The sequence below is a fragment of the Anaerobiospirillum thomasii genome (genome assembly GCF_900445255.1).
In the GTDB taxonomy this organism is placed as follows: Bacteria; Pseudomonadota; Gammaproteobacteria; order Enterobacterales; family Succinivibrionaceae; genus Anaerobiospirillum_A; species Anaerobiospirillum_A thomasii.
The window spans coordinates 308015-423357 of the sequence record NZ_UAPU01000005.1; the positions used below are offsets into that span (position 1 = coordinate 308015).

The window sequence follows — 115343 nt, forward strand, 5'->3', positions numbered from 1 at the left end:
CTGTAGAGGCAGATATTGTCAGGAACATTGATAAGGCAAGGCTTATAGAGATGTTCAAAGATATAAGTCTTGAAGACGTTAGGAACATAGCTATAGACGAGATAAGCGTTAAAAAGCACCATAAGTATATATCAGTCATCATAGATGCCGATACCAGGCGCCTTTTGTATGCTCCTACGGCAGAAAGAAAGATGATTTAAGGCCATTCTTTGATAGATTAAAAGAGCTTGGACTGCTTGACCAGATTGAAGGTGCAGTAATGGATGGCAACTGCGGATATCAGAATCTAGTCAAAGAGCTCTGCCCTAATGCAAAGATAGTGCTTGATTTATTCCACTGCCTGCAACAGTTTAACAGTGAAGTGGCAGATGCCATAAGGCTTGATAAAATAAAAGATTTACGCAAGGAGCTTGGCGCCATGGACGCCGGCGAGTATCAACAAAAGAAAAGTGAATACAAGAAGCGTATAAAAGATCTTAGACAGAGCAAGTGGCTGACTTACATGGGCTCAGATAAACTCAACACTCTTGAAGAGTCGCAAAAAGATCTTGTAGAAACCCTCAAACAGAATAAGACCTTGTTTACAATATCAATTTTTGGAGACCATATCAGAGATCTATGGCATAGCGGAGGTACACCTGAGCAGGTTGAAACAGAAATTAAAAACCTGTATTCACAAGCTGAAGCAACAGAAATTCCTTTACTGATAAGGTTCTGCAAGAAGCTAAAAGATTGGAGCTGTTATATTATTCATGCGGCTACAACTGGCTTAAACACCAGTATTTTAGAGGGATGCAATGCTAAATTCAAAACCATTAAAAGGGTAGCCTACGGCTTTAGAGATATAGGGTACTATATATTGAAAATGCATCAGGCTCTGTCTCGAGATAGAAAATCAACACTCAAAGCTGCCGTAGTTTCAGAGCCTGTTGAAAATAATGTTAACCCCCAAATTTAGGGATGAGTCCAATCTGGGGTTTATTTATATGTTTACAAAAGATTTTTTAATAAAGTATTCTTAAGGGTTAAAAGCAATACTGTGGTGCTGCTGCAAAGCACAGCCATTGTTAAAAGTACCATAGCACCCCTCCATGCCTTATTGTGTGTATTTTTATGTCTGAGAGCTTTAAAAAGCTTTAAAGAGTTTTAAAGCTTTTTAGTAATTTGAGCGTATTTAATGGCTATATGAAAAGTTGTGTCAGATCTCAAAGATACAATGCTTTATAATAGTGTGCCTGTAAAAAGGCTTAGATTTGTCTATTTTTTTAGTTTTTAAAGGTTTTATATGCCCAAGACAATTGAACTTCTAGCTCCGGCCCGCAATCTTGAGACTGCCATGGCAGCCATCAGCGCTGGAGCCGATGCCATCTTTATAGGCGGCAGTGATTTTGGTGCAAGATCTGGTGCTGGTAACTCAAATGATGATCTTAAAACCCTGTGCGACTATGCTCATATGTTTAATGTTAAGGTGCATGTAACTTTAAATACTCTTTTATATGACAATGAGCTTGAGCGCATGCAAAGTGTTATCTATGATGTGGCCAGAGCCGGAGTTGATGTCATTATTTTCCAGGATCTCTCCATACTGACCATGGATATACCAGAGGGTATAGAACTGCATGCAAGCACACAGTGTGATGTCTCAACCAAAGAGCGTTTTTTATTTTATAAGGATCTTAATGTCTCACAGGTAGTGCTGCCGCGTGAGATAACCTTAAATGAGCTCAAAGAGCTCAAGAGCATAGCAGGTGATGTCAAACTTGAGGTCTTTGTGGCAGGAGCTTTGTGTGTGACACAATCTGGCATCTGTTTTATCTCCGAGCTAATGACTGACCGTTCAGCAAACCGAGGATCGTGTGCCCAGATCTGCCGCCTGCCTATGGCCATGTATGATAAACATGATAAGAGCATAGCCAGCGGCCATCTAATCTCCATGAAGGATAATTTTTTACTTGAGGATTTAGAGGATTTAATTGAAGCTGGAGCCTCATCCTTTAAAATCGAGGGCCGCCTAAAAGATAAAGAGTATGTAATTAACATGGTCTCTTTATTTTCCAAAAAGCTCAACTCAATTATACAAAAGTCAGGCGGCAGATTTAAAAGATCATCAAACAATCATGTAAGCTACAGCTTTACAGCCAATCCTTTTAAAACCTTTAACCGCGGTTTTACCTCATCCATGCTGCGCTCTGACAATGCCTTTATGGTCAATATCAAAACCCCAAAGTCTTTAGGCGAGAGAATTGGTATTGTGCAAAAGACTGTATTTGATGGCAAAAACACACAGGTTTTTATCAAAAGCGAGGTTAAAAATCTGACCATTGCCAATAATGATGGTTTTTCCTATGTCACTGATGATGGTGTCAATGCAGGCTTTATGTGTAACAGAGCCGATAAGACTGATAAAAAGAATATTTATAAAATCTATGTTCATGGCAGAAAATCTGTGCCGGCTGGCATTGAGCTCTATCGCAATGAAGATACTGCCTTTAAAAAGCTTATAAACAGAGCTGATGCCTGTATACGTCATATTCCTCTTATCATGTCTGTGTATATAAAAGACAATGAGCTTTTTATAAGCTATACAGATGAGTGCGGCTCTTATGGCTCTGTAAGTGCCTTGAATACAGCCACTGACAGTGAAAATTATCTTGATTTTAACAAAGTTTTAGATAAGTGCTATAAGATAAAGAGCAAGGATCACAGTATTGTCAAAGTGCTAAATACAGCTGTAAATACTGATGATATTAAAGCTTTATTTAAAGATATAAAAGGGCAGGCAAGAGATGATAATAAGCTTTGTGGCTCTGACAGTGCAAAAAAGAGCCCTGAGCTCTTAAAGCTTTATATGCCAATCTCAAAGTTTAATGAGCTGCGCTATGCTGCCTTTGATAATTATCTAAATAGTAAAGGTCGGGTGCGCAGTGACTATAAATATAAAAATGTAGATACATATCCTGTCTATCCTGAAAGATATGTGGATAAAAGACTTATATTAAATAAAGTCTGTGCCGATTTTTATACAAAATGTCAGGTGGATTTAGATAAAGCTGCACCTAAAATGATTACACGCTCGGTTATGACCTGTAAAAACTGTCTTGTTAAAAATCACAGCCTGTGTAAAAAAGAAGGTGGCTCTACAACAGGCTTTTATCTTAAAATAGGCGATAAACGTTTTGATATTGTATGTGACTGCGTTGCATGCAAGATGCATCTTTTTGCCCATGAAGAAACACTAATTTAAATGACTGACAAGCAGCAAGAGACCTTAAATAAGGATATAAAAAGCAGCAGCGCCATTGATGCTGTCTTTGACAAAGGCGGTATCTTTGAAAAAAGCATTAAAGACTATGTGCCGCGTCAGGGACAGATGCAGATGGCTCATGCTGTAGGCCGATGCTTTAACAGGGGCAATGTGCTTATAGCCGAGGCAGGAACCGGTACAGGCAAAACCTTTGCCTATCTGGTGCCAGCCCTTAAGGCCTATAAAAATGTGGTTATCTCTACAGCATCAAAGGCTCTGCAGGATCAGATCATATTAAATGATATACCAAGACTTGTAAAAATTCTAAAGCTTGATATCAGGTACATGGTGCTAAAGGGCTTTTCCAATTATCTGTGTTTAAGAAATTTTTATGAGTCAAAACAGCTTGGCGTTTTTTCACCAAAGCAGCTTGCAAGCCTTGAGAGTCTGATTGAAAGTGAAAAGGTATTGATTGCACAGGAGAGTGATAAATGCACCTTCTGTGAGATCAACTCACGCTATCCTAAAAAAATCACCGATCTTATAACCTGTCAGAGTCATAACTGCCTGCAGGGCAGATGTATCTACAAAGATCAGTGTTTTGCCTTTGCCGCAAGACAAAGAGCTTCACAAAGTCAGATAGTGGTTATCAATCATGCTCTGTTTTTCTCAACACTGCATCTGCAAAACACCAATCCTATGGCCTCACTGCTGCCAGATTACAATGCTCTTATCTTTGATGAGGCCCATACACTGCCAGATATTGGCCGTAACTTCTTTGCCCGTTCCATATCAGGTCTTGAGCTTAAGGAAATACAAAAAGACTTTTTTGAGGCCATAAAGGATGTAAAGGATTTTCCAAAAGGTGGCTTTGAGGATCTGTTCTTGCTAATTGATGAGGCCTCAACTCATCTGTATGAGTATTTAGAGAGTAAACTGCATCCAACTGATGGCAAAGGCGAGAAAATCAATATACTGTATTTAAAGTATACAGATTATCATGAGGATGGGGATAATTTTACTGTAGATACCACTTTCAGGCAGAAGGTAGGCGATCTTTACTTAAAGCTCGATAAGCTTGTAACTTTAATGGAGAACAATAAAGAGAGTGCCGTTGAGGAGATTGAGGGTGTAGTAGGCCGTGTTGTTGAGGCCCGTGATGTCATTGTTGACTGTATGACTGTTGATAAGGACAAGATGGGTAATGTCAATAAGCAAAATCAGGTCTCATGGATTGAGCTTGGGCATAAGAATTATGCTCTTAGCATTTCACCTTTGGATATTGGCCTTGATTTTGGCAGATTTTTACTCTCAAAGATTGAAAGAAAGGTAGGTGTGGTCATGACCTCGGCTACCATATCAGTCAAAGAGTCATTTGATAAATTTATCTATGATATAGGCGGCAATCTTTTAGATGATCATATTCAGACCATGATTGTTCCATCAGTCTTTGATTATGCTAAAAACTCCATTCTCTTTGTGTCAAAGGACTTTGCTCCTATATCCGATGCCTTTAGAATAAGACGTATTATAGATAAACTTGAAAAGGCCATGGACAGCGTTACAGGAGGTATTTTCTTTTTAACCACCTCCTACAGAGCGCTAAATGAGGCCAGCGTCATTTTAGCCGATCGCTTTCGTGATAAAAGACAGGTTCTGGTACAAAACTCCATGTCAAACTCCAAACTTATGGATGAGTTTAAAAAAGATGGCAGGGCCATACTTATTGGCACCTCATCCTTCTGGGAGGGTGTGGATGTACCTGGCAGAGCTCTGTCTATGGTAATTATAGATAAAATTCCCTTTGGTCAGCCTACAGATCCTCTGCTGCAGGCCCGCTGCGAGAATTTAAAGAAAAATGGTAAAAATCCATTTATAACCTTAAGTATTCCAGAGGCTGTCATTGCCCTGCGTCAGGGGGTAGGTCGCCTGATTCGCAAGGAAAATGACACTGGAGTTATGATAATATGTGACCCGCGTCTGGAGCAAAGCTCCTATGGGCAGATTTTTTTGCAGTCACTGCCTGATATGAGACGGGCATCATCAGTTGATGATATAGTGGCATTTTTTAAAGAGGCTCAGGCATGAAAACCATTTTAGGAGTGGACAGTGCTACAGAGAACTGCTCTGCTGCACTTTTACATGATGGCAGATATTATATAAGACAGAAGGTGGCTCCACAGCAGCACACTAAGCTTATACTGCCCATGATAGATGAGATTTTGCATGAGGCAGGTATTAAAAAGACAGATGTGCAGGCTATTGCCTATGGTCACGGTCCAGGCTCCTTTACCGGTGTAAGAATTGCAGCCTCAGCTGTTCAGGGTCTGTCTTTAGGGCTTAATCTTAAAGTACAGGGCATATCCAATCTCAAGGCTATGGCCTATAAAGCCTATAAGATGACAGGCAATAAAGATGCTTTGTATGTAGCCTCAATTGATGCTCGTATGTCAGAGCTCTATCTTGGTTTATACAGGGCAGATGAGAGTGGGGCTCTTTACTTGCTTGCCGATGAGAGTGTCCTGCCTAAGGATAAAGCAGCTGAGCTTATTAAAGAGAAAGCAGGGGATTTACCTATAATCTGCTCTGGCACTGGCTGTCAGGTGCTTAAAAATGAGGAATATCTTGAAATAGACAAAATTATTGTGGATTTTCCCGATGCCTGTTCTATAATAGAGTTAGCATCAATGAATATAGATGGATTTACAGATGCCATAGAGGCACAGCCTGTCTATATACGCAATGAAGTGACATGGAAGAAAATATCACAAAGATAGGTGAGTTATGCCGCTTAATGTAAATTCAATAGGCTCAGGTAATTACGTACAGGTAATTCAAAGCGCTAAAAACCGTCAGCGCATTGATGAGCAACAGCAGCAGATTCAAAAGGAAAATGATGTTGTCATTGCCTCCTTTGTCCAAGAGAGGCTTATTGCCGCTCAGCTGCCGTCAGATATTTCAGCAGCATCTGCCAGACAGGAGATGTATGTAGCCTATGACACAGCTAAAAAACAGCACAATGATTTTAAGTCACAGCAGAATGAAAAGCAGCAGATTGATCTAAAAACCCAGGCTCAGCTTGGCGCCTATGAAACAGTGTCCAATCAGGAAAGCCGTGACAATCTGCAAAAAATGCTGGGCATCAGTATTTACGTCTAACTAGATAGTAAAAGCTAATATGTAATAATCCTCAGCCTGGCTGGGGATTATTTTTAACCTAAATCCTGTAAAAATCCAATAATAGCCATATAAAGTCCCCTCAGGATCCTGCACAGAAGATCCAGATAAATTCTTTGTGCTCTGCTACATTAGCTTTGTTTATGAGGCAAAAGCTGGCTGTAACACTTTTGTATCATAGTATAACAGTCAGCCTGTGCTTTAGAGCTGTATTTAGATAGCTTTATTTAAAACAGCATTTTTGCGTCTTTGTCTTAGCACAAAAACAATGGTAAAGAGTAAAAATGATGAGTTGACCACAGGTGGCAGGAAGGTACGGCCTGTAACCCAGATCTCATCGGCAAGATCCTGACTTATATTGAAGGTATAGCCAAGGCCAAAGGCTAAAAAGAGATTTAAAGAGCCTGAGAAATACCAGAGCATGGCCCACATAAAGGCAAGCTTATCTAAGGTAGGGGCATCTATAAAACGGTTTTTGTACATAAAAAGATTTAAGATATTCTTTTTAAAGACAAAGGTTGAAACTAAAAGTAGTGTGGCAAGAGAGTAGTTTATAAAAGTAGGCTTGAGCTTTATGATATTTTCATTCTCAAGCAATATAGTAGGCAGGCAGAAAGCCAGGGCAGCAAGCAACACCAGGGCATTTAAGCGAGTAAAGCGCCCGCACAGGGCAATAATAGAGCTTGTAATAATAACACTGACCAAAAGAGCAGTGGTGGCCTCAATAATAGTGCCATAGACTCTAAAGGCTATAAAAAAGACTAAAGCTGGTGCAATCTGCAAAGCCTTGATAAAAAACTTCATGGTATTTATGTGTACTAAAGATAAAGAATTGTGTAAAGATAGCATAAAAGACAATCTTTACATGCTTTATTGAGGATTTTTTATTACAAAAAAGTAAGCTCTTTATAAGAATTTTAATAAGCTCACAAAAATAATCCTGTCTTCAGGAGAGAAAGACAGGATCTGACACATAATTATTAGTATCTGTTACTGACCACCGCCTAAGAGGGCAAGAGCAATCTGTGGTCTCTGATTGGCCTGAGTTAAAATACTCTGTGAGGCCTGCTGCAGGATCTGATTTGCAGTTAAAGCTGCAGTTTCCTCAGCAAAGTCTGTATCACGGATACGTGAGCGGGCATCAGATTCATTTTCCTGAATGTTGGCCTGATTTCTGATGGTTGATTCCATACGGTTCTGCACAGCACCAAGCTCGGCACGCTTAGAGTCAATAACCTGAATCATGGAGTCAATATTGCCTATGGTCAGCTGGGCCTGTGACTGATTGGTTACAGAGAAACGAATGGTGTTGTTTTCAGTTACAAAACCTGTAGTTCCTGTTACACCATTAGGAATAACATTTGCCTGTGAAGCAATCGTGGAGAGCATAAAGCCCTTGGACATGCCGGTTACAGCAATAGTGTCATTGGCATTGGCACCCACCTGGAAAGTAACCATTCCGTCTGATCCAATCATAGTAGCTGCTGTATTACCATTATTACCTGTATAGTAGCCGTTCAGGACAGTTTTACCGGCAAAGCTGGTCTTACAGGCAATACGGGTAATTTCTGTACCAAGCTGAGTAAGTTCCTGCTGAATAGAGATACGATCAGTTGGTGAATAGGTACCGTTTGCAGCCTGAATAGCAAGTGTTCTGACGCGCTGCAGCATGGCAGTCATTTCGTCCATGGCGCCTTCAATAGTCTGGGCAAAGGCAATGCCGTCATTACAGTTTCTGTTACCCTGACCTAGACCATTGATCTGTGCTGTTAATCTATCTGAAATCTGCAGACCTGCAGCATCATCTTTTGCTGAGTTGATGCGAAGACCTGAGGCTAATCTCTGATAGCTTACATTAAGGGCATTGGTAGCATTGGCAAGTTTGCGCTGACCGTTAATGGATGAAACGTTAGTATTTACATAAAGGGCCATGTTATCTCTCCTTGATTTATAAATATTTTTTTAAAGACTTAGATGTCTTTAATTATGTGTACACTGATATAAGAAAAATATGTGCCAGTTTTTATAAATTATTGAAATATATTATTAATTTATGTTTTATGCTTGATTTTAAAGGCAATGTGGCAAAGTTGAAGCTGCATATGGCATGCAATTTTTGCCACTTTTTTACGGACATATAGGCAAAAATGTAAAAATAAGGTTAAAATCAGTTATTAATCAAAATGATTTTGATATCAGGAGCTGTATATGGATCAGAAAATTGAGCTTTTATGTAGAAAGCTTGGTATTGATGAGAATACTTTAAATGTCATGCTGGAGACTGGCAAGATCACCAAAGAAGAGGTAGAGCTTATTGCAGCTAAGGCCTATCAGGATGATCTTATGAACAATACTCTGCTTGCAAATTTTCAGGCCAATCTTGAGGCATTTAAAAAGTACAACACTGCCATATACGAAAAGTTTAAGGATTACAGACCTAAACGCTCATTTGATTTTTTCAGCTGTGATGATGGCTCTGTCAATCTGCAGTATGTTGATGATCAGGAATTTTTATACAAAAGCACTACTCCTAAGGCCTACTGTCAGGAGCAGGTGGATAATTTAAGCAAGACTTTATACTTTGAGTTTTTACGCTATACAAAGCAGGTTGATGACTGCGGTCAGATCCATTATCGCTATGTCAATGAAGTTGTAGATCTGATTGAATCGATTGACAAGGATCTTCTCGGGGCCAGGGCTGATGATATTGAGGCCATACCACATGTAGTGCTTTTAGGTGTGGGTCTTGGCTATATTGTAGAGATGCTCTACAGTCGTTTTGATATTGGTAATATGATTATTATCGAGCCTGATCCTGATATTTTCTATGCCTCTTTATACAGCTTTAACTGGGCTGCTCTTATTGAGTTTATACAGGAGAATAACAACCGTCTAACCTTTATGATAGATAAAACCTCAGAGGAGTATTTTTACGCTCTGTCCAATTACTATCATTCAAACGGCTGTTTCCTCTCAGCCTTTAAGTGCGTCATCAGCAGCTACAAGAGCAAGGCTATTGATGATTTTGCAGTTAAGGTCTATCCAAAGTTTTATATGTTCAGTCAGCTGCATGGCTTTATTGACGATATTCTCTTTGGTCTGTCAAATGGTGTGCACTGTATTAACGCAGGTTCAAACCTCGTGCGCAATGATGTGCTTTTAACCAAGGAGCAGCAGAGCTATCCTGTCTTTATAGTAGGCAATGGTCCATCTCTTGATGATGATATGGCTTTTCTACGTAAAAATCAGGACAGGGCTGTCATTATTGCCTGTGGCACTGCTATTGATTCACTCTATCATGCCGGTGTTAAACCTGATTTTTATGTGGCAACAGAAAGAACAGCCCATGTGGCTGAGTCTTTGGCCATGTTCGATGGTACAGACTTTTTAGATGATGTAGTGCTGCTTACAGCCAACATGGTGCATCCATATACTTTAAAATACTTTAAAAAGAATATGGTTTTTGCCAAGGCCAATGAATTTTTACTGCCGGCACTGCATGCCAACTGCGGCGATATGACACGCTTTGCCAAATGGAAGAGCATACAGCATATAAATCCTTTAGTTTCAAACGCAGGAGCTGCTGTAGCTTTGCATTTAGGCTTTAAAGAGCTGTATTTATTTGGTATTGACAATGGCAAGGCTGTATCTAAAAAGCTTAGCCACTCACAAAGCTCAGAGCTTTACAACGGCAGATATCAGGTGCCTGAGTATGGTACTGAGTACAACAATATTTCTATTGGCAACTTTGGCAATGAGATTGAGACCAATCTTCTGTATGCCACCTCCTGTGAGTTTTTATCTTTGCTTATGGAGGCTGTAAAGGATGAGGCCACATGCTATAACTGCTCTGATGGTCTTGTCATACGCCAGACTATAAGCAAGCACAGCTCTGATATAGATTTATCCGACCGACCACTGCCTGATAAAAAAGAGCTGGTGCGCTACATGCTTGAGGATATGACCTTTAAGGCCCATTTAAGCGATGAGGAGATTAAAAAAGCCTTTAACACAGAGCGCTTTGACTATCTTGTCAACATGCTTATCTCTTCGTTGAAAAAGGATTTTGTAAACCGCAAGGAGTTTACCTTTACGCTGCAGGAGCTCTCTGGCATACTGCGCAAGCTCGTCTACGGTCCTGATGTACTGTATGCCTCAACTGTTGATTCATCCACACAGTTTTTCTTTGAGCAGGCCTCAATGCTCTGCTATAGAATCAAGGATGAAAAGAAAGCCATGTACTATGCCAACAAGGTTATAAAGCTGTATCTGAATTTACTTGAGGATAGTAAATATCTGTTTAAATTCATGCCAAATTACATTCAGTCAGAGCATTTAAAGCTTATTCACAATCGTATAGGTCTTGATCATAAAGGTAGCAAGGCCCCTTACTATGACACACCATATACTCTAAAGAAGGTAGGTGAGATGGGCGGCACCAAGGTTAAATTTGTCAAAAGGTATGAATAGGGACTTTGTGGAGATAAATCTTGTCTCTTAATCACAACTCTATAGGGGCAGAGTGTGGCTCTGCCCTGACTCAGGAGGCTGTTTTCAGGCGCTTTGATAATAATCTTAAGGCCTTTAAAGAACATGCCTCCTATCTTTATCCCTTACTTGAAAACTATAAGGTTAAAAGGCAGTTTGAGCTCGTGCAGGCTGAGGATCTTAGTTTAAATCTGCGTTTTTTAGATGACGGCTCTTTATTTTATACAGCAAATACACCTTATAAAACCTGCAGCGAGCAGCTTGACTATCTTACACAAAGTCTTGTGTATGATGATCTTGAGTACTCTCATATTGATGATAATTTTGGACAGATTCATCATCGCTATGCCAATGAGGCTATTGCCTATCTAAAAGAGCATGCTCAGAGCTTAAGGGTACAAGATCTCTATGCCATGCCACACTGCGTACTCTTTGGCTGTGCTCTGGGCTACATGCCTTTAATGCTGCTTGAGAGATTTGATATACGCTCTTTAGTCATAGTTGAGAACAATATAGATATTTTTTATGCCTCATTATTTACAATAGACTATGCCTCTATCTTTTTGCACATGCAAAAGAACAATGCTCAGCTGCACTTTATTATAAATGCAGATGTGCACAAGGCCTTTCGTGAGCTTTATACCTTTTACAATGACTATGGCTTTTTTCTCTCAGCCTTTAAATGTGTTATAGCCACAGGCATAAATAATGATATAAAGCTTTTAATTGACAGTCTGTATAACAGCAGCTCCAATCTTTTATCATCTGCAGGCTTTTTTGATGATCTGCTCTTTGGCTACAGTCACGGCATTGCGTGCATAAATAAACAAAGCTCACTTATACGTAATGATGTCTGTCTAAAAGGTGATATAGCCAGTCTTAAGATTTTTGTCATAGGCAATGGCCCCTCACTTGAAAAGGATATTGCCTTTATACGAGCTAATCAGGATAAGGCTCTTATTGTAGCCTGCGGCACTGCCCTTGAAAGTCTCTACAGTCTTGGGGTTAAGGCAGATTTTTATGTGGTAACTGAAAGACCTGACTATACAGCTGCCATGCTCGATATCTTCAAAGGCACCAACTATTTAGACGATATAGTGCTTTTGAGTGCCAATATGCTCCATCCTGACAATCTTGATTACTTTGAGCACAAGCTTATTTTTGTTAAAGAGGATGAAGGACTTGGCACAGTGTTAAAGGCAGATGAGGGGTTGCACAGGATTTTTGATAACTGGGCTGGGGTTAATTATATAAATCCATTAGTTGGCAATGCTGCACTTGCGTGTATCTTAAAACTTGGCTTTAAACAGATCTATCTATTTGGCCTTGATAACGGCTCACGCACGCAGACACAAAATCATGCATCATCGTCAAAGATCTACAATGGCAGCTATAAGATAAATAAATTAAAAAGATATGATGCGCCGCTTATGGCAGAGGGTAACTTTGGTGGTCAGATCTTCTCAAATAGCCTGTATGTAACATCAAAAGAAAATATGCAAAGATCACTGTCACTGCATGCTGAGGCTTTGTGTATTAACTGCTCTGATGGTATTTTAATTGATGGGGCTTTGGGTAGACACAGCAGTGATCTTGATTTTACTGATGAGCAGGTCATTGATAAAAAGACTGTTATTGAGCAGATACTATCTGATATGAGCTTTAAAGCCCATATTGATGAGAGTGATCTAAACAGAGTCTTTGATAAAAATAAATTCAATCAGCTGTGCGACACTATAATTACTCTTTTAGACTCTAAAGCTGCATCACGTAATGAGCTTTTTTATGTAATCTCAAGAATTTCAGAGTTTTTAGGACGTATGAGTCTTGGTAGTGATGCTTTATATGCCATAGTTTTAAATGTAAGCTCACAGTTTTTCTTTTATATGGCCACTAAGGCCTTATATAAGATAAAAAATGAGCAGGAGGCATTAGAGCACAGCGGCAAAGTCATAGGTATATACAAAAACTTTTTGCAGGATTGCAAATATCTTTTCTCCTTTATGCCTAACTATATTGAAAATAAGCATCTAAAGCTTACAGGCAATAAGATTGGCCTTGATCATGATGGATCAGCTGCCCCAAGAAACTTTAGAGCCTTTAAACTCTTTAACGGTCCCGTAGAGCCTCTAGATAAGGCATTTGTCAAACGCTATGAATAAAAAAGCTTTATATAACAAGGATAAAGTAGGGAGAAGAGACTAAATTAAAGCAGGGTAAAGATGCACTTAAATACTTCATCCTACAATAGATATTAAACAAAAAAACGTTGTAAAACAAAAACTTATTATCATATAAAGCATTATTTTTTAAAATATTAACAAAATATTGAAAAAAGCTAAAGTTGCTACCTGTAGCTGACGATAATAAGTATATAAACAGAATTCATTTTAGGAGGCCCACTATGGCTCTTTTTGTAAATACCAACGTTTCATCAATTAATGGCCAGCGCAATCTGACTAATGCTACCAACAATTTAAACACCACCTATCAGAGATTATCATCTGGTATGCGCATCAATTCAGCTAAAGATGATGCAGCAGGCCTACAGATTTCAGACAGATTAACCTCACAGATCAATGGTTTAAATCAGGGTAACCGTAATACCAACGATGGCATAGCTCTTGCTCAGACTGCCGAGGGAGCCATGGATGAGATGACCACCATGCTGCAGCGTATTCGTACTTTAGCTGTTCAGGCATCAAACGGTACTAACAATGCAAAGGATCGTGATGCTCTGCAACAGGAAGTAACTCAGCTGTCTCAGGAAATTACCCGTATCGCTGAACAAACCAAGTTTGGCGGCGAGCAGATTCTGGCAGCAGGTAAAACAGGAGGCCTTGTAAACACAACAGGTAAAGTTTCTATTCAGGTTGGAGCTTATCAGGGCGATAAGCTAGAGATGACATTCTACAGTAATGGTTTTACATTAAGTGCAATTGCTTCAACTGGTGGCGCTGGTCAGATTCAACAAAATGTAAATGCTGATGGCTTAATTCTAGACGGTAGTGCAAGATTTTCAGTAAGTGGACAGACTATTGCTTCAGATGCTATTGCCGGTGTTGACAAGCTGATAGCTGCTGTAGACAAGCAGCGCGCACACCTAGGTGCTATGCAGAACCGTATGGAATCATCAATTCGCAATCAGTCAAATGTTTCCATGAACGTATCTGATGCCCGTGCCCGTATCCGTGATACAGACTTTGCCGAAGAGTCAGCTAAACTGTCACAGCAGACCATCATTCAGCAGGCAGCCTCATCCATGCTGACACAGGCCAACTCAAGACCACAGCTGGCTTTATCTCTGCTTGGCTAATATCAATAAATTTTATATGTTAAGGGAGGCATAGGCCTCCTTTTCTTTTATAAAGTTTTAATCCAAAGAAAATATATTTAAAGTTGGCACATATTTTTCATATTTGAGTTTTGATTGTTAAAAATTGCCGTTTCGGCAAAAATTAAAAGCAAAAATAACTCAGGAGAAAAATATGGCTCTTTACGTTAATACTAACGTTTCATCCATTAATGGCCAGCGTAAACTTACAAATGCAACCAATGCTCTTAACGTTTCATATCAGAGATTAGCATCAGGTCTTAGAATTAACTCAGCAAAAGACGATGCTGCTGGCTTGCAGATCTCTGACCGTTTAACCTCACAAATCAATGGTTTAGGTCAGGGAAACAGAAATTGTAATGACGGCATAGCCTTTGCCCAAACTATTGAAGGCGCCATGGATGAGATGACCAATATGCTGCAGCGCGTCAGAACTCTCTCCATTCAGGCAGCTAACGGTACCTATTCAACTGAGGATAGAAAATCCATTCAGCAGGAGCTGACCCAGCTCTCAGTAGAAATCACCCGTATTGCCTGTAAGACCACATATGCCGGCAAGACTGTATTAAATGGCTATGTACAAGGTAATGCAGCGCAGAATGCCAATACAATCATTGGATCAGATGGTAATGTAACCTTCCAGGTTGGTGCCAATGCCAATGACACCATTGCTGTAACAGGTATGTCCAAAGGCTTTGTTTTATCTTTTATTGCATCAATGGCAGGTACTATTCAGGCCAATCCTCCTTCAAATACAACAGGATTTGTTGTATCAAATGGTATTTTTAGATTCTCAGTAACCAATCAGTCACAGGCGCAGTTAACTCTAGGCAATATTGACTCAATGATTCAGGTTATCGACTCCAAGCGTGCCGAGCTTGGTGCTGTACAGAACCGTATGGAATCTACCATCAGAAATCAGGCCAATATTCAGGAAAATGAATCTGATGCCCGCTCACGTATCCGTGATACAGACTTTGCTGAGGAAACAGCAGCACTTACTGCCAATCAGATATTGCAGCAGGCTTCACAGTCAATTTTATCCCAGGCCAATCAGAGACCACAGATTGCTCTGTCTCTGCTTGGAGGTTAAAAATTATTTAAAGCTTTCTCTCCTGAGCAATATGCTCATTGGCCAGAGATTTTTCTCTGGCCCTTTTTAGACACGTCTAAAATCATGAGAGCTTAGAAGCACTCTTAAAGACCGCCTGCATCTATTATCCATTCTCCAATGTAAAGACTGGCTTAGGTATTTATCTCTTTTTTATCTTAAAAAAAACTATATTCTATCTTTATCCACGCTGAGAATCTGCCTTAATCCTGTAAAGTTTTTACAACATCAATTGCAAGATTTTGCCTTGCCTTATCGCAATAAAAATGGAGATAAAAGTGAAAAAAGACTATAGATCTTATCTGTGCAAGCTAAGCTTATGTTTTTATTGACTTTTTAATATGATTTTATAATTTACTAAAAATGTGATTCAGATCACTGTACAAAAAAGTCATATTAGCTCTTTTAATACATTAACATAAATATTGAATGTAAAAGGGACTGAATAAAATTTAAAATACCATCAATTTTATTAAATGTGCTAACCATGTATAAAAAAAGATGTGATCTTGATTTATAAAATTGAAGGACATTTGATAGCAATTTGCATGTGACAACATGTATCAAGTCAAATAATTACACTGAATACACACAAACAAATTTTATAAATCACAAACATGAGGTGTAATTATGTTCCCATCAAACTTCAAAGTTAAGGACTACTACAAGCTATACATCGACGGCAAGTGGGTCGATGCATCAGATGGTGCTGTGGTAAAAACCTACTGTCCAGCCAACGGCGAGCAGATCTCAAGCTTTGCCGATGCCACAGAGCAGGATGTGGACAAGGCAGTTGCTGCAGCCCGTGCCGCCTTTAAGACCTGGTCCAAGACCACTCCTAAGCAAAGAGCAGAGATTTTAAACAAGATAGCCGATATCATTGACGCCAATAAAGAAGAGCTGGCAATGATTGAAACTGTAGATAACGGTAAACCAATTCGTGAGACCATGGCCGTTGATGTTCCTCTCGCTGCCACCCACTTTAGATACTTTGCAGGCGTAATTTTAGCCGAGGCCGGCGAGGCCAACGTGCTTGATGGCAACTTCCTGTCCATCATCCTGCGTGAGCCTTTAGGTGTAGTAGGTCAGATTGTGCCATGGAACTTCCCATTCCTCATGGCAGCCTGGAAATTAGCTCCGGTACTTGCTGCAGGTGACTGTACTGTATTTAAGCCTTCATCAACCACCTCACTGTCAGTTCTGCGTTTAGCCGAGCTTACACAGGAAGTAATTCCTGCCGGTGTCTTTAACGTTGTGACAGGACGTGGCTCCAAGTCAGGCAACTTCATGTTAGAGCATAATGGCTTTGACAAGCTGGCCTTTACAGGATCAACCGAGGTAGGTCGTGATATTGCTGTAGCTGCTGCTAAGAGACTTATCCCATCAACCTTAGAGCTTGGCGGTAAGAGTGCCAACATCATCTTTGATGACAGCCGTATGGAGCAGGCTTTAGATGGTGCCATGCTTGGAATTCTGTTCAATCAGGGACAGGTATGCTGCGCAGGCTCACGTATCTTCGTGCAGGATACCATCTATGATAAGTTTGTAGGTGAGCTTGTAGAGAGATTCAACAAGGTAAGAGTAGGTCTGCCTTGGGATATGAATACTCAGATGGGTGCTCAGATTGATGAGAAGCAGTTAAATGACATCTTAAAATATGTAGAAATCGGTAAAGCCGAGGGCGTCAAGGTACTGTGCGGCGGTGTAAGAGAGACCACAGGAGATCTGGCCAAGGGTGCATTCTTAAGACCAACACTGCTGGGCGAGGCACAAAACTGCATGCGCGTCTGCCAGGAGGAGATCTTCGGCCCTGTAGCATCAGTCATTCGCTTTAGCACCGAAGAGGAAGTTATTGCCATGGCCAATGACTCAATCTACGGCTTAGGTGGTGCTGTCTTCTCAACTGATATCAACCGTGCTCTGCGTGTAGCAAGAAGCATTGAGACCGGCCGTATGTGGGTCAACACCTACAATCAGATCCCTGAGGGCTCACCATTTGGCGGCTACAAGCAGTCAGGTATTGGCCGTGAGACACACAAGATGATTCTTGAGCACTACACACAGTGCAAGAATATTCTGATTAATCTGTCAGAGCAGCCAACAGGTTTCTACCCAAAAGCCTAATACCCCTTAAATAAAGTAACAAGTCATAACTAAAGAAAGCTCCAGATGGGGCTTTCTTTTTTAGCTCTAGACTTTAAATTACATGTAAAATCTTAAAAGTCAGATGTTATCTATTTAGATCATTTACTCTGTCTTGAGAGTGTAGAGAGCTAAACTGCAGGCAGTATCTGTCTAAATCTCTAAGTTAAGAATGAGCTCTTTGATGGTTCCTTTCTTTTAAATAAAGTATAGCTATATGTGGTTGTAAGAGTGATCTTAGCATTGTCAATATTCTTATCTTTTTGTTAGCAAAGTATTTTTTTATTGTGTCAGGGAAAAGGGGCTATTAACAAAAGCTTAAAAAGAGCAAAATTTTTGAAAATTAGCTGCTATGAGCTGTGTTTGGCATAGGGTGGCAAAGAGATGATAGTAAGAGTCACAAACAGGGAGCAGGGTAGAGATATAAAAAAAGGACCTTGAGGTCCTGATTTTAAAAAGTGGTGCCCAGAGCCGGGGTCGAACCGGCACGAACGTATAAGGTTCGAGGGATTTTAAGTCCCTTGTGTCTACCTATTTCACCACCTGGGCATACTTTAAATGGAGGCGCGTTCCAGAGTCGAACTGGACTAGACGAATTTGCAATCCGCTGCATAACCGCTTTGCTAACGCGCCATAACAAATTTTTACTTATTGGAGCGGGAAACGAGGTTCGAACTCGCGACCCTAACCATGGCAAGGTTATGCTCTACCAACTGAGCTATTCCCGCATCGCTTAAGTGGTGCCCATTATATATGATTGAATTTTCAAGTCAATAGTTTAAACACACTTTTTTTTATAAAAGCCAAACAAAATATTAATACAACCTTACAAAATCCCTTATATATCGCATTTATGAATTTAAATATTTTTTATAAATTTCCTGTAAATTTTAATATTTAAAACAGTGCAGGACCATTAAGGGCATCTTATAAGTTGATAAAAGAGAGCATAGGCTGTATCAGATTTATGCACTATTAAACTTTTTATTCTAAAATAGAGCGCATGGTGGAGAGTAAATATGCAAAATAGAAAATATCTTAGTGTATCGCAGTTTATTGATATTACAGACAATGCTCTAAAGCGCTTTGGCAGTGCCGTGATCCTAGGCGAGATCTCAGAGATTGCACATTACTCACATCTGTACTTTAAGATAAAAGATGAGATCTCAGCCCTTGAGTGCATTATGTTTGCCTCAAATCTTTCATCTTTAAACTTCAGACCACAGATTGGTCAGAAGGTTCTGGTCACTGGTGTATCCTCAGTCTACAAAAAAAACGGCTCTTTTAAATTTATAGTAAGAAATATGATTATGGCTGGCGAGGGCCTTATCATGGAAAGGCTGCGTCTTTTAAAAGAGCAGTTAAATTCTCAAGGTGTCTTTGCTGCAAGCAAAAGAGCTCTGCCAGAGATCATTGATACAGTAGGTATTATCACCTCAAAAGAGGGACGTGTGCTGCATGATATGGTGCGCACCATAAGGCAAAGAAGCTCTGTTATAAATATAGAGCTCTATGATGCCATGGTGCAGGGTGATGAGGCGCCCAAAACTCTTATTGAGGCACTGCACAGGGCCAATACAGAGGGGAAGTGCGATGTTCTTATTATAGGCCGCGGCGGTGGCTCCTTTGAGGATTTACTGCCATTTTCTGATGAGAGCCTGGTGCGTGAGATAGCAAAATCTAAAATTGTCACCATCAGTGCTGTAGGTCATGAGCCAGATGTCTCTTTAAGTGACTTTGCAGCAGACTTTAGAGCAGCCACACCTACAGCTGCAGCTGTTATGGTCAGTGCCATGACAGATGACATGCTGCTTACACGCCTTGATAAAATCACAGATGGCATGACACAGGGGCTGTTACGTCAGATTGACTATCTTATGATGAAAAATGACAGCATAAGCTCAAGGCTTAAAGCTTCAAATCCACTGCAACATTTAAATCTTGTTGAATCAAGGCTCAATGCTATAGTGCAGAATCTTTCAGCTTTAATGTATCACAGCCTTGATAACACCATGCAGCGCCTTAATGATGATATAAAGGATTTAAATTTAGCTCTTGATAACAGATTAAATCAGACACAGCAAAGGCTTGATAAGGTTTTATACAATCTTGAGAGCTTTAACCCTCTATCTAAAATCTCTGTGTTTGACAGTGTACTTGATGGTATAAGCTCAAGGCTTAACAGTGCCTGTGACTTTTATCTGCACAATACAGATAAAAGGCTGGTCTATATCATAGACAAAATGCAGATGCTAAATCCTCTGCAGACTCTAAAGCGCGGCTATGCTATTGCCTATAACGACAAAGGGCAGATGTTAAAGGCTAAAGAGACAAAGACAGGGGATAAAATCAGGATAAGACTTGATGATGGTGTCATTAAAGCTACAGTTAATGATACTAATGACAAGCCTGCAGATGCCACTATTGTGGATTAAGCTGCACATAAGGCTTTAGGCACGCGTTTACGTGCCTAAAATCAGAGCTTTAACAGATCATCTTTTAAATGCAGCGACAGATAGACAGTATTATCTGCCTCATCTACATCAAAAAATGGCTCATCAAATCTGTCATAGCATATATCATTGATAAACTCTAAAGGCACCATATAGGACATATATTTATGCTCTGCAGCCTTGTCCTTGACCAAGGACAGTGAGATACACTCATTGTCATCACACAAAATATCAGATAAAAAGGCTTTAGCCTGCTTATCAAGCAAGGAGGCAGTGCCCTCGTTCTCAGATCTATCCTCTGTTTTATCCTTATCTTCTGTATTATGTAAAGAGCCTTGATCTACATCCTGTGACTGTACACTTTGTGTGTCAGTATCCAGTGCCGCGCTCTTGTGGGCAGCAGATGCATTTACATCTTGTGTCTCTGTCAGAGCAGATGCACCTGTTACAGTGTTTATAGGGCTGCTGTCAGTATTAGCCTCATCCTGAGAGTTTAAGAGGTTTTGAGAGTTAGTATCAGTGCCTTCTTTAATCCTGCCTATAACATCTACAAGCTCGACACTTTCTTTTTGCTTTGATCTGATTAAATCAAAGTTTAAATTAAAGATCTGACCCTTGGCTGAGCGTGAGTTTTGCAGATCTGTATTTTTATATTTAATATTAAAAAGACGCAGTATGGAACTTACCTTTTGCATAGTTCCAGGCATAAAGTTATTGGTAAAGATTATATGTGAGGAAATCTTTAAAAGACTTTCTTCTAAAAAGTTGTGCGGCAGGCGTCTGGTTCCATGCTGCAGATATGACTCAAGCTCGTCATAACTATTGTCGCTAAAAATTTTTAGATTCAAAGTGTCTATTAAAAAATCATGCAGCATATACTGGCTTAGATACACCCTAAACAAAGTCTTCTGCTGCACATCATCAGGGGCTTTTACATGATGATCTGCAAAAAATCTAAAGATCTTTTTACCATAATTGTACAGATACATTTTTATAGTATTGTTGCACTGCGTGTGCATAATATAGTTTTGCAGCAGGGTATCAATATTGTTATTGGTTATATAGCCTTTGAACATATACAGCACCTGCTCTAAAAAGAGCATATGCTCAAAACAGACACCTAATGAGCATTTTCTTATCGCATCAGACTCAAAGGTCTCTTTGCTGAAGGCAGCCTTTAAATCAAAGCACAAAGAGCCTGCATCCTTTAGATCAAGATTGCTGTCGCCATATGAGAGCAGAGGAAAGACATAAAAATCAAGATTTAGAAAAAACAGCAGGTTTAGATGAAAATTATTTGTAAGATCGCGTTTTAAAAGCGGTTCTATAAGCTCTTTTTGCGCATCTGTCTGCTCCAGGCTCTTGGCCAAGTGCGCTAGTCTGTCATCAAGCCCCTCAAGCTCAAAGTATGAGTTTTTGAACAAAGACAGATTAATAGCATAAAAAAGATGTTTGTGATGATAGTTTAAAACTACATCATGACACATGCTTAAAATCTGTGTGTCAGTGTATATATCCATATACTGGCTAAATATAAAAGTTATATGGCTGAAATGTCTATCATTATGCACCATATTTAAAGAGTAATTTACAGCACTTTTTACAAGATTGTCTGTAAAGCTGTTGTGTACTGTAGTTCTGTAGGCTCTGTCAATTGCAGATGTAAACTGAGCAGATTCTACATACGAGCAGATCTTCTTTACTTCATATCCTAAAAGATGTTTAAATAAAACTGCATTGTCTTTTAAAAAGAGATTTATATGCTGTATAAAGTTTTGAGTAAGGATAAGAACATTGTCTGATAATAAAGTAGTATTGATTCTGTTATCGTTATGTAAAAGTCTTCTGTAGGTATAAGCAAAAAATTTTAAGGTATAAAAGTGCAGCAGGACTGTAGTATCAAGATTTTGCAGAGCATTGTCTATCTTATTAAGCTTTGTATCATAAAAAGCCTCTGACAGACGTATATTACAAAAGGCCTCGATAAGATCGCAGCTAAAAAGAGCAGGGGCCTTAAGATCTATAATATAGCGTATAAGATCAAAGGCACTTATATCTTTTTGCCTCTTGTATAAAAACACCACATAAAAGGTTAAGATCAGATCATAATTATCGTTAAAATGCTTTTTAATGCGTCTGTAGCTAAGATCATCTAAAGAATCAGTACAGTCTTTTTCAAAAAGAAACTTTAAAATAAGTAGATTGAACAGACGGGTGCCGCCATAAAGTCTGTGCCTGGCACCAAATTCAGATAAGTGATCGCCAAAGGAGTACAGATAGGATTTAAGCTCAGCGCACTCAGGTACAAAGGCTACATTTTTATTTATAAGATACTCATTTTTATTGGAAGTTAGATAATAGACAGTCAAAGGGTCATCTTTGTGCACATATTTAATCTCAAGGCTCCTATCATCAATAACACCTTTATAAAAGCTATCACCAAGCGGTTTTATGGCATGGTTGAAATTGTTCTGTATAAAAAGGCTTAAAGATACAGGCATGCTCTTTTTGATATTCTCAAATATACGCTCAAAGATATGTTTTTTATCCTGCAGATCAAAATCAAGCGTGTTCATGAGTTTGTTGTCATGCAAAAGCTTGCACATATACAATCCATTCTGCACGCCCCTTAAAGGAAACTGACTCTTTTTTACAGTCACAGGCTGTGAGTACATGCTGCTAAGCTCATGCTTTTTAACACTGCTGCTATGCTTTAGATATAAAGCCTTAAGCTTTTTGCCAATCTCACAGCTCTCATCAATCTCAAGCTTGCAGCTGTGCAACAGAGCCAGGCGCAGCAGTATATTGACAACTAAGGCAGTATGCTCCTCATTTAAAGCCTTTAGTACAAAGGGTGATTTAAAATCTGTTGCATAGATTTTGCTGTTGGAGACAAAGGTATAGCAGGCCTTAAGATAATTTACGCCCTCAAATGGCAACTGCATTGAGTTTATGATCTGACTTAAACCTTCACGCTGTGACAGATCGAGCTCATTAAATGGCGCTACAAGAGATAAAGCCTCAAAGACATGCAGCATAATATTGTAATTGGCAAGCTTGATATTGGCTCGTGCAAGCTGTGTCTGCTGCACCTTGTTCACAGCTCGCGTGGCGCTTTTTAATACCTGTATGACAGATATATCCGGATCATTATGCAAATCAGGTTTTTTAGTTAAAATGATGCTGTCATTAAAGTTAAGCCTCTTTGGAATATAGCCTGGCACCACCTTTATATCAAAGCGCAGAAGATAGGAGCACAAGTCATAAAAACAGCGCTGCGAGTCTGCGTTAAACTCATCTTGTGTAGTATCTAAACATAGGTTTTCATACAGCTCGCCTATAAGATAGTTTTTAATGCGCAGATTGAAAGTATCTCCCCTAACTTTTAAGGCTGCATTTTTTAATTTTGATGGCAGTTCTGAAAAGTGTGCAAGAGCATAGTGTGCTGTATAGCGGGGACTTGATATAACATCTGCAGCTGACATAAGCGCCTCATTTTTGAATAAAAAATTATTATCGCACTTTTTGGCTAAACATATTGTATAAAATGTCATAAAATCACGGTATTTTATTGTTTGACGATATATTAAAAAGATCGCATAATATTTTTTTAGATACAGCAAAGATTTAGATTAATAGGACTGAGAATTGAAAAAATTAGCCCTTGCTGCCCTGTGTGCAGTTTTTGTTACCTCTCAGGCTTGTGCCAATGTGTTTATAACAGTTAAAAATGAAAGCACAGAGGACTGCTCTGTAGCCTTTCATGCCCGCATAGATAAAACCAAATGGCTTACAGTAGGCTGGTACGTTTTTGCCTCTGGTGAAGAGGCTCCTGTCATTTTAGACAAGGTCAACGATATTCATGATGTTTTTGTCTATCATGACTGCCCGCGCTCTATAAAGCCAGAGGATGAGACCAAAAAGGCCTGGGTTCTTGAAAACCGCAAATTCATAGATGAGGTCTCACGCGAAAAGGAAAGCGGCTACGTTGAGAAAATTTTTGTCCGTCTTGCTGGCGATAAATTTATTATCTCAGGACCATCCTCATAATCTACAATCCATGGCATAAAACTTGCTTCTATATACTTAATTACAACAGTAATGGCAAAAATTGCCGTATATAGAGGACAATATTATGTCTGGTTTATTATCCACACTGCATATGGCAGGGCAGGGTCCTGTTAAGAGCAGAGGTGCCACACAGGCACAGGATCTGCTCTATCAGAATACTCTGACGCCTGCTGTACGGTCAGTAGATATCAATGACGGTACTTCCTTTAGTGCCGCTATGGCTGCGCTTATGCGCAATGGCAGCGATGGCTTTGGATCATCAGACTTCAGTCTCGATGGGACACATGCTGCTCAGGATGCTCACAGTGCAGATGCTGCAGATAAACACAGCGATTTTTCAGTGTTTGAATCAACAAATCCTGCCATCAGAGAGTTTGGCATTTTAATGCAGCCTCCTTCAAAGGATTTTGAAATTCTAAAGAGCTCACCACTGAATGTTGAAGGATTCAAGTCACTTGGCAGGCTAAGTGATCAGCTGGCTCTTGCAGGTAAATTTGCCAATGCAATTTACGCAGCCTGATATTTAAGGCTGCCCTGCAGCCTTAAAATCAGTATCCTGTGAAAATCTGCCTTAAAATATTGGTGCCTTACATGGTACTGATATCATCTTTGCATGTGAGCATAGTGCTTTAGCATGATACTTATTTACAGTGTCTATAAAGCATATGCTCTTCTTTTATCCTTATCTTTGATCTTATTTCTGATATCTATCTTTTATAGATGACGTTTTCATATAAGCTTGAATATCTTGCCTTATGCCGTCTGATAGATCTTTATCCTAGAGTAAATATAGCATCAATCTATAACACAAAGACTATACAGTATGACATTAGAACAGTAGCGGCAATCTGAACTTAAGGCAGGCTTATTAAGTAGTCTTGAGTGCTATGGACTGCAGGGTCTTATCTACGGTGTAGCTTTGATGGGTTAAATTGCAGGTATAGCTGCACCTAGAGAATTTATGAGCATTGCTTAGATTTGTATCAAATTAGGGTAGAGATTTTAAGGGTAGAAAATGTCAAGATTACCATCTTAGATCTGTAATTGTAAACCTTTAAAAAAATAGAAAAGCCAGGACTTTTAAAAAAATCCATACCCATGAACTTAAGCCTTGATTGTAACATCAATTTTGTGCGGTATTAAAAAGTCTTTCGTCATATGGTGTGTATTGTAAATTTTATCGACCAGGAGGCTTACGTCCTTTTTAAGATCTATATCCCTTTGTGATGGTTTAGTTCGCATCATAGAATCTAAAAGACCTTCAAACTTGCTGATCTCATTGTATATTGTAGACTTAGCGCCTTTGACCATGGCTTTTAACAATGGTCCTATATCTCTGATAGAGGAAGCCATCTTTAACAGAGATATTTCCCGTTTTTTACGTTGGTAATCTCTTTTCTTTTTCTGAAGCTGTTTTGCTATAAGCTTTTTGATGAGGTATGAGCCAATACTTGCATAAATAAAGAGCAGGATAATTTCTTTGATGGACGAATTGATAGAGCAGAGGCTGTTGCTACTTTTAAGTGCTTTAAACATGATCTCGCAGGACCAGCGCGTCCTGTAAGTATCAGCTATAACTGATGCTGCTACACGGCTTGCATCTATGTTGGTGATGAAATAATTAAATTTATCATCAACAGGATTATAGATACGAATCATCCTTAAAACGGTATCATCGTTAACCTGCACAGCCATATCAACCAGAGGATATTTGCTGCCATTTAAGTGCTGACATGGTTTGCATCCTTCAAATTCATGTAACGTGGCTCCGTTGCCATCCATTGCATGAATAATCTTATAGGCGCAATTCTCCTTGCCTCTGAATATAAAATAATGCCCCTTGGATATAAGTAGCAAATATAAAGCTTCAGATACATATCCCCTGTCGCACAGATATAACACCTGCTCATAGATATCTGGTGACAGGTGCTCTCTTTCATTGGCTACAGCCTCCGTAATATCAATATGTGTAGGCATATTGTTTACAATAGAAAACCCCGTATGCAGTTTAATAGCGGCAGATTTTTTATCAGGGTTGGTCTTGTCAGGATTACGTGTTTTAGCCTTGCAGCTAAAGTTGTCATAGGCTGAGTATCTAAGGGAGATTTCAGAGCCGTCCACCATGATAATATCATTAACACCGACACTCTGCCTGTAAGCCTCAAGCAGTTTCAGACCAGTTTCATTAGTATCGTCTTTAACAAGCATAGAGAGGTTTTCTATAGTATTCTTCATAACTTCAAGCAGTCCCTCTGAACGCAGACGGTTGTGAAGAGCCTTTGAAGATATATCAATGCCAAACATGTCAGAATAGCACTTATGAAATCCATTTAAAGTAAAAGTTATATTGTTAGAGTTTTGGTTAGTAGAGGCATATGTTAAAAGAGCTGAGAGAAGTTCAGCTATTGTAACTTTTCTTTGCCTTTTGAGTGTGCCATTTTTTCTGGCAAAATTATTAATAAGCTCTTTTCTGAAGACGGTTAAAATATTTAAGAGTTCAGCTCTTTGAATATAGAGATTAATTTGAGATAATAAAGACATAGCAAGTTTTCCTTTGTTTGGTTTGGTTTGGTATATTATACCATGGAAACTTGCTATACCCCATAAAAATCCTTTATAAAACAATCTGTTAGATCGTTTTTAATACTTCTAACAACTTCTTTTTGTATCAGAATTGTATGTTTCCAAAAAAATCAAACAAAAAACCCGCATCGAGGTCTTTTGCACTAATTTTTAGCACGATAGAATGCGGGTTTGCGGAATGATTTTAAGCCAAAAACTTCTGGATTTTAATAAATGCTTAAAAATCAAGACTTTACTAAGATCCTAGGTATGAAAAAAATCTGCGGGCAGTGATGTGCTTGAAGTATGGTGTAGCAGATCATATGGGAGATGAATTTTAGCTCCGAAAGTTTTATGAAATATACTTATATAGACACCTTTAATATGAAGAAAAAATCTAGAACTATTAAATAATAACTATAGTTATCATAATGTTACATAAAGTAGTTACATCCAAAAATAGCAAAAATGTCAATTTTTGTGAGTTGGTGCACATATAAAAAATATATGCATATTTTTTATAACAAAGCAGTCAAAATGATAAAACTGGAAGGTTGAAGCACATAAAAATAATATGATACAAAAGATAATTGAAATTAAACATACATTGGTTTTGTGTGTTTTTTCACTACAGATGTTAAATTGCAAAAAGATATCAGCGTCAGCTTTAAAGCCTACAGCTGATGTCAAACAAACTTGCGAGATTATTATGATAATAAAAAGTGCTTATACAAAATCTTCATTTTCAAAGACTGCAATAGCGGCAGGACTTGAAAGACTGTTGAATCTACATACATATAAAAAATATACTCATATGGGGGGGGGTAATTTCAAGCATACTATTGGTAGGAGTGTTATTTAACCCATTATCTCTACAGGCTTCTGAAAGCGCTCATTTAAAATGTGATGTTCAGCTTAACGGTGATTGCAAAATTAAAACACATGATTTTACAGATCCTAAAAATCAGTCAGATCCCTATACAAGTATTTATAGCCAAGCTACCGATATCAATAGTAATGGTAATATAAATGGAACTCATATACAGTAAGATACCCATGACCCCATAATTTATCAAAAATCAGATCAGGTTGCGCAATATCCCTTGAGAGGTGGGTATCAGGTAGATGCGGGCAGTATCATGCCTACCCGCGGTGATAGATTAGTTCTTGAATATGTCAAACTCGGTATAGTCAAAATCTTCAAGCAGCTTGACCATATCCCAGGATTTGATCTGACCTTTAGGTAGTTCGCCGTTATCCACGTAGTACTGCGTCATGGCCTTGTTAATGCAATGGGCATACATGCTGTTATTAAGCCTTCTCAGATATGACTCAGTATCAATACCATTGAGCTCAAGTGTCTTATAAACAGTCACTATCTTGCACAAATCCTGCATATTATGCGCACTGACCTTCTGTTTCACAGAGGAGCGTATCATGGTCATGCGACGTATCATATTCTCCACATGATTAGAGTCAGGTGGCACCTCCACATTCTCTATGAATGTTGTAAAACTGTCCTTGTGGTTTAAGTAATAAATCAGAGGTTTGGCATACAGGCTTGATTTGGATTTGGCTCTGTATTTTCCAGTTCTCGTCAGCTCCACGTAGCGATCTTTTATAGATTCTACAGCTGCATCTATGCTTTCAAACAAGTCTTTCATTTGCTCTCTGTTTTCCAGCTTGTAATTTATATATGTGTTGCGATCTATAGAGCCATCATTCTGATAGGCACTTTCAAGCTCATAGATTTTAGCTATGGCATAGAATATCTTGAGCAGAGCGGCAGGTGCCTTGATATGCTCAGGATTAAAGTCCCTAAGCAGCTTTTGTGTAAGCTCCTGCTCTGTAAGCTTTTCCAAGTCCTGTGCATAAATCCTTGGGTTACAGGCTTTTATAATCTCGCGTCTGAAATGTGTAATACAGGTCTGCCATTTTCTGCGCTCCAGTCTTTGGCAGATACTGGCATATACAGGGTAGGCATCAGAGATCAGATACTCAAACTTAAAATCATCTGTAATAACATTGCCAATACTCTCTGTAGATCTGCTGTTGACGTAGGTGAAGTACACAAGTTTGACATCAGATGCAGGAGCAGAGGCTAAGGTCATAATATAATTTCTTGAATTGATCTCAAGCTGGCCTTTATCTCTACACTCCTTCATTTTGGCGCTCATATTGCCCTTACCCTGACTGTGTAGACAGTCAAATACGGTTTCATCGGCAAGTAGCACCTTCAATGTCTTAGCCTTGTTATATATCATCTCGTACAGAGGATTTAAATATATAGCCACATAGTCACTGACATTGTATGGCAGTGTGTCATGGCCAAGCTCAAAGCCTTTGGTCAGCCATGAATTAAATCTGTCTACAGGTATACCGTTATATTCAAACTGGCATATTGAGCGTATAAGTGACATGCCTATGCTTCTGTTAGGTATAACAGGGAAATCGTCCTTATCCTTGTCAAAAGCCATTTCGCAGGTGCCGCATTTTTTACAGACATAAATATCATTACCCTGAGATACGGCATCAATAGCATCTCTTAAATCACTGCTCTTACGTATAAAGGTCGATACCTCTGTTTTTAGATTTATTACATCATCGCTGTCGCATTTACTGCACTTATCTATCTTATTCTGTGAGTTTCTTTCTTTGGCATTGTTCAGATTGCCGGTCTTCTGACGACCTCTGGTCTTCTTGCCGTTACCTTGAGTTGAACCGCCTCCTTTATTGGAGTGTTTAGGCTTAATCTCAAGTGTTTTAAGAATATTCTCAAGCTCAGTAGCCCTCTCTGTCATACCATTCTTTACACAGTACTCATATACAGAGCGTGCTAATGTTTTAATCCTCTCAAAATGGCGGGACTGATTTTTATAAGAGCCATTGAGATTAGCCATCTGCTCTTTAATATTATTTATTTCGCTGACGATATTGTCGTTATCTTGTGAATTGTTGCCATCCTGAGATTGTACATTGTTCTTTTCTTCATTATTTGTGGCAGCACTAGATATGCTGCCCACGTCTGAGCCTTTAGGTGCAAAACAGCTATTGGAAAATGCAGATTTATAATTTTTAACGCAGGACAGACACTCTTCAAATATATTTTGAATGGTAGTTATAACATCCCTGGAAAATGCATCTTGAGGATAAATGTTGAATATTGCGAAGAAGATCTGACGATCTTGTGTTAGAAGATCCGTGGAGTGGTAATTTTTAATATGACCTTCTGGGGTATTTTTAGCTCACAAAAAGACAAAATCTCATCCCTTTTGGCTTACTTTTTTATTATTTCATCATCATTTTTAATTTGTCAATACCTTATTTTTGTAGAAATTCCCGTTACTTTGAACCCATGAGGCTTAAATCTAGCTAGTGTAGCAAAACAAATTTCAATAACAACATATTGATACATAAGGAAATATTGTCCATAAAGATCTGGCTGTGCTACGCTAGAAGATCTTGAAATATTTTTTTAGAAGATCTTTAAAAGCACCATAACTTGTATTGTTTTTGAGAGATATCTAACATATTGGCGTCATATGTCACATAATATGTAAATTAAAGGAACACGCTCCTTTTGTCTAAAAAGAACATGCTCCTTTAATTAAAAGAACATGCTCCTTTAATTAAAAGAACATGTTCTTTTAACTTGTACCTTTAAATGTTCCTTTAATTGTAATTTTTTGATTATAATCAAGTGGATACTCAACAAAAAAGGCCAGCTTTTAAGCCAGCCCTTGTCTACTTTACCCAGTTTTATTTACCAAGCCTGGCTATAGCCTCCAGTATAGCCTGCTGCTTGTCATCGCTTTGCTGCTCCAGCCGCTTGGTTAAATGTGCGTTGGTCTTGGTTTGCTCCGCTAAAAGAGACTCAAGCTCTTTTATCCTTTCATCCTTTTTAGCAATTTGAGCATCTTGCTCTTTTAGCTTCTCCTGAGCTAGATGCAGCTCCTTTTGTGCCTCTGACATAAGCTCACCTATTTCCTTATGCTTTGCATCATACTCATTTTGCAGTCGGGTTCTGTCGGCATTGATCTTATCTCTAAAAGACTCAAACAGGTTTAATGCCACCCTTTGCATGTCCTGCTGGAAGCTTTCTGGCATAGTTTCATTAAAACTGGCCTCCATAATGGTTTTATTGTACTGACGCATAAATGCTGATATGGTTTTATTAGCGCCTCCGACAAGCTCTTTAATAGCACGTATAGTCAGTTTTTTACCTTGCTTATTAAGGGTAGATACAGCCTCATCAAATTTCTCTTTGGTCAGATCGTCACGAAAAGCTTTTTTATCTGATTTAGATGTTGTCATAATAATTATTCTCCAGGTTTTAAAAGAGCATGCTCTTTTGATTTAATCTTCATCAACAGAAGTACGGCGGGAAGTGCCTGGTACAATAAGTGTGTAATTATTGTTAGAGCATCGCTCAACAATAGATTCTGACAGTGAATCACCATCAATACCTCCTTTTAAAATATCAATCCAGGCATCTGGGGATTTTTGAGAGAGAATCACTGTGCTCTTTTTGCCATATCGCTTGTCCAGAATGTCAAATAAAATGCTTTTCTCGTCAGCATCATATGGGGTGAGGCAGAAGTCGTCCAGGATAAGCATGCTTTTACCTGTTATAACTTTTAACTTGGTGGCGTAGCTTGCAGAGCCTAAATTCATGTGCAGGTTGGCTATAATGTCTTTGGTTGAGTAGTATAAAGTTGAGTTGCCAAGACAGCAGTTGCGTCTCCCTAAAGCTGAAGCAATAAAGGTTTTACCAGATCCAGCTTTACCGTATATGGTCAGGTTGTAGCACTTTTCTACAAACTCAAGAGAGCTTAAGCTATCTATCTTATTGATAAATGTAGGGTCACTGCGTTCTAGATCTTTTAATATCATGCAAAGCTCTGCCTTTACCGGCAGTCTAGAAGCTTTAATTAAAGACTCCTGACGTCTTTTATTTCTTGTATTCTGCTCAGCTGTGAGCATATTGGTCAAAATGGTATCAATGCTGGTGGCCTCCAGCTCCTGAGGGTTGTTTACATATGCATTAAACTGCTCTAAAGCTCCCCTCATATCCAGCTCACGTAATAAAGATTGAATATTTGTAAGTGACATAATTAACTCCTAGCTAAGTTGATTTTTTATATAAGCAAAGCGCTCATCGTATACAGCATGGCCATTTAAAAATTCTTTAGGCCTAGATTGGTTCTCAGAACCCTGCGTAGATGAGGTTTGTGATGTGATTTCTTTTTGAGGCAATGGCCAGAGCATGAGATCGCAATGTCCTAAGATGACAGCTTCACCAAGGGCCATATAGGTCTTGTCATTGTAGACGTCATCATAATTGTATATGGCAGGCTTTTCATATCTCTCCCATATCTTTATAAGCTCAGAACATATGATACTGTCAAAGCCTTTGTACATATGCTCTTTGACGCAGCGATCAAAGATGCTGTAGTGAGCTTTATTGGCTTTAACAATGGTCAGGAATTTGTGTATATATCTTATTTTGTCAGCATATCCATATTTGCAGTGCGTGAGCTGGAAATCACACCAGCTTTTAACATGCTCCCCAATAGCTTCTGCCCACTCCAACAGTAAATCTTCTTGATTTTTTATGCTAAAGATGTCATATATAAGGTGTTGTTTTTCAATAACACCATGGATGGCTGACAGGCCTTTTACGCCATCCATTCTTTTATAACTTACAATAACAGTATCAAGGCTTAAAAAACTAACTGTCTGATTAGTGGTATGCACTGTGACTTTCTGTCCAATCCATTTAGATGGTATTGCGTATGTATGATCTTCAAAAGTAAAGCGGGCAGTCTCAGACACTGTTATAATGAAGCTTTCAAAGAACCTGTAATCCCATGAGGCAGGCTGTTGCAATAAACCTTTTTCAATATCAAAAAGCTCCTTTCTTGAGCTCTTCATGCCCCTTACCTTGCATTCATTCATCCTGGCAATATGAGGCGCGATAAAAGAGTTTATCTCATCTAATGAACTGAAAGGATTGCCGTCTTTTACGTGGTTGTTGGCAATAGACAGAGCATAACGGGTAACATACTTTACGGCAGCCTCGACAGCGCCCTTGTCTTTAGGCCGTCCGCTGCGACAGGTAAAGACCCCTATATTAAAAAACTCTTTAAAATTAATCATCTCATCTGTAAGCTGACCCTGATAACGAGCAGCCTTCTTAACAGCTGCTTTGAAATTATCAATGCGTATGACATGGGGACAGCCACCAAAATATCTAAAGCTGTCAGCTATGGCATCACACACCACAGGTTGAGACTGATTGGCAATAGCTTTGACAAAGATATAGCGCGATCCGGTAAGTACAGCCACGATAAATGTGGCATAGTGGGTGGCGCCGTTAACCACATAGGGCAATCTAACTCCTGTAAAGTCATACTCAGCCTCACCAGCCATTTCATGCTCTTTCATATAGACAGGCTTCTTAATCTGTTTTTCATGCTCCCGCCATATATGGCATACACGAGATAAAGACAAGAAGCTACTCTCTCCACTCTCAACGAGCTCTTTATTTTTTGGATCATTGAAGTAATAAAGTTCAATCACTGACTTCCTGGTTAAAGCCAGTTTCTTTTGTGACGGTGTCTTTGCCTCAAGATGCGACTTGATATATTTGTCTTGTAGGTAATCTATATCAGGCATAATTTTATTGTTGCTTTGTACAGGCCTTGTCTTTTTATAGTAGAGTTTATGAAGCTCTTTACTGGTCATACCTCCAATAGACTCTCGGGTTAACTTGAGCTCAGCAACTTTACGACGCAGACGCTGTGCCGTGCCATGAGAAAACCCCTCATGCTCCAGCTGTGCTGCCGTCATAGTCAGGGCTTTAATTAAAGCCCGCTTTAAGGTATCTGGATCCATTTGTCCTCCACTACCAATTTTCTTTTTATGTTTTGCAATGTAATTTATCCTTGGCATAAAGCCTCCTTTAAAAATTGGAGACTCTAAGATACCAAAGATGCCAATGTAAGAACGAAGGAGAGGAAATGTTAGTTTTTGTTACTATGATTTGAAACAAAACTTCAAATCGAGGGGAGCTAAAAATTGACCGCAGGTTTAGGTGCAAATAGAGCACTGAAATACAAGTTCATGTTCCGACTCTTCGGATCTTCTTGCACAATATTCAACATAAATTGTAAATTTCTTGTCTATCTCATGCAAAATAGCATGAGCATCCTGAGTAAAATTAGATGCAATAAAACACAATGTCTTATTAGTGCTCTTTAAATCTTCATTCTCCTGCTGTGTCTTTTCTAGCTTCTTTACAGTACGGTTGAGCCTGTTTTCTGTAGTGGTGAGTTTTTTCTCAGTAGTAGTGAGCTGCTTCTCAGTAGTAGTGAGTTGCTTCTCAGTAGTAGTGAGTTGCTTCTCAGTAGTAGTGAGCTTCTTCTCTGTAGTAGTGAGCTTCTTCTCAGCACTATTGAGCTTGCTTTGTACGATAGAAATATCTTTATTGGCTCTATCTAGTTGAGCTGTAGTATTCTGTAATAGTTTTATAAGCTCAGCCTGACTTAAATTTTCGTACCCACTGCTCATAAACAACACCTACTTTTATCCTTTAAATTAGGTATATTTTACCATAGACAAAAGTACCAACAAAGCCCATGCACAAGCCGTTACAGACCTCTTAAAACCCCTCTAAAATGCCCTATGTCGAGCCTTGTTTTTTTGAGAGAGTTTTTTCATCTGAGGGGTGTTATTGATCTGTACAGATCTCTACAGATCTGTGAGAGGTGTTTTTTAGGGCTTATGACAGGCATGCTTTTTGGGCCCTTAAATGTGGCTTTAAGGACCTTTATTTTGTTGTAGATTTGTGATGTCTATCAACTAATTTTTGTAGATATGAGTGCGCTTAACATCAATACAGGCTCTATTTAGATACTGCATTAAAAGCTCTGGAGTTAATTGTCTTGTGGCCTTACCTGTAGCTGAGCTTAAAAGTTGCTGATACCTGCCTTTATTCAGTCTTCTGGTGATAAGTATGGAGCCGTGTTCATCGTGGCCTATAACTTTGGCCACCTCACGTGAGCGTGATATAAAGACAATCCAGTGGCCACCTTTGTTCACATCAATATTTAAATATTCGTGGGCAATAGCAGACAGAGAGCCATAACCTGAGCGCATATCAAAAGGAGCTATAACCAGTGTAATATTGCCTTTGGTGAAATCAATATTCATAGCAGCTGCCTCCCTTATTTAGCTGTGGCACTGTTGTGCAGAGACAGTATGGTATCTGCTATTAGCTTTGGCGCATTGTCAGAGTTGACCTCAAAGGTTACCTGACCATAGCTTATGTTAACCACGGCAGCCTCGCCTTTTAAATTTTTATTTGCAATAGGTTTGGCTTTGACAGCAGCAAGATCAGCTTTGGTCAGCTCTACTACAGATATGGCTGGGGTAGAGTGTTGTAATGAAAAAATTTTTTGTCTTGATCTGCTTATGTAATTAACGAAAGTCTTAAGTTTGATACAGCCAAGCTTGTCAATATTCTGATGATAGTAAGTAGCGACAGTGACGCCCAGAGATAAAATCTCCTCATTCATTCTGTCATATTCATCCTGTGTAAAAAAACCTTTTCTCATTGGACCACTCCTTGCTCTGTTGGGTGTGGGTCCATTATTACAATTTAAAAGTTGTAGGTCTAAATGGTCATGGGTATCTTACCATATACAGATTGGGCATCCCAACCAGGCAACAGGAAAGGAATACTTAATTAATCTTGAAAAAGATAATAAGTTTAATTTGACAGCTCAAGGAGCTGTTAATTTTACCTATTTAGATATGCAAAACACAACTACAGATATTAATCATGGTTTTTATAGGAAGGAAAATGTAATATATGGAGATGGACTACAAATTAAGGTTAATAATCAAAAAAACAAAGATGTTAATTTAACTGGATTTAGGTTTGCAGATAACAATGGAATGAGTAATGGAAAACGAAGTGTTGAATTTAAAGGGAATAATGGCTTAGTGTTTAGAACTGAAGTTTCTGATCCAACAGTAAACTCTACTAATTATTCAATTCACGCAACGAATTCAGAAATAATATTAAAATCCAGTGCTCACTTTTATAGCTCTGAAATTAAAGGAACTAATAACTCACAACTTAAAGATAAATATGGTATTTATCTGGAAAATAGTAGAATTTGGTTTACACCTGAATCTAATAAAAATTCTTTACATATATCAAATCTTGTAAACAATAATTCAGAAATAATCGTAAATAATTTTTTAATACCAGCAGGAAATATAAATAAACAACAAAATACAATTGATTTTAAGTACTCAAAAGAAGCCAATAGTAATGCACAAGGTTTACCAAATTCAAAATATTATTTTGGCACCATTCATAATACAGATCCAAATAAAAAACTCAAATTCAATTATATGGAATACTCCGAGCTGGGAGCTATGCAACATGGATCTTGGGATGAAGGTTTTAAATCTGAACTACCTCTAGACTGTGAAGAGATGAGAGTTATTTATAATTTTTTAACACAAAATCCATCTCCAAGTCCTGATGATCCAGATAATAAACATCGATTTCATGTTGGTAACTATAGAGCTATTACTAACTTAAAACTTGAAAATGGAAAACAACTTTTTGATTATATAGATATCGTAAACTCTGTTGCTGATGGCGCCAATTCTGTAAAAAATTACAGCTATTTTTTAACCAGTGATAAACTTTATGTATTACACAAAAAATTTACACAATCATCAACGATAGAAAAAGAAGGAGAACCAAATCAGCAGACCGACGTAACTGTTGGGCATCTTGATGTGTCGACTGATATTGAGGTTAGTGAAGATGGTAAGGACGGTGCAAATGGCACAAATGGCAATTCAATTCATCATAGTTCTCTTGTCTCAACAAAAAACACCAGTGCTTCACTAGACAGTATTAAGACTACAAGTTTTATTGGTGGAAATGGAACAGCAGGCACAGACGGTACAGATGCTCATTTATTTGGACATGGTGGTGATGGTGGTAGAGGCGGTTCTGGTGGATCTATAGACATTGCACTGGTTGCCTCTAGCAAGATAGCCACAATTTCTGGAACAACAAGTATTACAGCCCAAGGTGGAGACGGTGCAAAAGGTGCTAATGGTGGGAAAAAGAAAACTCATGATAAACATTTAGATAAGTACAATAAAACTCGTCTTGATGGCTATAAGGGCGTAGGTGGCTCAGGTGGCTCTGTAGATCTTGTAGGTTATAGAGCCGTCGGAGAGGGGCCAGGCGGTGCAGGTATTGGTGTCAGGGATGCTATTATCACTCTTGATAATGTAGATATGACATTAATTGGTAAAGCCGGTAAGGGAGCTGAGAGTGGCAAGTTTGGCCGTGACACTGTAGCAGGAACAAATGACAAGCTGCCTAGCAAGGGAGCTGACGGTAAGGTCAGAGTAAGCGGCGTTGATGTTCTTTCAGGTGCCACATTGCATGTTAAAGACTCAGCCAAAATCCACACTGAGGCTCATGTTCATAACAAGAAGGATGGCAAGGCCTATTCATTGTATATGAAGGGAGATGGCTCTCCATTTAATGAAAAGCACAATGCCTCAGTACTTGAGGTAGGAGGCAACCTTGATTTATCCTCATCTATCAACGTCAATGGCAAGGTGGAAAAGGGTAACGGCATCCATCTTGAGAATACTGTAATTGCCTTTAAGGATGATAACGGTGGCAAGGGTCAGTTTGGCAGCAACAAGACCAAGTACTACACCATTACCACTGATCGCGTAGAGTTAAGTGGTGACAATGCCATTGTATTCTACACAGACATTCAAAGCGGCAAGGGTGACAAGGTAGTTGTAACTGACGGTTTTGATATTCTCAAAAAGGGTAAATTAAAGATACGTATTCACTCTGATGCCTCAATTAAAGATCCAACTGAGTTTACCGGCACATTAAATGTAAGCGGCAAACATACTTTAATTGACCTGCCTGATAATATAGGCAAGCTGCCAGATGATGTGTTAGGTCGTATTGATTCAGCCTGGAAGGAGGATAATGGAGCAGTTAAGCTTTCTATCAAGGCAGACATCAGTCAGGACAACAATTTTGATATTGTGGTCAACAATATTGCCTCAAGCAACACCAATCAGGCCTCAAATCCTGTAGAGACAGCCATGATAAATACCTTCTTGATAAACCGTATGGCATTTTTAACCAACTCTGAGTTATCAGAGAGATTTAGAATGCTTAAAAAGGATAACAGCAGGAACTATGGTCTGTGGGTACAGAACTTCTATAAGGATGTAGACTTTGATGTCAATGACAAGATTGGTTTGACAGCCCATGCCAAGCTCAATTCATCCTATATAGGCTTTGATACCCTCAAGAGCTTTGGCGAGTATGATGCCATGTATGGCGCCTATGCAGGTTACAGCAAGATGAAGTCAACTCTTAACCTGTTTGAGGCCTCATCAGATATTAAAAATACCAATGTTGGTATCTATGGAGCCCTGGCCTTTAATACCGGCACTTATTTTGAAGGCTCAGTGCACTATAATCACTTTGACTCAACTGCAAAATCACGTATTGAAGGCGGTTATCAGGGTGAGGATTCTGGCACCTTAAAGATAAACTCCATTGGTACCACACTGGCTGCAGGTCATAGATTTAATCTGGCCTATGACACCGTGATAGATGCTGCCTTAAAGTTTGACTATAAACTCTTTATGGGAGAGAACTTCACTACCAAGAAGGGCCTTGAGATTATAGGCGATACCTACAGCACCTATGGTCTTGCCACCAGTGTGCTTGTCGGTAAGTACTTAAATGACAGACACTCTTTAGTCTATGTCAAGGGCGAGGCAGGTTATCACTACTCAGATATCTCATCAAAGACCTCTGTAAAGGACAGAGCAAAACTCTTTAGCTTTGACAATCCTGACTATGACTTTACCTACGGCTCTATGGCCTTAGGTGTCAACCACAGATTCTTTAACTGTGTAGATGCCACCCTTGAGGCTCACAATTACTTCCTTGAGGGCTCAAAGAGTGACAACTTTGGTATCAAGGCTGAGCTGCGTTATGTCTTCTAAGCTTATAACATCTGCATAAGCACAATACTGCAAAGGAGGCAGGTACAGATATCTGCCTCTTTTTTATCATCCATCATATCCTCATAGTGCTGTTGTAAAAACACTGCCTTTATGACAATGTACATACAGATCTGTCTATCTTAGAGCCATATGTATCCTGCTCTTAGATCCTGCCCATCATTTTTATAATCCTGACTTGTGCGCTTAAAGCAAAGAGGGGTGTAATCTAATCTTAGGTATTTAAAAAAGCATCATTTGTCTGATCTTATCATGCAAAATAGGCTATTATATTTAAAGTGTAAAATAATTGAGGTTTTAATATGCAAGCTTATAATTTCTGTACTCCAACTGCTGTTTATTTTGGCAAGGGCAAGATCAATGTGCTGCCTGAGGTTATTAAAAAACATGGCACCAGGGTGTTACTGGTCTATGGCGGCGGCAGTATTAAAAAGCAGGGTATTTATCAGAAAATTCATGAGCTTTTAGCTGACTGCCAGATCTATGAGCTGCAGGGCGTGGAGCCAAATCCTCGTATTACATCAGTACGTGATGGCGCTCAGATGTGTAAGGATCATAACATCGAGGTCATTCTGGCAGCAGGTGGCGGCTCAGTGCTTGACTGCGCCAAGGCTATTGCAGCAGGCGCCAAATACGATGGCGATCCTTGGGATCTGGTACTTGATAATTCACTGGTTAAAGATGCTCTGCCGCTGTGTACCATTTTAACCTTGTCAGCAACAGGATCAGAGTTTGACTGGGGTGCTGTAATCTCCAATCTTGAGACTAATGAAAAGCTTGCTCTTATCAGCGATCATTTATTCCCAGCAGCCTCAATTCTCGATCCTAGCTATACATACTCTGTCTCTGCCTATCAGACAGCTGCAGGTGGCTGTGATATTATGTCACATATTTTTGAGCAGTACTTTGTTCTAGGCTCAAGCATAGTCAATGACGGCCTGTGTGAGTCAATTGTACGCTCCGTTATGCTCAATACCAAAAAGGCTCTTGAAAAGCCTGATGATGAACAGGCCAGATCAGAGCTGATGTGGGCCAGCTCTCTTGCCTGCAATGGCATATGCTCACTTGGTAATACCCCAAGTCCATGGGTATGTCATGCCATAGAGCATGAGCTCTCAGGCTATTATGATATTACCCACGGCATAGGACTTGCCATATTAACTCCACGCTTTATGCGCTATAGCTTAAATGACAGTACAGTAAAGAGATTTGCCAACTTTGCTGTGCGCGTTATGGATGTTACACCAAATGATGATCTCTACAGCGTTGCCAATGAAGGTATAGACAGACTCTTTGCCTTCTATGAGGAGATTGGCGTGCCAATGCATTTAAAGGATGTGGGTATTGATGATAAGCATTTTGAGGCCATGGCTGAACATGCCATAAAATTTGCACCTCTTGATATGGCTATAAGACCACTTGATAAAGATGATGTTGTGGCAATTTTAAAAGACTGCCTGTAATTTTACTTCTTTAATTTTTTTTAAGAGCAGGGCACTGTATGGTGCCCTTTAAATTATTATGAGCAAAGATATTTATCAGGTGCCATGCCTTGAGGCTGATACGTGCCACCGCAACGAAATTATAATTAAAAAAAGCCGTTTTATTACCTCAATTGGCCATACTAAAAGCACAGATGAGGCCAAAGCCTTTATTGAAAAAATAAGCTGCGAATTTTCTGATGCCAGACATAACTGTTTTGCCTTTAATGCAACAGCGCCAGGCTCTACAGCCTACTGCGGCTGCTCTGATGACGGTGAGCCTAAGGGCACAGCAGGACAGCCTATGCTTACAGTGGTGCTGCACTGTGGGGTAGGTGAGCTTACTGCAGTTGTTACAAGATATTTTGGTGGCATACTGCTTGGCACAGGAGGTCTGGTCAAGGCCTATCAGGACAGTGTCAAAGAGGCATTGGCCACGCTGCCTACACAAGAGCGCATGATACCAGATGAGCTTACTCTTATCTTTGATATGCGCTATATAGATAAATTCCTGCACATGAGTAAAAACTACAGGCTTAGCATTCTAAATACAGTGTATACAGACAAGGTTTTATTTGATGTGATACTGCCAAAAAGTCAGAGTGAAGATCTTATTAAAAATATAAAGGAATTAACACGCGGCGACTTCGTGGTTAGTAAAAAGTCATAGATAACAAAAAATTGACTGTTATAAAAGCACAAAGTATGTCCTGAGAGTTTATACTGCTTTACAGTTGTAAATAAAAGTGCGTTTTAAGCTTTTCTTTTTTTAGTGACTCTCAGGACTTTTCACAGCAAAAAAAATTTGAGTTAAAAAAGTGACGGACAGCAAAAAAGACCTGCAACTAACAGGTCTTTTATGTCATAAAAAATTTAAAGCTAATTGCCACTAAGACCCTTTAGAATAGTAAAAAGCGGATCATTACTGTGATAACGACGTCGCAGCTGATCCATAATTTTATATTCCAACAGTTCAGACACTGGCTTTTTGTTGGTTTCTACAAGTCTTATATAGTTTCCAGAAACATTAAGCTCATGCGCAAGCTCATCACCAGTAAACCCCAGAGCGAGACGTATACGCTTAAAGGTCTGTCCTTCCATTGTCAAAACTCCAAATTATCAGCTTGAATTTTATCTTTGTTTTTTATTATGCCGTAATGACATATAGTGTATAGTTTTATTTAAATAAGTCTATAGTTTGTTTCACGTTTTTTGATTTTTTTCCCTACATAGCTAAAATACTGAAATTAAGAGAAATTTGTCTGTCAACATGGCGTTTCATTATTCAAATATGAGTTTTTTTTAATCAAAAAAGGGTGAGTTTATGATCTTTATCACCTTTATTTTTAATGATAAAAAATCGCAACTATTATCAAAAGTTGCGATCAACATTCAACTGTTTAAACTAAAGTAAACAATAGTTTTACTTGGCATCGCGGCTTAATATTTCCATAGCCATTTTAAGGGCATGTTTGAAATCTACTGTAAAGGCAGCTTCATCACGCTCTAAAATTCCAGCCTTGGCAAGTAAGGTACGTGGTTGCCTGCGCATAGCAGAGAAAATGATAAAGGTATTGTTTTCCTTACAGATTTTAATAATATCCTCAATTGAGGCCTCACCTGAGGCATCAAGATATGGCATAAAGCGCATACGCAATATTAAAACGCGCGGCATTTTCTCTAAAGACTGCAGTTTGTCGCAAAGCTCAGAGGCCACACCAAAGAATAAAGGACCGTTGATCTGCATTACCTGCAGGCCCTCAGGAATGACTATATCCTGCATATAATCACCATCCTGACTGTCATACTCTGATAGTGCGGTATTCTGCTTAATCTCAAGTGATTTTGACATATGGCGCATAAAGAGCAGTGAGGCAAAGGTTACGCCCACGCCAATGGCTACAGTAAGATCTACAAGCACGGTTAACAGGAAGGTTAAAATTAAAATAGTTCTGTCAGATGGAGAGATTTTGGCTATCTGAATAAAGTGTTTTAAATCACTCATACCCCATGAAACCATGAATAAAATGGCGGCTAGGGCCGGCATTGGCACATAGGAGAGTACATCCATAATGGTGTACATAAAGATAAGTAAAAACAGGGCATGGAAGATACCAGAGACAGGGGTCTTGCCGCCTGATTTGATATTGGTGGCAGTACGGGCAATAGCACCTGTAGCTGGCAGACCACCGAATATACCTGAGGCCATATTGGCCACGCCCTGACCGATTAATTCCTGATTTAATGAGTGTTTGTGACCTATCATGCTGTCAGCCACCACAGCAGAGAGCAGAGCCTCGATACCGGCCAAAAAGGCTATGGTAAAGGCTGATGGAATAAGATCTCTTATCTCCTCAAGAGTAATCTTAGGCCAGATAGGCTCAGGCAGGCCCTCTGGCAGATGCTCAAAGCGACTGCCGATAGTATCAACTGGCAGTTTAAACACATAGACCATAAGAGATAAAGTCACAATAACTACAAGATAAGATGGAATTTTATTGGATATTTTCTTGCAGATAATAATAAGGGCCAGGCCAAAAAGACCTACACCTAAGGCATAAGGTGAGATCTGATGAATATGCTCAAAATAGGCTGTCCATTTGCCAATAAAATCAGCTGGAGCATCTTTGATATTAAGGCCTAAAAAATCCATAACCTGCGATGAGGCAATAATGACGGCAATACCTGTGGTAAAGCCTGTAATTACAGGATATGGAATGTATTTTATAAGTTTGCCAAGCTTGGCATAACCTGCCACAATTAAAATGAGGCCTGCCATAATAGATGAGACAATAAGACCGTCAAAACCGTATCTTGCTATAACATCAAAGATAACGACAACAAAGGCGCCTGTAGGGCCGCCAATCTGTACACGCGATCCGCCTAAAAACGAGATAAAAAAGCCGGCTACAACTGCTGTAACCAGACCTTTGTCAGGCGAGGCACCACTTGCCACCGCCATAGCCATGGCCAGTGGCAAAGCCACAATTGCAACAGTAAGACCTGCTATAAAATCACTTTTAAACAGACTTAAATTATAGCCTTCACGCATACAGGTAAAGAAGGCCGGTACGAATGGATTTGATGATTTTGGTGTTGACATAATGCTAAAAAAGAAAAAGGCCTGCATCTTTTGCAGGCTTTAACTGATAAAAAGGGTCAACTAAAATTATATTGTTTCTGCAATTTTTTTTCAATAATTTTAACTATATTTAACATTTGCATAAATTTTTAGTAAATACTATCTTGCAAATAAAAAAGATCTTAAAATACAAGTGTTAAGCAAAATATGTGCTTTAAATATAAAAAGTTTTAAAAACACGACAAAATATTGAATTTGAGTATAAATTATTAATCCATGCAAAAGAAAGAGGCGCTCTCCCACAGTTCGGCTCTGGGAGCAAATATGCTCTGGGGACTTATGTCTCCAATCTCCAAACTGGTGCTTATGGGCTCTGTCATAGGACCTATGGTTTTAACCTCGGTGCGTATGATAGGCGCCATGCTGCTCTTCTGGCTTTTATCATTGTTTATAAAAAGCAGCAGGGTTGAGAGAAAAGATCATATAAAGCTCTTAGGTGCGGCCTTATTAGGTCTTGTTATCAATCAGACCTGTTTCATTACAGGTGTAAATTATACCTCACCTGCCAATGCCTCAATTCTGGCCACCTCCATGCCGCTGTGGGCCATGCTCCTATCTGCCTTTGTCCTAAAGGATCCTTTAACCATGCGCAAAATTACAGGCCTGATTTTAGGCAGCGCAGGCTCCATTATGCTTATTCTAAGCTCATCATATAAAGGCTCTGACACCTCAGGCATTATTGGCGATATACTTGTGGTAACAGCACAGATAAGCTATGCCTCCTATGTAGTCTTCTACACCCACTTTATACACAAATATCCTCTTTTGACCATAATGAAGTGGATGTTCACCTATGCAAGCCTCATCATTCTGCCACTTAGCTTCTTTGATATTATAAAGACAGACTTTGCAGCTCTCTCCACCCTTAATATCATGGGCATAGCCTATATTGTGGTTATGAGTACTTTTTTAAGTCAGCTTTTAATTCTAATTGCCCAGAAGAATCTCTCACCTACCATTACAGGCATGTATAACTACATACAGCCAGTTATTGCCTCAGTTGCTGCCATTGCCTTAGGCCTTGATGTCTTTAATACCATAAAGCTTATATCTGTCATCATGGTCTTTACCGGAGTCTTTATTGTAACTTCAAGTAAAAACACAGTTGTCATACACAGGCTAAAAGAGAACGATAAGGATGAGATCTCTGATGAGAATAAGACAGAGGCTGCAGGCAAATAGGGATCTGCGCTTAAGAATTTTGCTGTGATGATTAGTATAGGTAAGATTGCACAGGGGCAAAATCCAATGAAGGCATAAAGCCAATAGCAAATAATACAGTAGATAAAGACTTATAGAATTATAAATAATGCTCTGTAAAGCTATAAGTTAACAGAGCATTAAATCCTATCTTTAAGGGACAGTACTTTAAATAAAAGACAGCACTCCTAGCTTTTGAGCGTAGCGCTGCAGCCTGGTCCTTTGATTGTAGATCTGCCGCCTGAGAGCTTTGTAACCTCAATCTGCTCTTTAATTCTCTCCTTTAGTTTTGACACATGAGAGATCACACCAATTAATCTTCCGCGCTGCTGTAGTGAAGTTAAGGCATTTAGAGCCAGATCCAGTGTCTCATCATCTAAAGTGCCAAAGCCTTCATCTAAAAATAAAGACTCAACAGACACGTTTAAACTTGCAAGCGAGGAGAGGGCTAAAGATAAAGCCAGACTTAAAAGAAAACTCTCACCGCCTGAGAGATTATCTACAGGGCGGCACAGGGAGAACTGATAGAGATCTATGACATAGATGGACATAGAGCTCTTTTCATCCTGCTTTAATGTCAGTACATATCTGTCAGTTAAATCTAAAAGCTCTTTATTGGCAAGATTAATTAGATACTCAAGAGTAATACTCTGCACAAAACGGCGGTATTTTTTGCCATCTGCCGTACCTATAAGACGATTGAGTCTTGCAACCTTTTTATAATGCTCATACTCCTTGTTATACTCTGCTATAAGTGCCTGATGCTCTAGACTTAATTTATCATGGTTTAAAAGAGTGTTGTGAAGCTGACCCAGGCTCTGATTAAGATTTTGATCAACTCTATGCAATCTCTCAAGCTTTGCCTTTAATCTATCAGGATCAAAAATAGCCTCATAGCGCTCATCATAATGTAAAAGCTCATCTTTAATTACTTTTAAATGAGCTTTGGCCTGATTTAAGCTCTCATCAAGTGTAGAGCATTTGCTCTCATACTCACTTAAGATCTTTTTATCTAAAAGCGTATTTTTATACTCATCAAGGCTATGCAGATTAAAAGGGGCTATAGACTCTAAAAAGCTCTTTTTACTCTGCTCATAGATTTTAAGATAAGATACAGATGCCTCATGGCAGCCTTTAACCTTGGCTATAAGATTGCTATAGTCACTAAAGCTGGCATCGGCCTTAGCCTTTAAAGCTTTATAGGCCGTATCAGCCTCATTTAGCCTTTGCTGTAACTGTCCACTATAGACATTAACATCATTATCAGCAAAAAGATCAAAGCGCTTAGCCTTGATGCTCTTATGCTCATTCTCTATTTTTAAAAGATCGGCCTTGCTCTTTGCTATGGACCCATCAAGAGCATCTTTTTGACGATTTAGCTCATCAATACTTATCTGATACCCATTAAGATTGACCTTCTCTTTTGCAATAAGATCAAGCTTTTGCTTATACATATCACTTTTGTGCTTTAAATCTTGTAACTTATCAGCACAGGATAAGAGCAAAGACTCATACTTGCTATAAAGCCTGTCAAAAACAGCTCTCACCTTAAAATCAGATAAGGCAGATTCATCACCTGCTAAAATCTTATCCTTTATAGCCATAAAGTCAGAATCATTATCTAAAAGCTCAAAGGCTTTTTGTATATCAAGGGCATCATCTATTTTAAATACGGCCTCAGATTCTATAATCTCCTGCAGCATAGCATCATTAAAAACAGGTGCTATAAGTTTTAGATCATTTAAAGAGCTCAAACTCTGACTTACCTTGTTATCAAAGGATAAAAGATCTGTATAACAATCAGCAATTTTCTGCCTTAAAGTTACAAGTTTTGTATCAAGAAAGGCAGTGCCTTGCCCCATAGACTTGATCTTATCCTCCTGCTTCTGACGCTGCAGGCGCAAAGATTCAAGCTTTTTATCATTCTCCTGCATGGAGCTTAAAATTTTGCTGTTATCCTGTATAAAGGCAGTTAAAGAGATCTCAATTACATCTGCCTTATCAGATGAGATTGGACTGCTTTTATAGTCAATGCTGTAAAGATCCTTAATCTGTAATTTATCTAGGGCACTAACAAGGTTGCCATGCTTTACATCAAGCTCTTTATCATAAGTATCACTTTTTGCAGCATGATCATCTATCTCACGCTCTGTGCTTTGCAGCAAAGCTGTAAGCTTGATCCTCTCTTCTTTATAGCTGCTCTCATTATCTCTATACTCTTTAAGCGAACTCTCAAGATTATCAAGTCTTATCAAATCATCATTGCTTATAACCGAGGTATAGCTGGCATAAGGATGCTCTTTTGAGCCACACAAAGGGCAGGGCGTGCCAGGCTCTAGCTGCCCGCGCATCTTATCTAAAGATATAATCTTTTTATCAAGCTCAATAAGACGCTTTTGAGTGTTATAGGCCTCCTCTGTGCTCTTAATTAAAGACAGAAGTTCTTTAAGTTTGCTGTCAAGATCTTTTATATCACCATCAGTTTGAGTCTTTTTACTTTGCAGTACACCAAGGTTTTTATCACAGGTCTCTTTAGCATCAATAAGGCTCTTATACTCCTTTAGCATATAAGAGATAGAGACTGCATCTAGATTTTGCTTATTTAAATTATCAAAGCTTGTGCCAAAGGAGTTTTTAATGGCATTGCACTCCTCAATCCTAGTATCAGTATCTACAAGATCATGCTGCAAAGTCTCAAGCGAGCTGTTGACTGTATACTTTTGACACAGACTGTCTATTAAATCTTTTTTATATGTATAAAAGGCTTTACACAAAGGGCTAAAGTCAGATAACAGACTCTTTTTTAAATTATCAGTCTCAAGTACAGCACGTGTCAGAGTGTCACTATTGATATCATGCTCTTTATGTTCAGTTATATAAAGCTCTGCCTTGTCTATAGCATCTGTGGCTTTATCTTTTAGCTTTTGCTTTTGACCAAGCTGTGTCTGTATCCTCTCATTATCACTTAGCAGAGTCTTTAGACTCTCTTTGGTTTTATCCATGCTATCTGACAGGGATTTTAAGCTGCTGTCATAAGTGCTGATCTCTGGCAGCATCTTATTAAAATCCTTTATAGACGTATTGATACTATCAAGGCTATCCTGTGTCTTTTTAAGATTTTGTGTATGCTCTGTATAGGACAGATAGACACTCTGCGCTACACATGAGTTAAGTGCTGCCTTGTATAAATTATCCTTATAACTGTTAAAGGCTGAGTTTAGCGCAACATAGCTGTCATAAAAGGCAAGGGCCGTTTTATGACTGGCAAGGGCTGTGTACAAAGAGCTGCTGCTATCTTTATTATTTTGTGCCTCATCCACATCTGATATAGCTTTTGCATGCTTGTGCTTTAAATCAAGATAGGATTGCGACCTTTTTAAAAAAATCTCATTTAGTTTTATATTATCTAAATTATAAAGTCTCTGCCTGTCACACTCTTTAATCTCATTATTTAGATTATCTATCTCCTCTTTTGATAAAAGATGCAGGGCATCTATGTCTCTTTGCTTTAGAGCCAAAGCCTGCTCTAAATCGCGGCATTTACCAAAGATAAAGGCTGAGATCTGAGAGTAGAGCTGCGTACCTGTAATCTTTTCTAAAAGCTCGGCTCTTTCATTTTCACTGGCCTTTAAAAAGCTGGCAAAATTACCCTGACAGAGCATGACAGCTCTTGTAAAGTTATTAAAATCAAGACCTGTTATCTTAGATACAGCTGCAACTGTCTGACGGCCCTTGGCAATTAAAGTGCCTTTTTTCATGGTGCTGTCAAGCTCTGATAAATCATGTCTTTTATTTTGCAGCTGCCCATCTAACTTTTTGTGCGAACGATGCTGGGCAAAATAGGCCTCATAGACTTTACCAGAGGCTTCAAAGATTACAGAGGCATGACACTGCCCCTCCTGACGGGACATAATGCCATTCTCACCGCCAACTTCATCTAATCTGGCTGTTTTTGAATACAAAGCCAGGGTTATGGCATCAAGGATAGTGGATTTGCCGGCGCCTGTTGGACCTGAGATTACAAAAATACCATTGTCGCTAAAGGCCTTGCAGGTAAAATCAATACTAAAAGAGCCAACGAGGGAGTTTAAATTTGAAAAGCTGACCTTTAAAATCTTCATACTATCTCCTCACTCATAGCTCTTCTTAGCTGTGTATAGGTAGCAATAAGCTCCTCTTTATCCTTTTCATCATTTATACCCTGCATGGCAAGCAGTCTTTTAAAGACACTAAGCTCGTCTAATGAGTCTAAAAGCTCACCTTTTTTATCTGCTATCATGCGCACTTCATTATCACGCATATCCTTGATGCGCAGAATCTCAATAAGGCTTTTATCAATAATAGCCTCAAGACTCTTTTTAATACTCAAAGCCTCATCGCTGCCAGATAAAATGATTTCACATAAAATACTCTCACCGCCTTTGCTTAGATCTAAAAGACTCTGTTCAATCTCATTTAAATTGCCTTTAATCTGCTCAAGCTTTTTAGGCGGCTTAATATCAATAAAGGAGACACTAATGGTATTATCATCAATAGTGCACAGATTAAAGTGTTTATCCTCATGCTCACTAAAGCCCATGGCAAGTGGCGAGCCACTGTAATAGGCAAGTTCATGACCTGATACCATCTGCGGCACATGCAGATGCCCTAAAGCCACATAGGCAAGGTTCTGGTCAAAGACAGAGGCCTCAATATGGCCAAGATTGCCAACAAAAAGATCGCGTACGCCATCATCAGACAGGGTAATGCCGCCGCTGCAAAAAAGATGGGCCATGGCCACTACAGGCACTTTGATGCCACTTTTAGCCTCAAGCTCATGAGCTTTAGCAAATGCTTTATCAGTTACAGCTTTAATATGAGCTTTGACACTGTCTCTGTAGCTTTTTTCTCTGTCATCACTGTCATAGGAGACAATGGTGTCGTTAAGATCACGCTCGCGCAGATAGGGTATGGCACAGACTATAAGGTTTACACTGCCATCCTCATCCTTAATACAGATTATTTCCTTATCTATATTATTAATATCTGCACTGCTTATAACGCTTACCTTGAAATTCTCAAGTAAAATGCGCGGGGCATCTAAAAAAGATGGCGAGTCATGATTACCTGCAATTATGACTGTATGTTTAAGCGAGCTTAAAGATAATTTGTAGATAAAGTTATAGTAAAGATTCTGCGCATCATTTGGAGGCATGGTGGTATCAAAGATATCTCCTGCAATCAAGAGCACATCTACATGTTCTTTCTCTACAGTATCTAAAAGAGTATCAAGTATATAGGCAAATTCATCGCCTCGGTTTTTACCATACAGGCTTTTGCCAAGGTGTAAGTCTGAAGTGTGCAGTATTTTCATGTTTTAAGTTCTTATTATGTAAAAGATACTTAAGGGTAGCATAGAAGATGGGGTATTACTAGAATGAGCCTTACAAAGTAAAAGCAGGAGTGATATTTAAAACACATATTCATATTTGTGATAAATAACTTTAAATAAAAGTTTAATATTTTATAAACACTTGAAAAATAAAGGTAAAATTAACACCAAGACCTCATATATGGTACTTTGCTTATGCTATAATCAAAAAAAGTCTCTTACATTAAATATTATATAAACTTGCCTATAGGCAATAAATAACAACTCAATATAGAATGGAAAATAACATTAAAGATGATTATTTAAAATGCATTTGCGGTTTTGCCAATGCTCATGGCGGCACATTTTATATTGGAAAAAATGATAATGGCGAAGTAACAGGAATTAAAAACGCAAGGATGCTCCTTGAAGATATTCCTGCCATGGTAAGAGACGAGCTTGGTATAAGTGTTAATGTAAATCTATTTACACATGAGAATAAGGATTATCTTGAAATTGTAACCTTGCCTTGCTCTTTTCCTGTAAGTTATAAAGGTGAGTATCATTACAGAAGTGGCAGTACCAGGCATGTTTTAAAAGGAGTTGCTCTTACACAATTTATTTTACAAAAAACAGGCATAACCTGGGATAGTACAGCTATTGAAAATCTATGTATAGATGACTTCTTAAGAGAGAGCTTTGATATTTTTAGACAACAGGCTCTTTTGAGTAACAGAATGGATCAAAAAGATTTGAACATATCAAATGCTCAGCTTTTAGACAGCTTGGGTCTTATCAAGGAGGGAAAAATCTTAAAGGCTGGCATGATGCTATTTTATCAAAAGCCTGAAAGATATGTTCCAGGCTCTTATATCAAGATAGGGTATTTTAAAAGCGACTCTGAAATATCCTATATGGACGAGATTCACGGCCCACTTATTATACAGGCTGCAAGAACTATAGATCTGATCTTTACCAAATACTTAAAAGCAAATATTTCCTATGATGGGGTTACAAGGATAGAGACTTATCCTTTTCCAAAAGCAGCAATCAGAGAAGCTGTCTATAACGCCATAGTTCACAAAAACTATGCAACTCAGATTCCTATTCAAATAAGTGTATATAAAGATAAATTATATATTTCCAATGACTGTATTCTGCCATCAGGCTGGACAATTGAGACTTTAATGGTAAAACACCGTTCAAAACCGTTTAATCCAAATATAGCCAATGTTTTTTTTAGGGCAGGATTTATTGAAACATGGGGAAGAGGTATTGAAAAAATTTGTAAGGCCTGCAGAGAGTTTAAAACAGAGCTACCAGAGTTTACACTTTATCCTGAAGAGATAATGATCAAATTTAATGCTCTTAAAAATTCTAAGCTGTCTTGCGATTTGAATGATGTCATTAATACCGACATTAATACCGACATGAACACCGACATGAATACCGACATGAATACCGACACCAATGCCTCATCCTATTTAAAAGAGGATCATCTTTTAGAGTATTTAAAAACACATGCAGACGCCACGCAAAACGATATGGCTTTACATTTTAATGTAACCAAAAGGACTATAGAGAGAAATATAAATACTCTTAAAAAAGAGAATATAATTGTAAGAGTAGGTAATAACCGTAAAGGTGTATGGAAGATAGTTAAATAGACTTAATACTATTTATATCTTTATAAGGTCAGAGAAAAGGTCCAGCCAGAGGCTGGGCACTTTTAGAAGAGTCCATGAGGAGATAGGGATAACCTAGATTAAGGACAGATAGAGATTTAAAATGTCCTCACGGGATGGTTTAACAGGGTTGAATGGCATGCAAGGATCTTCAAAAGCCTTGTCAGTCCAGATCTGTGCATCCTCTTTAGTAAAGTTATACTCTTTAAAGTTCTCAGGAATACCAACCTGCCTGGAGAGCTTCTTGATATTCTCAACTAAGGCCATAGCTGCCTTGGTGCCACGCTCATGTGGTCCTACAAAGAACATCTCTCGGGCAATAAAGGCATATTTGGCGCGGGCCTCTTCACTGTGGAGAGCATTGTACTCTACAACATATGGCAGTATAACAGCATTGCACAGACCGTGGGCTAGGTTATGGGTACCGCCAATCTGATGGGCCATAGCATGTACAATACCTAAACCTGCGGTGTTAAAGGCAATACCTGCCATAAACTGAGCATAGGCCATAAATTCACGACATTCAATTTCATGCTCTGGCTGACAGGCCTCAGGCAGGTGCTTGAAGATAAGATCGATAGCGCCCATGGCATTGCAGTCTGTTGCAGGGTTTGATCCAGTGGCAACAAAGGCCTCAACAGCGTGGGTGAGAGCATCCATACCGGTGCAGGCAGTGATAAACGGTGGCAGATTCTTCATAATGTGCGGATCAACCACGGTAATATCAGCCATGATAAGCTCATCAATTACGATAAACTTGGTTTTGGTTGAGGTGTCGGTAATAACAGCAAAACTTGTAACCTCAGAGGCTGTACCTGCTGTTGTGGTGATACATACAAAAGGACTTAAAGGCCCCTGTATAACCTTACCGCCAACCTTGTAATCTATAATACGGCCTTCATTTACTGTAAGCACGTTGATACCCTTGGCACAGTCCATAGCAGAGCCGCCGCCAAAGGCAATGATAAATGAGCAGTTTTCATGTCTGTAAACCTCAAGACCTTCATGTACCTGATCCATAGTTGGATTTGGCTGTACTTTAGCGTAGACCACATGCTCAATGCCATGCTTGTCAAGATGCTCTTTTAGATGATCAACAAGACCAATCTTAACAAGACCCTCATCAGTTACAATTAAGGCCTTGCCATAGGCTCTTTGCTTGACAATATCCAAAGCATCATCCAGGGCATTTTCACCAATGTAGTTTCTCTTGGTCAGGGTGTAACATACGCTCATAGTGGTTTCCTTATGTTTGATAATTAATAATTCTTTTTTAAAGCTGACAGGGCTGTAAAGGCTAATAATAATTGTTGCCGCTGTCAGATTTAAGATAGCTCTATTTTCTATATTGGCTAAATTAAAAAAGTGATCAGTATCAAATTAGAGTTTTTACAAAGTGATGAGAATTTTCACCTGATAATAGCAAAATCTGAAAAACTTTTTTCATTACTAACAACTGGTTATTTTAAAAAATGTCAAATATCAAAAACTTGAAAAGTATGAACTTAATTTTTATATGCATTGTCTGTAAAAATATTTCATACAAAGTGCAAATCTTTTGCACCTGATAGCACGCTTTGGATCACATTAATTTTTTCAAACTTTTATCTATTTTTTCTATCTTTTGTTAAAACCCAGGTATTTTTAATAAAGATACATACATTCTTAAATTATTTATATGTAAACAATGGTATTTATGTTTAACTGGCAGGTACATTTGGCAAAATCAGGTAAAGACGCAGATTTTTAAGAGTCTTTGAAAAATGTGAACTGTTTGACATTTTTTTATTTAACAGATATCTTTTATAGGTGTTTGACTAAAAAGTGAGGATAGCATGGGCTCAAAGGTAGGAACAAAGGTCATTCTGGCTTTTTCTCTGGTTGCCTTTATCAATGCATTTGTCGATCTGGGACATAAAATCAATATTCAAAATACCCTGTACAAGGTCTATGACGGCAGCACTCTTACCTATATGACAGCTATAGTCAATGCTCTTATTCTGCTGCCATTTATTATGCTCATGACGCCAGCTGGCTTTTTAAGTGACAGATTTAATAAAAACAAAATAATGCGCACAAGCGCCGCCTTTAGTGTCCTTATAACTATAGCTATCTGTATTTGCTACTATTATGGACAGTTTATGTTAGCCTTTGCAGCAACCTTTATCATGGCACTGCAGTCAGCTTTATACTCTCCTGCCAAATACGGCTATATAAAAGATCTTATGGGCAAGGATGGCCTTACCTTTGGCAACAGCCTGATGCAGGGTATAGCCATTGTAGCCATACTCTCAGGTATGACTGTTTTCTCCTATATCTTTGAGCATCTCTATGCAGATGCCAATCTTGTATCCCCTGACAGCGCTGAGATTTTAAAGAGCATTATGCCATCAGGTCTTATTTTAGTGGGCATGGCCATATGTGAGTATCTGTGTACACTGATGCTGCCTGATGTAACACAGGATAGGCAGAGCCTAAATTTTGATTTTAAGCGTTATATCAAAGGCTCGCTTTTAAAGGAGAATATGGCTCTTTTAAAATCCAATGACAAAATTATTATGTCAGTTATAGCCGTAAGTATCTTCTTTGCTGTCTCACAGATGCTTCTGGCCGCATTTCCAACCTATATAAAACAGACCTTTAATGAGCTCAACACCTTTTATGTACAGCTCGTGCTTGGCGCCTCAGGCCTTGGTATTATCGCAGGCTCCTATATAACTTTAAAGCTCTCACCGCATTATATTGAAACAGGGCTTATTCCACTAGGAGCTATAGGCATTACCATATGCTCTACGCTGCTTATGGCCTTTGACTCACTTGTAAGCTACAGTATTTTATTCTTTGTCTTTGGCCTTACCTTCTCACTGGTCATTATTCCTCTAAACTCACTTATGCAGTTTTATGCCCCTGATGAGGCGCTGGGCAAGGTACTCTCTGGCAATAACTTTATACAAAACCTTGCCATGCTGCTCTTTCTTATAATTGCAGCTACAGTATCGCTTTATGAAATAGATGTAAGTTATCTTTTTTATCTTTCCATGATAACTTTGACACTAGGCTGTATCTATATTCTAAAGAAGTTGCCATTTTCTTTAGCCCGCGGCTTTGTGGCCATAATTTTCAGGCAGCGCTACAGACTTAATATTGAAGGATTTAATCATATACCATCAGATGGCGGTGTACTGCTGCTTGGCAATCATGTCTCCTTTATAGACTGGGCTATATTGCAGCTGGCTCTGCCGCGCAAAGTCTTTTTTGTCATAGACAGAGTCTTTTATGAAAAATGGTATCTAAACTTTATTTTAAAGCTCTTTGGTGTTATTCCTGTCTCCTCAGGCGGCTCTAAAAAGGCCCTTAAGGCCATTGCCGATAAGATAAAAGAGGGACATATGGTCTGTCTTTTCCCTGAAGGCTGCCTCTCCCGTCATGGCCAATTAAATGCCTTTAAAAAAGGCTTTGAGATGGCACTCAAAGATCTTGATGTAAAAGATGGCGTGATTATTCCTTTTTATATCAGAGGGCTGTGGGGCTCTGCCTTTTCACGATCACATCAGGCCTTTATTGAAAGACAGCTGCGTCTTAACAAACGCTCTGTATCCATTGCCTTTGGCAGGGCTATGGATATACACAGCTCTGCCTCAGCTGTAAAGGCTCAGGTCTTTGAGCTTTCCCTTAAGGCCTTTAAAAATCAGTGTGAGAAACTCTCTGTCATTGGCTCGGCCTTTATTGATACAGCTAAAAAATATAAACACAAAACAGCTATAGTCGATAGTAAAAGCGGCTCTATAAGCTATATTAAAATGCTTACTGTGTGCCTTTTAATACTTAAAAACTATAAACAGGAGCTAAAAGATCAAAGACGTATAGGCATACTGCTGCCAGCCTCCTTAGCCTCATCTGTTTTAAATATGACCATGCTTATCATGTCCAAGGTTGTGGTCAATTTAAACTTTACAGCATCAAATGATGTTTTAGCCTCATGTGTAAAAAGATCTCAGATAAAGACCATATTCACCTCGCGTCAGTTTTTACAAAAGCTTGAGAAAAGGGGCATTGTCTTTGATTTTGGCCCTGAGGTTAAGCAGGTTTTTGCTGAAGATCTGTTCTCATCCCTTAAAGGACAAAAGAGCGCATATCTTTTTACATCTTTAATGACAAGAGTGCTGCCGGCCTTTTTACTAAAGCTTTTATATATTAAAAACAGACAGAACAGCAAAACTGCTGCCATACTGTTCTCAAGTGGCTCAGAGGGAGAGCCTAAGGGCGTTATGCTCAGTCACATGAATATTATGAGCAATATAAAACAGATCTCAGATGTGCTGCAGCCTCGTGACAGTGAGACCATACTCTCATCACTGCCGCCGTTTCATGCCTTTGGTCTTACAGTAACCACGCTTTTGCCTTTAGTTGAAGGTATTAAATCTGTAACCCATGCAGATCCAACTGATGCTCAGGGCATTGCCAGGGCCGTGGTGCAAAATGAGGTAAGCATAATGTGCGGCACCTCGACCTTTTTGGGCATCTATGCCAGATCGCCAAAGATTGCGCCAGTCATGTTTGAATCACTGCGTGTGGTCGTGGCAGGGGCTGAAAAGCTCAAAAGTGATGTCAAACAGGCCTTTGAGCTTAAATTTAAAAAAGATATTCTTGAGGGCTATGGTGCTACTGAGACCACACCTGTAGTCTCTGTTAACCTGCCAGATGGCCTTGACAGAGAGTTTTTAGAGGTACACAAAGGATCAAAGGAAGGGTCTGTAGGTATGCCTCTGCCTGGCAGTACTGTAAGAGTTGTAGATCCAGATACCTTGCAGGAGCTTGAATGTGGTGAGGATGGCCTTATCTTAATTGGCGGTCATCAGGTTATGAAGGGCTATTTAAATGATAAAGAAAGAACAGATAGTGTCATTGCCAGTATTGATGGCATCAGATGGTATAAAAGTGGTGATAAAGGCCATTTAGATGCTGATGGCTTTTTACATATTGTTGACAGATACTCACGCTTTGCCAAGATTGGCGGTGAGATGATAAGCCTCAGTGCCCTTGAAAATGAGATTGGCTCGATAATAAGTGCAGAGGGCTATGACAGCTCCTGCCGCTTTGTGGCTATTAATATAGATGACAGCAAAAAGGGTGAGAAGATAGTGCTTTTAATAAGTCATGTAGAGGATCTAAAGCCGCTGCAGAGTCTTTTAAATGAGAAGATTAAAAATGCTCTGTCACGACCATCTAAAATTATAAAAGTTAATGAGGTGCCACTGCTTGGATCAGGCAAAGTAGATTTTGCCAAGGCAAGGGCCATGGCTATTTGTGATGGTCTTACTAATTAAAAGATCAATCTAAAATCCTTTTACTTTAGAGGCAGGATAAGATGTACTCCAAGGATTTAATTCCTGGGTTTATATCTTATCCTGCCTTCATTTCCATCCAGCCTTCATATACAGATAGACAAAGTTAGTGGACAGCTATAGCTGCAAAATTAGAGCAGGTGGGTGCAACTTACTCGTAGCAATAAGCACGACAATATAAGAGCAGTCAGTGCTGACAAAGATGGGCTGATAGCAGTGACATTTTATGCAGCATATAGCATTCAGCAGCCAAATTCCTGTAAAGGGCACATCTGTAGCTTACAGATGGATATTCTATTTAATGCTGATCGTCAATTTCTACCAACAGAGATCGGGTAACTTTCTTTAATCAATGCCTTTTTAAATTTTTATCAATACCCCCAAAAATTTTTCAATATACCCCTTCTTTAAATTTTTTTAATGGTCCACTGTGAAATGTCATTTTTAATCCTATTTACATGTTAGAGCTCTAAAAGAAAAGATATAACTCTATTTTTTCAGCACAACCTGCTGCCCCTGCCTATTGAATGATTAGCGTAGCTAACCCGAAGGGCTTGTCATTCAATAGGCAGGGGCAGCAGGATCGCAAATTAAACTCATATAGACAGCATGGAACATGCTGTCGTCGCGGCTTTAGATACTTAAACACAGCAAAAAGATTTGCAATGCCCGCAATATCTATAAGATCCGGAAGCATTCCACAATATCCAGTTAAAAAAATCCTTAGGAAAATTCTTGATGATTAGAAGTTTGAAGTAGTATATTTCGCAATCAATCGTGCTTACAGACACTGTAGGATTTAATATTTTATTTTTACTCAAAGGAACTGTGGTTATCGTCGGTTGGAAGTCATGATAACCACAGTCTGACATATTGTCATGCATAGTCTATCACATAATCTATTTGATTATATATGTGATCAGGACGGACGTGTCCTTGTCACACTACAAGCCCCATATAAAAAGGAGCTTGAGGCAAAGTACTCACAAAAGTATCCTGGATGTCTTATTTATTATGAAAAGAAAATAAGGCACACAAAGCTTTGGCGAAACCAAACATTGCTGTTGAAGCTTGAAAATATCATTGTGGTAGACCACTTAGGCAGGAGACATAAAAGTATTATCCTGCCAGATTTTATTCTGCCATATACCAGATATACGGTACCATTTTTTACAATAATGCTTGCCAACCTGTTTGATAAGAAGATTCAGGACAATCTCATTAAGAGTGACAATCTGGCCATGTACTTTATTGAGTTTATCGAACAGTTAAAGATGCATCCTGAGGCTTTAAATGTAAGAAATTTAGACGATAAACATAAAAATACTATTTACATGCAAATGCGGTACTACCTCAACGGCCGTATTAAGCAAGTCAGGCAGCACATCTATGAATTAAAAGCTAATTTTATATCTCTTGGCAAAAACAATCTGCAATATGCAGAGCATTATCCTGCATTTGTGATAATGGGTATATCTATCAGGTTTATAAGTGACAGATTATTACGAAATCTGTACCAATACATATCAGCAACACTCATAAAAGCGTCTTTCAACCTGTTTTTCCCTACTTTTGTAAATCACTATAAATCCATAAATAAAATACAGGCTCTGCAAGAAGTAATGCAGATGTTTTAAATTTATTTTTATGGGGGTGCTATGCAAAACTCAAATCAAAGAAGCATCTCGCCCGAAAAACTGGATGCAATTGTTACATCTATATTTTCTGGGCGTAGTAGAGCTTTTATCTCTCAAAGTATTGGATGCTCAGTTAATACTGTTAAAAAAATTAGAAATATGCTCAAAGACAATGGAATTACCAGTATGGATGACTATGAAAAATATGGGCGAGAAAATTTTTTCCGTTTGTATACAAGTAGTTTCTACGGAACAGGAGCCACAAGATCGAACCTATTTTTAACTCCTGATTTTACACAGATAGCGGGTAAAATCTCCTCTCATAGTGATATTGCCATTGAGTTTTTAAAATATGAAAAGCACTGTGCAGAAACTGGACATACTGCTATGAGTAAGTCCAATTTTTATAAACGGGTTAAGAGCGAGGTAGAGCTTTTAAGAGCAAATGAAGAGCATGACAAAGAAAAACAGCAGCTTGCCTATCTGACACAGGATTATATTTATGGGGTTTATACAATGTGTGACCACTCAGGTCTGCGAACTCCTGTACTAACACCAGATGGGACAGTTAACTGCTGGTATTTTGTAGTATGCTGGCCCTGCAGTAATTACGTCTATGCCCAGCTTGTAACATCGCAGACAGTAATGGAGACCTGTACTGCACTTGCCAATGCTTTTACGCGCTGGGGTGTTCTGCCTATAAAGCTTAAGCATGATAACGCTAAGATCTATGTTACTACCAGACATAAAGGAGATGTTGTTTTCAATGACAGCTTTATAGGATTTTTAAATGAATTACATATACTGCCCGAGGCTGCAAAACCATACTACGGACAGGGTAAATCGCAGGCTGAGGCCAATGTAAACCTGATTCAAACCAGAGTCCACAGTCTTATATGTGAAGAGCTTGCTATAAGCAAGACACTTAAAGAGCATAACCGCGTACTTATGGAGTACGTGGATAAGTATATAAATCAGGCTCCATATAGGGGCAGCTCTATAGTAACACGTGAATTTCTATTTAAAAACAAGGAAAAACCTGCGGCAAGAGAGCTTACATCAAAGATTCCAGAGGTGGCTGTATGGAGGTATATGGTCAGAGTGCCACGCTCATATAAGATCAAGGAAAATGGGCACTGGTACTCTGTACCATATAAATATATCCACGAATTTGTAGATATAAAAATTACATCATCTAACGTTATATTCTACCTAAATGGCAGAATAATTGCCAGCCATGCCAGATGCGACGGTGATGGCTCAAGCGTCAGTGAGGAGCATATGACGCCTCAGCATAAGGAAATTAAAGCCAATGAACGCCTCTATAGCAGCAATGAGGATATCCTCAAAGAGGCGTCTGAGCTTAATGAATTTCTACATGTATTATGCCGCAGACGTCTGCAGGAGCAGGACAAAGTATCAGGCATGCAGCAGACAAATGCCAGAAGTAACTGCATAGCTATGATTAAAATGTTTAAGTCTAAATATCACTCTCAAGAGCTATTGTCCCAGGCATGCAAAAGTATGTGCGAACTTCCAGAAAGCATGCACACTACGGCCACATTACAAAACATATATCAACAATTAAACAGAGAAAACATGCGCAGTGAATTATATACACAACACGAGACAAAACCAGAGCAGGCTGGTGTTTCAGACAATGAGCACAATGCCGATATTTATGCCCTGCGCGATAACAGAGACTAACCTGATATGGAGATTTGAAGAATGAATAATGTTTTAACAGCTGAGCAGAAAATACTTATCTCTACAATGTATGATGCTGAACTTGATGTCATGGTGGACACTATTATAAATCAGTTTAATTTCCCTAATATATATGAAGTTATGTCATTTGAAGACAGAATGCAGGAAATTATAGGTCAGTATAAAAGCCATATTGAAAATAAAAGGTATAAGAGCATGATTAGGAACTCAAAAATCAGCCGAGTCTTTTATTTAAACCAGATCTGCCCTGACAGCTCTCGGGGTCTATCCAAGGCCATGTATGACACACTGCTTTCTATGACCTGGCTTAAAGAGGGTAAATCCTGCCTCTTATCAGGTCCTACAGGATCAGGTAAATCGACACTGGCAACAGCTTTAGCTGTCGAGGCTATGAAGATGGGTTATCCTGCTTTATTTATAAAAGCAAATGAGTTAGAGGCATTGCTCAATATAAAACAAAATGTCGAGCTTATAAACTATGTTAAGCGTCTGAAAAGATTTAAGGTCCTGGTTATAGATGATTTTGGCATACAGGTTATGAAAAATGGTATAGCCAACAAGTTTCTGGAGATTATAGATGCCAGATATGGTATTGGCTCTACAATCATAACAACACAGGTGAAGGCTGACAGTATCGCTTTAAGTATAGAAAAAGGCGCGGCCAGAGATGCTATTGTCGATAGACTCTTTAGAGAGGGTAAGGACTTAAAAATTGAACTTAAAGGAGACTCATTTAGACAAAGTGATAAGGAGTTAAAAGGAGAGAGCACAGACAGCGTAAAGTTATGACGCCCAGCACTTATAAAACATTAAACAACAGGACCCACAAGGTCCTGTTTTGCGTGGTTAAGGGGGATCTGTATTAGTAGAATATAAGGATCAAAGGGGTGTAGAAAGTTTGGATCAAAGGCATGAGAATATGACGATCAGTATTAATAGAATTTTAGGTAAAATTAGAGTGGCCTGCAGCGGATCTGTGTTTGATAATATCCGGATCAAGATCTAATAGAATTTCCATACAGAGATAAACAACTGTGAATGTATGGTCTGAATTAAAAATTGCGATATTAAATACAGGGTGCTGATTATTTTTGATAGCAGGGCTATTAATTTATTTTTAGGGCTATTTATTTTTTGTGCAAGTATTAGAATAAAAGCTTAGATGTAAAATTAAAAGAGATTAATAACTGCTATGAAAAGAATAACAATCACATGTGTAGATCCTAGCGATGAGACATATACAGGCACAATTGTTAAAGATGAAAAGATCTACAATTATTTCAACCTTGAGGCCGAGGCTGATAAAAGCATTGCTCGTAATGGTCTTGGTGGAAATATGTATAAATTTGCCCTGCGCGCAAGTCTTAATGACTTAAGAGCAAATTATGAGATATATGCTTATGAGCTGTTTGTGGCTCTGATAGGTATACTGACCTACAACACACTGCCTGCTGTTGCCTTTATGCTTATAACCCTTGTAGCACAATATGCCGTATTTATTAAAGGCGTACGCAGAGTCATAACTATATTAATGTTTATTCCTGTTTTAGTTTTTAGCAGTAAGGTAAGAAAAACAGGGTATGAGATCATAGATATGGTCTGTGCAGAGACATTTTTTACAATTACTGCAATTTTGCTTGATAAAGGGAGCAACGTTAACTCAGCTGGACAAGGCAGATATATTGTAAAATATGACGATTTTAAGAGTTATATGCAAAAGAGGCTTGATACTCAGTACAGAGATTTACAAAGCAATATAGTGAACTTAAAAGTTCTGCGCTATGCATTAGCCAATGATATTTATGATAATACATGGGATATAGAATATGATTTTAAAAAGTTCTAGTTTAAATTACATAAAGATCAATTAAATGTTCAAATAGAGCTGCTCAATGACAGATAAAACAGATTTTTAATGGAAAAAAGCTCTGTCATAAAAACTCAAAGATAAAGGAAAGTGCAGCTTTTCTATAAAGTTGGCGCTAATTGTATAGCAAATTACTTTCACATAACAGGTTATAACACCGTAGAGCAAATTGACTAAGACACACAAGAAAAGATAATAAATAAAAAGCTACTAGATAATTTATAGAAGATAAAATTATAAAATTTTCCTCTCGAATCTTTTAACAGAAGATAGCCATATTCTAAGTTCAATATTTGTCACAGTTAAGAGCTATTGGTAGTGACAAACTCAAAAAATTAGAAACAATATTTTATTGAGCAATGGTATTATATAAGTCTGTATAAATAAAAGGAAAAATTATGAGCAGTTAGTGATGTATAACTTGAGCATTTGGGATGACATTATTATAACAGTTAAGAGCAACAGACTAAGGTCAAAGATTAAACATTCTTTTGAGCAGTAAGATGCGTCAAACTTGAGCACATGGTTATAATTAAAAAAACAGAGAGCGCATACAGATCATTATAAAGATTAAAAATAAACAGCAGAGTAAAAGTGCAATAATTTAAGATAGATGAGGGAGAGTAAAGTTTTACCTGGTAGGGGTATTTTACAAAAGACTTGGTAAAAGAATTGTTATTATGAAAGTATTTAGTGTGTGAGTTTTTTATAAGTTAGTTTGATACACAGAATAAGATATATTAACTTCTGCAAGTGGCGCTGATAGATAGTAATCTATAATATAATTATCTAAAAAGTTAAGATATATCATAAAAGAAAAAGATCTCTAAATATACTGATTGCTTAGAGTCCATCTAGTGATATACTTCAATAAGATTATCTACGGAGTTTAAATTATGTACAGGAAGCATAATGGTATTTTACTTAAAAGATAAAAATGGCAGTATAGACTTTAGTGTAGGGCAGAGTATGAGATGAAGGAAGATGATGAAAAAGTAGAATTTAGAAAATGTATGAAGAATAATTTTTAGGCGATCGGCTAGGATGTAGAGGCATGGTTTTAAATAAAAATATGATGTTATAAAGAATGTTTAAATATTAAAATCTTTAGATTTAAACAGTTTTTATTGATTTGCGGATTAAAGAAAATAAATTCCAGCTTGGATAAAAGTTAAGGTTGTCAATAGAATAAATATAAGATAGCATACCCATGAACTTAAGCCTTGATTGTAACATCAATTTTGTGCGGTATTAAAAAGTCTTTCGTCATATGGTGTGTATTGTAAATTTTATCGACCAGGAGGCTTACGTCCTTTTTAAGATCTATATCCCTTTGTGATGGTTTAGTTCGCATCATAGAATCTAAAAGACCTTCAAACTTGCTGATCTCATTGTATATTGTAGACTTAGCGCCTTTGACCATGGCTTTTAACAATGGTCCTATATCTCTGATAGAGGAAGCCATCTTTAACAGAGATATTTCCCGTTTTTTACGTTGGTAATCTCTTTTCTTTTTCTGAAGCTGTTTTGCTATAAGCTTTTTGATGAGGTATGAGCCAATACTTGCATAAATAAAGAGCAGGATAATTTCTTTGATGGACGAATTGATAGAGCAGAGGCTGTTGCTACTTTTAAGTGCTTTAAACATGATCTCGCAGGACCAGCGCGTCCTGTAAGTATCAGCTATAACTGATGCTGCTACACGGCTTGCATCTATGTTGGTGATGAAATAATTAAATTTATCATCAACAGGATTATAGATACGAATCATCCTTAAAACGGTATCATCGTTAACCTGCACAGCCATATCAACCAGAGGATATTTGCTGCCATTTAAGTGCTGACATGGTTTGCATCCTTCAAATTCATGTAACGTGGCTCCGTTGCCATCCATTGCATGAATAATCTTATAGGCGCAATTCTCCTTGCCTCTGAATATAAAATAATGCCCCTTGGATATAAGTAGCAAATATAAAGCTTCAGATACATATCCCCTGTCGCACAGATATAACACCTGCTCATAGATATCTGGTGACAGGTGCTCTCTTTCATTGGCTACAGCCTCCGTAATATCAATATGTGTAGGCATATTGTTTACAATAGAAAACCCCGTATGCAGTTTAATAGCGGCAGATTTTTTATCAGGGTTGGTCTTGTCAGGATTACGTGTTTTAGCCTTGCAGTTAAAGTTGTCATAGGCTGAGTATCTAAGGGAGATTTCAGAGCCATCCACCATGATAATATCATTAACACCGACACTCTGCCTGTAAGCCTCAAGCAGTTTCAGACCAGTTTCATTAGTATCGTCTTTAACAAGCATAGAGAGGTTTTCTATAGTATTCTTCATAACTTCAAGCAGTCCCTCTGAACGCAGACGGTTGTGAAGAGCCTTTGAAGATATATCAATGCCAAACATGTCAGAATAGCACTTATGAAATCCATTTAAAGTAAAGGTTATATTGTTAGAGTTTTGGTTAGTAGAGGCATATGTTAAAAGAGCTGAGAGAAGTTCAGCTATTGTAACTTTTCTTTGCCTTTTGAGTGTGCCATTTTTTCTGGCAAAATTATTAATAAGCTCTTTGCTGAAGACGGTTAAAATATTTAAGAGTTCAGCTCTTTGAATATAGAGATTAATTTGAGATAATAAAGACATAGCAAGTTTTCCTTTGTTTGGTTTGGTTTGGTATATTATACCATGGAAACTTGCTATACCCCATAAAAATCCTTTATAAAACAATCTGTTAGATCGTTTTTAATACTTCTAACAACCTCTTTTTGTATCAGAATTGTATGTTTCCAAAAAAATCAAACAAAAAACCCGCATCGAGGTCTTTTGCACTAATTTTTAGCACGATAGAATGCGGGTTTGCGGAATGATTTTAAGCCAAAAACTTCTGGATTTTAATAAATGCTTAAAAATCAAGACTTTACTAAGATCCTAGGTATGTAAGATAGAAATAGCAAAAGATTAAATTTGTAAATTGTTTGTCTATAAAAGTATTAAGAATGTCTATCTGAGAAATAATTTAAGTATAATACAGTTGAAGTAAACTTAGCTAACTTATAAATTCTTATATACTAGTGAGCAAAATGTATATAGGATTAGATACAGGCATAGGACTAGGGACAAGGGACTAGGGACTAGGGACTAGGGACTAGGGACTAGGGACTAGGAGATAGTATATCCTGACCATAAGATGGTGATATTAAAATTTTATCTATAGTTTTGCTCTTAGTCTGCTACAATAATAAAGTATGATTGATTAAATTTGAGGTCCTTAGATAGAATAAAAATCCAAAGTATAAATAATTATATATAACTCATTGTGAAGCTGGTGCATATGATTAAGAAGTTAAGGTTGGATATTTATTGATGTCAGGTTATATTAAAAAATTATGATAACATAAACTGTAAATTTGAATTATATAAAGACGCTTTATATACTTTACTTTGATTGTTAGATCATGCGATAGTACTTTTTTTACTTTTGATAATAAACTAAAGAGAAAGACAAACACTGATCATAAGCATGAGCAAAGCACATATGTGAATTAAATGACTGATGAGTCAATACGCCAGTAGCTTTATTGATATGTAACTAAAATTTATTTGTTAAAATTATTATTAGTTAGAACTATAATATTAAAATTCAAATTTTAATTGAACTATATTTTTAAGTAAAAAAAATTTTTTTAGAAGTACTATAATACAATACTATATAAGTAAAGGCTCAATGCATCAGATAAAAAAATTCAAATCAAAATATGTATATATCATAAATTGACAGATGCAAAGACAAGAATTTTAAAGAGTTATTAGTGATCATAGTTTAAATAAGACTGTAGATTAGATTCAATATTGGCAACAAACTATAACAGAGTTAAAATTACTAAAATGATATGGTAATGCTCTGATTTCATACTCTTACAGCAACAACATCGAGAGCTCTATCTTAAGATTGAACCCTGGCAATCTCTTAAGGAAGTTTAGTTAAGACCTAACCTTAAAGATCTTAACCACCCAAGCATGCAACATAGACTAACATGCTGATTTTTAAAGGTTTACTATGAGGAAAGCTGAGTACAGACGTATATTGATTTTCAAAAGGCAGCAGCGTCATTTTAGATACCTAAAAATTAGATCCTGGACTGACGCAAACTGACCAGGAAGAGGCCTTTTGGCTCAGTGATGATTACTTTGTCAAATTACTGTAAATGAATAGAAAAATCCAAGTAATAATTAAAAAGTATGATCCTTTTAAAGGCACTTTAGGTCGCAGTAAAATTTGAAATTTCAAACTCAACCGCACAGTATGTATATTTATATATGTCTTACATTAAATTTACATAAACATGCATGTAATTATTTTTACTTAAGCTTTAGAATTTTTTATGTATAATATCTTTAGCTATGATGCGTTTAGTAAAGATATCAAATTTTATCTTAACATAGAATAAAGTATAAATGAGTTGAGTCATGAAAAAGATATGCATAGGCGTAGATACATTCTCAAAGATACGATCTGATAATTATCTTTATATAGATAAATCAGCTCTTATTGAAGAAATTATAGAAGATAGTGCCCAGACTATTGTCTTTACCCGTCCAAGACTTACAGGCAAGACTTTAAATCTTACTATGCTGTACAACTTCTTTGATATAAAAGATGCTTATACAAACCATGAACTCTTTAAAGGGCTATACATACAAAAATCTCATGCATATGTCCATCATGGGTCTTATCCTGTAATATTCATAAAAAATATAGGTTTAATTGCAGATAGCTTTGAAAATTTTTTACAAAGCTTTAGACACTATCTATCATTGTTGTTTTTAGAGTTTGAGTATTTAATTAAAGATCTTGATCAAAAAGAAACTGCCTTCTTTGAAAAAGTTATATTAAATGAATATCTAAGCCAAGGTGAGATTATACAGGTCTTGCCACGGCTTAGAGATATTCTTTACAGATATTATTCTAAAAAAGTAGTAGTATTAATTGATGCATTTGATTCACCTCTGCACAAGGCTTATACCCATGGCTACTATAAAGAGTTAGCAGAGTTTTTTAATACTCTATACTCTATGGTTTTAAATGATAGTATAAAGATTAAAAAAGCTATCATCACTGGCAGAGTCAATCCGCAAATACATGGAGTATTTTTAAATATTAATAATCTAAAAGAATATACCATACTTGATTTAAAGTACTCTCAATATTTTGGCTTTACAGATACTGAGGTAAAAGAGGCTCTAGCTGAGTATAAGCTTAGCGATCAGTTGCATAACATTGTAAAGTGGTATCAATCTACAGATTTCTACAATGTCTCACTCTACAACCCATGGAGTATTATAAATTATCTTAAATCAAGAGAGTTTATATCGCACTGGCTAAAGACAGCAGAACACTCATTAATCTATGATTTTGTACAAAAGTCCAATTTAAAAACTCTTAGAAAACTGTGCAAATTAACACTAGGGCAGAGCATCAAGCTTGATCTATCTAAATTTACAGATTCAAATTCATATTCTATACAAGATAATCTTTTTGTACTGTTATTATACACAGGCTACCTGACTGTAGATGAACATATCTCAGATAGCACCTATAAGCTTAAAATTTCAAATAATGAGATTCTCATATTCTTTAAAAGAATTTGTAGCAAAATCATTTTTAAAAACACAGATAGCCAGGGAACACTTACAGACTACCTAGATCTAAATAACAGATATTACATAGCATCAATTTTACAGATAGCTCTTAAAAATGCTCTTAGACTTAAAAAGAATAAAAGGAATTCAAAGCCTGGTAAAATTTTTATTAAAACCTTAGACTTTCAACTGCACAATATCTATGATCTTAAATTTAACTATGAAGTCAAAAAAGATCTGGCCTTTATCCTCTTAAAGGGATGTAATGATAATAAGCATAACTATATTTTTATTTTAAAGAGAGTGCACAGGATCTCTCAAGCCATGGCTAAAAGATCTGTTCACTTAAGACTAATTGATGATAGTCATACACAAAGTTTTTTATCTACGCTTAAAGTATCTTGTGATAACAGATTATCTGTAATGGCACTCATCTTTGACAATAATGAGGTAGTATCCTTTTATTAAAATTACAATCATGCTAGTGCAAAGCATCATATGTCATATTTGATGCCTCAGATCTCTATCCTGCAAAGATAAGATCTTAAGATACAGCTGTTATACTAGACTTGTGCAATAGGCAGGACTTTATAAATTTTTAATAGCTATAAATTTTATTCTTCTCATTGCTACTATTTTTAAAGATGCACAGAACTTAAATTTTTTCATCTTATTAAGCTCGAGTCTTGTAACTTAATAAATTATCTATTATTTATAGTTTATCTTGCTGGCACCTGTATCAATATAATTTTATAATATATCTTAATACAGGCTTATAAAACTTAACCTTAATTAAACAGCTATAGGGCGTAGTTTATTATTTTATGTATTCTATAAAGCAATATAACCTGTATTAAAGCTTTGCTTTTTAACATTGTAATTGAGACTTTGTATATAATACCTTCAAGACTTAACAACACTTTTGTCACTGAGGCCTCAGTCTTCAGGAAATAGTTAATGAGTAGCAGGTCATTCACGAGCGATGAATTACGCTCACGCATTATCTTTTTAAACCACGATGGTAAGAGCATACCGCTAAAGGTTATCCTCAAAGATGAAAAGTTGTGGCTGCCACATTATGTATTAGCTGACCTTCTTGGTGCTACAGAGTATGAAATTACAGAGCATCTTGTCAATATGCATGCTCAGGGTGAACTTGATGTCATGAGCTGCAGTACCGCTGTGCAGCTATTTTCAAAGCATGATGGCACAGAAGTCTCTGAGGCTACAAGGTATTATAACCTTGATGCACTTATCGCACTAAGTCTGCGTATTCAATCCAGACGCTCCATATCTTTTCGTAAGTGGGCCACAAGGCTTCTGTCAGATTATATTGTCAAAGGCTTTGTGATGGATGATAAGCATCTAAAGCATCCTGATTATTTTCTATTGTTGAATATTGTGCAAGAAGATCCGAAGAGTCGGAACATGAACTTGTATTTCAGTGCTCTATTTGCACCTAAACCTGCGGTCAATTTTTAGCTCCCCTCGATTTGAAGTTTTGTTTCAAATCATAGTAACAAAAACTAACATTTCCTCTCCTTCGTTCTTACATTGGCATCTTTGGTATCTTAGAGTCTCCAATTTTTAAAGGAGGCTTTATGCCAAGGATAAATTACATTGCAAAACATAAAAAGAAAATTGGTAGTGGAGGACAAATGGATCCAGATACCTTAAAGCGGGCTTTAATTAAAGCCCTGACTATGACGGCAGCACAGCTGGAGCATGAGGGGTTTTCTCATGGCACGGCACAGCGTCTGCGTCGTAAAGTTGCTGAGCTCAAGTTAACCCTAGAGTCTATTGGAGGTATGACCAGTAAAGAGCTTCATAAAATCTACTATAAAAAGGCTAAGCCTGTACAAAGCAACAATAAAATTATGCCTGATATAGATTACCTACAAGACAAATATATCAAGTCGCATCTTGAGGCAAAGACCCCGTCACAAAAGAAACTGGCTTTAACCAGGAAGTCAGTGATTGAACTTTATTACTTCAATGATCCAAAAAATAAAGAGCTCGTTGAGAGTGGAGAGAGTAGCTTCTTGTCTTTATCTCGTGTATGCCATATATGGCGGGAGCATGAAAAACAGATTAAGAAGCCTGTCTATATGAAAGAGCATGAAATGGCTGGTGAGGCTGAGTATGACTTTACAGGAGTTAGATTGCCCTATGTGGTTAACGGCGCCACCCACTATGCCACATTTATCGTGGCTGTACTTACCGGATCGCGCTATATCTTTGTCAAAGCTATTGCCAATCAGTCTCAACCTGTGGTGTGTGATGCCATAGCTGACAGCTTTAGATATTTTGGTGGCTGTCCCCATGTCATACGCATTGATAATTTCAAAGCAGCTGTTAAGAAGGCTGCTCGTTATCAGGGTCAGCTTACAGATGAGATGATTAATTTTAAAGAGTTTTTTAATATAGGGGTCTTTACCTGTCGCAGCGGACGGCCTAAAGACAAGGGCGCTGTCGAGGCTGCCGTAAAGTATGTTACCCGTTATGCTCTGTCTATTGCCAACAACCACGTAAAAGACGGCAATCCTTTCAGTTCATTAGATGAGATAAACTCTTTTATCGCGCCTCATATTGCCAGGATGAATGAATGCAAGGTAAGGGGCATGAAGAGCTCAAGAAAGGAGCTTTTTGATATTGAAAAAGGTTTATTGCAACAGCCTGCCTCATGGGATTACAGGTTCTTTGAAAGCTTCATTATAACAGTGTCTGAGACTGCCCGCTTTACTTTTGAAGATCATACATACGCAATACCATCTAAATGGATTGGACAGAAAGTCACAGTGCATACCACTAATCAGACAGTTAGTTTTTTAAGCCTTGATACTGTTATTGTAAGTTATAAAAGAATGGATGGCGTAAAAGGCCTGTCAGCCATCCATGGTGTTATTGAAAAACAACACCTTATATATGACATCTTTAGCATAAAAAATCAAGAAGATTTACTGTTGGAGTGGGCAGAAGCTATTGGGGAGCATGTTAAAAGCTGGTGTGATTTCCAGCTCACGCACTGCAAATATGGATATGCTGACAAAATAAGATATATACACAAATTCCTGACCATTGTTAAAGCCAATAAAGCTCACTACAGCATCTTTGATCGCTGCGTCAAAGAGCATATGTACAAAGGCTTTGACAGTATCATATGTTCTGAGCTTATAAAGATATGGGAGAGATATGAAAAGCCTGCCATATACAATTATGATGACGTCTACAATGACAAGACCTATATGGCCCTTGGTGAAGCTGTCATCTTAGGACATTGCGATCTCATGCTCTGGCCATTGCCTCAAAAAGAAATCACATCACAAACCTCATCTACGCAGGGTTCTGAGAACCAATCTAGGCCTAAAGAATTTTTAAATGGCCATGCTGTATACGATGAGCGCTTTGCTTATATAAAAAATCAACTTAGCTAGGAGTTAATTATGTCACTTACAAATATTCAATCTTTATTACGTGAGCTGGATATGAGGGGAGCTTTAGAGCAGTTTAATGCATATGTAAACAACCCTCAGGAGCTGGAGGCCACCAGCATTGATACCATTTTGACCAATATGCTCACAGCTGAGCAGAATACAAGAAATAAAAGACGTCAGGAGTCTTTAATTAAAGCTTCTAGACTGCCGGTAAAGGCAGAGCTTTGCATGATATTAAAAGATCTAGAACGCAGTGACCCTACATTTATCAATAAGATAGATAGCTTAAGCTCTCTTGAGTTTGTAGAAAAGTGCTACAACCTGACCATATACGGTAAAGCTGGATCTGGTAAAACCTTTATTGCTTCAGCTTTAGGGAGACGCAACTGCTGTCTTGGCAACTCAACTTTATACTACTCAACCAAAGACATTATAGCCAACCTGCACATGAATTTAGGCTCTGCAAGCTACGCCACCAAGTTAAAAGTTATAACAGGTAAAAGCATGCTTATCCTGGACGACTTCTGCCTCACCCCATATGATGCTGACGAGAAAAGCATTTTATTTGACATTCTGGACAAGCGATATGGCAAAAAGAGCACAGTGATTCTCTCTCAAAAATCCCCAGATGCCTGGATTGATATTTTAAAAGGAGGTATTGATGGTGATTCACTGTCAGAATCTATTGTTGAGCGATGCTCTAACAATAATTACACACTTATTGTACCAGGCACTTCCCGCCGTACTTCTGTTGATGAAGATTAAATCAAAAGAGCATGCTCTTTTAAAACCTGGAGAATAATTATTATGACAACATCTAAATCAGATAAAAAAGCTTTTCGTGACGATCTGACCAAAGAGAAATTTGATGAGGCTGTATCTACCCTTAATAAGCAAGGTAAAAAACTGACTATACGTGCTATTAAAGAGCTTGTCGGAGGCGCTAATAAAACCATATCAGCATTTATGCGTCAGTACAATAAAACCATTATGGAGGCCAGTTTTAATGAAACTATGCCAGAAAGCTTCCAGCAGGACATGCAAAGGGTGGCATTAAACCTGTTTGAGTCTTTTAGAGATAAGATCAATGCCGACAGAACCCGACTGCAAAATGAGTATGATGCAAAGCATAAGGAAATAGGTGAGCTTATGTCAGAGGCACAAAAGGAGCTGCATCTAGCTCAGGAGAAGCTAAAAGAGCAAGATGCTCAAATTGCTAAAAAGGATGAAAGGATAAAAGAGCTTGAGTCTCTTTTAGCGGAGCAAACCAAGACCAACGCACATTTAACCAAGCGGCTGGAGCAGCAAAGCGATGACAAGCAGCAGGCTATACTGGAGGCTATAGCCAGGCTTGGTAAATAAAACTGGGTAAAGTAGACAAGGGCTGGCTTAAAAGCTGGCCTTTTTTGTTGAGTATCCACTTGATTATAATCAAAAAATTACAATTAAAGGAACATTTAAAGGTACAAGTTAAAAGAACATGTTCTTTTAATTAAAGGAGCATGTTCTTTTAATTAAAGGAGCATGTTCTTTTTAGACAAAAGGAGCGTGTTCCTTTAATTTACATATTATGTGACATATGACGCCAATATGTTAGATATCTCTCAAAAACAATACAAGTTATGGTGCTTTTAAAGATCTTCTAAAAAAATATTTCAAGATCTTCTAGCGTAGCACAGCCAGATCTTTATGGACAATATTTCCTTATGTATCAATATGTTGTTATTGAAATTTGTTTTGCTACACTAGCTAGATTTAAGCCTCATGGGTTCAAAGTAACGGGAATTTCTACAAAAATAAGGTATTGACAAATTAAAAATGATGATGAAATAATAAAAAAGTAAGCCAAAAGGGATGAGATTTTGTCTTTTTGTGAGCTAAAAATACCCCAGAAGGTCATATTAAAAATTACCACTCCACGGATCTTCTAACACAAGATCGTCAGATCTTCTTCGCAATATTCAACACTATCCAAGGATTACTTTGCAGACATGCTTGAGCGTATCAGTGACATTAGAGAAAGTTCACGCACCTTTTATCAAAAGCTTACTGACATCTATGCTCAATGCTCTGTAGATTACAGCAAGAATGCTGCTATAACACTAAGTTTTTATAAAAGGGTTAGTTGCAGACTTTACTGGGCTATAACACAGCACTTACATAATATCTCAGTCCAGGCTTATGCTATACAGCCTGATTTTAAGATGACAGATAATCTTCAGCATCTTGTATCCATGTATCTTGATTATGCTCAAAGCCTGGCTTCACATGATATTGGACTTACCATGGCTGACTGGGTTGCACGCATTGATGTTTTATTGCAGTTTAATAAAGAAGATCTTCTTTACGATCCTCAGGGCAGGGTCTGTAAAGCTATAACCCAAGCCTTATCTATCAATGACTATCAGCTTTATAAGACACAATGGGCTGAAAGTTATCAGCCAGACTATGACAGCTTTATAGACTTGCCATCCTTTGGCACAAGATAAAAGAGTGCCAGATCTTACATTTAACGCTGCGTGTGACCGATAGGGCTTAAAGAGATCGTTAATGCCAAGAAATCCAAGAGATATTTAAAGTGTCTTGCAGCACAACTGACAGTAAGTCTAAGATATGGATCCTAAAGAGCCTGAGTGAATTAAGGTGAGGTTTGGCTGAGATATACTGCAGATAAAAAGAAGGCCATATTTAATATGGCCGCTTTTACTATTCTTCAAATACTTTAATCTGACTTAAGTCGCGCTTGTAAGGCTTAGGTGGTGGAAGCTCTTTCTTTACTGGCTCTGGTTCTTCAACCACTTCCAGCTTTGGAGGCTCTGCGCCAAAAACCTTGATCTGACTTGCTCTGCTTGCTTTATCATTAAAATGTGCATGTTCATATGCATTAGGGTCAGCACTAGCCACCTTTTGCACTGGACGAGCTGGCATGCCACCCACACTATAGAATAGAAAGCCAAGGAATCCGAAGATGATGGCATATAAGAGAAAGCCGAGTCTCATTTGTATCTCCTGTAATTATATTCAGCTCTCACAGCTTAAACTACTTGTTAATTTTTAGCATAATTCAAGTGTAAAAGTGTGTGTGCATTGTAGCAATTTTATAAAAAATATAAATATCAAATTTAACTTTTTAATGCATTTGTTGTCGTTAGCTTAATAAAGATGGCAAAAAGTTATATAAAGCCATACAAAATTACCATTTTCTGCATAGATACAATAACTTATAGACAACAAACGACTCATCCCTAAATTTGGGGGTTGACATTATTTTCAACAGGCTCTGAAACTACGGCAGCTTTGAGAGTTGATTTTCTATCTCGAGACAGAGCCTGATGCATTTTCAATATATAGTACCCTATATCTCTAAAACCGTATGCTACCCTTTTAATGGTTTTAAATTTAGCATTGCATCCCTCTAAAATACTGGTGTTTAAGCCAGTTGTAGCCGCATGAATAATATAACAGCTCCAATCTTTTAGCTTCTTGCAGAACCTTATCAGTAAAGGAATTTCTGTTGCTTCAGCTTGTGAATACAGGTTTTTAATTGCTGTTTCAACCTGCTCAGGTGTACCTCCGCTATGTCATAGATCTCTGATATGGTCTCCAAAAATTGATATTGTAAACAAGGTCTTATTCTGTTTGAGGGTTTCTACAAGATCTTTTTGCGACTCTTCAAGAGTGTTGAGTTTATCTGAGCCCATGTAAGTCAGCCACTTGCTCTGTCTAAGATCTTTTATACGCTTCTTGTATTCACTTTTCTTTTGTTGATACTCGCCGGCGTCCATGGCGCCAAGCTCCTTGCGTAAATCTTTTATTTTATCAAGCCTTATGGCATCTGCCACTTCACTGTTAAACTGTTGCAGGCAGTGGAATAAATCAAGCACTATCTTTGCATTAGGGCAGAGCTCTTTGACTAGATTCTGATATCCGCAGTTGCCATCCATTACTGCACCTTCAATCTGGTCAAGCAGTCCAAGCTCTTTTAATCTATCAAAGAATGGCCTTAAATCATCTTTCTTTCTGCCGTAGGCAGCATACAAAAGGCGCCTGGTATCGGCATCTATGATGACTGATATATACTTATGGTGCTTTTTAACGCTTATCTCGTCTATAGCTATGTTCCTAACGTCTTCAAGACTTATATCTTTGAACATCTCTATAAGCCTTGCCTTATCAATGTTCCTGACAATATCTGCCTCTACAGCCGTGATAGAGCTTATTTTCTTTAAATCTAGATGACTCTCGCCCAAATCAAGAAGCTGCAGTATCTGCCCATATAAGCGTAAGGTTATCCTATGATGCGGATGGACAAAGCTTGGCTTTAGCCATCTGGCATGGTCACATCCACAACAAATGACCTTAGGTACGCGTATCTTTAAAATAACCGCAAATGGTCCTAGTGTGCAATCTTTTACTGTGCGCTCTCCCCAGTCCTTTATATTTACTTTATGGCAGCCACAGAGTGGGCAGTTTTGTTCAAGCTCCTCTCTCCAAAGCGTATAGCCAAGATGATAGGTAACAGTCATTGCCATAGCATCTATTTCAGGCTCACCAGACATTACACAACCCGGGTACATATTGAGAACGCCGTGTTCAAACTTACAGTGCATTAATTCATTAGCACTGGCTTTGATTAAAGTTTCATTTGTTTCTGTATTGGCAGCAGTGTAGGAATTTATTATAATAGCACTAGGCTCTGTCATATTCTTTCCTTTGGTCGGGTAAAGTTGTTGTCAGGGCCCTTATTTTATCTGAAATATAAAAATTAATCTCAAGGGAAAAATCTTTGGGATTTTTCATAAAGCTTTAGCAAATGCAAAAGACTGACAGTCAATGATTGGCAAAGCCAACCCGTAAGGGCTCGTCATTGACGGACAGTTTTTGCATTGACAATTTGGCCGGGTCTTAAGCATTCTTGTGCTTAAGACCATAGATACCGTTTGCGATCTTGGGTCAACCCCCAATTTCAGGGAAGAACCCAACAAACTGCGATCAAATACAAAGCTTTTAGGCATGCAATCAAGACTAATTTTTAAGATCTTTTCATAATGTTGTTCCTATGTAAAAAGCAAACTTTAAAAGAGGAGCCTTGCTGTCAGGACAAATAAAAACTGCGACTTTAAAAAGAGCTGATATAAAAATGCCCTGCATACAAAATACAGGGCATGAGCTGAGTTAAATATAAAGTGGAAAAAAACTGTTTAGCAGCAAGAGAGCCTAGAGCACAAATTTAAGCACAGTGGTATAAATACCAATAAAGAGCAGGATAAAGCCCAAGGCCAGATCGGTTACTCTTTTAGATAGTATTTTGCGTAGCTTCATTGAGAAAAATGAGGTTACAAAGGATGAGAGCACCACTATACCTATAATAGTAAAGTTTATATAGCCTATCTGATAGGTATTGACCATAGTGTAGGGGCACTCTTTTATAAGATAGCCATACATACTGCCAATACCGCCTAAAACCATCATATAGTTTGAATAGATAGCCACCTGTGATGGGTGCACACAGGGCAGCTGCTTTATAAGAGGGGCCATAATCGAGCCGCCGCCAATACCTGTAAGACCTGCAATAAAACCACCGCCTGTAGTAAAGAGTGATCCTACGGTCAAGTCTCTTACACCCACAGCAGATATACTCTCCTTTGCAGGCTTTTTAGAGGCTATAAAGGTTTTAACCGAGAGAATAAGCATAGTTGCCACAAAGACACCTACAATGATATTTTCATGCATATAGAAGCTTGCATAGAAGCCCAGCTGCACACCTACAATCATGCCAAGAGACCATAACAGTGTGGATAGCAGTGAGACCTTTATCTTCTGACGTATAAAGTAGGCAAGATTGATTAAAGCTGTACCTATGACAATAGAGAGAGAGGTAGCTGCCACCATCTGAATAGGAAAATCGGTAAAGACAGTCATTAAAATAGGGACCATGAGTACACCGCCGCCAATACCGAAAATGGCTGACATTACATTTGAGAACATGCCGCAGAAAATGAGCACGGCTATTGTGTATATATCCATAAAAAGCTTTTATACAAATGTTAAAAAAACTTAAAAGGGCAGATAAAAAAGGCTTTTTGTCCCTCAGCTTGTATGTATATTATCATACAATTTTTACAAAAATGTGCACTAGCTTGTATTTTTAATTTTTGATTCTGCTATTCTATACTTAACATATTTAGTTCACTATGAGGATTGTGACATGAAAAATTCCTTCAAGACATTAGTAACAGCACTGTGCGCCAGCGCAGCCATTTTTGCCTCAGGTTGTTCTAATGACAAAGAAACCTGGACTGTAACCTGCCCATGGGCTCCATCTGGTGTAGCTGCTGTGGTATCACAAAAAGCATCAACCTTATCCACCAAGTTCTCTGACAAGTACATTTTAGTATCAGAGGCCATCAAGGGTGATGCCGCCACTGTCAACACCTGGGTTTTAGATAAAAAAGCAGGCGATCCTAATTTAGTCTTTGTAGGAGAGGGTTTACTGTCAATTACCTCAATTATTGATCCAAACAAGTTAAAATTCTCTGAAAAGGATTTTGCCTACGTTGAGAATCTGTACTCATCAATCTTTGTGCTCTCAGCTCAATCAAAGCTTGGCATCAAGACCATAAAAGATCTGCAGAGCTATGTAAAAACCACCTCTGACACCATCAATGTTGCTGTAAACGGCGCCACCTCATCAGAGGCTTTCTTAGCCGGTGCTCTCTTTACTGCCATGGGTGCACAGGGCAAGTTAAAGCTCACTCCATACACCTCAGCTGCCGAGGCTGCACAGGCTGTAGCCCGTGGTGAGACCACCTTTGCCGTATCACATCAGAGCCAGATCCTTGAAGCCTCAGAGCAGGGTACTGTTGATGTAATTGCCGCCTTTGATGAAAAGCCAATTGAGCACGGTCCATTTGCAGGCGTTGAGGGCGTTGGTGCCTATGATTATCCATACTTTAGAAACCGCTGCCTGGTTATGGCCAGAGCCGGTACCGACGGCAAAACAGTTGAGGAGTTAAAGGCTCTGTATAACAAGGTCTTATCCGATCCTGAAGTTTCAAAGTGGATGCAGGAGACAATGCTGATTGAAGTTGATCCATTAACTCCGCAGCAGGTTGATGATCATGTTCAGAACGTAAAGGACATCATCAACAAGTACAAAGACGTTATTTTATAATCAGACACCTCTTAAATTTTAAAAGGCGGGAGCCTCCCGCCTTATCTTTAAATTTTTTTATTGCTGTTTAGTGCTTTTGTGTAAAGGTAGGATTACTTATGCGTGCTGTAATTGATGCAATAGAGCAAAAAACAGAGCCTCTTGCTAAAAAACTTGAACAAAAAACGGTCAGTATACCTATAAATCTTGTGACCGGCATTGTCATGGCTCTTTTTGCTCTGTTTATATTATTCACCATGGATACACAGATCCCTATAGGTGATAACCATGTGGTCAACGGCAGGGCCTTTCCGACTCTTTTAATGTGGGTCATGTTAATCTGCTGTGCCATTTTGATTGTCAAGGATGTATTTGCCATCATGCAGGGCCGAGCCATTGAGTATAAGACTTTAAATATGCTCACCGAGGTCAAGGCTCTTATCATTTTTGGTATTTTACTTGCAACCTATTTAATTGCCTCGATAAGTGAGATGTTTGTGCTTGGCGCCATCTTCTGTGTGCTCTCCTTTTTAATCTTTTTCAAATGTAGAAAGCTCTCTTACTATGCAATTGCCCTGACACTTGCTGTGGCTATCTGGGCTGCCTTCTACTTTGGCCTTAAAGTCAGATTCTAGGAGGTAATATGTTTGATTATATGCTCTCAGCCTCGGCTTTATTATTTACGCTTGAGAATATGATGTGGATAAATATAGGTGTCTTTATAGGCGCTATATTTGCTGCAATTCCAGGTCTTAGCGTTATTTTATGTGTAATTTTATTCCTGCCAATTACCTATCAGCTCACAGCAATTCCTGGCATGATGTTCCTGCTTGGCATCTACTGTGCAGGCGGCTATGCAGGATCGGTGTCGGCCATTTTGATTAACACCCCAGGTACACCGCATGCTGCGGCCACCATGCTCGATGGCTATCCATTATCTAAAAAGGGCAGAACCCGTGTGGCTTTAAAGCTGGCTCTTTATGCCTCAACCTTTGGTGGTGTGTTCTCAGCCTTTACACTGCTCTTTTTAGGCCCTCAGGTTGCAAAGATTGCAGCACAGCTAGGTACAGCCGAGTACTTTATGGTCTGTCTGTTTGGTCTTACCATTATTGCAGGCGTCTCTGGCAAGAGTATTATCAAGGGTATTATTGCAGCCTGTTTAGGTCTTTTATTTGCCTGTGTAGGCTCTGATTCCATGACAGGTTATGATCGCTTAACCTTTGGTGTGGACAGATTATATTTAGGCCTTGATCTTGCCGTATGTCTTATCGGTTTATTTGCTTTAGTTGAGATTATAGGCAAAGCAGAGGGCTTTGTCTCACAGCTTAAAGTGTCCATGCGCAAAAAGCTTGATGATGGCGTTATCACCAAGGATGAGAAAAGAAGAATTATCCGTCCTATCTGCCTGTCATCCATTATTGGTGTTATTGTAGGTATTATTCCAGGCACAGGTGCCTCTGAGGCCTCATGGATAAGCTACAGTCAGGCCAAAAACATGTCAAAGCACAAAGAGGAATTTGGCCATGGCTCGGTTGAGGGTATTGTAGCTGCTGAATCTGCCAACAATGCCGTAACCGGCGCCACTTTAATTCCGCTTTTGACTTTAGGTATTCCTGGTGACGGCACTGTGGCTATTATGCTCTCGGCCCTTATGATCAATGGTTTAAATCCAGGTCTGTCACTGTTTACCACAGATGGCGACATCATGTATGCCATTATGCTAGGTCTTATCCTTGTCAACCTGTTCATGCTGCTGCAGGGTTCATTCCTAACCCGTCTGTTTGCCAAGGTTTTAGCCATTCCACAGGAGATACTCACTCCAATTATTGTAATTTTCTGTTTTGCAGGCGCCTATAGCGTCAACAAGAATTACTTTGATGTATCTGTGGCTCTGTACTTTGGTGCACTGGCCTGGATCTGCCGCCGCCTTGATCTGCCAGCCGTGCCAATACTTTTAGGTCTGGTGCTTGGCAATATGACAGAGACCAATTTCCGCAGAGCACTGCTGCTCTCAGATGGCGACCCATCAATCTTTGTAAGTTCAGGTTACTGTATTGCACTTATAGTGCTTATAGTTGTTGCCCTGTGGGCCATTGTCAAATCTAAAAAACTTGAGATGAAAACCCAGAAAGATGTAGAGAAGGCTATGAGTGAGGAATAAGTTATGAGTCTTAATATATTATTTTACTTTACTGATCAGCAAAGACATGATACCTGCGGCTGTTTTGGACAGGAGCTTGATGTCACCCCTAATTTAGATAGCCTGGCCCGTGAGGGTGTGGCCTTTGGCACAGCCATCTCACCTCAGCCTGTCTGCGGCCCATGCCGTGCCCTGTTCCAGACAGGTCAGTATGCAACAACTACAGGCTGTTTTAGAAACAATAAAATGCTACCGCATGATGTAAAGACATTGGCCAACTATCTTGAAGAGGGCGGCTATGAGACTGCCTATATTGGTAAATGGCATTTAGCATCTGAGGGCGAGCTTGAGCAAAAGCCTCATATTGATCACACCATAACTGCCATTCCTCTTGAGTATCGCGGCGGTTATAGCGGTTTCTGGAGAGCATCTGATGTGCTTGAGTTTACCTCCCATGGCTATGATGGCTATATCTTTGATGAGAACAATCAAAGACTTGATTTTAAAGGCTACAGAGCTGACTGCATTACTGATTTTGCTTTAGAGTTCTTTGACAGATATGACAGGAAAAAGCCGTTTTTCATGACCATCTCTCAGATTGAGCCGCATCATCAGAATGATCACAGACATTATGAGGGACCTGAGGGCTCCAAGGAGAAATACAAAGATGTCAAACTGCCGCACGATCTTGAAGCTTTAGGCGGCAATGCCAAAGAGGAGTATCCTGACTATATAGGTCAGTGTGCAGCTCTTGATAAAAATTTAGGCCGCATTGTACAGCGCCTTAAGGATGAGGGCCTTTATGATAATACTGTTATTATCTTTGCCTCAGATCATGGCTCTCACTTTATGACACGCAACAAGGATGAGCATTTAAACGGCTATGATGATTACAAGAGATCATGCCATGATGCTGCAGTGCATGTACCCCTTGTCATAGCAGGCGGTCCGTTTAAGGGCGGTGTACGCTTTGATGATGTGGTAAGCACAGACTCTCTGCCAAAGACCATACTTGCTCTGGCCGGCATTGATGTGGGTGACAAAATGATTGGCGAGAACTTAATCGATGTAGTGCACAGAAAGGATGCCGGACGTAAACAGGAGGCCTTCATTCAGATATCTGAAAGTCGTCTTGGCCGTGCCATACGTACTGACAGATACTGTTATGCAGTCTATGCTCCTAACGTAGGAGGCGGCGAGAAGGGCTCATCTGATCACTATCGTGATGATTTTCTGTACGATCTTAGTGTCGATCCATATGAGCTTGACAATAAGATCAGGGATGAAAATTATACTGAGATAAAACTGACCTTGCGTAGAAGACTTATGCAAATGATAAATGAAGCAGAGCATATGCATGTTACAATAGAGGACTAAGTTTTATTCTTTAGCATTTAAAGGTAGACATGCTCATGGCCAGACATGATATTAAGACACAAATGGTATTTGACTATTTAGTTGAGTTTCTTGAGAAAAATAAATTCTCATCTAAAAACAAACTGCCATCTGAGCTCTTTTTATCCAAAGAGCTGACCGTGAGCAGGTCTACTGTCAGAGCAGCCCTTGATATACTGCTGCATGACGGTTTTATCTACAAGGTGCAGGGGGCCGGTGCCTTTTTCAACAAAGACCGTGTACTTAACAAAAACACCTATAAAGAAAAATTCAATAAAGATCTTAAATATAAATACAAGATTGCTCTTATTGTGCAGGGACAGGATGCCAAGGCCAATGCCGAGCTTAAAAAGGGTATTGAGAGTGTATTTGACGGTCACAGTGTAAATCTGCAGGTTTATATTACAGACAATAAATTTGCCAATGAAAGAGAATGTATTAAAACCCTGATGCATGAGGGTTTTGACGGCTTTATTGTCGACGGGGTTAAAGCCTCGCTTTTAAATCCTAATCTTGAGCTGTACAAAGAGTGTTATGAAAGCCTTAAGATTCCTGTTATCTTTTATAACAATTACTACAAAGAGCTCAATTATCCAAAGGTTCTGACCGACGGGCGGCAGGCTGGCAAAGAGATGGCCTCATATCTTATAAGCCGTGGCCACAAGAAAATAGGCGGAATCTTTGTGTGTGACAACTATCAGGCTGTAGAGAAGTTTCAGGGCATGTATGAGGCTATGCTGCTCTCAGGGCTTGATCTGCGCGATCGCTATTTAAAATGGTGTGTCTCTGATGATGCCCATGATCAGAGCTTTAGAAAAAATATAGAATCCTATCTTGAAAAAATTCCCAATGCCACAGCTTTAGTGTGCTGCAACAGCATTATCTATAAACTTGTCAAAAAAGTTTTAAAGACTCTTAATAAAAAAGTGCCTGATGATATATCATTAGTAAGCCTTGATATGTCATCTGATGAGGTTGAGCATGACAATGTCACCTGCACCATAAATCAGGGTTTTGATATAGGGCAGAGGGTGGCATCAAATCTGTTGCTTATGATTAAAAACAAAGACTTTAAAGACAGAATACATGAGTACTCATCACTGCTTGAGCCAAAGGTACATTTAGGCGGCAGTGTCAAAGACATCTAAATACAGTTTATCTTAAAATCTATGAAGATTGCGCTATTAATTGACGGTGAGAATATAGGCTCAAAGTTTGCAGACCGTCTTGTATCCTATACACAAAGCTTGGGGCAGATTGTATGCAAACGCATCTATGCAGACTTTTCTCAGCCATCTTATAGTCCGTGGAAGAGCTATATCTTAAAATACAATCTTGAGCCCATACAGACCTTTCATCTTATAACAGGCAAAAACTCGGCTGATATTGCCTTGTGTATTGATGCCATTGAGCTTGCCTTAAGTACAGATATTGATACCTTTATCATAGCAAGCTCTGACAGTGATATCTCAAGTCTTATTCTAAAGCTCGACAGGCTTGATAAAAGGGTTATTATTGCAGGACAGAATAAGACACATGATCTTCTAAAGAACTCATGCACCACCTTTGTCAATCTTGATAGCGAGCAGCTACCCCTTGATTTTGGTGCTGAGCTTGATAATTATGATATGTACTGCTCTGATGATGAGTGTATGTCCACCCTTGAGGTGCCTTTAAATCAGGATCAGATCCTATATGTCATGGATGATACGCCACTTGCTCTGTTTGCATCAGACATAAACGTAGATACTATAAAGAGCAAGGAGCAGGAGATAGCTCCTGCTGCAAAGGCCACTTTAACACAAAAGACAAAAAAGAGTGCCGAGCACATTAAAAAATTTGTCGAAGAGGTTTTAGCTCAGGCTAATGGGCATAGCATATATACAAGTCAGCTTACTGAGAAAGTTCGCAAACAATATCCTGATTTTAAGGTTAAGGATTATGGCTTTAAGAAAGTATCTGAACTATTTGTCTCACTTGGCTTTAAATATAAAAAACAGAAAATCTCAAATCCTGACAACAAATAGGGGCGTTAAAAAGGTGCCAGAGGGGCACCTTAAGCTCATCTAAGACCTCAGGCTGCTTGTTGCAAAGAGCGGCAACGCTCTTGCCCATCTATCTTAGATTATACTCATAAAAGTCTTTTTTACCCTGAGTATAAGTTTGCAACCGCTTTTGCAGATATAGTGCCACATGCTATCTTACGTTTTTGCAGCATAAACTCTGATGGCTATCAGGTAGTCTCTGACAAGGAAGCTTTAGTCGCTGTTACATCTGATCTACAGAGTATTGTCTTTATTCCTGTAGGTGTAACTTTAAGCTAGGATATCAAGGCCGGTGCCTGGACATTTAAACTATCAGCTGACCTTAGCATTACCTGCAATACAGGTGATACAGAGCACAGCTCAAGTGCAAACTTTGTTGGCTCTTCAACAAATACGGCATTAAGCTCAGCGGTTTTAGATGATGTAACCTATGGTGCCACCTTAGATCTTGAATCTACAAGACAAAACTTTGGTCTTGGCCTCAACTATACTAGATCTTTAAATGTTGATAAATTTGGTGTGACGGCTAATGCCCGCTACGTATTCTAGTAACACCTAAAAAGCCACACTCATAGGCAAGGCTTTAGAGATGGCAGGCTTTGTCCTGCCTTTAACATAAGCTCAGGACGCATTTAAACTGCACAAAGAAAAGATAAAAAAGAAAAGATCTCCTGACTTTATGCTCAACAAACTAAGAGCTATAAGAGTTATGACAGTAAAAGATCTTAAGCTCTAAAGAACACAGGGCAAATATAAAGATCTGATGTTTACCAAGCTATAAATAGTTATTAGGACAATCTTTATATAACTATACGGACAGCCTTTATATAACCATTAGATAATCTTTATATAACATGTGCAATAAAAGATCCTCGGTGTAACTTTTACCCGCCTTGGAAAAAATCCCATCTTTTTATATAAGGGGCACAAAAAAGGCTCCATACAGGGCCCGTACAATAAGGGTATGCTTTTTGATACATACAGATAAAAGCAGTATAGCTCTTTATCTTCTTATGCTTTTTTACAGATCTTAATCATCATGCTCTTGCTTTTTAAGCTGACGCAGATGCATATAAACCACATCACGTGAGACATCTAAAGTCTCGGCCACCTTAATTACAGCCTCACGCAGCTTGAAAATACCCTGAATATTTAAGATAGTGACAATTTCCTTTATTTTCTGGCGCAGCGAGATAGAGCTGTCGGCAAAAATCTGCTCTCTGACCTTTAGAGTCTGAGAGACTATCAAATCATCCACATCAATTGCAAAGTTCTCTGCATCGTGACTGGCCTTTGGCATAACATCATGCGGCATTAAAGAGGTTAAAAGCTTATCGAGCGGCACTGAGATATCAAGATTTATGCACAGCATGCCAATAGGACGGCCTTTGGAGTTTTTAATAATGGTCGAGGTTGATCGCATGGTGTGATTGTTTTTATTTTTAGTAAAGTACACATCAGAGTGATCAATAGCGCTTTTTTCATGCTCATGCAGGATCTGCAGTGCCTTGTCGGTAACAGGGGAGCCTATGCAGCGGCCAGTTAAGGCTCCGTTATGAATATGAATTACAGAGGCATTAAGATCTTCAAAGCTGTGAAGTACAATCTCACAGGTCTCACCAAACAGGCCACCCATGGCATCAACCAGGGCCTTATACTGCGTGAGTGTCTGTCTATCCTCATCAGTATAGTGATAATTCAGATATTCATGTTCTAATTTACTTCTCATTTTATTCACCGCAGTATGTTAAATTTAACTATATACTAACAAAAAATATACTATTAACAAGTACAGCCTTTAAAACAAATGAGGAGGCAACCCTCCTCATTACACTATATAAAGTATTGTGCGTTAAAATTTAAAGACTGCTGCCTTTTTCTAAATACTTACTCATTTCTGCCTCTGGCACCATACCGCCGCCTGTGGCCCATACAATATGAGTGGCATTGTCAAGCACGCTCTCATCCATGCCCATGCGCTTTAGGTACTCCTGTGCCTGCATAATGCACATAGGACCCTTCATACCGGCAAGAGCTGAAGGCTCAAGCTTGATATCCTCCTTGCAGCTTAACATGTATAAAAGCTTATACATCTCATCATCTGAGAGGGTATAGTAGCCATCAATGAGACGGGCCATGGCATGACCTACAAAGCCTGAGGCTCTGCCTACAGCAAGACCGTCAGCTGCTGTGACATTGTCAATGCCTAAATCCTGTACAGAGATCTTCTCATGCAGATTAGTATAAACGCCTAAATACATGCATGGTGAGTGTGTAGGCTCGGCAAAGAAGCAGTGTACATCATCCTTAAACTCATTTTTAACACCAAAGGCCACACCGCCAGGACCGCCGCCTACACCGCATGGCAGATAGACAAATAAAGGATGCTCTTTATCAACCACAATGCCCATGCTATCAAGCTGTGCCTTTAATCTCTGACCTGAAACAGAGTAGCCTAGAAACAGGGTCTTTGAGTTTTCATCATCAATAAAGAAGCATGAAGGATCCTTTTTAGCCTCCTCACGGCCCTGAGCTACAGCTACAGAGTAGTCATTCTGATACTCTACAACATTGACACCATGGGAGCGCAGTTTCTGCTTCTTCCACTCTCTGGCATCAGCTGACATATGTACGCTGACATTAAAGCCTAATTTGGCACTCATAATGCCAATGGACAGACCTAGATTGCCAGTTGAGCCTACAGCTATCTTATAGCGTGAGAAAAACTCCTTAAACTCAGGAGAGGCAAGCTTTGAGTAATCATCATCTTTAGATAAAAGTCCAGCCTCTATGGCCAGATCTTCGGCATGATGCAATACCTCATAAATACCGCCACGGGCTTTGATGGAGCCTGAGATTGGCAGATGGCTGTCTTTTTTGAGCATGAGACGGCCTCTGATCTTTACGCCATAGTCAGCCTCAAGAGCCTCCTTCATCTTTGATATATCTACAATCTCTGATTCAATAATGCCCTTGCTTTTGGCAGCATCTTCAAACACTCTGGCAAGGTATGGAGCAAAGCGCTTTAATCTTTGCGCTGCATCATCAATATCATTTGCATCAAGACCCACATCATCTTTAGCTACAGCAAAAGGGGCAATATTTGGATTGAACCAGGCACTGTCCTTAAGAGCTATAAGATCGGCCAGTAAAGGATATTTTTCTACTAATTCATTAACATTGAAATCTGACATTTTTTACTCCTTACATTACAAATGAGAGCATAAAGGTTATAACTAAAGCTACAACAGAGGCAATTAAAGTAGCACTGGTATAGTATTTGAAAATCTCGTTCATGGTGGCACCGCAGTACTGCTTTACAAGCCAGAACAGTGAGTCTGTCACAATGGTACAGCCAATAGCACCTGAGCCTATAGCTAAGGCTATGATCTCAGGGGAGATCTGAGGATACATGGCAAGCATTGGAGCTACAATGGCAGTGGCGCCCATCATGGCTACAGTTGCAGAGCCAACAGCTGCATGCAGAATAATAGCTACAAGCCAGGCTAAAAGAATAGGGTGCATATGCATATTGGCAAGAATGGCAGCTAAGTTCTCAGACACGCCGCTCATAACCAGAACAGCATTGAAAGCACCGCCTGCGCCAATGATAAGCAGAATATTGGCAATGGCACCAAAGCAGTTTTCTGTGTGGGCTAAAAGATCGCTCATGCTCATCTGTCTTTTGATACCTAAAACATAGTAGGCTACAAAAGCTGCAATAAACATAGCGGTGATAGGGTTGCCTAAAAACTCAAGGAGCATATAGGTGGAGCTTTCCTTATCAAAATTAAGTTCAGCTACAGTTTTGATAAGCATCAGAGCAATTGGCAGGAAGATTACAAATAAAGTTGAGCCAAGAGATGGCAGCTCTGACTCTTCACGTACCTTGATATCAGAGAACTCAGCAGGAACCTCTTTGAATGGAACTTTATTCTTGATCATCTTTAAGAACATCGGACCGCCGACTAAAGATGCAATAAGGCCTACAAATAAACCTGCAAGAATAACTGTACCTAAATCAGCCTTGAGGTGGTTGGCCACGTATAGAGCAGCAGGATGTGGCGGTACAATACAGTGCACAGCCATAAGAGCAGTACACAGAGGAATGGCCAGGTTTAAAAGTGATGTATTGGTCTTTTTGGCAATAGAGAAGGCCAGAGGAATTAAAAGCACCACACCTACCTCAACAAAGAGGGTAATACCGCAGATAAGACCTACAATGACCATAATAACGCCAGGTGAGAGGAATTTACTCTTTAAAAGAGTAATACCGATTTTCTCGGCGGCACCTGACACCTCAAGCATTTTACCTAAAATGGTACCAAGACCGATGATGGAGGCTAAAAAGCCTAAGGTTCCACCTATACCGTTTTCAATACCCTTGAGCAGCTCAAGAGGATTGACCTGCATGATAATACCAACATAGAAGGAGGATAGAAGCAGCGCCAGGAAAGGATGAAGCTTGAATTTGATGATGGTAAAGACAATAAGCAGAATACTCGATATGAGTACAAAAAGAGTTAACAGACTTTGATCCATAGCTTTTACCCTCTATTTTATAGCAATACACTCAATCTCAACCAATGCACCTTTTGGTAAATCGCGTACGGCAAAGGCAGATCTGGCTGGGAATGGAGCTTTAAAAACGCTCTGGTAGACTTCATTCATAGCTGCAAAGTTATTTATATCTGACAGATAGACAGTGGTTTTAACCACATCATCAAAGGAAAGACCGGCAGATACGAGCAGTGACTCAACATTTTTTAAAGACATAGTTGTCTGCTCTTTAATGCCCTCAGGCATCAGACCAGTGGCTGCATCAATTGGCAGCTGACCTGACAGATAGACAGTACCGTTTTTCTCAATGCCGGCACTGTATGGACCTACAGCTTTTGGCGCCAGTTCTGAACTAATAACATTTTTCATATAAAACCTCACTCAACAAAATTTTAGTTACACCACTATTTTAGGTAAGCTTACTTAAAATAAATTTGATTTAAATCACCTTTATTATAAAAATTTTATTTAATCAAATTATGTTGATTTAAGTTTTTTGATAGAGCTCACTATATGCACTGACTGTAGTTAAAGCTTAGATCTGCCTCTGTTTATAGAGAAAGGAGGGGGCTGGGTATAAATTAAAGATACTATATAGATGTTAGTAGGAAACTATATAAATGTTAAATGATAAGATCTGTATATATTAGCTGCAGGCATTGACTACATAAAAAAGTCCACTCATCTGATGACTTTTGCCATTATTAAATGACAGCAGATCTCTTTTTGCATAGAAATAATTTTTAGATGTATTTTTCTATATGAAGTTTAGGCTCTTTTAAGTGTATACATTTATATTTTATGTGTATTTTAATAAATATGCATTAAATTCAATAAATAATTTTTAAAATCCCTTAAAAAAATTCTGCCTGCAGTGTCTCAATCTGTCACATTTGATTGATTTAAATAACAATTATCTATTTTTTGATAAGTTTTATCAGCAAACTAAATGTGAGTCAGATCATTTTTGTTTATTTAAATTAATGTTTTTTAAAATAAATTTTTATTACACATATTTTAAATATTTGAATGTTTATTCGGATATTTATTTACTTTTGAGGATAAAACTATGCAATTGTTGGTCTCTTGTTGCAATAAATTAGTACTTGATAATTCTTGCTCACTTATTTGTAGAAAATATAAAGCAATTTTTTAACAAACACTTTGGAGATAATTACATGTGGATTCAAAATTATGACCCATTGAACAATATCTGGCTGTCGGCAGGTGCGGCAGGTATTCCAATTATTGTTTTTCTTGCATGCCTTATTCTGTTCAAGCTCAAAGGCTATCAGGCAGGCTTTATTACCGTAGTTGTAGCCGCTGTTATTGCAGCCTATGTCTATGACATGCCAGGTCAGCTTGTAGGTGCCTCATTTGTACAGGGCTTTACCAACGGCATGTGGCCTATTGCCTGGATTATTGTAGCTGCAATTTTCCTCTACAAGCTCTCTGTAAAGTCAGGATCCTTTGAAATTATCAAACAGTCTGTAATCAGTATTACACCGGATCACAGAATTCAGGTTATTCTCATCGGTTTCTGCTTTGGCTCATTCCTTGAAGGTGCCATTGGCTTTGGCGGTCCTGTAGCCATTACAGCAGCACTGCTTGTAGGTCTTGGTCTAAAACCAATGTATGCAGCAGGTCTATGTCTTATTGCCAATACCGCACCTGTAGCCTTTGGTGCAGTAGGTATTCCAATTACAGCCATGTGTGACCTTGTAGGTGTTGAGCAGCATGCTGTATCTGCCATGATTGGTCGTCTGTTAGTGCCTCTTTCATTTACCGTACCATTTTTCATCGTATTCTTAATGGATGGTGTCAAGGGTGTAATTCAGACCTTCCCAGGTGTTCTTGTTACCTCAACTTCATTTGTTGTAACTCAGTTCTTTACCTCAAACTACATTGGCGCCGAGCTGCCTGATATCACCTCAGCTGTGGTAGCTCTGTTATGTACCACCATCTTCCTGCGCTTCTGGCAGCCAAAGGTCATCTTCCGTTTAGATGATCTCAAAGAGTTCCCTAAGGACAATACCCTGACAGCAGGTGTGCTCTTTAGAGCCTGGGTTCCATTCCTACTGCTTATTGCTCTTATCATTATCTGGACCTCAGCTCCATTTAAGTCTCTCTTTGCCAAGGGCTCAATTTTAGAGTTCACACAGGTTACCATTCAGTTCAACAACACTGTAGGCACTATCATGAGCCCAAGTGTTATTGATCCAACCAAGCTCTCACCTGTATCTGTAGCTCAGGTTGTAAACCTCATTGCCTTCCAGGCAGGTACTGCCATCTTTATTGCAGCACTGCTGACCATTGCCTTTTTACGCATCAAGGTTGCAGATGCAGCCGAGTGCTACTGGGAGACCATCAAAGAGATGGCCATTCCAATTGTAACCATTGGTCTTGTAGTAGCCTTTGCCTCTATTGCCAAGAATTCAGGTATGTCCACAACCTTAGGTCAGGCTTTTGCCACCACAGGTGACGGCTTTGCCTTCTTCTCACCTATTATTGGCTGGCTTGGTGTCTTTATTACAGGTTCTGATACCTCATCCAACCTGCTCTTTGGTATACTACAGCAAGCCTCTGCTCAAACTTTAGGTATAGGCGAGTCTCTCTTCCTGGCCGCCAACTCTTTAGGTGGTGTAGTAGGCAAGATGATTTCACCTCAGTCAATTGCCATTGCCTGTGCAGCTGTAGGTCTTGTAGGTCGTGAATCAGATCTGTTCAAGTTCACCTTCAAGTACTCACTGTCATTTATTATTCTCATAGGCATATGGTGTCTGTGCGTGGCTCTGTTCCTGCCTGACATGATCCCTGAGGTAATCAGAAAATAACATATAATCCGGATTGCTTTTATGACCAATAAAGTAAACTTCTTTGCAACCTGCATGGGCCAGTCGGCCCTGCAGGACACCACAATAAGCTCCATAAAGCTTCTGCGCCACTTTGGTGTAGATGTGGTCTACAAGAAAAATCAGACCTGCTGTGGTCAACCTGCTTTTAACACAGGCTATTTTAAGGAGGCCAAGGATGTGGCCTTCTACAACATGGCTCTTTTTGCCGACAATGACTATCCAATTGTGGTAGGCGCAGGTTCATGCTCTGGTATGCTCTCTCACGATTACAACGAGCTGTTCAAACACGACAGCGAGGAGACCAAAAAGGCGGTTGCCGCCTTTTCCTCACGCGTTATGGATCTCTCGCAGTATCTTGAGAGCATAGGTGCCAGGCTTGAGGATAAGGGTGATCCTATAGATGTCACCTTCCACACCTCATGCCACTCACTGCGTGTCCAGCAGTGTATTCCGGCACAGAAAAACCTCATTCGTCAGCTGTCCAATGTGACTCTGCACGATCTTGACTATGAAGAGGAATGCTGCGGCTTTGGCGGTACCTTTGCAGTCAAGGAGCCTGAGATTTCAGATGCCATGGTTACAGAGAAGATCAGAAATATCAAAAACACCAACTGCAAGATAGTTATTGCAGGAGACAATGGCTGTATCCTGAATATTTCAGGTGCCATGGCCAAAAAGGGTGAAGACATTGCAGTGATGCAGATCTATGACTTTTTATTAAAGCGCATTACAGGGGAGAGCGTCCTATGAGCGAGAGTACCTTAAGTCACAGTGAAATTGTGCACATCAAGGTCAATGACGCACAGATGCGTGAAAATCTAAAGACTGCCATGCACACACTGCAGACCAACCGTCTTAATCTTATAGAAAACAAGTATCATGACTGGCAGGGATTGAGAGACAAGGCCCGCGGCATTAAAAACCGTGCACTGTCATCACTGCATGACAGAGTGGTAGAGTTTGAGAAAAATGCTACACGCAACGGCATTAAAGTGCACTTTGCCTCATCAGATACTGATGCCTGTCAGATAATCTATCAGATTATGATGGAAAACAATGTTGACAGAATTCTAAAGGGCAAGTCCATGGCCTCAGAGGAAATCGGTCTTAACCATTTTCTTGAGAAAAAGGGACTTGTAGCCACAGAATCAGATCTTGGCGAGCTCATTTTACAGCTTAACAATGAGCCTCCTGTACATATTGTGGTGCCAGCCATTCACAGAAACCGCTATGAAGTAGGTCAGCTCTTCCATGACAAGCTCAATGCTCCTCTTGAGAGTGATATTGAAAAGTTAAACGGCATTGCCAGAAACCATTTAAGATCACAGTTTAAGACCTTGAAAATGGGTCTGTCAGGTGCCAACTTCGGTATCTCAAAGGAAGGCGCCATATGGCTTATTGAAAACGAGGGCAATGGCCGTATGTGTACCACTGCTCCTGATATTCATGTGGCCATCATGGGTATTGAGAAGATTGTGGAGACCTTTGATGATGCAGCCACGCTGGTGCACCTTTTAACTCCATCTGCCACAGGTCAGTTTATTCCAACCTATAACAATATCATTACCTCACCGCGTAAAAACGGTGACAAGGATGGTCCAAAGCAGGTACATATTGTGATCTTTGATCACAACAGAAGCTCCATGTTAACCCATGATGACTTCTATGAGGCTCTGCGCTGCATACGCTGCGGTGCCTGCATGAACTTCTGTCCTGTCTATGACAAGATTGGCGGTCACTCCTACAGAACCACATATCCAGGTCCTATAGGCGAGGTTATCTCACCAAATCTCTTTGGAATTGATAAGACTGGAGATGTGTTATCCTTCTGCTCACAGTGCGGCCGCTGCTCTGAGGTCTGCCCGGTCAAGATCCCTTTGGCCAACCTGATACGCCGTCTGCGCTCATACAAAGTAGGTCAGGGTGCACAGCATATTACAGGACAGGAGAATATCAAGATCTCAAAGGGTCAGAATTTTAGCTTCAAGATCTACAAAAAGATTGCCACCAACGGCTCTTTATGGAGAAGTTCACTGTCAAAAGCCTATACCTTCAAGTTTATTGTAGACAATTTCGGTGAATCCTTACCTGTGCTTAAAAACTGGGCTCAGTATAAGAAACTGCCATCAATAAACGGCGTCTTTGATAAGAGGGTTCAGGAAATTGAAGGAGTCAGCTATGAGTAATGAGACTATTGAGGCCATTTCACAAAGAAGTCGTGAGGCCATTCTTGGCAGGATTAAAAATACAGCTCCTGTAGAACAGTGCTCACACGATGTTGACTATGATCCTGTAGCTCATATTGTGATGCAGGATGATCTTATTGAAAACCTCAAGAACAATATGACCAACAATAAGTTTATTGTTCATGACATAGATGAAGCATCTTTAATAGATACTATCAATGCCATCACCAAAGAGCATGGCCTGGATAAGAACTTTATTTATGGACCGTCTCTTGCTCTTGATGTTGATAAGATAAATGCTCAAAACAAAGTGTGTTTTGATAAAGCTATTGAGGATGTGCGTGAAGAGGTTTTTGCCTCATCATTTAGCGTAATTCATGCCTATGCCGGCGTAAGCTCACATGGTGTGGCCTGTGTAGTCTCATCAGAGACACAGCCACGTATGCTCTCTCTTGCGCCTACACTGTGCATTATTCTGTTAAAGAAATCTGACGTGGTCAAATCATTAACAGATGCCCTTGGCAAGGTCAAAGCCGCCCATGAGGTGCTGCCTAGCAATATACTCTTTATTGCAGGTCCGTCACGTACTTCAGATGTTGAGCTTATTACTGTCTTTGGCGTACATGGCTCACAGATAGTGCATCTGCTTCTATACTAATTTTATATCTAAGTCACTGTAAAAAGGGTGTGGCCTTAACCGCGCCCTTTTATTAAAGCCCATAAAATCCTGCCTTATTTCTTATCTCATTGTCCACATTGATGCACCAAGAGTCTTAATAAATAATCATATTAAAAATAACTCTATTTAAGCTTTTAAACCTGCAGGCTTACAGGTTTAAGAAAATTTCCTTTTTGACTGTCCTGTATCTTTGTATCTTGTTGATTTTAGAGTAAGATTGGATAAAGTACGAATCTTTATACAAGAGCAGCTATAAATAATCAGGATAAAGGGATGTATTATGATTAAAAACAATGGCACAGATGTCTTATCTGGTGAAGAGGACTTTGCCAGTCATATTTTAAACAATGGCTATTATGTTGATAAAACATCTTATCTTAGCGATCTCTTTGTTAAAAGACGTGGAAAAAATGCATTGTTCACAAGACCTCGTCGCTTTGGTAAAACTTTAAATATGTCCATGATTAAGGCCTTTTGTGAGCTTAACTATAAAAATCCTGTGGACACGTCCTATCAGCAAAAGCTCTTTATAGACAATGGCCGTAACTTTGCAGTGGCACAGGATGAGTACAAAGAGCTGCGTGATAAGGTTATGGGACAGCTGCCTGTTATCTATGTCTCCTTTAGAGGCGTTGAAGGCGATAAGTTTTATATTGCAGTTAATAATCTTGTCTACATAATTGGTAAGTTATACGAAAACTTTTTGTTTTTACTACAGAGTTCAAAAATCTCAGATGGCAACAAGCTTTTTTTTAAACGCATTTATGATTTTGTAAAAGAAAAATCAGGTCTGCTGCAAGATCCAAACCTGCTTTCCACAGCTGTATTTTTCTGTGGAAAATTTATTCCTACTCTTGCAGATCTTTTACATAGACACTACGGCAGACAAGTTTTAATCCTTATAGATGAGTATGATGTGCCATTGCAAAAAGCAGTAATTGCCAAAGAGCCTTACTATGATGAAATGCTTGCTATTATCCGTGATATAAGTGTTAATACCTTTAAACAAGATCCTGATCCCTGGCTGTACAAGGGCATTGTCACAGGATGTCTAAGGATAGCTCATCAAAGTGTCTTTACTGATGCTAATAACTTTCACACATTTAATGTCAACAATAAGCATTACACCTCATTCTTTGGATTTACACAGGAGGAAACTGATAAAATCCTTTGTGACTTTGGGATAGAATCTAAAAAAGATGAGATTAAAAAGTGGTATAACGGCTACAGATTTGGCAATGAATATGTTTACTGCCCATGGTCTTTAATGGAGTACTGTTATTCATTAACAGATGGTAACGATGAGCCTGAATCCTTCTGGGTCAACAGCTCAGGTAATGACATTATTACTCTGTACACTAAAAACTCAATTGAGGCTAATGAAGGTGACAATATACAAAAGCTACAGGATTTAATGGATGGTAAATCAATAGACATAGAGCTATCTGAATTTACCGTTTATCCTGATATAAACGATTGCCTTGATTTTGATACCTTTTTTACAATGATGTTGCAGAGTGGTTATGTTACTTTAGCTGATGACTCACCACTAAGAGGCGATGTCAGGGTTAAAATACCAAATTATGAGATAAGAGAAGCTTTTGAGAATAAGATTAAAGTTTTTTATTCAAAGAAAGATAAAAGCTGGAGCTCTCAGGGTTTCAATCTTTTAGATGCATTAATGAGCAATGATATTGCCAAGGCTCAGGATATTATAAATACAGTATTAAAAACCTATATAAGCATTAGACATTCAGGTCATGAGCAATACTATCATGGTTTTATGCAGGGTCTTTTGATAGAGGCTGTAACCGATTGCGGTATTACTATGTTAGATGAGAGTGAAAGTGGTCTTGGCTATAGTGACATCATTCTTAAAGACTCATCTAATGATAGAGCAGTTATTTTAGAGTTTAAAAGAGCTGCAACAGAAGACTGTCTAAAGGCGGCTAGTGAGGCTACAGATCAAATCATGGAAAAGAAATATGCAGATCTTTTTAATGAACAATATACTCACGTATATGGCATAGGCATAGGTTTTTACAAGAAAAGATGTAAGATTTTATCTTTAGGAAATATAGCTAAATCTGCAAAATTAGATTGATATAAATAAGCGCAAGATTATAAAGATTATATTGATTTTAATGTTAATCTTGCGCATAGATTTTAAATCAGAATTATAATTAAGGCATAGCCAGATATGGGTGCAACTTCAGTCAGGCCGGCTGAGGTAGGGACTTCTGATAACTCAGATCCTCATCACTTATATTAAAGTTAAAGGGAATTAGTTACATCTGATCTTATTAAAGATGTTGTTGCATTTGCCAATTCGTGCGATGGGACTATCTATATAGGACTAAATGATCAAGGTGAAGTTGTAGGCCAGCATGCCTGCCTGGACGTGATAAAAAGAGCAACATCTTCCATACAAGATACCATTAAACCAGATATATCAGAGCATGTGACATTACATGTAAAGAAAGTTGAATATACAGATATTTTCGTTATACAGGCATCAAGGGGAGACTGCAGGTCATATTATATAGATCAAAAGGTTCTCAAACTGTCAGGAGTATATAAGGCTGGGAAGCTCATCATCTCCTGCAGCAGAAGATTGTATAAGACAAATGATAAAGGCAACTTATGTAGATGATTGTGAAAAATTACGCTCTATAAATCAGGATCTTACATTTGATTATGCTGATAAGTTTTTTGCAGACGCTCATCTTAAATCTGGCCATATTAACAAAAAGACATTATGCATAATCTGCGCAGATGGCCTATATACCAATCTGACCTTGTTGCTTTCGGATCAATGCATTCATACTATAAAGATAGCCGTTTTTGAGGGTACAGAAAGATATAAATTCAAAGATAGAAAAGAATTTACCGGATCTCTTCTAAAGCAGATGACTGAGGCTTTTGAATATATAGATTTTTTAAATAAAACCGAGTCAACTATTTTAGTATAGAGGGATATGACTATATCTTTGTCTTTGCTAGTGGTGATTATAGCGTTTCATTAGGTTATTTTATGGTAAACAAAGGCCTGCTAAAATTCACAAGTAAAGATTGTAAGCCAAAAAAACAGAATTCAGGCAGGTAAAAAGTAGGGGGCTTGACCTTTTTTAACGCTACATGGGCTATTATTTTTTGCACATATACATTCTTTCTAACACGTTAGAATGCGTTAAAGCGCGTTAGAATGCGACAGAATATGTCAGAATATGTCAGAATATGTCAGAATATGTCAGAATGTGTCAGATTGCGACAGAATGTGTTAGAATATGTTAGAATGCGATAGAGTATATGAGAAGCGATAGAATTTATAGGTGAGCCATGCAATTTCAGGAAAACTTTAATGTCGAGCTAAAGGAACAATTAACCTCTGACCTGAAAAAAGAGGTGGTTGCATTTGCCAATACCTGCGATGGGATTATCTATATAGGAATAAATAATCAAGGAGAAGTTGTAGGACTCCAAGACTGCGATGATGTGATAGAAAGAGCCTCGGCTTCCATTAGAGATGCTATTAAACCAGATTTATCAATGCATGTATCATTAAAAGTAACAAAAGTTGAAAATAAAGATATTGTAGTCATAGAGGTATTAAGGGGCACCTATCGACCATATTATATAGCCGAGAAAGGGTTAAAATCTTCAGGAGTATATATAAGACAGGGCAACTCATCAGTTCCAGCCTCAGAAGATTATATAAGACAAATGATAAAGGAAACTGATGGAGATTCTTTTGAAAAATTACGCTCCATAAATCAGGATCTTACATTTGATTATGCTGATAAGTTTTTTAAAAACGAAGAAATAGATTTCGGAAATGCTCCAAAAAAGACGTTAGGCATGATTAGCGTAGATGGCCTGTATACAAATCTGGCTTTGCTACTTTCGGATCAATGTATTCATACTATAAAGATAGCCGTTTTTGAGGGTACAGAAAGATATAAATTCAAAGATAGAAAAGAGTTTACCGGGTCTCTTCTAAAGCAGATGACAGAGGCTTTTGAATATATAGATTTTTTAAATAAAACCGGGTCAACAATTGAAGGACTGAAAAGAAAAGATAAAAGAGATTATCCACTTGACGCTGTAAGAGAGGCTCTTTTAAATGCTATTGTGCACAGAGAGTATTCATTTAGCGCCAGTACCATTATAAATATTTTTGATGATAGGATTGAATTTATATCTCTTGGTGGCCTTGTGTCTGGCCTTTCTATAGAAGCTATTATGCTCGGAGCTTCTCAGTCAAGAAATGAAAAATTAGCCAATTTGTTTTACAGATTGAAACTTATTGAAGCATATGGTATTGGGATACAAAAAATTCTTGTTAGTTATAAGGAATTTTCCTTTAAACCTGTATTTAAAAGTGAAACTGGAGCTTTTTTAACAACTCTAAAAAACGTTAATTATAATGAACAAGTTGATGTAACTATAGAGAGTAACGATATAGTTTTAAACGACGACTATAATAATATTCTTGATCTTTTAGCAGCAGGAGAAAAAAGTAGAAAAGAGATTCAAGATTATACGAATTTAACCCAAACCAAGTGTATTAAAATGCTTAACAAACTTATATCAATAGGTAAAATACAAAAAATAGACAGTGGCAAAAATACGAGATATAAAAAATTATAAATTGAAAAAAGATTCTTAGTGCCAATCTAATACAATATAAGCATCAATACAGTAAAGATCTGATGCAGGACGTGAATACACTCTTTACTAGTCTTTTTTGCCACTGTCTATGCAGTAAAGAAAAAGAAAAGCTACGAAAGGCCCGGCGTATCAGCAATGTATCTACACCTGTGGTCTATTTTATGAACAATGCCCAGGAGTTTAATGCTTTTATCGAGAATGGAGGCTGAGCATTGTGCTAAATCTGTAGAGGCAGCCCGTAATGCCAAGCTCTTTATTCATTCCCATGACAGTGGCGATGCTATCAGCTGAATACTCAGTTGTGTGCATACTATAACCCGCTGTGGTATATCTGATCCAATAAAATTCCCGCAGAATGTGGCATCCTATGTAAGGATTCAGAGCGTTACCAAGGCTCGTGTAAGATCTCAAATCAAGCCCTAAAAGCAATAGAAAAGACTACAACAAACCAGAGCTCTATGCAGATATCAAGCTGCCTGAGCATCTGCTACCGTGGCTGAGACCTGAATGTGCATCGCGTAAATTTGAGCTTAAGACAGAATAGAGCATAGGCAGCTGTTGCTACCTCGAGGTAGTAACAGCACCAACACCTAGATAAAAGATACAGGCCAACTCCTCTGGAGCTTAGAGTGAATACTGCTTTGCCATTTTCTATTCTGACCATTGGATATTTAGCTCTGTCCTCATCAAGTGCTGCCTCAAGCATCATCTGCCACTGTCTAAAGATCCTATGCCTACCTCAAGAGATGCCTCAGCCATACTCCTATTATAGCAGCCACCTACGCAGATGATATAGTAATTGAAGCGAATAAGGGGCAGATATAGGGAGTTGTGAGCAAAAAATAAGGCAGATCTCAGGATAAAGATAGGAGAAAATATTTAAACAGGACAGGGGTATAAAAAGCAAAATCCGGAGATAGGGGATAGGGGTGAAAAAATTAGTATACTTAAAAATAAAAAGATCAAATATAAAAGTAGAAAATCCTGATCTTTAAAAGAGCAGTTGCGATGAGTCTCTTATTTTATTTATAGAGCCAGACTCTTTATAGCACTGTCTTGGAAATTTGGTAAAAAAACAGCCCTACGTTAAAAAAATAGGCATAAATTTTAATTTTTCTCACTCTACTCCCCCTTTTTGCGTAAATATAGGCTATATTGGCCGTTTATAAGCTATCAATAGCTAAAAATCCGGTATAGAATATCTGTGTGTATATGTATAGAGAGCGCACATTGTATAAATTATATGCATATGATGTGTTTCTTTAGTGACGTATATCTTTATACACGTTTTAATAATCAACTTCGCATAATTTATATTATGTAAAATAGACATATGAATATATGGTGGCATAGCTATATTTATGGTCATCTGTGATCATCTATACAGATGCATCAATTTTATTATGTGGCAATCTTAGCCTGATCTGCGTGTTATACTTATTTGAACTAAATTGACAACTTAATGATACATCAATGGATACATATATTCAGACATCGTCAGGATTCACATCGGTCAACGATGTGTATGCTCTAAGTGACGGCAACACCATACCATGTCTGGGCTATGGCACCTGTGGCACGTTTGATGAAGATATAGATGAAGATATACATGTCTTAAATGCCATCAGGACCTGATACAGATATATAGATATAGCATTGACAGCTACCGTTGGACGAGCTTTAAAACAATGCGGCATTTCAAGAGATCAGTTTTTCCTTACAACAAAGGCTCCAAAAACCGATTTAAATGCCATTCGTGCCAGAAAATACCTTGAGCAGACCTTGCGCGATCTGCAGACTGACTATGTGGATTTACTGCTGATACACTGGCCACGCAACAATAAAAGCAGCAACTAGAAACACGAAATTAATGAAACCTGGGCCGAATTTATCAAATTCAAGCAAGAAGGCCTGGTTAAATCAATAGGAGTCGCTAATTTTATGCCACACCATCTGATGGCTCTGCAAAGCTATGTTATGCCTGTTGTTAATCAGATTGAGCATCATATTGGCTATATGCAAATCCCCACCATGCAGTACTGCAAAGAAAGAAATATACTAGTAGAAGCCTGGTCTCCTTTAGGCTGTAGCTCGCTTATTGATGATGAGATTTTCAAAGAAGTAGCCGCCCAATATAATGTTTCAACAGCTCAGCTTGCCCTACGCTTCTGCCTGCAAAACGGCACACCTTCCTATAGCTAAAACCTCTAATATAGACAGAATGCAGGACAATATAAATATCTTTAATTTTAAGATTAGCGATGAGGAGCTAAGTTACCTGCAGTCCCTACCTCAGCTATCCTAGCTGAAATTGCACCCATATCTGGCTATGCCTTAATTATAATTCTGATTTAAAATCTATGCGCAAGATTAACATTAAAATCAATATAATCTTGCGCTTATTTATATCAATCTAATTTTGCAGATTTAGCTATATTTCCTAAAGATAAAATCTTACATCTTTTCTTGTAAAAACCTATGCCTATGCCATATACGTGAGTATATTGTTCATTAAAAAGATCTGCATATTTCTTTTCCATGATTTGATCTGTAGCCTCACTAGCCGCCTTTAGACAGTCTTCTGTTGCAGCTCTTTTAAACTCTAAAATAACTGCTCTATCATTTGATGAGTCTTTAAGAATGATATCACTATAGCCAAGACCACTTTCACTCTCATCTAACATAGAGATACCACAATCGGTTACAGCCTCTATCAAAAGACCCTGCATAAAACCATGATAGTATTGCTCATGACCTGAGTGTCTAATGCTTATATAGGTTTTTAATACTGTATTGATAATATCCTGAGCCTTGGCAATATCATTACACAGTAATGCATCTAAAAGATTATAACCCTGTGCACTCCAGGTTGCATCGTCCTCTGAATATAAAACACCAAGCCTTTTTTCAAAGGCCTTTCTTACCTCATAATTTGGTATTTTAACTCTGACATTGCCTCTTAGTGCTGAGTCATCAGCTAAGGTAACATAACCTGTCTGCAGCAGCATAGTGCTAAAGGCATTAAATTTCAGACCACTTTTAATATCAGGATAAACAGTAAATTCAGATAGCTCAATGTCTATTGATTTGCCATCCATTAAGTCCTGTAATTTATCAATATTACCTTGCTTTTTAGCCTCAATTGAGTTTTTAGTATACAGAGTAATAATGTCATTGCCTGAGGTGTTGACCCAGAAGGCCTCAGGTTCATTGCTGCCATTTTGTTTTAATGCGGCACAATACTTCATTAAAGACCATGGGCAGTAGATATTATCATTGCCAAATCTATAGCCACCGTACCACTTTTTAATCTCATCTTCTTTAGACTCAATCCCAAAGTCACTAAGAATTTTATCAGTCTCAGAGTGTGTAAATCCAAAGAAGGTGGAGTAAATATAATCTTCTACAGAAAAGACAACATAATTATTGGCGTCACCTCCACCATATATACTTTGATAGATTATGTTTAAAGAGCTGGTAATAATGCTCCTATACAGCCAGCCATCGGGATCCTGTTTAAAGGTATTGATACTTATATTTTTGATAATGGCAAGCATCTTATCATAATAAGGTTCCTCTGCCTCAACTGCTTTTTGCAGTGGAAAATCATAATCATCTAAAAGGAATAAAACCTCTCTGCCAAACTCTTTGTGCAGCATGTGCGCTAACGTTGGTATAAAGTAGCCGCAATAAGTAACAGCACGGCATAAATTTTCTTTATCACATAAATTACTATTGCATTGACTGCTAAAGGTTAAGATATCTTTAAAATACTCAATATAAACATCCAGTTGTTTTCTGCTTTGTGTTAGAAAATAAAACTGATTATAAAGCCTTGCAATTATTGGCAGTGTTTTCTCTACAGCCTCATAAAAACATGAGCCCTCAATACCTTTAAATGAAACATAGATAACAGGAAACTGCCCCATAACTTTATCGCGCAGCTCTTTGTACTCATCGCGCGCCACTGCAAGGTTACGGCTATTATCTATAAAGAGTTTTTGCTGATAGGACGTGTCCCCTGGGTTTTTATAGTTAAGCTCACAAAAGGCCTTAATCATGGACAGATTCATAGTTTTGCCAAAGCGACCCGGGCGGGTGATGAAGGTGTTTTTCGCACATCTTTCCATAAAGAGAGTGTTAAGATAAAAGGTTTTATCTACATAATAGGCATTAGATGTAATAAGCTTTTCAAAGCTCTCACAGCCTAGCAATGCGTCTGGCAGTTTATGCATGTCCATAATAAAACTCATTTATTTTATATAAAGTGCATTAGTAATAATTTGTTCTTTATACAATCTTACTATAGAATCAATATGACAGAAAGTCACAAATACTTAAAAAGCTAATGATCTATGTAAAAAAATATAAAGTTTGCTTCACTGTATTTAGTTTTATGAGTTTTAGCAGCATATGAAGATCTATGTATTGCTCAATTGATCAGTAGGCCTTTGCCTGTTTTTCAATATTGTTAAGAGATGCAAACTTATATAATGTCTGACTCTTCTTGTATCAATATGGCACTTTATTCCTATTATACTAGCATTTCTTATAAATTAAAATGCTGGCGATTTATACTTGATAAAGCCAGCTTACAAGGCGATATGTTTTACCATTTACTTGTGTAACGCCTTTATTTAAAACTTATATTTTCTTGTTGATTTTAGCCATATTACCTATAGATATGACTTCACACCGTTTATGAGAAAAACCAAGTCCTATTCCATAGACATAATCATTATAATTGAAGAGATCATCATAATACTGTCTATACTGCAGCAGCACAGATGCTTCTTGAGCAGCCTTTAAACAGTTTTCTTCAGATCTTTTAAACTCTAAAATGACTACTTTATCATTAGAACTATATCTAAATAGCATATTGCCACTGTCAAGATCTTTATTTATAGTCTTTTGATCTTTTATATAAACCTTACCTCTCGATCTGGCATTATTTAAAATACATTGAACAAATCGACTATAATAATCTTCAGACTCTTTAACATAAATGCTTATATAAATGCTTAAGGCATGGTTTATGATGCTTTGAGCTCTATTTATATCATTTGACGATAAGGAGTTACATATATCTGTACATATATTGTACCAGTTGTCCTCGCACTCTCTTTCTGAAAGAGTACGTCTTATATTTCTGACATAAACTGATCTTATATCTAAATTTGGTATCTGAACGTATACATCTTTACCAGGTTCAGTACTAATTATTCCATCAAAACTGTTATCAAAAGTCAAATAGCCCCTATCTAATAAAAAAGATGCAAAAGAATCAAAGCAGTATTTATCTTTATAGCTTGGAGCCTTATCAAATTTAACAATCTTAATCTTTACAGATTTTCCATCTAATAAGTGCTGAAGTTTATCAATGCTAATCCTATCCTGACTGTCTATTAGCTGCTTGATAAAGTTACCTATTATCTCTCCGCTTATAGAGCTAAAGCTTAAGTATGAATCAGGTGTTGAATCTTTATGGTTTATTAAACGAAGGCAATGTTGGATCACTGCCCATACGTTATAAATATAATCAGTTCCAAAAATATAGCCGCCATAATATTCTTTAAATTCATCTATTTTATGTATCAAATTGAATTTAGATAAGAAGTTCTCAGTTTCTTGCTGTGTAAAGCCAAAGAAAGAAGTAAAAGGCTCATCGTTTATTTCAAATATAGTAAAATTACATTCTTTATTTATTTCTTCCTGATAGTCTATACTGGCAGAACATGTAATAATACCCTTATACAGCCAAGGGTTTTCATCTTTCTTAAAGCTGTTTACAGATAAATCTCGGACAAGAGACAGCATTTGTTCATAATAAGGATTTTTGGCCAATACAGACTTTTGAAGAAGTACATCATATTCATCTATAATGACTAAAACCTGCCTGCCGTAGGCTTTATACAATAATTTGCCAAGAAATTGAATGAATTCAACACAATAAGTTTGAGCTTTTGGTATCAATTCATCTTTATTTGTAACTATAGGAAATAAATTATAAAATAAGTTATATATCTCATTAAAATGATCTTTTTCTTCAGCAGATATTTTATTACTATCTAAAATAAAAAGAAATCTTGAATACAGACTATCAAGTTGATTTAAAAACATTGTGATAGCATCATTAAAGTCATTATCATATATTCCTGCAAATGATACATATATTACAGGTAACTGACCCATTACTCTGTCACGCAGATCTTTATATTCAGCATTTGCTATAGCAAGATGGTTGGGATTATCTATAAAAAGCCTTTGCTGATAAGATGTGTCACCTGGATTTTGATAGTTTAACTCACAAAAATTGGCAATCATAGACATGTTAAGTGTCTTACCAATACGTCTGGGCCTTATAAAAACAAAGTTTTGTATATCACATGAGTCAGAAAATAAATAATTTAAAAATTGCGTCTTATCAACGTAAGAGCAAACTTCTTCAGCGTAATGGTCAAAATTAGAATAACCTACGTAAAGCCTTGGTATATCTTTTTCTTTCATAGTATCACCTTTGTGCAGTCCCTGCTGTCTGATTAAGATAATAACTATTCTTTGTAGCCAGAAATTGCATAAATTTCTTGACATACAAGCCAAAATAAGGACTAATGTAAACTAAGATAATCAATTTTTTACTATCTGTTTTACTTTGCCCTAAGCCTACCTCAATCTTAAAGAGTTATAAAAGAGTTATAAAAGAGTTATAAAAGAGTTATAAAAGAGTTATAAAAGAGTTATAAACCAATTATTAAATATAAAAAAAATAAAATCAAGATTGAAAAAAGTATACACTTCTTATTGTCGGGACTCTGTCTCCAGAAGCTGCTCACTTATAGCAAGAATATCCTTATCTGATCCTTTAGCCTGTAAAAGACTAATAAGATTTTCTTTTATATCTCTCAAGCTTATAATAAAATCATTATATCTAATTAATGATTTTTCATCTAAAGTTAAATCAGTATCTTTAAGCACCTTGTTGTAATCATTGTTGTAACAATCAATAACTGCAGATAATAGAATATCAATATTGTTTATATCTGACTCATTAGTTAAAAAAGATCTACCATTTATATTTTTTCTATACCAGAGAACATAGATAAAAATAGAAAACGACATATTTACCTTTTGTTGTCCGACAATTCTTATAGAATTCTTCTTTTTGTCTATCTTTAATTCTAACTCTTTTTTATTTAAAGTTTCTTGTAAGAAATTTATAGCTGTACTATACATAATATCCTTTAATCTTTCAGGAAAATTAAAATATTTACTGTCAGGATTAAATAACATAGGATTACGCATCACGAGATAGCGACATACCTTCAACACACTGTATTTATTCTCTTCTCTTGCCTGATATTCAGTTAGTAACAACATAACCTGTTCAAGATCATCTTTACTCATGGCCTTAGTTAAGGCATCTAGCATATAAAAATAATCATTATTTGTAACTGAACTTTGTTGTAAATAGCTATATATTTCTTGCTTTAAAGTTTCTGAAGTACGCCCTCTATCAATTAAAATTAAATTTTTGATCTGATCTTTAAACCCCTTTGATTCGATTTTTTGCTCATTATTATACTCATCAATTTTATCAATAAGGCTCTGTTCAACTTTTGAATATTTATTATAATAGCATTTATAATAAGAATTATTTGAGCTCTTACTGCTGGATACAAAACGATTTAGATAATTTGATTTTGAACTGTAAGATAGTGTAATTTTACTTGAACATGTCAGATCCAACACATGATAGTCACTATATCTAAGTTTTTTATATTTAAAAGTACCTTCATACAGCTCCTGATGTTCCCTATCAAAGGCAACACTTATACCACTTTTTGGTATAAAATCGTTATCTTTTTCATCAAGTGACTTAATAATAACTTTTATATAACCAGACAGCAGTTTTTGCTCCAGATATACTTCTACATTGATATCATCATCAACTTCCTTCTTAAATTTTTTAGGTGTTGCCTTTAATACTTTAATATTCTGTTCCTTAAAAGATTCTTCTTTGGCTTTATCTAAAGCTTCTTGATTAAATTTATTATCATTCGATATATAAAGATTGATCTCTAAGTTTCCTTTTTTGAGGATAAATGGAATGTGTTCAGACGAACATATGTCTGTTGGTTCAATATATTGCTCATTAATCAGAACGACTGCTTCATAGCGCTCCTCGCGTTCATTTGTAGCAATATAAGAGACTTTATCAATTTTCTCTTTATATGTCGGCTCCCTATTTTCCTGCCTTTTATTAAAGACAACAGCTCCATATGCCATATTTGTGCATGTTCTAAATGTTTTGCTGAAATTTCTGTTACTTACATAATCAATGATATATCTGCTTATAATCTCTGATTCTATAAGTGGTCCTGTACATAATACAGTTTCACTGCTACACCTTCTGGCAATTTCATCTCTTATAAGCTCATAGATATAGCTATTGTTCTGACTCTTATAACCTACATCCTTTATGTCATTATCTTTATATATATCATCTATGAGATCAGTATATTTGATGTCAGAAAAATCACTCTTTGACTCTAAAGAAACTGTTTTATATTCATATTGATCATCTGTATAACAGAATAATGTGTTAATGCTGTTGGCCCTTTGCTCTTTGCCCCACACGAAACTAAAGCGGTAGAATATCTGCCTTGCAAATTTATCTTTAACAGACTTTTCCATATATGGATACTGGCTGTTTATAATGTCATTAACCAGAGCTATGGTTAAGTCTGTACCATTAATAGGAATCTGATTGCTTTCATACACAGCCTGATGGCGTTTAGGAACTGAATAAAGCTTTGAATTATGTTCTACTTCCTCAACTCCATATTCAATAACGTCTATACTGTCAGGACCTACATATAATACAGATATGCTATCTGATCCTGTCTGTGACTGATTTATACTTTCATCTTCATAATATGCTAGAAGTGATGCAACAGAGCGCCATACTAGCTTAAGATCATAGCCATTAAAGGCTCTTAGTAATGCATCCTGTTCACTTACACCGCAGGTATCAGGAATACATAAAACTATAGTGTAATTCTTTTTGAGATCGTGAATGGAAATCTTGTCTTTAATATCAGGATTTGAGTTTATGCTTTCTTTGATAGTTTCTAATATATATCTGCATAAAAGATTTGCCTGATAACTCTTTTCATCACTAAGCTCAAGCTGCTGCCATAAAAGAGCAATCATTTTGCGGCTATTGCTTTTTTGGTTATATGACTCTCTATCCAGACTCAGCCCTGTTTTATCAAATTTGGCTGAATTTGAGTACATATAAACCTTATTATCGAAATCTTCTATAACTACGCTTGGAATATAATCCTTTATGCCAATATCTACATCGTCAATATAGATGCCATCATTGATACCAAAGACACTAACGCCAATTACTTTATTGTGCATCTATCTGTCCCCTTATAAAGCCCCATATTGTCTTTTCCATACTGTTTACGGCTCTAATCCAGCTTTTAGGATTTAGCTCTATCTGAGAGATATATACATCATCCTGTATAACCTCTCTGACTCTGTGCGAGGCATTCTCAATATAAGTGTCTACACTGACTATAAGCCAAGGTAAAATATCATAATTACTGCTGTTATTTACTACAGCCTTTCTTAAATTTGCCAGATATTTTTTAATCTCATCACCGCCGTCTGTATTTACAATATTGTGCATGGTATATACAGCAAGAGCATATTTATTTTTCTCTTCTTTATCTTCTGATATTTCGCTAAATACTATATAGGTTGGAGCACCTACATCAAACAGATCCTGCATATCCATATAGCAATCAAAGCTGTTTAATAGCGATGCATTTGAGATAATCTCAATGGAAAACAGCTTTCCAAGCTTATTTAGAATAAAAGGGCCTGCATTGCATGATGCTTTTAATCTGTGAGAACCTCCTAATAGCTCCTGACTTATATCTGTTGAAGATCTTGATATTACATTTACAAAAGCACCACTGCCTAAAGGATCTGTACCTATATTGGTCATAGCTACATTTAAAAGCATATCAGCAATATCCTGAAACAGATTCTGCTGCCAGAGTAATGTTTTTTGTATATCCTTTTTGGAGTTTATAAGCTCAAGATAATAGTGCCAAATTTTTTTATAATATATATTCTGCTGCAGAACAAAATTTGGTTTTGGCAATGAAATCTGTCGCGGAACTTCAGCAAGATTGGCATTGTTATATATAGACAAACAATTGCTCTTAAATATTTTTAACTGTTTTATAGTATTTGATACAAATGCCATATTCCTGCTTTTGGCATATTTGCTGTAATCCCTTAAATATCTGTCAATTTCAATATTGCATCTGTATACAAAATCTTTAAGGACCCTATTTTCAAGCATGTTATAGCTTTCAACTTTGGCTATGCCAAGCAGCTGCATATTACTGCTTCTGGCCTTCTCCTTAATGCTTCTGCCTTTAATTTTTAAAAGAGAAGTAAGACATTTGGCATCAAGCTCATTGATTCTCTCCACAGGCATCATGCGTCTGGTTCTGGTTAAGTTTTTTCTAAGCTTGTGCTCAAGAGAGACTATGGTCTGTGATAAATTCTCCATGATCTCAAGTATTTTAGATCGTACAGGATTGTCATCATTACCACAAAAGCTCTGAATAATATCCTTAAGATAAACAAAACGTACTATATTTTTGGCAAAGGAGTTATATTCAGTATTTCTCTCAATAATATAATCAAAGAAGGTCAGCCAGTCGTCTATATATGAAAAATCATCGGCATTATTGATAACTGGAAGTACTATAAAACCAAGCTCGGAATCTTTAAATCTTATTTTAAACTTTTCCCTTCTTTCTCCTGCTCCTGTCTTGGCATTTTCATTAAGTTTATAGCTGTTCTTAATACTGCCTGCCATTAAAACGCATGGCAGTGTATAAATAGCTGTATCGGCAGCCTTTGCTGCATAAAAATGGGCATCTCTTTTAAAGATTAATCCTGAGTCTTCATGAATGAAATCAACTTGAATTCTTTCTTTGCAAACACCTGATACCTCAATAAAATACTGATTAAGTCTGGTATTTGTTAAAAAATCAAGATCACTCCTGCCTTCAATTAAATTAGCATCAGACTCAATACTCCAAGGATATCTGATTAAAGAACAATGCCCCATATACTAAATCCTAATTGCCCCTATCTACACCAAACCACATAAACATTCCAAGATCAGAACGTCTGGCTGCATTAAATGCCTGGTTTAAGTTCTCATCATCAGTAAATGCAATTGCATCAGAAATAGTATCAAAACACTTTATATTGTTCTCATCATCAACCTGCAGTCCGCGCAGCTTAGGTATAATCTTCATCTCAATCTGATCAGCAAGAGCAAGCTTGATATTGTCCTTATCTGGATATCTTAATATATACTCATTAATAGAATTTCTTACACGATAACCAAAGCCTTTACCAATATATCTGAGGGCAGTATTGATATTGCCAATTTTTTCTATACAGTCATCAAGTTCAGATGTAGAGTCTTTATTCTCGCACTCGCACCATTTTTTGAATGTCGACAGTGACAGGTTATATTTTGTTTCAAATTCATTAAGTCTATTATTACGAGATTTTGGGGCTAATGAACTTGGAGCACCGAAATGCAGAACATTAGATCTGTCAAGAACCTTATCTGACAGTGCAAATGTTGACTCATCCTCATTCATAGTACCGACAAAAAGTACATTCCCGCCAATACTGAAATTAATATTGTCAGATATTCTGATTCTTGAGTTTTCATTATTGATGGTTCTTAGCTCAAGCTTTGATAAAAACTCAGAGAAATAATATTCAATGCGGGCAAGATTCATCTCATCTAAAAGCACCAGAAGCATTCTGTCTGTAAGTTTTTCAGATGGAGTTAAGTTTGCCTCTTCACTGAAGAAATACAAGGATTTTACAAGATCAGTGGCCTTATATTTATTTTCAAGGAAGTTATAAAAACCAAGCAGATCATCAATTGAGTCCCAGCGAGGCTGCACTGCAACGTGCTCTTGATACATGCCAAAGAATTTGGCATAGGCTGTTGGCAGCAAGGTTTTACCAGTTCCTGAAACACCAGCAAGAACGGCAATTGGATTTACATCCTGTACTTTTAATGAAGTGTGAAATGCATTAATGATTCTGCTATTAAATATAATACCGTTATCCTCAAGATGATCTTTAAAGTCAGATAAAGCACTCTCCTCTGATAAGCCATCATCGAGATTATTTTTGGCAAACTTATTTTGTATGGCTGCAGGGCAGTCATCAAAATCACTATAAGCTCCCTGTTTATTGGTGCTTAGATTTTCAAGCTCATGCTGTTTTTTAGCAATACGCTCCTGCAAAGAGTTTAATTTAAACAGATCCTCTAGTTTGCTCTCAAGAGACTTGTCTAAAGATGCATTATTAATCTCGCTTTCGCTATGTTTTATCTGTTCGTTTAAAGAGTTAAGCTTATCTTCAAGCTCCTGTTTCTTATCAAGAAGCTCGCTGATTTTAGCATCAAGATTTGAAATATCTTTTTCCTGTACCCCTTTTTGCACCATATCATCAACTTTCTGGAAAACTGAGTCAACAGCGCTTTGTACATGGGCAAAAGTCTGCTCCTGGTTTAACTTGTCAAGCTCTAACTCCTTTTCTTTTATCTGTGAGTCAAGTTTTTGTATATGAGCATCAAGATTTGAGCTTTCTTTTTCATTAACCTCATTTTGAACAAGCTCATCAACCTTCTGGAAGACTGAATCCATAGCCTTTTGCACATGAGCATAAGCCTGATCCTGATCAAGCTGCTTAAGCTCTTCTTTTTTCTGCTTTATCTTTTCATCAAGCTCGTCAGCCTCAAGACTCTTTCTTTCCTCTATAAATTCCTTTAAAGCCTCACTTTCGTTGATCTGCAGCTTAATATCACTAAGATGCTTTAATTTGGAATCAATCTCCTCGGTAAGGCCGCGGGCAACGCCTATTAATTGCTCATTAGCTTTCTGCGTTGCTTCATTTTCCTGCGCCAGCTTCTGTTTACTGGCGATTTTCTCTTCAAGATTTGCAAGCTCTTTTTTCTTCTCTTCAACCTCACTTACAATATCAATAGTTTTTTTCTCGCCATCGCTTAAATCCTTAAATCTGTAATATAAATAGCTATTACCGTTACTGATGGTGTAGAACAGATATATAATCGCCATAAAGAAGAAAAGTATGGCTATAATTCCTACAAAATCCCAGACTTCTAATGCGCTAAATACGCTGGTTTCTTCAGTGCTCATTTTTTCCCTCTTTATGTAAATTATTCGTTAGCGTCTGATGTTTTATTAACATTATCTAAAATAGCCTGCAGTGCTGACAGCTCCTGCTTGATACCGTCTATATCAGCATTTAAATTAGATGATGAAATCGTAGATGAAATATCTTTTATCTGATTGGCCATATCTTTAAGATGCAGCAGATCTGAAGATAAGTCTTTAAGACTTTGTGAAATAGCCTTTATATCTGCCTGTCCTTTATTAACGTTATCAGCAAGATCATTTACACTCTTGCTGCTACCCTGAGCCAGTCCTGTCAGATTGCTCAAAGTGCCATCTAATGCCGCAATTTTTTTACTATTGCTCTCAACACTCGTTAAAAGACTGCCTAAAGACTTGTCTAAGGCATCTGAGTTCTTAATACTTGTATCGACACGGGTCATCATAGTGTTCAAAGCAGTATCAAAAGAGCCTAAAGAGGCTGCATTGCTATTGATCCTGTTATCAAGGGCATCTATGGTCTTTATGACATCTGTAATGCTTTGTGTAACCTTGGAGCTTAGAGCTTCAACCTTTTCTAAGGTTTGGCCTATCTCATCAAGCCCCTTGATGGCTTTGGCATAATTGTCTGATGATGTGCCAAGATCCTTGTTGATAGCTGTAAGGCTCTGCTGCATGGTGGACATGCTAACCTGTACTGCATTAATATTTACAGATGTATCTTTAAGATCTGTGTTAAAGGTATTTAATGTACTCTGCAGTGTGTTCCTGTGATTTTGAACATCCTTGGCAAATGCATCAATACTGCCCTTAAGCTCACCCTGAATAGTCTGAACATTGCCTTTAAGATCACTGTTGATAGCCTTGACACTGCCGGTCAAATCGTTTTTAAGAGTATTTACACTGGTGCTAAAATCATTTTTAAGAGTAGCTACACTGCCATCTAAATTGCTTTTAATAGCTAAAACTCCGTCTTCTACTGTAGTTTTAATAGAAGCCACACCGCCTTCTAAGGTATTTGTAACAGAATCTACACTGCCTTTTATATTCTTGGCTGAGTTTAGAATATTGTTATGCTCGTTTTGAATGCCTTCTCTGATTTTAGCTACCTGACCTTCTAAGCTGCCTATGGTCTGAATAAAATCTTTGGTTGTATTTACACCTTTATCTATGGTCTCAGAGCTACCCTCCAGCGCAACTGCACTGTTCTGCAGGCTTGAGGCTGCACTTTGCAAAGTAGATGCATAATTCTCATATGAAGAGACCAGAGCATTCATCTTTTCTTTTAACTGATTTGCCACCTCATCCTGGGTAAGAAGCTCTTTTAACTTCTCCTTTCTTGCTGCTATCTGGGTCTCAAGACCTGAACTTTCATTCTTTAAGTTGTTATTGCGACGCAGCAGCTCTTCATTTTCTTTATAAATCTCAACATTGCTGTCTTTGACAATTCTGGCAGCGGCATTATCTACAATAAGCTTCTGATATTGAGTATTAAGTGTAGATACCTTGGCTACAAGATCATTATAGTTGTCCTGCTTGGCCTTATACTCGGCAATAAAGGCCTCGGCCTCCTTCTTATCCTTAAGAAGATTTTCATTTTCCTTTACTAAAGAGCTGTTTTCATGCTTAAGATCTTTATTTATAAAGGTTAATGATTTCTGCTCTCTTTGCAGCTCGATGATTTCCTGCTTCAGAGCCAGTGATTTTTCCAGTGTTTCATGATATGTCTGCAGGGTATTGTTAATCTTATATCGCTCACCTGCCTGCCATACTATATAGGCACAGGAGCCTATAAAGCAGACAAATAAAGTCGTTATAAGCAGTACAAATTTTGAAGAGCCTGTCTTATAGGAAACAAAACCTCTAGGAGCGGGTTTAATAATGCGGTCAGCGGCATTACTGTCTTTATCACCGTTCATATCAATCATCTTCAATCAGCTCCTTATATCTATCAATAATTTGTTCAACACAGGATTGTACATTGGAATTAATCTCGGAATTTCTAAACTCCATAACCTCAAGAGGTGAGGATGGTGAATACCGTATGGCATTTTTACGGCTTATGTCATAGTCAATTGAGTCACTGCCGCTATTGACATAGTGCTGTGCACCATTGCACTCAATAGCAATGCCTATAACACCACTGAAAGCTAAACCGCCTGTATGCTCCTTGAGCAAAGTATTGTCTATAAGAGCTATATCCACACGATATGTTTTAGCAGCAGATGCAACTGCATACTGCGTTTTTAACACGCATCTGTCAGAGAGGTTCTGTGTATCAAGAGCTGTTTTCAAGGCTCTGAATAAAAGCCCCTCCTCCAGCGTGTCAATAAATCTGTTATCAATAAGCTCATCTATGCCAGGCTCATCAAGTTTGAGTCTGTTTTTTCTTATCTGATCTGATGCCTGCACCAGGGCTCTTATATAGCTGTAATAGGAGTTAGCGGCCTGCTCTTTGCTGCCTACAACAAAGACATAGTCACGGGCGCGTGATATGGCAACATTGATAAGATGAGGATCTGCTACAAATTTATTGTTACCCTTAAGACACAGGCTAAATATAATAGTATCTCGCTCCTGTCCCTGAAATGAGTGTACAGTAGATGTATATAAATACTGAGGCTCTATGTGCCTTAGATATTGATCCTGTAAAATAAGATTCTTTATATACTCAACCTGACTGACAAAAGGAGCTATGACACCCACAGTTCCTTTATAACGCCTGTTATCTGCAAAAAAGCCTCTTAAAAGCTCAATGATGGCCTCAGCCTCTTTTTTAAAGACATTTTTGCCAGAGCCTTTTTCATCATCTAAAGGAGCGTCTATAAAATGTATACCCTTGTCTGCATCAAGCAGATAATCACTGCTGCAGGATCTGTTTATATAGGCAGATCTTAAAGCGCTGTTATAAAAATATTTGGATATATATTCTGTAATCTTTGGCTCTGATCGTCTGTTGTTAAGCAGACTTAATTTTCTTATATGGCTTGGTGAAACTACATAATTCTCAATAAAATCATAGGCCGAGGCTGAGAAGTTGAACATATTGGCATAGTTGGTAATGCCTGTGTGGTTAACTCTGTTCAACAATAATGCTATGAGTTTGTTACTTATACCATTGATTGGCTCTAACTGCTTTGGATCGCCCACCACAGCCACTCTTTTAGCCCGAAAGAGCACAG

Annotated in this window: 76 protein-coding genes, 3 tRNA genes and 2 pseudogenes (2 of these 81 running past the window's edge); 47 read left to right on the forward strand and 34 right to left on the reverse strand. The window is 38.1% G+C overall.

What is annotated here, in order from left to right; translation table 11 throughout:
• The 6 genes from DRZ93_RS01735 to DRZ93_RS01760 all read left to right on the forward strand — a co-directional run.
• A protein-coding gene (locus DRZ93_RS01735) for a transposase family protein (protein ID WP_113745637.1) crosses the window boundary here: on the forward strand, positions 1 to 200 show its end. 499 nt of this gene lie to the left of the window's left edge; only the last 200 of its 699 coding nucleotides appear in the window; its start codon lies off the left edge, out of view; it ends in the stop codon at positions 198 to 200.
• A complete protein-coding gene (locus DRZ93_RS01740; RefSeq protein WP_113745638.1) occupies positions 131 to 958 on the forward strand; it encodes a transposase in 828 nt (275 codons plus the stop codon). The genes DRZ93_RS01735 and DRZ93_RS01740 overlap by 70 nt, the downstream gene beginning before the upstream one ends.
• A 327-nt stretch (positions 959 to 1285) precedes the next feature.
• The gene (locus tag DRZ93_RS01745; protein ID WP_113745639.1) at positions 1286 to 3244 is read left to right on the forward strand and encodes a peptidase U32 family protein; all 1959 of its coding nucleotides are present in this window, start codon (positions 1286 to 1288) and stop codon (positions 3242 to 3244) included.
• Complete coding sequence (locus DRZ93_RS01750; protein ID WP_113745640.1) at positions 3245 to 5332, forward strand: ATP-dependent DNA helicase; 2088 nt, start codon at positions 3245 to 3247, stop codon at positions 5330 to 5332. It begins immediately after the preceding gene.
• A complete protein-coding gene (gene tsaB / locus DRZ93_RS01755) occupies positions 5329 to 6021 on the forward strand; it encodes a tRNA (adenosine(37)-N6)-threonylcarbamoyltransferase complex dimerization subunit type 1 TsaB (protein ID WP_113744429.1) in 693 nt (230 codons plus the stop codon). The genes DRZ93_RS01750 and tsaB overlap by 4 nt, the downstream gene beginning before the upstream one ends.
• A 7-nt stretch (positions 6022 to 6028) precedes the next feature.
• The gene (locus tag DRZ93_RS01760; protein ID WP_113745641.1) at positions 6029 to 6403 is read left to right on the forward strand and encodes a hypothetical protein; all 375 of its coding nucleotides are present in this window, start codon (positions 6029 to 6031) and stop codon (positions 6401 to 6403) included.
• Between the two features lie 231 nt (positions 6404 to 6634).
• Here DRZ93_RS01760 and DRZ93_RS01765 read toward each other — a convergent pair whose 3' ends face one another.
• Both DRZ93_RS01765 and DRZ93_RS01770 read right to left on the reverse strand, forming a co-directional pair.
• Entirely contained in the window at positions 6635 to 7270 is a 636-nt protein-coding gene (locus DRZ93_RS01765) for a septation protein IspZ (protein ID WP_113745642.1), read from the reverse strand.
• A 141-nt stretch (positions 7271 to 7411) separates the two neighbouring features.
• The gene (locus tag DRZ93_RS01770) at positions 7412 to 8353 is read right to left on the reverse strand and encodes a flagellin N-terminal helical domain-containing protein (RefSeq protein ID WP_113745643.1); all 942 of its coding nucleotides are present in this window, start codon (positions 8351 to 8353) and stop codon (positions 7412 to 7414) included.
• A 276-nt stretch (positions 8354 to 8629) separates the two neighbouring features.
• Between DRZ93_RS01770 and DRZ93_RS01775 the strand changes: the two genes are divergently transcribed.
• The 5 genes from DRZ93_RS01775 (at position 8630) to DRZ93_RS01795 (ending at position 17478) form a co-directional block, all read left to right on the forward strand.
• The gene (locus DRZ93_RS01775) at positions 8630 to 10891 is read left to right on the forward strand and encodes a motility associated factor glycosyltransferase family protein (protein ID WP_113745644.1); all 2262 of its coding nucleotides are present in this window, start codon (positions 8630 to 8632) and stop codon (positions 10889 to 10891) included.
• 20 nt (positions 10892 to 10911) lie between these two features.
• On the forward strand, positions 10912 to 13071 hold the full coding sequence (locus DRZ93_RS01780) for a motility associated factor glycosyltransferase family protein (protein ID WP_113745645.1): 2160 nt from the start codon (positions 10912 to 10914) through the stop codon (positions 13069 to 13071).
• A 242-nt stretch (positions 13072 to 13313) separates the two neighbouring features.
• Positions 13314 to 14225, forward strand: a complete 912-nt coding sequence (locus DRZ93_RS01785; RefSeq protein ID WP_113745646.1) for a flagellin N-terminal helical domain-containing protein — start codon at positions 13314 to 13316, stop codon at positions 14223 to 14225.
• 172 nt (positions 14226 to 14397) lie between these two features.
• A complete protein-coding gene (locus DRZ93_RS01790; RefSeq protein WP_113745647.1) occupies positions 14398 to 15336 on the forward strand; it encodes a flagellin N-terminal helical domain-containing protein in 939 nt (312 codons plus the stop codon).
• Between the two features lie 648 nt (positions 15337 to 15984).
• A complete protein-coding gene (locus DRZ93_RS01795) occupies positions 15985 to 17478 on the forward strand; it encodes an aldehyde dehydrogenase family protein (RefSeq protein ID WP_113745648.1) in 1494 nt (497 codons plus the stop codon).
• Positions 17479 to 17955: 477 nt separating this feature from the next.
• Here DRZ93_RS01795 and DRZ93_RS01800 read toward each other — a convergent pair.
• From DRZ93_RS01800 to DRZ93_RS01810, 3 genes are all read right to left on the reverse strand, one after another.
• Positions 17956 to 18045, reverse strand: a tRNA-Leu gene (locus DRZ93_RS01800).
• Between the two features lie 10 nt (positions 18046 to 18055).
• A tRNA-Cys gene (locus tag DRZ93_RS01805) sits at positions 18056 to 18129 on the reverse strand.
• Positions 18130 to 18148: 19 nt separating this feature from the next.
• A tRNA-Gly gene (locus tag DRZ93_RS01810) sits at positions 18149 to 18224 on the reverse strand.
• Positions 18225 to 18515: 291 nt separating this feature from the next.
• Between DRZ93_RS01810 and xseA the strand changes: the two genes are divergently transcribed.
• Positions 18516 to 19931: an exodeoxyribonuclease VII large subunit gene (gene xseA, locus DRZ93_RS01815; RefSeq protein WP_113745649.1), complete on the forward strand. Its 1416-nt coding sequence runs from the start codon at positions 18516 to 18518 to the stop codon at positions 19929 to 19931.
• Between the two features lie 41 nt (positions 19932 to 19972).
• Here the strand turns inward: xseA and DRZ93_RS01820 are convergent, their stop codons facing one another.
• Positions 19973 to 23434: a hypothetical protein gene (locus DRZ93_RS01820; RefSeq protein WP_146741081.1), complete on the reverse strand. Its 3462-nt coding sequence runs from the start codon at positions 23432 to 23434 to the stop codon at positions 19973 to 19975.
• A gap of 163 nt (positions 23435 to 23597) precedes the next feature.
• Between DRZ93_RS01820 and DRZ93_RS01825 the strand changes: the two genes are divergently transcribed.
• Positions 23598 to 23999 (forward strand): hypothetical protein, encoded by a 402-nt coding sequence (locus tag DRZ93_RS01825; RefSeq protein WP_113744440.1) that lies wholly within the window; start codon positions 23598 to 23600, stop codon positions 23997 to 23999.
• Positions 24000 to 24084: 85 nt separating this feature from the next.
• Positions 24085 to 24540 (forward strand): hypothetical protein, encoded by a 456-nt coding sequence (locus DRZ93_RS01830; RefSeq protein ID WP_113745651.1) that lies wholly within the window; start codon positions 24085 to 24087, stop codon positions 24538 to 24540.
• A gap of 584 nt (positions 24541 to 25124) precedes the next feature.
• Here DRZ93_RS01830 and DRZ93_RS01835 read toward each other — a convergent pair.
• From DRZ93_RS01835 to DRZ93_RS01875, 8 genes are all read right to left on the reverse strand, one after another.
• Complete coding sequence (locus tag DRZ93_RS01835; protein WP_113745652.1) at positions 25125 to 26561, reverse strand: IS4 family transposase; 1437 nt, start codon at positions 26559 to 26561, stop codon at positions 25125 to 25127.
• Positions 26562 to 27742: 1181 nt separating this feature from the next.
• On the reverse strand, positions 27743 to 29605 hold the full coding sequence (locus tag DRZ93_RS01845) for an IS66 family transposase (protein ID WP_113745654.1): 1863 nt from the start codon (positions 29603 to 29605) through the stop codon (positions 27743 to 27745).
• 736 nt (positions 29606 to 30341) lie between these two features.
• Complete coding sequence (locus tag DRZ93_RS01850; protein WP_113745655.1) at positions 30342 to 30896, reverse strand: DNA-binding protein; 555 nt, start codon at positions 30894 to 30896, stop codon at positions 30342 to 30344.
• A gap of 42 nt (positions 30897 to 30938) precedes the next feature.
• Positions 30939 to 31694, reverse strand: coding sequence for an ATP-binding protein (locus DRZ93_RS01855; RefSeq protein WP_113742986.1), 756 nt, complete (start codon positions 31692 to 31694; stop codon positions 30939 to 30941).
• 9 nt (positions 31695 to 31703) lie between these two features.
• On the reverse strand, positions 31704 to 33536 hold the full coding sequence (locus DRZ93_RS01860; RefSeq protein WP_113745656.1) for a Mu transposase domain-containing protein: 1833 nt from the start codon (positions 33534 to 33536) through the stop codon (positions 31704 to 31706).
• A 138-nt stretch (positions 33537 to 33674) separates the two neighbouring features.
• Positions 33675 to 34154, reverse strand: a complete 480-nt coding sequence (locus tag DRZ93_RS01865; RefSeq protein ID WP_113745657.1) for a hypothetical protein — start codon at positions 34152 to 34154, stop codon at positions 33675 to 33677.
• 291 nt (positions 34155 to 34445) lie between these two features.
• Entirely contained in the window at positions 34446 to 34796 is a 351-nt protein-coding gene (gene tnpB / locus DRZ93_RS01870) for an IS66 family insertion sequence element accessory protein TnpB (RefSeq protein ID WP_113745658.1), read from the reverse strand.
• A gap of 14 nt (positions 34797 to 34810) precedes the next feature.
• Positions 34811 to 35200 (reverse strand): hypothetical protein, encoded by a 390-nt coding sequence (locus DRZ93_RS01875; protein WP_113742905.1) that lies wholly within the window; start codon positions 35198 to 35200, stop codon positions 34811 to 34813.
• A gap of 832 nt (positions 35201 to 36032) precedes the next feature.
• On the opposite strand from DRZ93_RS01875, the gene DRZ93_RS01880 reads away from it, so the two are divergent.
• The 3 genes from DRZ93_RS01880 (at position 36033) to DRZ93_RS01890 (ending at position 40844) form a co-directional block, all read left to right on the forward strand.
• Complete coding sequence (locus tag DRZ93_RS01880; RefSeq protein ID WP_146741082.1) at positions 36033 to 38675, forward strand: autotransporter outer membrane beta-barrel domain-containing protein; 2643 nt, start codon at positions 36033 to 36035, stop codon at positions 38673 to 38675.
• A gap of 320 nt (positions 38676 to 38995) precedes the next feature.
• Positions 38996 to 40156 carry an iron-containing alcohol dehydrogenase gene (locus DRZ93_RS01885; protein WP_113745660.1) on the forward strand — a complete coding sequence of 387 codons (1161 nt, stop codon included), beginning with the start codon at positions 38996 to 38998 and terminating at the stop codon, positions 40154 to 40156.
• Positions 40157 to 40214: 58 nt separating this feature from the next.
• Positions 40215 to 40844: a YigZ family protein gene (locus DRZ93_RS01890; protein ID WP_113745661.1), complete on the forward strand. Its 630-nt coding sequence runs from the start codon at positions 40215 to 40217 to the stop codon at positions 40842 to 40844.
• Between the two features lie 209 nt (positions 40845 to 41053).
• Here the strand turns inward: DRZ93_RS01890 and DRZ93_RS01895 are convergent, their stop codons facing one another.
• Positions 41054 to 41275 (reverse strand): helix-turn-helix domain-containing protein, encoded by a 222-nt coding sequence (locus DRZ93_RS01895; protein ID WP_113745662.1) that lies wholly within the window; start codon positions 41273 to 41275, stop codon positions 41054 to 41056.
• Between the two features lie 322 nt (positions 41276 to 41597).
• The gene (locus DRZ93_RS01900) at positions 41598 to 43277 is read right to left on the reverse strand and encodes a SulP family inorganic anion transporter (protein WP_113746074.1); all 1680 of its coding nucleotides are present in this window, start codon (positions 43275 to 43277) and stop codon (positions 41598 to 41600) included.
• 255 nt (positions 43278 to 43532) lie between these two features.
• Here DRZ93_RS01900 and DRZ93_RS01905 point away from each other — a divergent pair, with 255 nt between their 5' ends.
• Complete coding sequence (locus DRZ93_RS01905) at positions 43533 to 44498, forward strand: DMT family transporter (protein WP_113745663.1); 966 nt, start codon at positions 43533 to 43535, stop codon at positions 44496 to 44498.
• 206 nt (positions 44499 to 44704) lie between these two features.
• Here the strand turns inward: DRZ93_RS01905 and DRZ93_RS01910 are convergent, their stop codons facing one another.
• Positions 44705 to 48637: an AAA family ATPase gene (locus tag DRZ93_RS01910; RefSeq protein WP_113745664.1), complete on the reverse strand. Its 3933-nt coding sequence runs from the start codon at positions 48635 to 48637 to the stop codon at positions 44705 to 44707.
• A complete protein-coding gene (locus tag DRZ93_RS01915) occupies positions 48634 to 49869 on the reverse strand; it encodes an exonuclease SbcCD subunit D C-terminal domain-containing protein (RefSeq protein ID WP_113745665.1) in 1236 nt (411 codons plus the stop codon). Before DRZ93_RS01915 ends, DRZ93_RS01910 begins: the two co-directional genes overlap by 4 nt.
• A 293-nt stretch (positions 49870 to 50162) precedes the next feature.
• Here DRZ93_RS01915 and DRZ93_RS01920 point away from each other — a divergent pair, with 293 nt between their 5' ends.
• On the forward strand, positions 50163 to 51533 hold the full coding sequence (locus DRZ93_RS01920) for an ATP-binding protein (RefSeq protein ID WP_113745666.1): 1371 nt from the start codon (positions 50163 to 50165) through the stop codon (positions 51531 to 51533).
• A 93-nt stretch (positions 51534 to 51626) separates the two neighbouring features.
• Here DRZ93_RS01920 and DRZ93_RS01925 read toward each other — a convergent pair whose 3' ends face one another.
• Entirely contained in the window at positions 51627 to 52787 is a 1161-nt protein-coding gene (locus DRZ93_RS01925; RefSeq protein WP_113745667.1) for an iron-containing alcohol dehydrogenase, read from the reverse strand.
• A 599-nt stretch (positions 52788 to 53386) separates the two neighbouring features.
• Between DRZ93_RS01925 and DRZ93_RS01930 the strand changes: the two genes are divergently transcribed.
• From DRZ93_RS01930 to DRZ93_RS01950, 5 genes are all read left to right on the forward strand, one after another.
• The gene (locus DRZ93_RS01930) at positions 53387 to 56878 is read left to right on the forward strand and encodes an acyl-[ACP]--phospholipid O-acyltransferase (protein WP_113745668.1); all 3492 of its coding nucleotides are present in this window, start codon (positions 53387 to 53389) and stop codon (positions 56876 to 56878) included.
• A gap of 1082 nt (positions 56879 to 57960) precedes the next feature.
• Positions 57961 to 58533: a hypothetical protein gene (locus DRZ93_RS01935; protein ID WP_146741083.1), complete on the forward strand. Its 573-nt coding sequence runs from the start codon at positions 57961 to 57963 to the stop codon at positions 58531 to 58533.
• Positions 58534 to 58719: 186 nt separating this feature from the next.
• Positions 58720 to 60240 carry a Mu transposase domain-containing protein gene (locus DRZ93_RS01940; RefSeq protein ID WP_146741084.1) on the forward strand — a complete coding sequence of 507 codons (1521 nt, stop codon included), beginning with the start codon at positions 58720 to 58722 and terminating at the stop codon, positions 60238 to 60240.
• 21 nt (positions 60241 to 60261) lie between these two features.
• The gene (locus tag DRZ93_RS01945) at positions 60262 to 61050 is read left to right on the forward strand and encodes an ATP-binding protein (RefSeq protein WP_113745671.1); all 789 of its coding nucleotides are present in this window, start codon (positions 60262 to 60264) and stop codon (positions 61048 to 61050) included.
• A gap of 403 nt (positions 61051 to 61453) precedes the next feature.
• A complete protein-coding gene (locus tag DRZ93_RS01950) occupies positions 61454 to 62107 on the forward strand; it encodes a hypothetical protein (protein ID WP_113745672.1) in 654 nt (217 codons plus the stop codon).
• 1237 nt (positions 62108 to 63344) lie between these two features.
• Here the strand turns inward: DRZ93_RS01950 and DRZ93_RS01955 are convergent.
• Positions 63345 to 64781 carry an IS4 family transposase gene (locus DRZ93_RS01955; RefSeq protein ID WP_113745673.1) on the reverse strand — a complete coding sequence of 479 codons (1437 nt, stop codon included), beginning with the start codon at positions 64779 to 64781 and terminating at the stop codon, positions 63345 to 63347.
• A 1824-nt stretch (positions 64782 to 66605) separates the two neighbouring features.
• Here DRZ93_RS01955 and DRZ93_RS01960 point away from each other — a divergent pair.
• The 6 genes from DRZ93_RS01960 to rhuM (DRZ93_RS01985) all read left to right on the forward strand — a co-directional run bounded on the left by DRZ93_RS01960 (position 66606) and on the right by rhuM (DRZ93_RS01985) (position 73701).
• Positions 66606 to 68246, forward strand: a complete 1641-nt coding sequence (locus tag DRZ93_RS01960) for an AAA family ATPase (RefSeq protein ID WP_113745674.1) — start codon at positions 66606 to 66608, stop codon at positions 68244 to 68246.
• Positions 68247 to 68735: 489 nt separating this feature from the next.
• Positions 68736 to 69260, forward strand: a complete 525-nt coding sequence (rhuM, locus tag DRZ93_RS01965; RefSeq protein ID WP_113745675.1) for a RhuM family protein — start codon at positions 68736 to 68738, stop codon at positions 69258 to 69260.
• 119 nt (positions 69261 to 69379) lie between these two features.
• Positions 69380 to 71212 carry a Mu transposase domain-containing protein gene (locus DRZ93_RS01970; RefSeq protein ID WP_113745628.1) on the forward strand — a complete coding sequence of 611 codons (1833 nt, stop codon included), beginning with the start codon at positions 69380 to 69382 and terminating at the stop codon, positions 71210 to 71212.
• A gap of 9 nt (positions 71213 to 71221) precedes the next feature.
• Positions 71222 to 71977, forward strand: a complete 756-nt coding sequence (locus DRZ93_RS01975) for an ATP-binding protein (RefSeq protein ID WP_113742986.1) — start codon at positions 71222 to 71224, stop codon at positions 71975 to 71977.
• Positions 71978 to 72019: 42 nt separating this feature from the next.
• Positions 72020 to 72574: a DNA-binding protein gene (locus tag DRZ93_RS01980; RefSeq protein WP_113745655.1), complete on the forward strand. Its 555-nt coding sequence runs from the start codon at positions 72020 to 72022 to the stop codon at positions 72572 to 72574.
• Positions 72575 to 73149: 575 nt separating this feature from the next.
• Complete coding sequence (gene rhuM, locus DRZ93_RS01985) at positions 73150 to 73701, forward strand: RhuM family protein (RefSeq protein ID WP_281268108.1); 552 nt, start codon at positions 73150 to 73152, stop codon at positions 73699 to 73701.
• A 217-nt stretch (positions 73702 to 73918) separates the two neighbouring features.
• Here rhuM (DRZ93_RS01985) and DRZ93_RS01990 read toward each other — a convergent pair whose 3' ends face one another.
• The 3 genes and pseudogenes from DRZ93_RS01990 to DRZ93_RS02005 form a co-directional block, all read right to left on the reverse strand.
• On the reverse strand, positions 73919 to 74212 hold the full coding sequence (locus DRZ93_RS01990; RefSeq protein WP_113745677.1) for a hypothetical protein: 294 nt from the start codon (positions 74210 to 74212) through the stop codon (positions 73919 to 73921).
• A 350-nt stretch (positions 74213 to 74562) separates the two neighbouring features.
• Positions 74563 to 75915 (reverse strand): annotated as a pseudogene (locus DRZ93_RS02000) (ISL3 family transposase); the annotation flags it as partial.
• A gap of 514 nt (positions 75916 to 76429) precedes the next feature.
• A complete protein-coding gene (locus DRZ93_RS02005) occupies positions 76430 to 77239 on the reverse strand; it encodes a sulfite exporter TauE/SafE family protein (RefSeq protein ID WP_113745680.1) in 810 nt (269 codons plus the stop codon).
• 181 nt (positions 77240 to 77420) lie between these two features.
• On the opposite strand from DRZ93_RS02005, the gene DRZ93_RS02010 reads away from it, so the two are divergent.
• From DRZ93_RS02010 to DRZ93_RS13480, 7 genes are all read left to right on the forward strand, one after another.
• Positions 77421 to 78386, forward strand: coding sequence for a tripartite tricarboxylate transporter substrate-binding protein (locus DRZ93_RS02010; RefSeq protein ID WP_113745681.1), 966 nt, complete (start codon positions 77421 to 77423; stop codon positions 78384 to 78386).
• A gap of 98 nt (positions 78387 to 78484) precedes the next feature.
• Complete coding sequence (locus DRZ93_RS02015) at positions 78485 to 79000, forward strand: tripartite tricarboxylate transporter TctB family protein (RefSeq protein ID WP_113745682.1); 516 nt, start codon at positions 78485 to 78487, stop codon at positions 78998 to 79000.
• A gap of 8 nt (positions 79001 to 79008) precedes the next feature.
• Positions 79009 to 80526 (forward strand): tripartite tricarboxylate transporter permease, encoded by a 1518-nt coding sequence (locus DRZ93_RS02020; protein WP_113745683.1) that lies wholly within the window; start codon positions 79009 to 79011, stop codon positions 80524 to 80526.
• A gap of 3 nt (positions 80527 to 80529) precedes the next feature.
• A complete protein-coding gene (locus tag DRZ93_RS02025; RefSeq protein WP_113745684.1) occupies positions 80530 to 81882 on the forward strand; it encodes a sulfatase family protein in 1353 nt (450 codons plus the stop codon).
• A 35-nt stretch (positions 81883 to 81917) separates the two neighbouring features.
• Entirely contained in the window at positions 81918 to 83048 is a 1131-nt protein-coding gene (locus DRZ93_RS02030) for a GntR family transcriptional regulator (RefSeq protein WP_172457990.1), read from the forward strand.
• A 21-nt stretch (positions 83049 to 83069) separates the two neighbouring features.
• Positions 83070 to 83927 carry an NYN domain-containing protein gene (locus DRZ93_RS02035; protein ID WP_113745686.1) on the forward strand — a complete coding sequence of 286 codons (858 nt, stop codon included), beginning with the start codon at positions 83070 to 83072 and terminating at the stop codon, positions 83925 to 83927.
• Between the two features lie 159 nt (positions 83928 to 84086).
• Positions 84087 to 84224 carry a hypothetical protein gene (locus DRZ93_RS13480; protein WP_172457991.1) on the forward strand — a complete coding sequence of 46 codons (138 nt, stop codon included), beginning with the start codon at positions 84087 to 84089 and terminating at the stop codon, positions 84222 to 84224.
• 751 nt (positions 84225 to 84975) lie between these two features.
• Here DRZ93_RS13480 and DRZ93_RS02040 read toward each other — a convergent pair.
• From DRZ93_RS02040 to DRZ93_RS02055, 4 genes are all read right to left on the reverse strand, one after another.
• Positions 84976 to 85674, reverse strand: coding sequence for a helix-turn-helix transcriptional regulator (locus DRZ93_RS02040; RefSeq protein ID WP_113745687.1), 699 nt, complete (start codon positions 85672 to 85674; stop codon positions 84976 to 84978).
• 130 nt (positions 85675 to 85804) lie between these two features.
• Complete coding sequence (locus DRZ93_RS02045) at positions 85805 to 87139, reverse strand: D-serine ammonia-lyase (protein ID WP_113744473.1); 1335 nt, start codon at positions 87137 to 87139, stop codon at positions 85805 to 85807.
• A 10-nt stretch (positions 87140 to 87149) separates the two neighbouring features.
• Positions 87150 to 88487 carry a D-serine transporter DsdX gene (dsdX, locus tag DRZ93_RS02050; RefSeq protein ID WP_113744474.1) on the reverse strand — a complete coding sequence of 446 codons (1338 nt, stop codon included), beginning with the start codon at positions 88485 to 88487 and terminating at the stop codon, positions 87150 to 87152.
• Positions 88488 to 88499: 12 nt separating this feature from the next.
• The gene (locus tag DRZ93_RS02055; protein ID WP_113744475.1) at positions 88500 to 88874 is read right to left on the reverse strand and encodes a Rid family detoxifying hydrolase; all 375 of its coding nucleotides are present in this window, start codon (positions 88872 to 88874) and stop codon (positions 88500 to 88502) included.
• Positions 88875 to 89683: 809 nt separating this feature from the next.
• Here DRZ93_RS02055 and DRZ93_RS02060 point away from each other — a divergent pair.
• The 10 genes and pseudogenes from DRZ93_RS02060 (at position 89684) to DRZ93_RS13735 (ending at position 101201) form a co-directional block, all read left to right on the forward strand.
• On the forward strand, positions 89684 to 91339 hold the full coding sequence (locus tag DRZ93_RS02060) for a lactate permease LctP family transporter (RefSeq protein WP_113744476.1): 1656 nt from the start codon (positions 89684 to 89686) through the stop codon (positions 91337 to 91339).
• A 21-nt stretch (positions 91340 to 91360) separates the two neighbouring features.
• Complete coding sequence (locus DRZ93_RS02065) at positions 91361 to 92110, forward strand: (Fe-S)-binding protein (RefSeq protein ID WP_113745688.1); 750 nt, start codon at positions 91361 to 91363, stop codon at positions 92108 to 92110.
• On the forward strand, positions 92107 to 93546 hold the full coding sequence (locus tag DRZ93_RS02070; protein ID WP_113745689.1) for a LutB/LldF family L-lactate oxidation iron-sulfur protein: 1440 nt from the start codon (positions 92107 to 92109) through the stop codon (positions 93544 to 93546). The genes DRZ93_RS02065 and DRZ93_RS02070 overlap by 4 nt, the downstream gene beginning before the upstream one ends.
• The gene (locus tag DRZ93_RS02075; protein ID WP_113745690.1) at positions 93539 to 94204 is read left to right on the forward strand and encodes a LutC/YkgG family protein; all 666 of its coding nucleotides are present in this window, start codon (positions 93539 to 93541) and stop codon (positions 94202 to 94204) included. Before DRZ93_RS02070 ends, DRZ93_RS02075 begins: the two co-directional genes overlap by 8 nt.
• Before the next feature lie 301 nt (positions 94205 to 94505).
• Positions 94506 to 96329: an AAA family ATPase gene (locus DRZ93_RS02080; protein WP_113745691.1), complete on the forward strand. Its 1824-nt coding sequence runs from the start codon at positions 94506 to 94508 to the stop codon at positions 96327 to 96329.
• A 198-nt stretch (positions 96330 to 96527) separates the two neighbouring features.
• Complete coding sequence (locus tag DRZ93_RS13970; protein WP_113745692.1) at positions 96528 to 96878, forward strand: ATP-binding protein; 351 nt, start codon at positions 96528 to 96530, stop codon at positions 96876 to 96878.
• Positions 96853 to 97197, forward strand: coding sequence for a hypothetical protein (locus tag DRZ93_RS02090; RefSeq protein WP_113745693.1), 345 nt, complete (start codon positions 96853 to 96855; stop codon positions 97195 to 97197). Before DRZ93_RS13970 ends, DRZ93_RS02090 begins: the two co-directional genes overlap by 26 nt.
• Positions 97198 to 97564: 367 nt before the next feature.
• Entirely contained in the window at positions 97565 to 98875 is a 1311-nt protein-coding gene (locus DRZ93_RS02095) for an RNA-binding domain-containing protein (protein ID WP_113745694.1), read from the forward strand.
• 1494 nt (positions 98876 to 100369) lie between these two features.
• Positions 100370 to 100531: a hypothetical protein gene (locus DRZ93_RS13485; protein ID WP_172457992.1), complete on the forward strand. Its 162-nt coding sequence runs from the start codon at positions 100370 to 100372 to the stop codon at positions 100529 to 100531.
• 21 nt (positions 100532 to 100552) lie between these two features.
• Positions 100553 to 101201: pseudogene (locus DRZ93_RS13735) on the forward strand (aldo/keto reductase family protein).
• 103 nt (positions 101202 to 101304) lie between these two features.
• On the opposite strand, the gene DRZ93_RS02115 reads toward DRZ93_RS13735, so the two are convergent.
• From DRZ93_RS02115 to DRZ93_RS02145, 7 genes are all read right to left on the reverse strand, one after another.
• Positions 101305 to 103137, reverse strand: coding sequence for an AAA family ATPase (locus DRZ93_RS02115; RefSeq protein WP_172457995.1), 1833 nt, complete (start codon positions 103135 to 103137; stop codon positions 101305 to 101307).
• A gap of 403 nt (positions 103138 to 103540) precedes the next feature.
• The gene (locus tag DRZ93_RS02120; protein WP_172457996.1) at positions 103541 to 105403 is read right to left on the reverse strand and encodes an AAA family ATPase; all 1863 of its coding nucleotides are present in this window, start codon (positions 105401 to 105403) and stop codon (positions 103541 to 103543) included.
• Between the two features lie 291 nt (positions 105404 to 105694).
• A complete protein-coding gene (locus DRZ93_RS02125) occupies positions 105695 to 108322 on the reverse strand; it encodes a hypothetical protein (protein ID WP_113745700.1) in 2628 nt (875 codons plus the stop codon).
• Complete coding sequence (locus tag DRZ93_RS02130) at positions 108312 to 110060, reverse strand: DUF2357 domain-containing protein (protein ID WP_113745701.1); 1749 nt, start codon at positions 110058 to 110060, stop codon at positions 108312 to 108314. Before DRZ93_RS02130 ends, DRZ93_RS02125 begins: the two co-directional genes overlap by 11 nt.
• Before the next feature lie 10 nt (positions 110061 to 110070).
• Entirely contained in the window at positions 110071 to 112185 is a 2115-nt protein-coding gene (locus tag DRZ93_RS02135; protein WP_113745702.1) for a hypothetical protein, read from the reverse strand.
• Between the two features lie 20 nt (positions 112186 to 112205).
• On the reverse strand, positions 112206 to 114089 hold the full coding sequence (locus DRZ93_RS02140) for a coiled-coil domain-containing protein (RefSeq protein WP_113745703.1): 1884 nt from the start codon (positions 114087 to 114089) through the stop codon (positions 112206 to 112208).
• Positions 114082 to 115343, reverse strand: partial view of an AAA domain-containing protein gene (locus DRZ93_RS02145; RefSeq protein WP_113745704.1) — the final stretch only. The gene runs 2338 nt beyond the window's last position; only the last 1262 of its 3600 coding nucleotides appear in the window; the start codon falls outside the window, past its right edge — the gene reads right to left on this strand; its stop codon occupies positions 114082 to 114084. The genes DRZ93_RS02140 and DRZ93_RS02145 overlap by 8 nt, the downstream gene beginning before the upstream one ends.

Bases quoted from the DNA above. Each gene is read 5' to 3' on its own strand.
- DRZ93_RS01745 (WP_113745639.1), top strand. From the start codon at position 1,286: ATGCCCAAGACAATTGAACTTCTAGCTCCGGCCCGCAATCTTGAGACT.
- DRZ93_RS02030 (WP_172457990.1), top strand. From the start codon at position 81,918: ATGGCCAGACATGATATTAAGACACAAATGGTATTTGACTATTTAGTT.
- tnpB (WP_113745658.1), bottom strand. From the start codon at position 34,796: ATGAATATTGATTTCACCAAAGGCAATATTACACTGGTTATAGCTCCT.
- DRZ93_RS01885 (WP_113745660.1), top strand. From the start codon at position 38,996: ATGCAAGCTTATAATTTCTGTACTCCAACTGCTGTTTATTTTGGCAAG.
- DRZ93_RS02130 (WP_113745701.1), bottom strand. From the start codon at position 110,060: ATGGGGCATTGTTCTTTAATCAGATATCCTTGGAGTATTGAGTCTGAT.
- DRZ93_RS01920 (WP_113745666.1), top strand. From the start codon at position 50,163: ATGGAAAATAACATTAAAGATGATTATTTAAAATGCATTTGCGGTTTT.
- DRZ93_RS02120 (WP_172457996.1), bottom strand. From the start codon at position 105,403: ATGAAAGAAAAAGATATACCAAGGCTTTACGTAGGTTATTCTAATTTT.
- DRZ93_RS02140 (WP_113745703.1), bottom strand. From the start codon at position 114,089: ATGATTGATATGAACGGTGATAAAGACAGTAATGCCGCTGACCGCATT.
- DRZ93_RS01835 (WP_113745652.1), bottom strand. From the start codon at position 26,561: ATGTCTTTATTATCTCAAATTAATCTCTATATTCAAAGAGCTGAACTC.
- DRZ93_RS01960 (WP_113745674.1), top strand. From the start codon at position 66,606: ATGAAAAAGATATGCATAGGCGTAGATACATTCTCAAAGATACGATCT.
- DRZ93_RS01900 (WP_113746074.1), bottom strand. From the start codon at position 43,277: ATGTCAACACCAAAATCATCAAATCCATTCGTACCGGCCTTCTTTACC.
- DRZ93_RS01955 (WP_113745673.1), bottom strand. From the start codon at position 64,781: ATGTCTTTATTATCTCAAATTAATCTCTATATTCAAAGAGCTGAACTC.
- DRZ93_RS02020 (WP_113745683.1), top strand. From the start codon at position 79,009: ATGTTTGATTATATGCTCTCAGCCTCGGCTTTATTATTTACGCTTGAG.
- DRZ93_RS01775 (WP_113745644.1), top strand. From the start codon at position 8,630: ATGGATCAGAAAATTGAGCTTTTATGTAGAAAGCTTGGTATTGATGAG.
- DRZ93_RS02045 (WP_113744473.1), bottom strand. From the start codon at position 87,139: ATGTCAGATTTCAATGTTAATGAATTAGTAGAAAAATATCCTTTACTG.
- DRZ93_RS01865 (WP_113745657.1), bottom strand. From the start codon at position 34,154: ATGAGCAGTGGGTACGAAAATTTAAGTCAGGCTGAGCTTATAAAACTA.
- DRZ93_RS01895 (WP_113745662.1), bottom strand. From the start codon at position 41,275: ATGGAAGGACAGACCTTTAAGCGTATACGTCTCGCTCTGGGGTTTACT.
- DRZ93_RS02010 (WP_113745681.1), top strand. From the start codon at position 77,421: ATGAAAAATTCCTTCAAGACATTAGTAACAGCACTGTGCGCCAGCGCA.
- DRZ93_RS02005 (WP_113745680.1), bottom strand. From the start codon at position 77,239: ATGGATATATACACAATAGCCGTGCTCATTTTCTGCGGCATGTTCTCA.
- DRZ93_RS02095 (WP_113745694.1), top strand. From the start codon at position 97,565: ATGCAATTTCAGGAAAACTTTAATGTCGAGCTAAAGGAACAATTAACC.
- DRZ93_RS01980 (WP_113745655.1), top strand. From the start codon at position 72,020: ATGACAACATCTAAATCAGATAAAAAAGCTTTTCGTGACGATCTGACC.
- DRZ93_RS01970 (WP_113745628.1), top strand. From the start codon at position 69,380: ATGCCAAGGATAAATTACATTGCAAAACATAAAAAGAAAATTGGTAGT.
- DRZ93_RS02065 (WP_113745688.1), top strand. From the start codon at position 91,361: ATGACCAATAAAGTAAACTTCTTTGCAACCTGCATGGGCCAGTCGGCC.
- DRZ93_RS02015 (WP_113745682.1), top strand. From the start codon at position 78,485: ATGCGTGCTGTAATTGATGCAATAGAGCAAAAAACAGAGCCTCTTGCT.
- DRZ93_RS01915 (WP_113745665.1), bottom strand. From the start codon at position 49,869: ATGAAAATACTGCACACTTCAGACTTACACCTTGGCAAAAGCCTGTAT.
- DRZ93_RS13485 (WP_172457992.1), top strand. From the start codon at position 100,370: ATGGATACATATATTCAGACATCGTCAGGATTCACATCGGTCAACGAT.
- DRZ93_RS01925 (WP_113745667.1), bottom strand. From the start codon at position 52,787: ATGAGCGTATGTTACACCCTGACCAAGAGAAACTACATTGGTGAAAAT.
- DRZ93_RS01930 (WP_113745668.1), top strand. From the start codon at position 53,387: ATGGGCTCAAAGGTAGGAACAAAGGTCATTCTGGCTTTTTCTCTGGTT.
- DRZ93_RS02090 (WP_113745693.1), top strand. From the start codon at position 96,853: ATGATAAAGGCAACTTATGTAGATGATTGTGAAAAATTACGCTCTATA.
- DRZ93_RS01785 (WP_113745646.1), top strand. From the start codon at position 13,314: ATGGCTCTTTTTGTAAATACCAACGTTTCATCAATTAATGGCCAGCGC.
- xseA (WP_113745649.1), top strand. From the start codon at position 18,516: ATGCAAAATAGAAAATATCTTAGTGTATCGCAGTTTATTGATATTACA.
- DRZ93_RS01790 (WP_113745647.1), top strand. From the start codon at position 14,398: ATGGCTCTTTACGTTAATACTAACGTTTCATCCATTAATGGCCAGCGT.
- DRZ93_RS02135 (WP_113745702.1), bottom strand. From the start codon at position 112,185: ATGAGCACTGAAGAAACCAGCGTATTTAGCGCATTAGAAGTCTGGGAT.
- DRZ93_RS02025 (WP_113745684.1), top strand. From the start codon at position 80,530: ATGAGTCTTAATATATTATTTTACTTTACTGATCAGCAAAGACATGAT.
- DRZ93_RS02055 (WP_113744475.1), bottom strand. From the start codon at position 88,874: ATGAAAAATGTTATTAGTTCAGAACTGGCGCCAAAAGCTGTAGGTCCA.
- DRZ93_RS02040 (WP_113745687.1), bottom strand. From the start codon at position 85,674: ATGAGAAGTAAATTAGAACATGAATATCTGAATTATCACTATACTGAT.
- DRZ93_RS01945 (WP_113745671.1), top strand. From the start codon at position 60,262: ATGAATAATGTTTTAACAGCTGAGCAGAAAATACTTATCTCTACAATG.
- DRZ93_RS01820 (WP_146741081.1), bottom strand. From the start codon at position 23,434: ATGTCAGCTGCAGATGTTATATCAAGTCCCCGCTATACAGCACACTAT.
- DRZ93_RS02075 (WP_113745690.1), top strand. From the start codon at position 93,539: ATGAGTAATGAGACTATTGAGGCCATTTCACAAAGAAGTCGTGAGGCC.
- DRZ93_RS01975 (WP_113742986.1), top strand. From the start codon at position 71,222: ATGTCACTTACAAATATTCAATCTTTATTACGTGAGCTGGATATGAGG.
- DRZ93_RS02035 (WP_113745686.1), top strand. From the start codon at position 83,070: ATGAAGATTGCGCTATTAATTGACGGTGAGAATATAGGCTCAAAGTTT.
- DRZ93_RS01765 (WP_113745642.1), bottom strand. From the start codon at position 7,270: ATGCTATCTTTACACAATTCTTTATCTTTAGTACACATAAATACCATG.
- DRZ93_RS01890 (WP_113745661.1), top strand. From the start codon at position 40,215: ATGAGCAAAGATATTTATCAGGTGCCATGCCTTGAGGCTGATACGTGC.
- DRZ93_RS02060 (WP_113744476.1), top strand. From the start codon at position 89,684: ATGTGGATTCAAAATTATGACCCATTGAACAATATCTGGCTGTCGGCA.
- DRZ93_RS01910 (WP_113745664.1), bottom strand. From the start codon at position 48,637: ATGAAGATTTTAAAGGTCAGCTTTTCAAATTTAAACTCCCTCGTTGGC.
- DRZ93_RS01905 (WP_113745663.1), top strand. From the start codon at position 43,533: ATGCAAAAGAAAGAGGCGCTCTCCCACAGTTCGGCTCTGGGAGCAAAT.
- DRZ93_RS01850 (WP_113745655.1), bottom strand. From the start codon at position 30,896: ATGACAACATCTAAATCAGATAAAAAAGCTTTTCGTGACGATCTGACC.
- DRZ93_RS02080 (WP_113745691.1), top strand. From the start codon at position 94,506: ATGATTAAAAACAATGGCACAGATGTCTTATCTGGTGAAGAGGACTTT.
- DRZ93_RS01860 (WP_113745656.1), bottom strand. From the start codon at position 33,536: ATGCCAAGGATAAATTACATTGCAAAACATAAAAAGAAAATTGGTAGT.
- DRZ93_RS01855 (WP_113742986.1), bottom strand. From the start codon at position 31,694: ATGTCACTTACAAATATTCAATCTTTATTACGTGAGCTGGATATGAGG.
- DRZ93_RS02125 (WP_113745700.1), bottom strand. From the start codon at position 108,322: ATGCACAATAAAGTAATTGGCGTTAGTGTCTTTGGTATCAATGATGGC.
- rhuM (WP_113745675.1), top strand. From the start codon at position 68,736: ATGAGTAGCAGGTCATTCACGAGCGATGAATTACGCTCACGCATTATC.
- DRZ93_RS02115 (WP_172457995.1), bottom strand. From the start codon at position 103,137: ATGGACATGCATAAACTGCCAGACGCATTGCTAGGCTGTGAGAGCTTT.
- DRZ93_RS01990 (WP_113745677.1), bottom strand. From the start codon at position 74,212: ATGAGACTCGGCTTTCTCTTATATGCCATCATCTTCGGATTCCTTGGC.
- DRZ93_RS01760 (WP_113745641.1), top strand. From the start codon at position 6,029: ATGCCGCTTAATGTAAATTCAATAGGCTCAGGTAATTACGTACAGGTA.
- dsdX (WP_113744474.1), bottom strand. From the start codon at position 88,487: ATGGATCAAAGTCTGTTAACTCTTTTTGTACTCATATCGAGTATTCTG.
- DRZ93_RS01940 (WP_146741084.1), top strand. From the start codon at position 58,720: ATGGATGACTATGAAAAATATGGGCGAGAAAATTTTTTCCGTTTGTAT.
- tsaB (WP_113744429.1), top strand. From the start codon at position 5,329: ATGAAAACCATTTTAGGAGTGGACAGTGCTACAGAGAACTGCTCTGCT.
- DRZ93_RS01875 (WP_113742905.1), bottom strand. From the start codon at position 35,200: ATGAGAAAAGGTTTTTTTACACAGGATGAATATGACAGAATGAATGAG.
- DRZ93_RS01795 (WP_113745648.1), top strand. From the start codon at position 15,985: ATGTTCCCATCAAACTTCAAAGTTAAGGACTACTACAAGCTATACATC.
- DRZ93_RS01950 (WP_113745672.1), top strand. From the start codon at position 61,454: ATGAAAAGAATAACAATCACATGTGTAGATCCTAGCGATGAGACATAT.
- DRZ93_RS02070 (WP_113745689.1), top strand. From the start codon at position 92,107: ATGAGCGAGAGTACCTTAAGTCACAGTGAAATTGTGCACATCAAGGTC.
- DRZ93_RS01830 (WP_113745651.1), top strand. From the start codon at position 24,085: ATGTCTGGTTTATTATCCACACTGCATATGGCAGGGCAGGGTCCTGTT.
- DRZ93_RS01770 (WP_113745643.1), bottom strand. From the start codon at position 8,353: ATGGCCCTTTATGTAAATACTAACGTTTCATCCATTAACGGTCAGCGC.
- DRZ93_RS01880 (WP_146741082.1), top strand. From the start codon at position 36,033: ATGCAACATGGATCTTGGGATGAAGGTTTTAAATCTGAACTACCTCTA.
- DRZ93_RS01750 (WP_113745640.1), top strand. From the start codon at position 3,245: ATGACTGACAAGCAGCAAGAGACCTTAAATAAGGATATAAAAAGCAGC.